At 66.1% G+C, this 113721-nt stretch carries 100 protein-coding genes and 3 tRNA genes (1 of these 103 only partly in view); 45 read left to right on the top strand and 58 right to left on the bottom strand.

Going from position 1 to position 113721, the window contains the following annotated elements; all coding sequences use genetic code 11:
* Together ACIP9X_RS09590 and ACIP9X_RS09585 are read left to right on the top strand one after the other, a co-directional pair.
* Positions 1-194: the 3' portion of a 6-phosphofructokinase gene (locus ACIP9X_RS09590; protein ID WP_400479477.1), read on the top strand. Its footprint begins 832 nt before the window's first position; 194 of the gene's 1026 nt are visible here — the last part of the coding sequence; the start codon falls outside the window, past its left edge; it ends in the stop codon at positions 192-194.
* 250 nt (positions 195-444) lie between these two features.
* The gene (locus ACIP9X_RS09585; RefSeq protein ID WP_400479476.1) at positions 445-1161 is read left to right on the top strand and encodes a GNAT family N-acetyltransferase; all 717 of its coding nucleotides are present in this window, start codon (positions 445-447) and stop codon (positions 1159-1161) included.
* 63 nt (positions 1162-1224) lie between these two features.
* Here the strand turns inward: ACIP9X_RS09585 and ACIP9X_RS09580 are convergent, their stop codons facing one another.
* The 6 genes from ACIP9X_RS09580 to ACIP9X_RS09555 all read right to left on the bottom strand — a co-directional run bounded on the left by ACIP9X_RS09580 (position 1225) and on the right by ACIP9X_RS09555 (position 6848).
* Positions 1225-2766, bottom strand: a complete 1542-nt coding sequence (locus ACIP9X_RS09580; RefSeq protein WP_400479475.1) for a DHA2 family efflux MFS transporter permease subunit — start codon at positions 2764-2766, stop codon at positions 1225-1227.
* A gap of 21 nt (positions 2767-2787) precedes the next feature.
* A complete protein-coding gene (locus tag ACIP9X_RS09575; RefSeq protein ID WP_400479474.1) occupies positions 2788-3210 on the bottom strand; it encodes an ankyrin repeat domain-containing protein in 423 nt (140 codons plus the stop codon).
* Positions 3207-4292 carry a YgfZ/GcvT domain-containing protein gene (locus ACIP9X_RS09570; RefSeq protein WP_400479473.1) on the bottom strand — a complete coding sequence of 362 codons (1086 nt, stop codon included), beginning with the start codon at positions 4290-4292 and terminating at the stop codon, positions 3207-3209. The genes ACIP9X_RS09575 and ACIP9X_RS09570 overlap by 4 nt, the downstream gene beginning before the upstream one ends.
* An 80-nt stretch (positions 4293-4372) precedes the next feature.
* Positions 4373-5149: a flavodoxin family protein gene (locus ACIP9X_RS09565; RefSeq protein WP_400479472.1), complete on the bottom strand. Its 777-nt coding sequence runs from the start codon at positions 5147-5149 to the stop codon at positions 4373-4375.
* Positions 5150-5315: 166 nt separating this feature from the next.
* On the bottom strand, positions 5316-5945 hold the full coding sequence (locus ACIP9X_RS09560; protein WP_400479471.1) for an FABP family protein: 630 nt from the start codon (positions 5943-5945) through the stop codon (positions 5316-5318).
* Positions 5946-6113: 168 nt separating this feature from the next.
* Positions 6114-6848, bottom strand: a complete 735-nt coding sequence (locus ACIP9X_RS09555; protein ID WP_400479510.1) for a permease — start codon at positions 6846-6848, stop codon at positions 6114-6116.
* 395 nt (positions 6849-7243) lie between these two features.
* Between ACIP9X_RS09555 and ACIP9X_RS09550 the strand changes: the two genes are divergently transcribed.
* From ACIP9X_RS09550 to asd, 9 genes are all read left to right on the top strand, one after another.
* Complete coding sequence (locus tag ACIP9X_RS09550) at positions 7244-7945, top strand: winged-helix domain-containing protein (RefSeq protein WP_400479470.1); 702 nt, start codon at positions 7244-7246, stop codon at positions 7943-7945.
* A gap of 311 nt (positions 7946-8256) precedes the next feature.
* A complete protein-coding gene (gene mshD / locus ACIP9X_RS09545) occupies positions 8257-9228 on the top strand; it encodes a mycothiol synthase (protein WP_400479469.1) in 972 nt (323 codons plus the stop codon).
* Positions 9229-9333: 105 nt separating this feature from the next.
* Positions 9334-11583 carry an RNA degradosome polyphosphate kinase gene (locus ACIP9X_RS09540; RefSeq protein WP_400479468.1) on the top strand — a complete coding sequence of 750 codons (2250 nt, stop codon included), beginning with the start codon at positions 9334-9336 and terminating at the stop codon, positions 11581-11583.
* Positions 11584-11592: 9 nt separating this feature from the next.
* Positions 11593-12564: an NUDIX domain-containing protein gene (locus tag ACIP9X_RS09535; RefSeq protein ID WP_400479467.1), complete on the top strand. Its 972-nt coding sequence runs from the start codon at positions 11593-11595 to the stop codon at positions 12562-12564.
* A 48-nt stretch (positions 12565-12612) separates the two neighbouring features.
* Positions 12613-13416, top strand: coding sequence for a thymidylate synthase (locus ACIP9X_RS09530; protein ID WP_400479466.1), 804 nt, complete (start codon positions 12613-12615; stop codon positions 13414-13416).
* Positions 13413-13997 (top strand): dihydrofolate reductase, encoded by a 585-nt coding sequence (locus tag ACIP9X_RS09525; RefSeq protein WP_400479465.1) that lies wholly within the window; start codon positions 13413-13415, stop codon positions 13995-13997. Before ACIP9X_RS09530 ends, ACIP9X_RS09525 begins: the two co-directional genes overlap by 4 nt.
* Positions 13998-14001: 4 nt before the next feature.
* On the top strand, positions 14002-14220 hold the full coding sequence (locus ACIP9X_RS09520; protein ID WP_400479464.1) for an NF038396 family protein: 219 nt from the start codon (positions 14002-14004) through the stop codon (positions 14218-14220).
* Positions 14221-14351: 131 nt separating this feature from the next.
* Entirely contained in the window at positions 14352-14903 is a 552-nt protein-coding gene (locus tag ACIP9X_RS09515) for a WXG100 family type VII secretion target (RefSeq protein ID WP_400479463.1), read from the top strand.
* A gap of 72 nt (positions 14904-14975) precedes the next feature.
* Complete coding sequence (asd, locus tag ACIP9X_RS09510) at positions 14976-16106, top strand: aspartate-semialdehyde dehydrogenase (protein ID WP_400479462.1); 1131 nt, start codon at positions 14976-14978, stop codon at positions 16104-16106.
* 70 nt (positions 16107-16176) lie between these two features.
* Here the strand turns inward: asd and ACIP9X_RS09505 are convergent, their stop codons facing one another.
* From ACIP9X_RS09505 to ACIP9X_RS09470, 8 genes are all read right to left on the bottom strand, one after another.
* Positions 16177-16842 carry a hypothetical protein gene (locus ACIP9X_RS09505; RefSeq protein WP_400479461.1) on the bottom strand — a complete coding sequence of 222 codons (666 nt, stop codon included), beginning with the start codon at positions 16840-16842 and terminating at the stop codon, positions 16177-16179.
* Between the two features lie 546 nt (positions 16843-17388).
* Entirely contained in the window at positions 17389-18558 is a 1170-nt protein-coding gene (locus ACIP9X_RS09500; protein ID WP_400479460.1) for a winged helix DNA-binding domain-containing protein, read from the bottom strand.
* Positions 18559-18619: 61 nt separating this feature from the next.
* Positions 18620-19687 (bottom strand): UDP-N-acetylmuramate dehydrogenase, encoded by a 1068-nt coding sequence (locus ACIP9X_RS09495; protein ID WP_400479459.1) that lies wholly within the window; start codon positions 19685-19687, stop codon positions 18620-18622.
* Positions 19688-19726: 39 nt separating this feature from the next.
* Entirely contained in the window at positions 19727-20989 is a 1263-nt protein-coding gene (locus ACIP9X_RS09490) for an MFS transporter (RefSeq protein ID WP_400479458.1), read from the bottom strand.
* An 11-nt stretch (positions 20990-21000) separates the two neighbouring features.
* A complete protein-coding gene (locus ACIP9X_RS09485) occupies positions 21001-21438 on the bottom strand; it encodes a MaoC family dehydratase (RefSeq protein WP_400479457.1) in 438 nt (145 codons plus the stop codon).
* A 2-nt stretch (positions 21439-21440) separates the two neighbouring features.
* Positions 21441-21902, bottom strand: a complete 462-nt coding sequence (locus ACIP9X_RS09480) for a MaoC family dehydratase N-terminal domain-containing protein (protein ID WP_400479456.1) — start codon at positions 21900-21902, stop codon at positions 21441-21443.
* Positions 21903-21989: 87 nt separating this feature from the next.
* Positions 21990-22217, bottom strand: a complete 228-nt coding sequence (locus ACIP9X_RS09475; RefSeq protein WP_400479509.1) for a DUF3188 domain-containing protein — start codon at positions 22215-22217, stop codon at positions 21990-21992.
* A gap of 104 nt (positions 22218-22321) precedes the next feature.
* Positions 22322-23185, bottom strand: coding sequence for an HpcH/HpaI aldolase/citrate lyase family protein (locus tag ACIP9X_RS09470; protein WP_400479455.1), 864 nt, complete (start codon positions 23183-23185; stop codon positions 22322-22324).
* Positions 23186-23543: 358 nt separating this feature from the next.
* Between ACIP9X_RS09470 and ACIP9X_RS09465 the strand changes: the two genes are divergently transcribed.
* Positions 23544-24563 carry an ABC transporter substrate-binding protein gene (locus ACIP9X_RS09465; RefSeq protein WP_400479454.1) on the top strand — a complete coding sequence of 340 codons (1020 nt, stop codon included), beginning with the start codon at positions 23544-23546 and terminating at the stop codon, positions 24561-24563.
* Between the two features lie 47 nt (positions 24564-24610).
* Complete coding sequence (locus ACIP9X_RS09460) at positions 24611-25531, top strand: TauD/TfdA dioxygenase family protein (RefSeq protein WP_400479453.1); 921 nt, start codon at positions 24611-24613, stop codon at positions 25529-25531.
* A 124-nt stretch (positions 25532-25655) separates the two neighbouring features.
* Here ACIP9X_RS09460 and ACIP9X_RS09455 read toward each other — a convergent pair whose 3' ends face one another.
* The 5 genes from ACIP9X_RS09455 to ACIP9X_RS09435 all read right to left on the bottom strand — a co-directional run bounded on the left by ACIP9X_RS09455 (position 25656) and on the right by ACIP9X_RS09435 (position 31820).
* The gene (locus ACIP9X_RS09455; RefSeq protein ID WP_400479452.1) at positions 25656-26636 is read right to left on the bottom strand and encodes an aldo/keto reductase family oxidoreductase; all 981 of its coding nucleotides are present in this window, start codon (positions 26634-26636) and stop codon (positions 25656-25658) included.
* 158 nt (positions 26637-26794) lie between these two features.
* Complete coding sequence (locus tag ACIP9X_RS09450; protein ID WP_400479451.1) at positions 26795-28504, bottom strand: glycoside hydrolase family 13 protein; 1710 nt, start codon at positions 28502-28504, stop codon at positions 26795-26797.
* A gap of 52 nt (positions 28505-28556) precedes the next feature.
* Entirely contained in the window at positions 28557-29516 is a 960-nt protein-coding gene (locus ACIP9X_RS09445) for a carbohydrate ABC transporter permease (protein WP_400479450.1), read from the bottom strand.
* Positions 29516-30469: a carbohydrate ABC transporter permease gene (locus ACIP9X_RS09440; RefSeq protein WP_400479449.1), complete on the bottom strand. Its 954-nt coding sequence runs from the start codon at positions 30467-30469 to the stop codon at positions 29516-29518. The genes ACIP9X_RS09445 and ACIP9X_RS09440 overlap by 1 nt, the downstream gene beginning before the upstream one ends.
* Before the next feature lie 25 nt (positions 30470-30494).
* Entirely contained in the window at positions 30495-31820 is a 1326-nt protein-coding gene (locus ACIP9X_RS09435) for an ABC transporter substrate-binding protein (RefSeq protein WP_400479448.1), read from the bottom strand.
* A 225-nt stretch (positions 31821-32045) separates the two neighbouring features.
* Between ACIP9X_RS09435 and ACIP9X_RS09430 the strand changes: the two genes are divergently transcribed.
* Positions 32046-33248 (top strand): ROK family protein, encoded by a 1203-nt coding sequence (locus tag ACIP9X_RS09430; protein WP_400479447.1) that lies wholly within the window; start codon positions 32046-32048, stop codon positions 33246-33248.
* Positions 33249-33343: 95 nt separating this feature from the next.
* Here the strand turns inward: ACIP9X_RS09430 and ACIP9X_RS09425 are convergent, their stop codons facing one another.
* Together ACIP9X_RS09425 and ACIP9X_RS09420 are read right to left on the bottom strand one after the other, a co-directional pair.
* The gene (locus ACIP9X_RS09425) at positions 33344-34003 is read right to left on the bottom strand and encodes an NAD(P)H-binding protein (RefSeq protein ID WP_400479446.1); all 660 of its coding nucleotides are present in this window, start codon (positions 34001-34003) and stop codon (positions 33344-33346) included.
* Positions 34004-34088: 85 nt separating this feature from the next.
* Positions 34089-34649 carry a dihydrofolate reductase family protein gene (locus ACIP9X_RS09420; RefSeq protein WP_400479445.1) on the bottom strand — a complete coding sequence of 187 codons (561 nt, stop codon included), beginning with the start codon at positions 34647-34649 and terminating at the stop codon, positions 34089-34091.
* A 272-nt stretch (positions 34650-34921) separates the two neighbouring features.
* Between ACIP9X_RS09420 and ACIP9X_RS09415 the strand changes: the two genes are divergently transcribed.
* Entirely contained in the window at positions 34922-35647 is a 726-nt protein-coding gene (locus ACIP9X_RS09415; RefSeq protein WP_400479444.1) for an HNH endonuclease family protein, read from the top strand.
* A gap of 124 nt (positions 35648-35771) precedes the next feature.
* On the opposite strand, the gene ACIP9X_RS09410 is transcribed toward ACIP9X_RS09415, so the two are convergent.
* Positions 35772-36665, bottom strand: a complete 894-nt coding sequence (locus ACIP9X_RS09410) for an LssY C-terminal domain-containing protein (protein ID WP_400479443.1) — start codon at positions 36663-36665, stop codon at positions 35772-35774.
* A gap of 184 nt (positions 36666-36849) precedes the next feature.
* Here ACIP9X_RS09410 and ACIP9X_RS09405 point away from each other — a divergent pair, with 184 nt between their 5' ends.
* Positions 36850-37464 (top strand): maleylpyruvate isomerase N-terminal domain-containing protein, encoded by a 615-nt coding sequence (locus ACIP9X_RS09405; protein ID WP_400479442.1) that lies wholly within the window; start codon positions 36850-36852, stop codon positions 37462-37464.
* 78 nt (positions 37465-37542) lie between these two features.
* Positions 37543-37707 carry a hypothetical protein gene (locus ACIP9X_RS09400; protein ID WP_400479441.1) on the top strand — a complete coding sequence of 55 codons (165 nt, stop codon included), beginning with the start codon at positions 37543-37545 and terminating at the stop codon, positions 37705-37707.
* A gap of 126 nt (positions 37708-37833) precedes the next feature.
* Here ACIP9X_RS09400 and ACIP9X_RS09395 read toward each other — a convergent pair.
* The 4 genes from ACIP9X_RS09395 to ACIP9X_RS09380 all read right to left on the bottom strand — a co-directional run bounded on the left by ACIP9X_RS09395 (position 37834) and on the right by ACIP9X_RS09380 (position 41686).
* Positions 37834-37907 (bottom strand) — tRNA-Met (locus ACIP9X_RS09395).
* A 61-nt stretch (positions 37908-37968) separates the two neighbouring features.
* Positions 37969-38040 (bottom strand) — tRNA-Thr (locus ACIP9X_RS09390).
* Positions 38041-38411: 371 nt separating this feature from the next.
* Positions 38412-40520, bottom strand: a complete 2109-nt coding sequence (locus ACIP9X_RS09385; protein WP_400479440.1) for a DEAD/DEAH box helicase — start codon at positions 40518-40520, stop codon at positions 38412-38414.
* A 512-nt stretch (positions 40521-41032) separates the two neighbouring features.
* Entirely contained in the window at positions 41033-41686 is a 654-nt protein-coding gene (locus tag ACIP9X_RS09380) for an MOSC domain-containing protein (RefSeq protein WP_400479439.1), read from the bottom strand.
* A 261-nt stretch (positions 41687-41947) separates the two neighbouring features.
* Here ACIP9X_RS09380 and ACIP9X_RS09375 point away from each other — a divergent pair, with 261 nt between their 5' ends.
* From ACIP9X_RS09375 to ACIP9X_RS09355, 5 genes are all read left to right on the top strand, one after another.
* Positions 41948-42568, top strand: a complete 621-nt coding sequence (locus tag ACIP9X_RS09375) for a Tat pathway signal protein (protein ID WP_400479438.1) — start codon at positions 41948-41950, stop codon at positions 42566-42568.
* Positions 42569-42570: 2 nt separating this feature from the next.
* Positions 42571-43782 carry a glutathionylspermidine synthase family protein gene (locus ACIP9X_RS09370; protein WP_400479437.1) on the top strand — a complete coding sequence of 404 codons (1212 nt, stop codon included), beginning with the start codon at positions 42571-42573 and terminating at the stop codon, positions 43780-43782.
* Positions 43779-45302 carry an APC family permease gene (locus ACIP9X_RS09365; protein ID WP_400479436.1) on the top strand — a complete coding sequence of 508 codons (1524 nt, stop codon included), beginning with the start codon at positions 43779-43781 and terminating at the stop codon, positions 45300-45302. Before ACIP9X_RS09370 ends, ACIP9X_RS09365 begins: the two co-directional genes overlap by 4 nt.
* Positions 45303-45329: 27 nt before the next feature.
* Positions 45330-46550 carry an acyl-CoA dehydrogenase family protein gene (locus ACIP9X_RS09360; RefSeq protein WP_400479435.1) on the top strand — a complete coding sequence of 407 codons (1221 nt, stop codon included), beginning with the start codon at positions 45330-45332 and terminating at the stop codon, positions 46548-46550.
* 160 nt (positions 46551-46710) lie between these two features.
* The gene (locus ACIP9X_RS09355) at positions 46711-47262 is read left to right on the top strand and encodes a methyltransferase family protein (protein WP_400479434.1); all 552 of its coding nucleotides are present in this window, start codon (positions 46711-46713) and stop codon (positions 47260-47262) included.
* A gap of 23 nt (positions 47263-47285) precedes the next feature.
* Here ACIP9X_RS09355 and ACIP9X_RS09350 read toward each other — a convergent pair whose 3' ends face one another.
* The 6 genes from ACIP9X_RS09350 to ACIP9X_RS09325 form a co-directional block, all read right to left on the bottom strand.
* On the bottom strand, positions 47286-48080 hold the full coding sequence (locus ACIP9X_RS09350) for an SDR family oxidoreductase (protein ID WP_400479433.1): 795 nt from the start codon (positions 48078-48080) through the stop codon (positions 47286-47288).
* A gap of 126 nt (positions 48081-48206) precedes the next feature.
* Entirely contained in the window at positions 48207-49613 is a 1407-nt protein-coding gene (locus tag ACIP9X_RS09345) for an MFS transporter (protein ID WP_400479432.1), read from the bottom strand.
* An 86-nt stretch (positions 49614-49699) separates the two neighbouring features.
* Positions 49700-51028, bottom strand: a complete 1329-nt coding sequence (locus ACIP9X_RS09340) for a glycosyltransferase 87 family protein (RefSeq protein WP_400479431.1) — start codon at positions 51026-51028, stop codon at positions 49700-49702.
* On the bottom strand, positions 51025-52188 hold the full coding sequence (locus tag ACIP9X_RS09335; protein ID WP_400479430.1) for a cystathionine gamma-synthase: 1164 nt from the start codon (positions 52186-52188) through the stop codon (positions 51025-51027). Before ACIP9X_RS09335 ends, ACIP9X_RS09340 begins: the two co-directional genes overlap by 4 nt.
* Before the next feature lie 13 nt (positions 52189-52201).
* A complete protein-coding gene (locus tag ACIP9X_RS09330) occupies positions 52202-53587 on the bottom strand; it encodes a cystathionine beta-synthase (protein ID WP_400479429.1) in 1386 nt (461 codons plus the stop codon).
* Between the two features lie 71 nt (positions 53588-53658).
* The gene (locus tag ACIP9X_RS09325) at positions 53659-54087 is read right to left on the bottom strand and encodes a VOC family protein (protein WP_400479508.1); all 429 of its coding nucleotides are present in this window, start codon (positions 54085-54087) and stop codon (positions 53659-53661) included.
* A gap of 184 nt (positions 54088-54271) precedes the next feature.
* Between ACIP9X_RS09325 and ACIP9X_RS09320 the strand changes: the two genes are divergently transcribed.
* The 3 genes from ACIP9X_RS09320 (at position 54272) to ACIP9X_RS09310 (ending at position 57219) form a co-directional block, all read left to right on the top strand.
* Complete coding sequence (locus tag ACIP9X_RS09320) at positions 54272-55252, top strand: DNA-3-methyladenine glycosylase family protein (RefSeq protein ID WP_400479428.1); 981 nt, start codon at positions 54272-54274, stop codon at positions 55250-55252.
* 186 nt (positions 55253-55438) lie between these two features.
* The gene (locus tag ACIP9X_RS09315; protein ID WP_400479427.1) at positions 55439-56407 is read left to right on the top strand and encodes an ATP-binding cassette domain-containing protein; all 969 of its coding nucleotides are present in this window, start codon (positions 55439-55441) and stop codon (positions 56405-56407) included.
* Positions 56408-56454: 47 nt separating this feature from the next.
* Entirely contained in the window at positions 56455-57219 is a 765-nt protein-coding gene (locus ACIP9X_RS09310; protein ID WP_400479426.1) for an ABC transporter permease, read from the top strand.
* Positions 57220-57349: 130 nt separating this feature from the next.
* On the opposite strand, the gene ACIP9X_RS09305 is transcribed toward ACIP9X_RS09310, so the two are convergent.
* Positions 57350-59026, bottom strand: a complete 1677-nt coding sequence (locus ACIP9X_RS09305; RefSeq protein ID WP_400479425.1) for an AMP-binding protein — start codon at positions 59024-59026, stop codon at positions 57350-57352.
* Positions 59027-59147: 121 nt separating this feature from the next.
* Here ACIP9X_RS09305 and ACIP9X_RS09300 point away from each other — a divergent pair, with 121 nt between their 5' ends.
* On the top strand, positions 59148-59426 hold the full coding sequence (locus ACIP9X_RS09300; protein ID WP_400479424.1) for a putative quinol monooxygenase: 279 nt from the start codon (positions 59148-59150) through the stop codon (positions 59424-59426).
* A 91-nt stretch (positions 59427-59517) separates the two neighbouring features.
* On the opposite strand, the gene trxA is transcribed toward ACIP9X_RS09300, so the two are convergent.
* Positions 59518-59955 carry a thioredoxin gene (trxA, locus tag ACIP9X_RS09295; protein ID WP_309109004.1) on the bottom strand — a complete coding sequence of 146 codons (438 nt, stop codon included), beginning with the start codon at positions 59953-59955 and terminating at the stop codon, positions 59518-59520.
* Between the two features lie 334 nt (positions 59956-60289).
* On the opposite strand from trxA, the gene ACIP9X_RS09290 reads away from it, so the two are divergent.
* Together ACIP9X_RS09290 and ACIP9X_RS09285 are read left to right on the top strand one after the other, a co-directional pair.
* Positions 60290-61246 carry a peptidoglycan-binding protein gene (locus ACIP9X_RS09290; RefSeq protein WP_400479423.1) on the top strand — a complete coding sequence of 319 codons (957 nt, stop codon included), beginning with the start codon at positions 60290-60292 and terminating at the stop codon, positions 61244-61246.
* Positions 61247-61282: 36 nt separating this feature from the next.
* A complete protein-coding gene (locus tag ACIP9X_RS09285; protein WP_400479422.1) occupies positions 61283-62059 on the top strand; it encodes a potassium channel family protein in 777 nt (258 codons plus the stop codon).
* 72 nt (positions 62060-62131) lie between these two features.
* Here the strand turns inward: ACIP9X_RS09285 and ACIP9X_RS09280 are convergent, their stop codons facing one another.
* From ACIP9X_RS09280 to ACIP9X_RS09265, 4 genes are all read right to left on the bottom strand, one after another.
* A complete protein-coding gene (locus ACIP9X_RS09280) occupies positions 62132-63142 on the bottom strand; it encodes a hypothetical protein (RefSeq protein WP_400479421.1) in 1011 nt (336 codons plus the stop codon).
* Positions 63143-63635: 493 nt separating this feature from the next.
* Positions 63636-65054, bottom strand: coding sequence for an ABC transporter substrate-binding protein (locus ACIP9X_RS09275; protein ID WP_400479420.1), 1419 nt, complete (start codon positions 65052-65054; stop codon positions 63636-63638).
* Between the two features lie 202 nt (positions 65055-65256).
* Positions 65257-65338 (bottom strand) — tRNA-Tyr (locus ACIP9X_RS09270).
* 116 nt (positions 65339-65454) lie between these two features.
* Positions 65455-65709 (bottom strand): hypothetical protein, encoded by a 255-nt coding sequence (locus tag ACIP9X_RS09265; protein ID WP_400479419.1) that lies wholly within the window; start codon positions 65707-65709, stop codon positions 65455-65457.
* A 189-nt stretch (positions 65710-65898) separates the two neighbouring features.
* On the opposite strand from ACIP9X_RS09265, the gene ACIP9X_RS09260 reads away from it, so the two are divergent.
* Both ACIP9X_RS09260 and ACIP9X_RS09255 read left to right on the top strand, forming a co-directional pair.
* Entirely contained in the window at positions 65899-66390 is a 492-nt protein-coding gene (locus ACIP9X_RS09260; RefSeq protein ID WP_400479418.1) for a YajQ family cyclic di-GMP-binding protein, read from the top strand.
* Between the two features lie 51 nt (positions 66391-66441).
* Positions 66442-66900, top strand: a complete 459-nt coding sequence (locus tag ACIP9X_RS09255; RefSeq protein ID WP_400479417.1) for a GNAT family N-acetyltransferase — start codon at positions 66442-66444, stop codon at positions 66898-66900.
* A gap of 124 nt (positions 66901-67024) precedes the next feature.
* On the opposite strand, the gene htpX is transcribed toward ACIP9X_RS09255, so the two are convergent.
* Together htpX and ACIP9X_RS09245 are read right to left on the bottom strand one after the other, a co-directional pair.
* Entirely contained in the window at positions 67025-67894 is an 870-nt protein-coding gene (htpX, locus tag ACIP9X_RS09250) for a zinc metalloprotease HtpX (RefSeq protein ID WP_400479416.1), read from the bottom strand.
* A gap of 43 nt (positions 67895-67937) precedes the next feature.
* Complete coding sequence (locus ACIP9X_RS09245; protein ID WP_400479415.1) at positions 67938-69209, bottom strand: MFS transporter; 1272 nt, start codon at positions 69207-69209, stop codon at positions 67938-67940.
* 76 nt (positions 69210-69285) lie between these two features.
* Between ACIP9X_RS09245 and ACIP9X_RS09240 the strand changes: the two genes are divergently transcribed.
* From ACIP9X_RS09240 to ACIP9X_RS09220, 5 genes are all read left to right on the top strand, one after another.
* Positions 69286-69753: a Fur family transcriptional regulator gene (locus tag ACIP9X_RS09240; RefSeq protein WP_400479414.1), complete on the top strand. Its 468-nt coding sequence runs from the start codon at positions 69286-69288 to the stop codon at positions 69751-69753.
* 58 nt (positions 69754-69811) lie between these two features.
* Positions 69812-71311 (top strand): catalase, encoded by a 1500-nt coding sequence (locus tag ACIP9X_RS09235; RefSeq protein WP_400479413.1) that lies wholly within the window; start codon positions 69812-69814, stop codon positions 71309-71311.
* A gap of 76 nt (positions 71312-71387) precedes the next feature.
* The gene (locus ACIP9X_RS09230; protein ID WP_400479412.1) at positions 71388-72629 is read left to right on the top strand and encodes a polysaccharide pyruvyl transferase family protein; all 1242 of its coding nucleotides are present in this window, start codon (positions 71388-71390) and stop codon (positions 72627-72629) included.
* Between the two features lie 8 nt (positions 72630-72637).
* Positions 72638-74665, top strand: a complete 2028-nt coding sequence (locus ACIP9X_RS09225) for a DUF6541 family protein (RefSeq protein ID WP_400479411.1) — start codon at positions 72638-72640, stop codon at positions 74663-74665.
* 68 nt (positions 74666-74733) lie between these two features.
* On the top strand, positions 74734-75369 hold the full coding sequence (locus ACIP9X_RS09220) for a DUF2461 domain-containing protein (protein WP_400479410.1): 636 nt from the start codon (positions 74734-74736) through the stop codon (positions 75367-75369).
* Positions 75370-75543: 174 nt separating this feature from the next.
* Here the strand turns inward: ACIP9X_RS09220 and ACIP9X_RS09215 are convergent, their stop codons facing one another.
* The 7 genes from ACIP9X_RS09215 to ACIP9X_RS09185 form a co-directional block, all read right to left on the bottom strand.
* On the bottom strand, positions 75544-77103 hold the full coding sequence (locus ACIP9X_RS09215; protein WP_400479409.1) for an APC family permease: 1560 nt from the start codon (positions 77101-77103) through the stop codon (positions 75544-75546).
* A gap of 269 nt (positions 77104-77372) precedes the next feature.
* A complete protein-coding gene (locus tag ACIP9X_RS09210; protein WP_400479507.1) occupies positions 77373-82988 on the bottom strand; it encodes a peroxidase family protein in 5616 nt (1871 codons plus the stop codon).
* 363 nt (positions 82989-83351) lie between these two features.
* The gene (locus ACIP9X_RS09205) at positions 83352-83780 is read right to left on the bottom strand and encodes a DUF779 domain-containing protein (RefSeq protein WP_400479408.1); all 429 of its coding nucleotides are present in this window, start codon (positions 83778-83780) and stop codon (positions 83352-83354) included.
* Positions 83781-83795: 15 nt separating this feature from the next.
* A complete protein-coding gene (locus ACIP9X_RS09200) occupies positions 83796-85319 on the bottom strand; it encodes an aldehyde dehydrogenase family protein (protein ID WP_400479407.1) in 1524 nt (507 codons plus the stop codon).
* Positions 85320-85480: 161 nt separating this feature from the next.
* Positions 85481-86881 (bottom strand): GAF domain-containing protein, encoded by a 1401-nt coding sequence (locus ACIP9X_RS09195; RefSeq protein WP_400479506.1) that lies wholly within the window; start codon positions 86879-86881, stop codon positions 85481-85483.
* A gap of 132 nt (positions 86882-87013) precedes the next feature.
* Positions 87014-88447, bottom strand: a complete 1434-nt coding sequence (locus tag ACIP9X_RS09190) for an FAD-dependent oxidoreductase (protein ID WP_400479406.1) — start codon at positions 88445-88447, stop codon at positions 87014-87016.
* 69 nt (positions 88448-88516) lie between these two features.
* The gene (locus ACIP9X_RS09185; protein ID WP_400479405.1) at positions 88517-89515 is read right to left on the bottom strand and encodes a DNA topoisomerase IB; all 999 of its coding nucleotides are present in this window, start codon (positions 89513-89515) and stop codon (positions 88517-88519) included.
* Positions 89516-89640: 125 nt separating this feature from the next.
* Here ACIP9X_RS09185 and rarD point away from each other — a divergent pair, with 125 nt between their 5' ends.
* Complete coding sequence (gene rarD, locus ACIP9X_RS09180) at positions 89641-90723, top strand: EamA family transporter RarD (protein WP_400479404.1); 1083 nt, start codon at positions 89641-89643, stop codon at positions 90721-90723.
* Between the two features lie 137 nt (positions 90724-90860).
* Here rarD and ACIP9X_RS09175 read toward each other — a convergent pair whose 3' ends face one another.
* The 3 genes from ACIP9X_RS09175 to ACIP9X_RS09165 form a co-directional block, all read right to left on the bottom strand.
* Entirely contained in the window at positions 90861-91727 is an 867-nt protein-coding gene (locus ACIP9X_RS09175) for a universal stress protein (RefSeq protein ID WP_400479403.1), read from the bottom strand.
* Positions 91728-92036: 309 nt separating this feature from the next.
* Positions 92037-93392: a 4-aminobutyrate--2-oxoglutarate transaminase gene (gene gabT, locus ACIP9X_RS09170; protein WP_400479402.1), complete on the bottom strand. Its 1356-nt coding sequence runs from the start codon at positions 93390-93392 to the stop codon at positions 92037-92039.
* 72 nt (positions 93393-93464) lie between these two features.
* Positions 93465-94895, bottom strand: coding sequence for a gamma-aminobutyraldehyde dehydrogenase (locus ACIP9X_RS09165; protein ID WP_400479401.1), 1431 nt, complete (start codon positions 94893-94895; stop codon positions 93465-93467).
* 143 nt (positions 94896-95038) lie between these two features.
* Between ACIP9X_RS09165 and ACIP9X_RS09160 the strand changes: the two genes are divergently transcribed.
* Positions 95039-96469: a PucR family transcriptional regulator gene (locus tag ACIP9X_RS09160; protein WP_400479400.1), complete on the top strand. Its 1431-nt coding sequence runs from the start codon at positions 95039-95041 to the stop codon at positions 96467-96469.
* Positions 96470-96564: 95 nt separating this feature from the next.
* On the opposite strand, the gene ACIP9X_RS09155 is transcribed toward ACIP9X_RS09160, so the two are convergent.
* Positions 96565-98121, bottom strand: a complete 1557-nt coding sequence (locus ACIP9X_RS09155; RefSeq protein WP_400479399.1) for a CHAD domain-containing protein — start codon at positions 98119-98121, stop codon at positions 96565-96567.
* A 141-nt stretch (positions 98122-98262) separates the two neighbouring features.
* Between ACIP9X_RS09155 and ACIP9X_RS09150 the strand changes: the two genes are divergently transcribed.
* From ACIP9X_RS09150 to ACIP9X_RS09135, 4 genes are all read left to right on the top strand, one after another.
* Positions 98263-99486, top strand: a complete 1224-nt coding sequence (locus ACIP9X_RS09150; protein WP_400479398.1) for an MFS transporter — start codon at positions 98263-98265, stop codon at positions 99484-99486.
* Between the two features lie 6 nt (positions 99487-99492).
* Entirely contained in the window at positions 99493-100173 is a 681-nt protein-coding gene (locus tag ACIP9X_RS09145) for a FadR/GntR family transcriptional regulator (RefSeq protein ID WP_400479397.1), read from the top strand.
* Between the two features lie 180 nt (positions 100174-100353).
* Positions 100354-100929, top strand: a complete 576-nt coding sequence (locus ACIP9X_RS09140; RefSeq protein WP_400479396.1) for a hypothetical protein — start codon at positions 100354-100356, stop codon at positions 100927-100929.
* Between the two features lie 134 nt (positions 100930-101063).
* Entirely contained in the window at positions 101064-102257 is a 1194-nt protein-coding gene (locus ACIP9X_RS09135) for an AI-2E family transporter (protein ID WP_400479395.1), read from the top strand.
* Between the two features lie 166 nt (positions 102258-102423).
* On the opposite strand, the gene ACIP9X_RS09130 is transcribed toward ACIP9X_RS09135, so the two are convergent.
* A complete protein-coding gene (locus ACIP9X_RS09130) occupies positions 102424-102963 on the bottom strand; it encodes a hypothetical protein (RefSeq protein ID WP_400479394.1) in 540 nt (179 codons plus the stop codon).
* 169 nt (positions 102964-103132) lie between these two features.
* On the opposite strand from ACIP9X_RS09130, the gene ACIP9X_RS09125 reads away from it, so the two are divergent.
* Genes ACIP9X_RS09125 through ACIP9X_RS09115 form a run of 3 tightly spaced genes read left to right on the top strand, consistent with a single transcriptional unit; the run spans position 103133 to position 105762 of the window.
* Entirely contained in the window at positions 103133-103423 is a 291-nt protein-coding gene (locus ACIP9X_RS09125) for a hypothetical protein (RefSeq protein ID WP_400479393.1), read from the top strand.
* A 7-nt stretch (positions 103424-103430) separates the two neighbouring features.
* Positions 103431-104258, top strand: coding sequence for a DUF1206 domain-containing protein (locus ACIP9X_RS09120; protein WP_400479392.1), 828 nt, complete (start codon positions 103431-103433; stop codon positions 104256-104258).
* A 52-nt stretch (positions 104259-104310) separates the two neighbouring features.
* Positions 104311-105762: an SRPBCC domain-containing protein gene (locus ACIP9X_RS09115; protein ID WP_400479391.1), complete on the top strand. Its 1452-nt coding sequence runs from the start codon at positions 104311-104313 to the stop codon at positions 105760-105762.
* A gap of 60 nt (positions 105763-105822) precedes the next feature.
* Here the strand turns inward: ACIP9X_RS09115 and ACIP9X_RS09110 are convergent, their stop codons facing one another.
* From ACIP9X_RS09110 to ACIP9X_RS09085, 6 genes are all read right to left on the bottom strand, one after another.
* On the bottom strand, positions 105823-107289 hold the full coding sequence (locus tag ACIP9X_RS09110) for an FAD-dependent oxidoreductase (RefSeq protein ID WP_400479390.1): 1467 nt from the start codon (positions 107287-107289) through the stop codon (positions 105823-105825).
* A gap of 34 nt (positions 107290-107323) precedes the next feature.
* A complete protein-coding gene (gene cobA, locus ACIP9X_RS09105; RefSeq protein ID WP_400479389.1) occupies positions 107324-108604 on the bottom strand; it encodes a uroporphyrinogen-III C-methyltransferase in 1281 nt (426 codons plus the stop codon).
* Positions 108605-108835: 231 nt separating this feature from the next.
* Positions 108836-109816, bottom strand: a complete 981-nt coding sequence (locus ACIP9X_RS09100; protein WP_400479388.1) for an ABC transporter permease — start codon at positions 109814-109816, stop codon at positions 108836-108838.
* Positions 109806-110531 (bottom strand): ABC transporter ATP-binding protein, encoded by a 726-nt coding sequence (locus ACIP9X_RS09095; protein ID WP_400479387.1) that lies wholly within the window; start codon positions 110529-110531, stop codon positions 109806-109808. Before ACIP9X_RS09095 ends, ACIP9X_RS09100 begins: the two co-directional genes overlap by 11 nt.
* A 52-nt stretch (positions 110532-110583) precedes the next feature.
* Positions 110584-111717 carry an ABC transporter substrate-binding protein gene (locus ACIP9X_RS09090; protein WP_400479505.1) on the bottom strand — a complete coding sequence of 378 codons (1134 nt, stop codon included), beginning with the start codon at positions 111715-111717 and terminating at the stop codon, positions 110584-110586.
* A gap of 147 nt (positions 111718-111864) precedes the next feature.
* Entirely contained in the window at positions 111865-113031 is a 1167-nt protein-coding gene (locus ACIP9X_RS09085; RefSeq protein WP_400479386.1) for an RtcB family protein, read from the bottom strand.
* A 79-nt stretch (positions 113032-113110) separates the two neighbouring features.
* Here ACIP9X_RS09085 and ACIP9X_RS09080 point away from each other — a divergent pair, with 79 nt between their 5' ends.
* Entirely contained in the window at positions 113111-113569 is a 459-nt protein-coding gene (locus ACIP9X_RS09080; RefSeq protein ID WP_400479385.1) for an SRPBCC family protein, read from the top strand.
* Positions 113570-113721: the final 152 nt, after the last annotated feature.

The raw sequence follows: 113721 nt of genomic DNA, 5'->3' as shown, positions 1-113721 counted from the left end.
CCTCGGCCTTCGACCGTGTGCTGGCTACCCGTCTGGGCATGGCCGCCGTCGACTCCGTGGTCGAGGGCCGCTGGGGCACCATGGTTTCGCTCAGCGGCACGGACATCGACCACGTCGGCTTCGAAGCAGCCCTGGGCAAGCTCAAGACTGTCCCGCAGCACCGGTACGACGAAGCAGCCGTCCTCTTCGGCTAAACCCGCACCGCCTGCCGCACCCTCCGCTCCGCCCCTCCCGTCCACTCCCGAGCGCGAACGGGCAGATAATGCCCTCCTCGTTGGCTTCTTGAGGGCGTTATCTGTCCGTTCGCGCTGGTCGGAGGGGCTTTAGTGTCCGTTCGCGCTTGGCTTGGGGCCTTAAGTGTCCGTTCGCGCTGGTCCGGAGGCGCTTAAGTGTCCGTTCGCGCTCTGGGGTTCGTGGGGATGCCCGGATCGGTAGGCTGGAGGCATGAGCCTTGAGTCCCATTCCGCCGCCGTCATCCAGCTGGCTTGGGCGCGCCACCTGGGACTCGACGACGGTGCCTTCGCCAGCGCTCTGGAATCCGGCGAGCGAATCACCAGGGCGGACGAATCGGCCCGCTCGCTGGAGTTCGTCCGCCTGTTCGGCAGCTCAGCCCTCGTAGGCCCACAATGGGCATTGGACGCCGCCGCGGGGATCTCCGATGAGGAGATGGCCCAGCACGTGACGCTGCTGACCATCACCCGGAGCCATGGCGGGCACGGACAGGGCTCCGCCGCGCTGTTCTTCGCCGACGACCTTCCCCTGCTGCGGTCCTCCGAGGAAGTCACCGTCTCGCACGGCAACCCCGAGGCCATAGAACTTGAGGGGCTCTGCCCGCCGGATGACGTCAACGAGGTGGGTCTTTCCCACCTTGAGAACCGGTACACGATCATGCTCGACGAGAACGGCCGCAAGGTGCCTGTGGCCTGCGGCGCGTATACCGAATGGGAAGGCATCCTGGCCCACATGGGCGTGCTCGTGGCACCCCAGTGGCGGCGCCGCGGCGTGGGATCCCTGGCGGCGTCGATCGCGGCCCATGAGGCCCTGGCGTCGGGGCTGACGCTGCAGTGGCGCACCGACGTCAGCAACAAGGGCTCGCTGGCCACTGCCCGCAGCCTGGGCTTTTCCACCGGCGGCATCCAGACCAGCGTGCTCCTCGGCTGAAACCCGGGCCTGAGCTGACGCACGGCCTGGACCAGGCAAGGGCCTGTACCAAAGGCGCCCCGGCTACGGCGCCTTCGCCGCGCTGTCCTCCGCCTGCGCCGGCTGGACCGTGCCCCAGCCCTGCACCGGTTTCGGCCGGGCAAAGAAAAGCGCCACAGCGGCGCCGAACAGGATCACGGCCGCGGGCAGCAGGATGGACTGGCCCATCGCCGTCGAGAATCCGGCGTGAAGCGCCTCGGGAAGCTGGCCGCCGAAGCTCAGGCCCTCTTCGCCCGTCACGGCGGGCTCCCCCGGCCCGCCGGGCTGTCCCGATCCACCGGCAGCCGGAAGTTCCGCGGCGAGCCTGGCCTGCATCAGGACGGCGATGGCGGCGCTGCCCATGACGGCGCCGATCTGGCGGGTGGTATTGTACACCCCGGCCCCGGCTCCTGCCTGCCGCGGCGGGAGGTTCCGGGTGGCCGTGGAGCTGAGGGGCGCCCAGATGCCGGCGTTCGCGAAGCCCAGCACAGCGCTCGGCAGCAGGAACAGCCACACCGGGGTGTCAGGGTGCATGAGGGCCGAATTCCAGAACAGCGCCACGGCCATGAGCAGCAGCCCCGCGGCCGTGATGTACCTCGGGTGCACCCTGTCAACGAACCTGCCGACCACCGGTGCCAGGCCGCCGGAAATCAGCGCCATGGGCACCATCATGAGGGCGGACTGCGTGGGGGTCATGCCGCGCACCATCTGGTAATAGAAGATCAGCGGCAGGCCGAAGGCCGTTACGGTGAACCCCACGGTGGTGATCCCGACGTTGGCCAGCGAAAAGTTCCGGTCCTTGAACAGGCCCAGCGGAAGCAGCGGCTCGCCCTTGTTGACGGCCTGCCAGCCGACGAACAGCGCCAGCACCACGGTTCCGCTGATGATCAGGCCCCACACCGTGACGGGACCGGAGATCGTCCCCCAGTTGTACGTCTCGCCTTCCTGGAGGCCGAACACGAGCAGGAAGAGCCCGACGGCGCTCAGCACCACGCCGGGGATGTCGAACTTGTGCTGGTGGGTAGTCAGGGACGGCACCAGACGCCAGGCGAGGATGAAGCCGACGATCCCGATGGGGACATTGATGAAGAAGATCCATTCCCAGCCCAGCCCGTCCACCAGCACACCGCCAAGGATGGGCCCCACGAGCGTGGCCATGCCAGCCGTGGCACCCCACAGGCCCATCGCGGCGCCCCGCCGGTCGGGCGGAAAAATACGGGTGATCACGGCCATGGTCTGGGGTGTCATCAGCGCCGCACCGAGGCCCTGCAGCACGCGCGCGGCGATCAGCAGTTCGATGGTGCCGGATAGCCCGCACCAGAGGGAGGCCAGGGTGAAGACCAGGAGTCCCGACAGGTAGAGGCGCTTCGGCCCGAACCTGTCACCGAGCCGGCCGGTGATGAGAAGCGGCACCGCGTAGGCCAGGAGGTAGGCGCTCGTCACCCAGATGACTGCGTTGATGTCCGTGTCCAGCCCCGCCATGATGCTCGGGTTGGCCACCGACACGATGGTGGTGTCGATCAGGATCATGAAGAAGCCGATGACGAGGGACCACAGCGCCGGCCAGGGCCTGCTTACGTTTTCCAAAGGATCCGTCGGGCTGCCGGCCTACGCCAGCAGCTCCTGGATGTCCTTGCGCGCGAACATGTCCGCGGCCGCACGGGCCGAAGGAGTCCCGGCGTCGGGATCGGCGCCGGCGTCCAGCAGCACGCGGGCCACGTCCGTGTAGCCCTTGAACACCGCGCCCGCCAGGGGTGTCTGTCCGCGCCCGTTCGCCTGGTTCGCGTCGCCGCCGTGGTACAGGATCAGCTGAACGGTTTCCGCGTGGCCGTGGTAGGCGGCGAGCATGAGCAGCGAGTCCCCGGCTGAGTTGGTCAGGCCTGCGGGGGCACCGGCATTGAGGTAACTGCGGAGCAGTTCGGTTTCGCCGCTGCGGGCGGCGTCGAAGAGCCGGTGCGCCAGTTCGAGGGTCTCCTCGTCCATCTGGGCGGCGCCGCCCGCGGCGGCTCCGGGTTCGGGCTGGTCTGTCATTTGTGGGTCCCCCTCAGGAATCCGGTCTGCCGGCCAACAACCTGCCCGGCATCGGGAGCCACGATCACTTCCTGCGCGGCTGTGTACGGTTCTTCCCCGTCCATGACAGTCAGTATTTCATCCGCCGCGACGGAACGCTTGATGACAGCCAGCGCCACGGGACCCATCTCGTAGTGCTGCGCCACGGATGTGACGGTTCCCACCTTGCGCTCCCCCGCCATCACCGGGCTTCCGGCCTGTGGCATGGTGTGCTGGGAGCCGTCCAGCTGCAGGAACACAAGCCGGCGCGGAGGGTGGCCGAGGTTGTGCACGCGCGCGATGGTTTCCTGTCCCTTGTAGCAGCCCTTGGCCAGGTGGACGGCGGTCCGGAGCAGGTCCAGCTCGTGCGGAATGGTCTTGTCGTCCGTTTCGGCGCCGAGCCGGGGACGCCAGGCGGCGACGCGCAGCGCTTCGGACGCCGATACCCCGGCAAGCGGCCGGTCCCCCACCGTTGCTTCCAGCTCCGCCGCGGGGACGAGGTATTCGAACCACGGACGCTCCGCGCCCGGGTGGGCATCCTCGGCCACCAGGGAGTACGCGTACCCGCCGGCAGCGACGTGGGGCCACGGGTCCTGCCACACCTTCAGCCCGGACCATTCGGGCACGGCCCTGGTCGACCCGAGCACGGCCCAGTCGTCCGAGGCGTCGGCGATTTCAACGCGCAGCATGAACTTCATCTTGTTCAGCCATTCGGCCAGCGGAGCGGCTTCAGCCGCTTCGACGATCAGCCAGGTGGTCCCGCCGTCGTCAATCACCCGCGCGTCGAACTCGATACGGCCCTGCACGCTCAGGAGCAGCAGCTCGCTGGACTCGCCGGGCTGCAGGTTGGTGACCTGCTGGGAGGACAGCGTGTTCAGCCAGCTCAGCCGGTCCGGCCCGGTGACTGTCACCACGCCGCGGTGGGACAGGTCGACGACGGCGGTACCGGCCGCGAGGGCGCGCTGCTCCCGCAGCGGCTCGCCGTAGTGGGACGCGACGCCGGCATCGGCACCGCCCGCTTCGACGGCGCCAGGGCGCGACAACAGAGGGCTTTTGATAGTCATATGAAGGGAACGTCCTTGCTCTGGCGGGTATTCCGGCGGTTCAGATCGGGCTACGAACAGCCCGGCCCCGGCCACCCCTGTCAGCGGTACTCGGGGTTTTCGAAACTGGACGGGCTTTCAGAGCCGTACGGGCTTTCAAAGCCGTACGGGTTCTCAAAGCCGTACTTGGATCCGGCCTTCCATTCTTCCGGAAGGTTCCCGTACGCGGGAATTCCGCCGGCATCCTTGAGAGTTCTGGCAAGATGCAGGAGATTCCAGGTCATAAACGTGGTGTTCCTGTTGGTGAAATCACTCTCCGGGCCGCCGGATCCTTCGTCGAGATAGCTCGGGCCCGGTCCGACGGGGCCGATCCAGCCGGCGTCGGCCTGGGGAGGAATGGTGAAGCCAATATGCTGCAGGCTGTAGAGGACGTTCATCGAGCAGTGTTTGATGCCGTCCTCGTTGCCGGTGATCAAGCAGCCGCCCACCTTGGGGTAGAAGGCCCACTGGCCCTTGCTGTTGAGCTGGCCGGAGTGCGCGTAGAGGCGTTCGATGAGCTTCTTTGTCTGGGAGGAGTTGTCGCCGAGCCAGATCGGCCCTGCGACCACCACGATGTCCGCCTCCTGCACGGCAGGATACAGCTGCGGCCATTCATCGGTCTCGCAGCCGTACTCGCGCATGTCGGGGTACACGCCGCTGGCGATGTCGTGGTCCACGGTCCGGATCACCCGCGTGGAGACACCCTGCTTTTCCATGATCCGGCGACTGAGACGGATCAGCCCCTCGGTGTTGCTGACCTGTGGCGAGCGTTTGAGGGTGCCGTTGAAGAACAGCGCCTTGAGGTCGCTGTAGTCCGCCGGCGGCTTGGCTTCATCCATGCGGCGCTCCAAGGTTGCGTTGGGCTGAGGAAACGGGACCTCAGCCCAACCTAAACCATGGGGAGCTGCGGGGACAGAGCGCGGACGCCCTGATAGGGCCGCGCTGCCGGGAAAATGCCTGGCAGGGAAAACGCTGGTAGGGAACGCGCGGGGTGGAAACGAGCTGCTAAGAGACGCGTTTCAGGAACGCCGAGGCGTGGGCCTCCAAGCCGTTGCCCGGCTCGGACGAGCTGGCCGGAGACGCACCGCCGGTGGCCACGTCCCAGCGCCACAGCAGGTTTCCGTCCACCAGTCCGAAGATCCTGGTGGCGGCGCTGTAGTCCTTCGAGTGGCTGCCCCGCATCACCATGTCGGTGCTCAGCTGGATCTGCGGGCCCTTGATTTGGCCGTAGTACAGCTCCGAAATCCCGCCGGGATGGGAGATGGACACGGAGATATCGAACCCTCCGTCCTTGTTCCGCAGTGCCTCCACCTCGTCGGCGCTCTTGAGCGCCGGCACGATGTCGGCCGGAATCAGGCCAGGGCCGCCGTCGGCATCCAGCTGTTTGCGTTCCAGCGCCCAAAAACCGGTCTCGACCGTGAGTGGCCGGAGTTTGTTGCCTTCTTCGTCAGTGAGCCAGCTTTCCGCGCGGTACTGCAGGTACGGCAACCCGTTGTGGGTGAACGATACGTGCTGGAGGAAATGCTCGGAACCTTCATCTCCGGCCCCAAGCCGTCCATGGCCCTCCCACTCACCAATGAGCCAGGACAGCGGGACCAGTTCGGGAGTCAGGTCTGTGGGTATCTCAATAGGCACAGCTGTTACCTCTTGAAGCAGCTAACAGGGAGCGGTTCTACTTCTGTCCCTTGAACAGGCGGTATACGACGTAGCCGGCAAACCAGGCCATGGAAAGGCTGGCAATGCCAAGCAGGACAAGGAAGAAAATTTCATATGCAAGTACGGACATGGTGCCATCCTAACGCGTTAGTAGATGAGTAGTTTGTCTATGAAGTAGGCGAGCGAACCGACCGCGGCGACGGGTGCCAGCCCCATCCCCAGGGCGCCCGGAAAGTTCAGCGCGGTACCGCGCAGAGTCACAAGCCGGCGGAAGCTGACGAGGACAGCCCCGACCACCACCCCGAAAATGGCTGCCGGCAGAACGGCGATGTCCGAGAACACCAGTCCCGCGAGCGGCCCGGCCAATCCCGCCAGGGCGATTCCCAGCGGAGCCACGATGCTGTCAGGCCAGCGGATGAGGCCGGCGAGCAGGGCGACGGCGGCACTCACCCCGGCGACCAGCATCATTTCCTTGACGCCGGTGAACCGGGCGCCGGCAATCCAGCCTGCCCCCAAGCAGGACAGCAGGACACCCACGCAGCAGCCCAGGGTGGATTCCAGGCGCTGGGCCTGCCCCGTTCCGCGCACCAGCTGGACAACGAACACGGAGATGACACCCAGGGCGACGAAACCGGGCGTCCAGTCAAGGTAGCCGGGCGCGGGAACGCTGGCCGCAGCCACGGCCGAGCCGGCACCGCAGAGTCCGATCACCGCGGCGAGCGTCTTCTTGGCGGGTATCCCCAGATAGTGCGGCCAGCCCACGCCAACGGCCAGGGCGATCACCACCGCGACGGCGAGGAGAACGTCGGGCGTCCGGTAGATGCTGGCAATGATGACAGCCAGGCCGGCCAGGCCGATCACCTCGATGCTCCAGGACTTCACAGCGGTCCCGGAGGGCGCCGCTGCGCTCACCTCTGGCGCGGCCATGGCGTACTCCTCTTTGACTCTGCACTCAACTTCGCTGCATCCTCATCTGGCTGTGCTCCCCCGGGCTGTGCCGCTGACCGGCTGCGCCGTTGACGGGCCGGGCTGGCGCCCTGACGTTTCAATCCTGCCCTATGTGACTGCCATATGTCGCAAATGAGGCGCGTTGCCGGGGCGCATCAGTGTCTGGAACAGGGCCGTTAGGTATACTCAAGCTCAGCTACGCTTCCCGCGAGGGGAATGGAGACACTGGTCCGCCAGGGTGTCCGGACCACCTGCGGCCAGCACAGTACCGGCCGGTGAAAGCCCGGTTCAGTCGCCCAATGATGCGCGGACGGCCCCTTGGAGGAACAATGTCGCACATCCTGTTACTGACCAACAGCACCGGATCATCGGTGGACATTCTGCCTGCCTTGGAGCTACTGAACCACCGCGTTCATATCCTCCCGGCCGAGCCCACTGCCCTGCTGGAAACAGACCCTTGCGACATCGTGCTCCTCGATGCGCGCAAAGACCTGGTTGGGGCCCGGTCCCTTACCCAGCTCCTGAAGGCCACAGGCCTCAGTGCACCACTGGTCCTGATCCTTACTGAAGGCGGCATGGCCGCAGTATCGTCTGCCTGGGCGGTCGACGACATCGTGCTCGATTCCGCCGGCCCGGCCGAGGTGGAGGCCCGGATCCGCCTGTCGGTGGCGCGTGCTGTACCGGAGCAGGAGGATACTCCGTCCGAGATCCGGGCTGCCGGCGTCGTGATCGACGAAGCAAGCTACACCGCACGCGTCAACGGCGCGGCACTCAACCTGACCTTCAAGGAATTCGAACTCCTGAAGTACCTGGCGCAGCACCCCGGCCGCGTATTCACCCGCCAGCAGCTGCTCACCGAGGTGTGGGGCTACGACTACTACGGCGGCACCCGCACCGTGGACGTCCACGTCCGGCGGCTCCGCGCCAAGCTCGGTGCCGACCACGAGAACCTGATCAGTACCGTCCGCAACGTTGGCTACCGGCTCACCCTGGTCCGCCAGCAGGAGGACGAGCAACTCGCCGAGGCCTGACCGGCCTCCGGCCCCTCTGAGGGCGCGCGGGTTCCCGCCTGCAACGCAAAAGGCCCAGCAACATAATGCCCTGCAACGCAAAAGGCCCGGACTCTTTCGAATCCGGGCCTTTTGCGCTTCTTCAGTGGAGGACATACGGGTCGAACGTATCGAGGCCACCCCAGTGGTGGATCCCCCTCGCATTCAGCTCAGGAAGCCGAACGAGATACCGACTATACCGGGCGGATCCGGCAGCCACAAATCGGTAGGCGCAGCGACCGGGCAGCCACAAATCGGAAGGCCCGGCGGGCAGTGCGTATAGCCTTGACAGCATGAGTCCTGCGCATCCGGAGAATTGGCCCGTCACTGTCATCAAGGGCGGCGTGGGCGAACAGCTGCTGCAGGACATCAAACCCCTGCTCGCCGCCGCCGAGGAATCGGACGGCAACCCGTCCATCTCGGAACAGACGCTGGTGACCCTGCGTGCCGCGGACGCCGGTCCCCACTCACTGCTGACCCTGGCGCTCTATGCCCCGGACGAGGACTCGAATCCCGCCACCGCCCAGGACCTGGCAGGTTTCGCCGTCGTGGTTGAGGAGGAGGATGGCAGCGGGATCCTGGAGATCGCCGTCCACCCCAGCTACCGGAACCAGGGCGTGGCCGACCGGCTGGTGTCCACACTGAAATCCACCCGCGGGTTCGACGGCCTCAAGGCCTGGTCCCACGGCAACCACGAGGCTGCGGCGGACCTCGCGGCCCGCTACGGCTACGGTCCCATCCGGGAGCTTTGGAAGATGCGGCTCGCCACGGCGTCGGCAGAACTGCCCGACGCCGGCCTGCCGGAGGGCGTCACCCTGCGCGCCTTCGTGCCGGGCAAGGACGAGGAGGCCTGGCTGGCGGCCAACCGCGCGGCCTTTGCGCATCATCCCGAGCAGGGCTCCCTGAGCAGGGCGGACCTTGAGGCCCGGATGGCCGAACCCTGGTTCGATCCCGCCGGCTTCCTGCTGGCCGAAGACCGCGAGGGCCACCTGCTCGGATTCCACTGGACCAAAGTGCACCCCCGGCACGGCGACCATCCCGCGATCGGTGAGGTTTACGTCGTCGGTGTGACGCCGGCCGCGCAGGGCATGGGCCTCGGCAAGGCCCTGACGGTCGCCGGCATCCGGTACCTGCAACATCAGGGACTGCACGCCGTCATGCTCTATACGGATGCGGACAACGCCCCGGCCGTGTCCCTGTACCGCCGGCTGGGATTCACCCGGTGGGACGTCGACGTCATGTACGGCCCGGTGGACGGGCGCTGATCGGGCATCGACGCGCAGGCCGGTTCCGCTGAAATCTGCGGGTCCTATGGGGTCGAATGCTTGTAAGGTTGAAGCTAAATCCAGCCAGCACCAAGGAGAGAGAGCATGCAACCGGAATCTGCCGGATCAGCTACTACCGCTATTAAGACGGCCCCGGTGCGTGCCCGTTTCGGCTCCTCTGAAGTGCCCGCATCCCGCGCCACCCAGGACCGCATTGATATTCCGGAGTTCGCCGCCATCCTGGAGCCCGAGGGTGAAATCAGCCGCGACCGCTTCCTGGACCGGGAACTGAGCTGGCTGGCTTTCAACGCCCGGGTCCTTGAACTCGCCGAGGACCCCAACCTCTACCTCCTTGAGCGCGTCGCTTTCCTGTCCATCTTCGCCTCGAACCTTGACGAGTTCTTCATGGTGCGCGTCGCAGGCCTGAAGCGCAGGATTGCGACCGGACTTGCGGTGCCCTCCCCCGCGGGCCTGAGCCCGGTCCAGGTCCTCGAGCAGATCGGCGAAGCGGCGCACAAGCTGCAGCAGCGCCACGCGCAGGTCTACGCGGAACAGATCCGGCCGGCCTTGGCGTATGAGCACATCCACCTCATGCAGTGGGACGAGCTCGACGACGAGGCCAAGCACCGCCTCAGCATCATGTTCGCGGAAAAGGTCTTCCCCATCCTCACGCCGCTGGCGGTGGACCCTGCCCACCCCTTCCCCTACATTTCGGGGCTCTCCCTGAACCTGGCCGTGGTGGTCCGGAACCCGGTCAGCGACAAGGAGCTGTTCGCCCGCGTCAAGGTGCCGGACCAGCTGCCGCGCCTGATCTCCATCGACGGCCCCCGCGCCGGATCGGTTCCGGGGCGGGTTGCCCGGTTCATCGCCCTCGAAGAAGTCATCGCCGTCCACCTTGACCAGCTTTTCGCGGGCATGGAGGTCCTGGAGCACCACTCGTTCCGCGTCACGCGCAACGAGGACGTGGAGGTGGAAGAGGACGACGCCGAGAACCTCCTGCAGGCCCTCGAGAAGGAACTCCTGCGCCGGCGGTTCGGCCCTCCCGTCCGCCTTGAGGTGACCAATGACATCAACCCCAACATCCGTGCCCTCCTGATTCGGGAGCTGGGCGTGGAGGAGTCCGAGGTCTACTCGGTGCCCGCACCGCTCGACCTTCGCGGGCTGTCAGTCATTGCCGGCATCGACCGCGCGGACCTGCACTACCCCAAGCACGTGCCCCACACGTCCCGCTACCTGAACGAATCCGAGACGTCCAAAGCCGCCAACGTCTTCGCTGCGATGCGCCGCCGGGACATCCTGCTGCACCACCCTTACGATTCCTTCTCCACCTCGGTCCAGGCGTTCCTCGAGCAGGCAGCCGCGGACCCCAAGGTGCAGGCCATCAAGCAGACCCTGTACCGGACGTCGGGCGACTCCCCCATCGTGGATGCCCTCATCGACGCTGCCGAGGCCGGCAAGCAGGTGCTGGCCCTGGTGGAGATCAAGGCCCGCTTTGACGAGCAGGCGAACATCTCCTGGGCCCGCAAGCTCGAGCAGGCCGGCGTCCATGTGGTCTACGGCATCGTGGGCCTGAAGACGCACTGCAAGCTCTCCCTCGTGGTCCGCCAGGAAGTCGACGGCCTGCGCCGCTACTGCCACATCGGCACGGGCAACTACCACCCGCGTACGGCCCGCTACTACGAGGACCTTGGCCTGCTGACAGCCAACGAGCAGGTGGGTGAGGACCTCTCGAAGCTTTTCAACCAGCTTTCCGGCTACGCCCCAAAGTCCACGTTCAAGCGGCTCCTCGTTGCGCCCCGCTCGGTGCGTTCCGGGCTCATCGACAGGATCGAGACCGAGATCCGCAATGCCCGCGCCGGCAACAGGTCCTGGGTGCAGATCAAAGTCAACTCCATGGTTGACGAGGCCATCATCGATTCCCTCTACCGGGCGTCGCAGGCCGGCGTGAAGGTCGATGTCATCGTCCGCGGCATCTGCTCGCTGCGTCCGGGAATTCCCGGACTGAGCGAGAACATCACCGTCCGGTCCATCCTTGGACGCTTCCTTGAACACTCACGGGTGTTCGCGTTCGGCAACGCCGGGGACCCCGTGGTTTACATCGGGTCGGCGGACATGATGCACCGCAACCTGGACCGGCGCGTCGAGGCCCTGGTGCAGCTGTCCGGAGGCGAAGACACCGCGTACGTCCTGGACCTGCTCGGCCGGTACATGGACCCCGAAACGTCCAGCTGGCACCTGGATAACCAGGGAATGTGGACGCGCCACCACCTGGACGAGAACGGCCGCGAGCTGGACGATATCCAGTCCTGGCTCCTCGCGTCCCGTTCCCGCCAGCGTGCGACAGCCCGGCGGTAGGACAACGGCTTGAAGAGCGATTCCCTAGTAGCCGACCAGACTGACCACCCCGGCGAGCCGGTAGCCGTCACGGCCGCCGGCGCCCTGCCGTGGCGCGTTAAGCAGAACCAGCTGGAAGTCCTCCTGATCCACAGGCCCAAGTACGACGACTGGTCCTGGCCGAAAGGCAAGCTCGACGCCGGCGAAACTGTCCCCGAATGCGCTGTCCGGGAAGTCGAGGAAGAGATCGGGCTGCAGGTGCCGCTGGGCATTCCGCTTCCGCCGATCCACTACCACGTGCCCGCGGGCCTGAAGGTGGTGCACTACTGGGCGGTGGAACTTCCCAACGGAACGCCGGTACGTCCTGACGGCAAGGAGGTGGACAGCGCATTGTGGTGCACGCCGGAGCGTGCGGCGTCCATGCTGTCCAACCCTTCGGACGTGGTGCCGCTGCAGTTCCTGGCGGAGGCGCACGCCCGCAAGGAACTGCAGACCTGGCCGCTGGTTCTCGTGCGCCACGCCAAGGCCAAGCCGAGGTCCTCCTGGACCAAGGCGGAAGGCGAACGTCCACTCGCTGCCACCGGCGTCCGACAGGCCCAGGCCGTGGGCAGGCTGCTGCGGGCGTGGAACCCGAAGCGCGTGGTCACCAGCCCCTGGCGGCGCTGCGTCGCCACCATCGCACCGTATGCCAAGGCCTCAGCCGCCAAGGTTAAGCTGGTGGACGCGCTCACGGAACACCGGCACGCCCGGGATCCCAAGAAGACCGCCGCCGCAGTGGACGCGCTGTTCGACAAGCAAAAGCCCGTCGTACTGTGCACCCACAGGCCCGCGCTGCCCACCGTCCTGAACAAGCTCAGTAACTACATGAACCCAGGGCTGAAGGGAGTGCTGCCGGGCGCTGACCCGTATCTCTCACCAGGGGAAATGATCATCTGCCACGTGGCGCACGGGAGCAAGAGCAAGATCGTGGCCGTGGAGCAGTACAAACCGTTCGACGACTAAGTCGCAAGCCCTCCCGGGCGACAGGCCGCGCTCCACTAGACTGGACGCGTGAGCATCCCAACGCCCTATGAAGACCTCCTGCGCGACGTTCTGGCCCACGGCACGCACAAATCCGACCGCACCGGAACGGGGACCAGCAGCGTTTTCGGTCGTCAGATGCGCTTTGACCTCAGTGAGAGCTTCCCGCTGATCACCACCAAGCGTGTGCATTTCAAGTCAGTAGCCGTCGAGCTGCTCTGGTTCCTGCGCGGCGACACCAACGTCAAGTGGATGCAGGACCAGGGCGTCACCATCTGGAACGAATGGGCGGATGCCGACGGCGAACTCGGCCCGGTCTACGGCGTGCAGTGGCGCAGCTGGCCCACTCCGGACGGCGGCCACATCGACCAGATCGCAGAGCTTGTCGAAAACCTGAAGGCCAACCCGGATTCCCGCCGGCACATCGTGTCGGCGTGGAACGTGGCCGAGCTCCAGGACATGGCCCTGCCGCCCTGCCACGCTTTCTTCCAGTTCTATGTGGCCGACGGCAAGCTGTCCTGCCAGCTGTACCAGCGTTCGGCGGACATGTTCCTTGGTGTGCCGTTCAACATCGCCTCCTACGCCCTGCTGACCTGCATGCTGGCCCAGCAGACCGGGTTGGAGCCGGGGGAGTTTGTCTGGACGGGCGGCGACGTCCACATCTACGACAACCACATGGACCAGGTTCTGAAGCAGCTGGACCGCGAACCGTATGATTACCCGCAGCTGAAGATCACCCGCAAACCGGCCTCCATCTTCGACTACACCCTGGACGACTTCGAAGTGGTGGGCTACCGGCACCACCCCACGATCAAGGCACCGATCGCCGTATGAGCACCGAGGAGACCATGGATCCGCAGGCCTTCAGCGACGGAATCGCTGCGAACACAACCGGACTCGGCCTGATCTGGGCCCAAACCACGTCCGGGGTCATTGGCCTGGACGGCGACATGCCGTGGCACCTGCCGGAAGACCTGAAGCACTTCACCAAGGTGACCAGCGGGCATCCCGTCATCATGGGCCGCAAGACGTGGCTGTCCTTTCCGGAGAAATACCGCCCCCTGCCCAACCGCACGAACATTGTGATTACCCGGCAGGAAGGCTGGGGCGAGACGCCCGAGGCGGAGGGCGCCGTCGTCGTCAATTCCCTTGACGATGCGCTGCTGGAATCGCAGTTCGCGCCCGGCAGCGAGGCGATCTGGATCCTGGGCGGCGGCGAGATTTTCAAGCAGTGCGTGGATCTTGCAGACACGGCCATGGTCACCACGATCGATGTGGAGGCCGACGGCGACACCTTCGCTCCCGAGCTCGGCGCACCGTGGGTGCCGGAAGACTCAGTTCCCCAGGACGGCTGGCTCACGGCAGCCAACGGCACCCGCTACCGGTTCACCAAGTGGAACCGTAAAGAAGGCTAGATCCATGCTCAAAAAACCCGAAACGCTGTTCGTGCTCGGCTACATGCTGCTGCCCCTGTTCGCGCTGTTGTCCGCGATCGTGGGCCTGACCATGATCCTCGGCGGCAACAAGATCGGCGGCATCATTGTCCTGGTTGTGGTGACCCAGGCCTTTGCCTTCGGAGCCTTCTTCGCGTTGCGCGCCCGCAAGAACGCGGTGCCGGAGGAGAGAGACCGGCAGTAACGCCGGATGCCGCGACTGATGGGGAGGCCTGCCCATCGCGGCGGCGGGCCCGTCTCACTACAGTGGTGCCGGGGCTCAGAAGCACCAGCGTAGACGCGGAACGATCAATAACTTGGGGGTATGATGCCACAGTGGCAGGCAACTTGTGGGGCGCAGACGTAGAGCAGCTCCGCACACTCGCACAGCAGTTCGGAAAGGTTTCCGACACCCTGCTGCAGACGTCATCGCACCTGACCAACCAGATCAACAGCACTCCGGCGTGGAAGGGAAACGACGCCAGCCAGTTCCGCTCCAACTGGAACAGCAGCCACCGTGCCCTCATCCAGCAGACGGCCCGCCTACTCAAGGACGAGTCTAAGAAGCTGCTGGACAACGCCAACGAGCAGGAGAAGGCCAGCGACGCTGCCCCGGGCTCCGGCGGCGGGCCGGGCAGTCTGGGTAATCCCGGCGGGACGCTGCCAGGAGTGCTGGGCGGCGCACTGGCTGGCGGAGTCGTGGCCCTGCGGACGGGCATGAAAATCCATGGATACATTAAGGCACCCTTCACCCTGGCCAAGCATGTCGGACAGTACGGCTGGGTGCTGAAGAATCATGGTTCTACTTCAATGAACGCAGGGCCGCTAAACTCCGCAAAGCCCGGAATCTTGCCCGGCCTGTCGAGTAAGCACGTGTTGTTGGACTAAGTGCGGATCAGCGTCAGTTGGGAGTGACGTAACCGACTGCGCCGCCACCAAAACCAAAGATAAACTGGCTCAATGACTACAGCAGCTACCCCCTCCGTCGGCCTGGTCGGATGGCGCGGCATGGTCGGCTCCGTCCTGATGCAGCGCATGCAGGACGAGGGCGACTTCGCCAACATCAACCCGGTGTTCTTCTCCACCTCCAACGCGGGAGGTGCCGCCCCCTCGTTCGCTGAAGGGGCAGGCAAGCTCGAGGACGCGTTCGACGTCGAGACGCTGGCCAAGCTGCCCATTATCGTGACCGCCCAGGGCGGCGACTACACCAAGCAGGTTCACGGCGAGCTCCGCAGCCGCGGCTGGGACGGCCTCTGGATCGACGCAGCCTCCACGCTGCGCATGAACGATGACTCCATCATCGTGCTGGACCCGATCAACCGCGACGTCATCGACAAGGGGCTCGTGAACGGGACCAAGGACTTCATCGGCGGCAACTGCACGGTGTCGTGCATGCTGATGGGGCTCGGCGGCCTCTTCAAGAACGGCCTTGTCGAGTGGGGCACGTCCATGACCTACCAGGCGGCCTCCGGCGGCGGCGCGCGGCACATGCGTGAGCTGCTCAGCCAGTTCGGCACGCTTAATGCTGAGGTCAGCACGGAACTCGACGACCCGGCGTCGGCCATTTTGGACATCGACCGCAAGGTGCTCGCCCACCAGCGCACGGCCATCGACGCCACCCAGTTCGGGGTGCCGCTGGCAGGATCCCTGATCCCCTGGATCGACGCAGACCTCGGCAACGGCCAGTCCAAGGAAGAGTGGAAGGCCGGCGTCGAAACCAACAAGATCCTCGGCACGTCGGACGACAACCACGTCATCATGGACGGCCTCTGCGTGCGGATCGGCGCCATGCGGTCGCACTCGCAGGCACTCACCCTCAAGCTGCGCGAAGACCTGTCCGTTGCCGAAATCGAGAAGCTTCTTGATGAGGACAACGAATGGGCCAAGGTTGTGCCCAACACCAAGGAAGCCTCCATGGCCGACCTGACCCCCGTTGCGGCCTCAGGCACCCTGGACATCCCGGTTGGCCGCATCCGCAAGATGGAGATGGGCCCGCAGTACATCAGCGCCTTCACCGTCGGAGACCAGCTGCTCTGGGGAGCTGCCGAACCACTCCGGCGCATGCTGAACATCGCGACCGGGACGCTCTGACCCTTCCGCTTCGCCGCCCCGTCCTGCACAGGCGGCCCCGCCCCGCTTGACCGGCCCTTTCCAAGGCCGCTTATGCGGGGCGGGGCCGTTTCTGCATGTCAGCCCGGGCCAGCGTGGCCACGAGTCGGCGACGCAGTTGCACGGGCGCGTCCAGCTGCTTCCATTCCACCCGCAGGAAGATCCATCCTGCCTCGGCCAAGGCGTTTTCACGGGATCGCTCCGCTAGCAGAACTTGATCCGTTGGGCCGTAATCGCTGTACTTTGCCTTCCCGTCGAACTCGATGATGATGCGGCGGTCGGGATCGGCGAAGTCAGCCCTGAACAGGCCGGACCCGGTTGGCAGTTCGTACTGCGGCTGGAAACCGTACATTCCGAATGAACGCAGGAGCAGCCGGGTCCGGGTTTCACCCGCCGACTCTGACCGGCCGTCGAGTAACTCCAACACGTCCGCGGCTCGCCGGCTTCCCCTTTTTATCGGGCTTTCCTCAAGTGTCCTCAGCATCCTGGCCAGTTCTGCTCCTTTCCGAAGGGCAGCGTCACCGATCACAGTGGCAGCGTCGGGCCGCAGGATCCGGGCGCAATCAACCACGGTCCGCTCCAAGCTGGTGACTTGGATGTCCCGGCCGTCCGGCATCTGCAGAATGCGGATCTCAGCAGGGTCCAGCGGAAGTCGATGCGTCAGGACGTCCGCTCCCGCGCTGGTCGACGAATTGGCGTACTGCGTTGTGACGTGCACCAGTGCGCCGCCGTTCCACACCTGACACGAGTGCAGTCGGGCAGCGCTGGTATGGCTGTAGCAGGCGGTTCCGTCCGTCGACTCGTAGTGCGCCTGAATGCGTAGGCTGTCCCGTTCCCAGGGCTTCGCCAGATTCCACTGCGAAGTTTGGATGTAGGCCCCGCGGCGGAGTCGTAATATGACTCCGTCGCGCACGGCAGACGTCAAGGTCCGGTCCTCCAAACCCCGCGGCCGCGAGCTGCCGAGTCGAGGCGACGGGAACGCCGGGCCAACGCTGCTCGACCAGCAAGCGCAATTCTTCACGTCTCATGGACCTAGGGTGCACATGTTCATGCCGGCCAAGGAATGACGTTGGCCGCTATGTGGAGAACGGCGGGCATCTGCGGTTGGGCGGCAGCTTCCGGACACCGCCGGACCGGTAGCCGTTGGGCGGCAGGAGTGGCCCTCGCCCGCACAAGCGGCCGCGACCAAGGCCGTCCAAGCGGGGCAAGGCCGTCCACGCGGGGTGCGGCAGGGCCGGCCGTCGGACCGCCGCCCAGGCCAGCCCTAGGACGCGAGGAAGCGCTCGTACTGAGCTATGGACCGGTTAAACCCGGCCATGGTCGCCGGGCTCGGGGGCTTTGACGGGTCGAAGGGCTCGGCCACGAACGAGGCAGTACGTCCTGTCCCCTGCCGCGCCCACGTTCCGACCACCTCCCCGCCTGCCACGATCGCCTTCTTGAACACCCCGTTGCCGCCCGGAACGATCTTCTGGGCATGCTCCGGCGGGAGTACAAGGCTGCGGTCCGTGTAGCCCAGGACGAACTCGTCGAACCCGGGGAGAGCAAGAACCGTGCGCTGGCCCGGCACGGAGCCGTCCAGCAGCTCGGCCGTCTGAGGCGACATCCAGTATTGCGTCCCGCCATATTCCAGTTCCACGAGCTCTCCCCGGACCGATGCCAGCGCGGCGCGGGCCTCCGTGAGGGTGGTGTTTGACCACCAGGCGAAATCACGCACTGTCGCCGGGCCGTGGCTGCGGAAGTACCTGAGCAGCAGCTCCGTGATGCCTTCCTCACGGCCCAGATCGCGCGACGTGGTGATCCAAGCGTCGAACGCCACGAACTTCTGCTGGTTTCCGTCCAGGGGCCCCGGCACCAGGGTGGCGCTTTGACAGAGCAGTCCCAGCAGGTGGATTCCCCGCTGCCCGGTAGGAGGCTGGCCGCCGGCTTCGAACGCCTCGAACAGCTCGCGGCGCGTGGCACCTCGCCTCCTGCCATCACCCGGGTCCCCCGAAGGCGGGCCCTCTGAGCGCAGATCCCCTGAGCGCAGATCGCCGGAGAGCAGGTCCAGGGCGATCTTCTTGCAGACTTCGATGTCGCCCGCGGTGATCTCCAGCTGGCGGTGCCTGCTTGCCATACCCTGGACCAGCCGCGGCGTGGTGATGTTGAGGATCCAGCGCAGATCCTCGGGGGCAAGCAGGTGGAGCGTGCCGCGCATCGGCCAGGACCGCACCGCGGTTCCCGAGTCCAGGGCGGCCCGCACGTCACTCACCCCGGCTCCTGGAACACGCAGTCCCACCGCCCATAGCGCAGCCTGAAGGTCCTGTGCCTGCATGGCGGTCATCCCGCGGACGGCGTCAGGAACGCTGCGAAATCCCCCACCCAGCAGACCCTGCGAAGCCAATCGCAGCCGCCCGATGATCCGGGGAGTTTTCCGTGCCCGCGTCTCCGTTGCCATGCCCCAATCCTAGGACCGCCCCAAGCTTCGTCACCGGCCGGCAGCAATACGAAAAGCCCAGCTACAGGGCAACGCCGATCAGCAGCGGCTCGGGGTGCAGTTCAATGCCGAAACGCCCGACGACGCCGTCCCTCACCTCGCGTGCGATCGCCACCATGTCTGCGGCGCTGGCGGAACCACGGTTGGTGATGGCCAGGGTGTGTTTGGTGGACAGCGAGGCCCGGCCGCCGGACACACTTCCGGCGTCGAGGCCGAAGCCCTTGCCGAACCCGGCCTGGTCAATGAGCCACGCGGCGGAAAGCTTTACGAGACCGTCTGAACCGGCAGGATAGCGGGGGGCGTTCCCGGGCAGTCCGTCCGCCACCGCAGCGGGGACGATGGGGTTCGTAAAGAAAGAGCCGGTGGAGTACGTGTCCCGGTCGGCCGGGTCCAGCACCATGCCCTTGGATGCCCGCAGCCGCAGCACCTCCCGGCGTACGTCGTTCGAGTAGGCCCGCTCCCCCTGCTCAACCCCGAGCACCCTTGCGAGCTCCGCGTAGCGGACCGGGGCGCTCATCCGTCCCAGCGGCAGCTGGAACTCGACCGTGAGGACCACGTAGCGGGGTGAGCCGTTGACCGTGGTCTGTTTGAGGATTGAATCCCGGTAGCCGAACGTCAGCTCGGAGTTGGTGAAGGTCTTCACCGCGTTGCGTTCCCGGTCCCAGGTACGGACGGCGGCGATGGTTTGTGAAACGTCGGAACCGTACGCGCCCACGTTCTGCACAGGGGTGGCGCCCGTGGCGCCCGGAATGCCTGCCAGGGCCTCTACCCCCGACCAGGCGTGCAGCACTGCATGCTCCACGAGGGCGTCCCAGTTGTGGCCTGCCTGCACCACCACGGATACGCCGCCGCAGGAGTCCTCGGCGTTGACGGTGAACCCCTCGGAGGCGATCTTCACAACGGTTCCGGGGAACCCGTCGTCGGAAATCAGCAGGTTGGAGCCGCCGCCGATGATGAGCACCGGCTCGCCTGCGGCATCCGCCGAGCGCACGGCGTCGATGATCTCTGCCTCGGTGCGGGCCTCGACGTAGTTGCCGGCAGGGCCGCCGACGGCGGCCGTGGTCAGGTCAGAAAGCATAGTGGGGGTCACCAGTCCAGCCTAGGGGAAGGGGAACAAAACAGAAGAAAACTAGGAAGCCTTCCGGGCGACCGGCGACAGCAGGAAGCTCACCACGAGCACCGCCATCACGGCCAGCAGGGAATGCAGGATCCCGACGTGCTCCGCCAGCAGACCCAGCAGCGGAGGGCCGCACAGGAAGGCGCCGTACCCGATGGTGGACACGACGGACACGCGGGCGGCTGCCTTGGCCGGATCATCGGCCGCGGCGGACATGCCTACCGGGAAGCCGAGGGACGCGCCAAGGCCCCAGACCGCCAGGGCCGCGTAGGCAAGCCAGGGCTCGGGGGCGAAGACGAACAGCCCCAGTCCCAGAACTGCCAGCGCGGAACACCAGCGCATCACGGGAACCCTGCCGAAACGGTCGAGCACCACTGTTCCGGCGAAACGGCCGATGGTCATGAAGGTGACGAAAATGCCGTACCCGGCGGCACCTGCCGCATCCGACTGGTGGTGTCCGTCCGCGAGGGCCAGCGCCACCCAGTCCCCGGCCGCGCCTTCGGCCAGCGCGAGGCCGAGGACCATGACGCCGAGGAGCAGCGTCCGCCTGTCCCGCCACGCCTGGGCGATCTTGCGTTTGTTGTCCAGCGGGGCGTCTTCGGCTCCGGGGCGGATGACAGGGATAGGACCGGTGGATGGGTCCTCGAAGGTGTCAGGGCGGTACGGGGCCGCACGTTCCATGGGGGTGACGTCCGCGCGGAACCAGCGGGCCGCCGTCGTCACCGAACCGGCGACCACCAGCCCGGCCGCGGCGAGGTGCCAGAACACCGGGACGCCTGCTCCGGCCGCCCACGCCCCGAGTCCCGCCCCGGCGACGGTTCCCAGGCTGAAAGCGCCGTGCAGGCGGGGCATGATGTGGCGGCCCACGGCGCGTTCCACCGCGGCACCTTCAACGTTTGAGGCAGTGTTCCAGCTGGCGGTGCCCAGCCCGATGACAGCCAGCCCCAGGGCCACAGCAGGCGGGCTGGCAAGCACGGACGTACCGAAGCCGGCTGCGGCCAGCCCGATGCCCACCATGATGCTCCCGGTCCGGATGGTGCGTTTGGAGCCGAGCCGAAGCACGATCAGCCCGGACGCCGAGACGGAGAGGAACGACCCCGCGGTCATGCACAGCAGCAACAGACCGACAGTCCCCGGGGTCAGTTCGAGCCCGTCCCGAATGGCCGGCAGGCGGGAGACCCAGGAGCTGAACGCAAGGCCGCTGGCGGCGTAGGCCAGCGCGACGGCGATACGCCAGTGCGTGACCTCGCGCGCCGTGACGGCGGTGGAACTCAAGGCAGCATCAGTCAGGCCAGCTTCACAACGGCCTGGGCCTTCATGAGGACCTTCTGCCCGTCGAAGACCACGGCGAGGTCCACGCGTGCCGTACGCGCCTCGGCATTCAGCGCGCCCACGGCGCCGCTGACGTCAATCACGGCTCCGGCGTCGCCGGTTCCGGTGGTGTCGGCCACCAGCACCGGTTTGGTGAAGCGCGTCTGGTAATCGACGACGGCGGCCGGGTCGCCCGCCCAGTCGGTCACCAGCTGCACGGCAGCACCCATGGTAAACATGCCATGGGCGATGACGCCGGGGAGCTCCACGCCGGTGGCGAAGGCCTCGTTCCAGTGGATGGGGTTGAAGTCGCCGGAGGCGCCGGCGTACTTGACCAGGTCCTGGCGGGTAACGCTGATGCTGCGGCTGCCGATGTCCTGCCCGACGGCCAGTTCTTCAAAAACAGGGCTCATGGTTACTGTCCCTCTCCGCGGACCAGGATGGATGACTTGGTGGTGGAGACGGGCTCGCGGCCGTCGCCGTCGGCCAGGGCGAAGATCTCAGCCCGGGTGGTGATCATGGCACCGCCGCCCATGGCGCGGACACCGTCAACGTGAAGCTCCGCCACGAGGCGGTCGCCGGCGAAGATGGGGCGGTGGTGGGTGAAGCGCTGGTCGGCATGGACCACGCGGGAGAAATCGATGCCGGCCTCCGGATCCTCGATCAGCTGGGCATCTGCGCGCTGTGCCACGATGATGGCGAACGTCGGCGGGGCCACGAGGTCGGGGTGGCCAAGGCCCTGAGCGGCTTCGACGTCGAAATGGGAGGGGTGGGTTGCCTTGACCGCGCGGGCGAACTCGCGAATTTTCTCGCGGCCGACGTCGTACACCTCTGCGGCAGGGTAGCTCCGCCCCTGCAGATCCGGATTGATAGTCATGACCTCAAGCCTATCGGGGTCACCCCCAAGGCACCGAGTTGCTACAGAGCACCAAGTTGCTACAGAGCCCAGAGCCGGGCGGGGGTGCTACGGCTTCTTGTAGGACTTCCGGATGTGCTGGCCGCGGACTACCAGTGCGACGACATGCAGGACCAAGCCCAGCCCGATTACCGGCAGGGAGGCGAGCATCAGGGACTGGTTGGCGGTGCCGTTGCCTGCAAGGTTGAGGATGATGCCCGCAGCGATAAGGCCCATCGCGCTGAAGACCAAAATCTTGTAGGAGGCAGGGGCGGTGGCCCAGAATTCGTTCAGCACCATGACAGTCTACTGGGCCTGCACGTTGGCCTGGCAAAAGCGAAAAGACCCCGTGCACCGGTAGCGGGTACCGGGAACGGGGTCTCGTCGGGATGCTGCGCGGGTTACGGCGCCGGCTGCACGCCGAACGCCACAGCGAGCTTCATGATCTTCTCTGCGCGGCCAAGGCGGGGCAGGTCGGATCCGTCGCGGATGACGCGGCCGCTGGCCTCGAAGTCCGCCATGAAGTCGGTGGCCCATGCGACGTCCGACGGCGTGGGGCTGATGACCTCATTGATGACGCTGGTCTGGTCAATGGCCAGGCACAGCTTGCCGGTCATTCCCATCATCACCGTGACGCCGGTCTGCTCGCGCAGGATCGGGTGGTTGGTGCCGACGGTGGGGCCGTCGATGGGGCCGGGCAGGTTGCCGACTCGGCTGGCCACCACAAGCTTGGCGCGCGGATAGGCCATGGCTTCCTGGGTGTTCGCCATGCCGGTGTCGCGGCGGAAGTCGCCGGAACCGAACGCCAGCCGGAACGCGCCCTGGGCCTTCGCGATCTGGTTGGCTTCCTCGATGCCGACGGCGCTCTCCACCAGCGGGATCACGGGGGTCTTGCCATCCATGCGGTGGAAGCTCTCCGTCACCTGGTCGGCCGATTCGGTCTTCGCGAGCATGACGCCGAGCAGGCCCGGCGTGCCGCGGAGGCCTGCGAGGTCGTCGGCCCAGAACGGGCTGAGCGCGTCGTTGATCCGGACCCAGGCCTGGCCGCCGCCGGCCAGCCAGTTCACCACGTTCTCGCGGGCTGCGTCCTTCTGCGAAGGGTCAACCGCATCTTCAATGTCCAGAATGATGGAATCCGCGCGGGACACTGCCGACTGGTCGAAGAGCTCGGTCTTCATTGCGTTGACCAGGAGCCACGAACGGGCGATTTCGGCAGGGATGTTGCGTTCGTGCCGGGTGATCTCGGCAGTGGAAGTAGACGTCATACATCTACCGTATCCGGCCAGCACCTGCTAAGGCGAAGATGACCGGTCCGCCGGAGGCGACCAATACGACCAAAAGCGGAATCCTAGGCTTCCCGGGCATATTCCGCACGCCCTGCGTCGCGGGGTTTCACCCGCGGCAACGGGGCGTCTTATGACCCTTCTTTGCGCCGTGTTTCCACGGATTTCCAAGGGTTTCCCGCCGTGAACGGTCCGCTTTCCCAGGCACACGAAGTGCGCTTACATCGATCCATCGGCCGCCGCGGCAGCCGCCAGGAACGGCCGAAGGGCCGTCCGAAGAGAACTGCTTCCCTCCCGCCGGAGGGCCCCGCTCCGAAAAAGAATCCACCGAAGGAACCACATGAAAAGACACCTGACCATCCTCAGTGCAGCGGCCGCCGTCGTTCTCGCCCTGACGGTGTCCGGCTGCGGCGGGCCCTCGGTGGCCGGCACCGCCGAACCGGGAGCCAACGAGGTCAAGGAGCTCCGCTATCAGGGCTGGGCCAACACCGTGACCCTCCCCGAACTGGCCCAGGACCTCGGGTACCTGGGCGACGTGAAGCTGAACTGGGTGGGAAACACCATCAGCGGCCCCCAGGACATCCAGTCGGCGGCCACCGGCCAGACCGATTTCGGCGGCGCTTTCGCCGGCGCCGTCGTGAAGCTGGTGGAGGCAGGTGCGCCGGTCAAGGCCGTCATCAACTACTACGGCGAGGACAGCAATACCTTCAACGGCTACTACGTGAAGGAAGACAGCACCATCAGGACGGCCAGGGACTTCATCGGCAAGAAGATCGCCGTGAACGCCCTGGGCGCCCATGCGGAAGCCGTGATCAACACCTACCTCCGGAAGAACGGGCTCAACGCGGAGGAGATCAAGCAGGTCCAGCTGGTGGTGGTGCCGCCGAATGACACCGAAGAAGCCATCCGCCGCGGCCAGGTGGATGCCGGTTCGCTCGGCGGCATCCTGCAGGACAAAGCAATCGCCAACGGCGGGCTACGCTCAATCTTCAGCGACTACAAGCTGTTCGGCGCGTTCGCCGGCGGCCCGTTTGTCCTCCGGGAGGACTTCATCGCGCAGAACCCCAGCACCGTCCGGACCTTCGCCACAGGCGTGGCGAAAGCCATCGAGTGGGAACGCACCACGCCCCGCGCCGAAGTGATTGCGCGCTTCACCAAGATTCTGAACGAGCGCGGGCGCAACGAGAACCCGGCCGCACTGCAGTACTGGAAGAGCGTGGGCGTCCCTGACAAGGGCGAGATCAAGGACGGGGACTTCACCAGGTGGAACGACTACCTGAAGTCCGTCGGCATCATCAAGGACGACCTCGACCCAAAAAAGCTGTACACCAACGAATTCAACGGCCTCATTTCCAAGTAACCACCCAATAGATCCCAGGCGGGAACACAACCAGCAGAGGAAGAACAATGACTGTCATCACCGAAACGAAGCTCGAATTCTCCAAGCTCGGCTCGCGCATCGGCGCCGAAATCCGTGGCCTTGACCTCAGCGGCGATCTCAGCGCGGAAACCGTGGCGCAGATCCGCGCGGCGCTGAGCGAACACAAGGCGCTCGTGTTCCGCGAGGCCAACATCCTCTCCGACGAGGCGCAGGTGAAGTTCGCCAGCCACTTCGGTCCCCTGACCAAGGCGCACCCCACCGTGGCCTCCGTGGAGGGGGAAGAAAACGTCCTGCCCGTGGACAGCGAGAACGGATCCGCCAACAACTGGCACACCGACGTCACGTTCGTGGTAAACCCGCCGCAGGCCTCCACGCTGCGCAGCATCGACCTGCCGGCCTACGGCGGCGAGACCCTGATCGCCTCCTCCGCGGCGGCCTACCGCGATCTGCCCAACGAGCTGCGGAACTTCGCCGACACGCTCTGGGCCATCCATACGAACGACTACGACTACTCCGTGCCAAAGAACCTGGAGCACGGCAACGCCGAGGAGCGCCGCAAGGAGTTCACCCGGCTGAAGTTCGAAACCGCCCACCCCGTGGTGCGTGTCCACCCGCTGACCGGCGAGCGCGGACTGTTCATCGGGGGCTTCGCGCAGCGTCTGCGGATCGTGGGATTGTCCAACACCGAGTCCCGGGACATCATCCGGCTGCTCCAGGCGTACGTCACCCGTCCGGAGAACGTGGTGCGGGTGAACTGGGAGCCGAACCAGGTGGTGCTGTTCGACAACCGGATTACCCAGCACTACGCGCCGGACAACTACGACGGCCAGCCCCGCAAGCTCAACCGGGTGACCATCGCCGGCGACGTTCCGGTCGGCGTCGACGGCACTCCCAGCCAGGCACTCAAGGGCGACTCGTCCACCTACTCGGAGATCGCCCCGGTCTAGGTCTGGCTTGATGGCCTCCCATGGAGGCCGCCCGCAGGTCCTCCGGGGCCCACCCGCCCAACTGGGTCGCAGCTGTGGCCGTTCTGAGCGTTCAAAACGGCCACAGCTGCGACCCAGTTTGGATTTAAGGGATGTTGCTCCCCCGGGCCGTGGTCCACAGCCGGTACCACTCTTCCCGCGTCATGGTCTGCGCCACCCGGGAGGCACCGGCGCACGCCCGGATCCGGTCGGCGTTGGCCGTGCCTATCACCGGGGCGATGCCCGCCGGATGCTTCATCAGCCACCCCAGCAGCACGGCCTCACGGGTGGTGTCCCTCTCCCGCGCCATGTCGGAGAGCAGCTGTGCCGTGGCCGACTCCGCAAGCGTGGGCCGTTCCGGCGGGTTGCCGGTGTAGTGCCCCCGCGCCAGTGCACCATAGGCCTGCAGCGTGATCCCCTGCCGGGCGCAGTATTCCAGGGTGCCGTGCGGAAAGCTGTAGTCCGCGGCACCCGGGTGGTTGACCAGCACGGTGCTTTCCAGCCAGTCCCGCTTGAGCAGGCTCAGTTCGAGCTGGTTGGCCACCACGGGCGTCTCGAGGCTGTCCTGCAGGAACTCGATCTGCGCCGCCGACATGTTGGACACACCGAGCGCGCGCACCTTGCCTTCCGCCATCAGCTTCCCGACGGCGGCAGCCACCTCGGCGGGGTCCATCAGCGGATCCGGCCGGTGCAGCAGCAGGATGTCGACGTAGTCCGTCCGGAGCCGTTCCAGGCTGCCGTTCACGCGTTCGATGATGGCGTCGCTGCTCAGGTCGTAGTGGGTCTCCAGGCCCCGCTCGTTGAGCCGGATGCCGCACTTGGTCTGCAACTGGATGCGTTCCCTGAGCCCCGTGGTGGCTGCCAGGACCTCCCCGAAGACTGTCTCGGACTTGCCGTTCCGGTAGATGTCCGCATGGTCGAACAGTGTGACGCCGATGTCGATGGCGGCCTCCACCGCTTCGGCGGCGGTCTCAACGTCGGTGATGTCGTGGGGGACGTCGGACCAGGTCCCGCCCAGCCCCATACACCCGTAGATCAGCCGTCCGGAGGTCACTCCCGGGGAGGTTGTCGCAGTTTGTTCAGTCATTGCATCACTCTTTCACTTCGGCAGGCGAAGGCCCAGTAGTTAAGTGCCTCTGCAGCCAAACACCGCTGCAGCTGAATGCCGCGGTAGTTAAATACCGCGGTGGCGGTGCCTGGCAGAAGGCACCGCCACCGCGGCAGGGTTTCAGTAGGATTTGAGGATCAGCGCAGCCAGGCCGTGGTGTTGCCCGGCAGCTTGCCGTCTTCGAGCGGGGCGCTGCTGACGAGCACCGTTCCGGCCGGGAGGTCGACGGCGGTGTCGCCGAAGTTGGTCACGGACTGCCAGCCGCCGGGCCGGCTGAAGTGCAGGACCTCCGGGTTGCCGGTTTCGATCCACTTGAGTTCTTCAGCGGTCTGCAGTTCGCGGCGCAGCTTCAGTGCGGTGCGGTACAGCTCCAGAGTGGAGCCTTCGACGCCGTCCTGGGCCTCGACGGCGTGCCTGCTGAACCACTCCGGCTGCGGAAGGTGCGCGCCGCCGTCGCCGAATCCGAAGGAGCTGCCCTCGGCAGCCCACGGCAGGGGCACGCGGCAGCCGTCGCGGCCCACCTCCACTCCCCTGTTGCGGAAGAACGAGGGGTCCTGGCGCTCGGACTCGGGGATCTCGGCGACTTCCTGCAGGCCCAGTTCCTCGCCCTGGTAGAGGTAGGCCGAACCGGGCACCGCGAGCATCAGCAGGGTGGCGGCGCGGGCGCGGCGCTCGCCGAGTTCCACGTCCAGTTCCTCCTTGGGGCCGCCCGCGAGCAGCCAGGCTTTGCCGTCCTGACCCTTGGGGTGCTTGCCCTTGCTTCCCTTGGGAAGGCCGTAGCGCGTGGCGTGGCGGACGACGTCGTGGTTGGAGAACACCCAGGTCGAGGAGGCCCCGGTGGCGGCAGCCTCGGCGAGGTTGCGGGTGATGATCTCCTTGAATTCCTCGGCGTCGAAGTCCGCCTGCAGCAGGTCGAAGTTGAACGCCTGCCCCAGGCCCTGGGGGCTGGCGTAGCGCGGCCGGCGCGTGGCGTGGACCCAGGCTTCGGCAACGGCGGTGCGCGGCGGGTTGTATTCGTTGAAGACCTCGCGCCACTCGGCGTAGACCTCATGGACTTCGTCGCGGTCCCAGAAGGGGTGCGAACCGTCGTCGAACCCGTCAGTCCCGGAGTTGGCCGCGCTCAGTTCCAGTTTGGAGAGCAGCGGTTCGGTGAGGTCCTTGACGAGGGCGTGCGCCACGTCCACCCGGAAGCCGTCCACGCCGCGGTCAGACCAGAAGCGCAGGGTCTTCAGGAAGTCGTCGCGGATCTCGCGGTTGGCCCAGTTCAGGTCCGGCTGTTCCTTGGCGAAGATGTGCATGTACCACTGGCCCGGGGTGCCATCCGGTTCCGTGATGCGCTCCCAGGCGGGGCCGCCGAAGACGGAGTCCCAGTCCGACGGCGGGAATTCACCGTTCGGGCCCTTGCCGTCGCGGAAGATGTAGCGGTCGCGGGCAGGTGATCCCTTCGGGGAGGCAAGGGCCTCGCGGAACCATTCGTGCCGGTCGGAGGAGTGGTTCGGGACGATGTCGGCGATCAGCTTGATGCCGGCGGCGTGAAGCGCTGCTGCCATCTCGTCGAAGTCGGCGAGCGTGCCGAGCTTCGGGTCCACGTCGCGGTAGTCGTCCACGTCGTAGCCGCCGTCTGCGAGCGCCGAGGGGTAGAACGGGCTCAGCCAGACGGCGTCGATTCCCAGCGACTTCAGGTACGGGACCTTGGCGGTGATGCCCTTGATGTCACCCAGTCCGTCCCCGTTGGAGTCGGAGAAACTGCGCGGGTAGATCTGGTACACGGACGCCTGGCGCCACCAGTTCGGATCGGCGAGACGGTGGTCATCGGACAGGGTTGCCAGTGTGGCAGTGGTGGACAAGGGGTGCTTCCTTTACTTGTGGTTTGTTTCGTTGCTGGATGGAATGTTGGGTCTACTTGACTGCACCACGCATGACTCCGGACAGTACCCACCGCTGGGCCAGGATGTAAACCACCAGGGTGGGTGCCATGGCCATGAGGTACGACGCGAATGCGAGGCTGTAGTTGGTGTTGAATTCGCCCTGGAAGAGCATCTGCACGACGGGCAGGGTCTGAAGGGCCGGGTCGGCAATCATCATCTGGGGCAGCAGGAAGTCGTTCCATGAGTTGAGGAAGGCGAAGATGCCGACCGTCGCGTTCATGGGGGCCAGCAGCGGGAAGATGATCTTGCGGAACACCTGCCAGGTGGTGGCACCGTCCATGCGGGCCGACTCCTCCAGTTCCACCGGGATGGAGCGGACGAAGGCGATGTACAGCAGGGTGTTGAAGGAGATGCCGCCCAGCACGTGGAGGAACACGACGCCGGCGGGGTTGTCCAGGCCGAGCAGGGCCGTCTGCTTGATCAGGGGCAGGATGATGACCGGGAACGGAATGAACATCGCGGAAAGCAGATAGACGAAGGAACCCCGGAAAAACCTGCGGTTCCAGTTGCGGGCGATTGCGTAGGCCACGAGCGAGCTGCAGGCCAGGGAGCCCAGGACGCTGAACACGGTGACGAACGCCGTCGACATGAAGGCCCGGGGGAAGTTGGTTGCCACGTAAGCCGCCGCGAAGTTTTCCCAGTTCATCGGGTTGGGCCAGGCCAGGCCCGTTCCGCCGATCTGGTCCGGGGACTTCAGGGCCATGGCCACGGTGAAGTACAGCGGCAGCAGGACTGTCAGGGAGGCCACCAGCATCAGGGCGGTGAGCCACCAGTTGACCTTGTAGCCTTCGCGGCCGGACCTGCGGACCTTCATAAGAGGGGACTTGCCGGACGGATCCGTCCCGCGGCGGAGGCCGGTTGTGATTCCGGTTTTGATGCCGGCAGCCGCGGTTGTCTCGGTCGTGGGCTCTGGAAGCGTGGATGCGGTCATTAGAGAGAAACCCCCCGGCGCTGGATGAGGCGCAGCTGGATGACGGAGATCAGCAAGGTGATCAGGAAGTAGATGACGGCGTTGGCCATCTGGTAGGAGTAGTCCCCGCCCGTGAAGCCGGAGAAGATGCGCATGGCCACGGACTGCGTTGCCATACCCGGGCCGCCGCCGGTGAGGCCTACGATGATCTCGTATGTGCCCAGGAAACCCTTGAACCCGAGGATCACGTTGATCACGAGGTATCCCATGATCAGCGGGAGCGTGAGGCTGAGGAACTGTCGGAAGCTGCCTGCCCCGTCCAGGTCGGCCGCCTCGTACACTTCCGAGGGCACGCTTTGCAGGCCGGCCAGGTAAATGATGGTGGCGCCGGGCGCGGCCTGCCACACCGTGACAATCACGATGGCGAGCCAGGCGAGGTTCTCATTGGCCAGGATGCTCGTGGCCAGCGGGGTGTAGCCGAGCCGGTCCATCAGCACCGGGAGGGTGTTCGAGAAGAGGTAGTTGAAGACGAAGGAGACGATCAGCGCGGACAGCACCATGGGGATGAAGAACACGGTGCGGATGCCGGTGCGCCACTTGATCTTGGCGTTCAGGCCCAGCGCGATGGCGAGCGCCACGACGTTGACCACCACGGTTGTGGTCAGGGCAAAGACGAACGTGAAGATGTAGGACTGGAGGACTGCCGGATCCTTGAAGATGTTGATGTAGTTGGACAGGCCGATGAACTTCCAGTCACCGTAGCCTGCGTAGTTCGTGAGGCTGAAGAACACGCCCACGAGGGCCGGCAGGGTGATGAAGAAGGCGAACAGTGCCAGGACCGGCACCACCATCCAGTAATACGTGGGATCGATCTTGTCCTTGCCGCGGAAAATGCCTTTTTTGGCCGGGGCGGACGTCGGGGTCTGCGGGGATGCGGGAGGGGCTGTCTGGGCCACCCGGGCAGTTGTAGTCATTGGGGCTCCTGGAGTCGGGGTGGGGTCAGACTGCGGTGCGCTCGGCAACGCGGCGCCACTCGTCGTCGAGGGCGGCGAGGAACTGCTCGCCGTTCTTGGTGTACACAAAGGACTGGACGTAGTTGTACAGGGGCACCGAAGGCGGGAAGTACGTGGTGGCTCCCTGGTAGTAGCGCCCCTCCTTGACGGAGGCGTTCAGTCCGCTGATCTGCGGGTTTTCGACGGCGGGAGCGTCCTTGAGCGGTGAGTACGCGGCGTTCTTTTCGTTGTACGCGTTCACCACCGACGGCTCCAGGAGGTAGTTCACGAACCTTTGCGCCGCGGCCATGTTGGGGGTGTCGCGGGTGATGGACAGCGCCATGTCCACGTTCACGCGGGCCTTGGTGTCGGCGGGGTTGTTGGTCACCGGCAGGGGGAAGCTGCCGAGCCTGACGTTCTTGTTGGCTGCCACAAGCTGGGACAGCGCCCATGGGCCCTGCAGGTACATTGCCGCCTCACCCTTGGCGAAGGCCGCGTTGCCGTCCGCATAGTTCTTGCTGGTGGCGCCCTTTTGGGAGAACGAGGCGAGCTGCAGCATCTTGGGCAGCGCCGGGCCGAAGTTGTTGGCGAACGACTCCTCGGAGTCCGGGCGGATGGCGGCGCCCTTGGCCGTGAGTCTGGAGAAGAAGGTCGCTACATCCAGGGAGCCGCCGGCGACGTAGTCGAACATCCCCTGCCCCAAGGTCCAGTTGTCCTTGAAGGTGCCGTAGATCGGAGTTATGCCGGCCGCCTTGAAGTTTTCGCAGGCTGCAACGAACTCGTCCCAGGTGGTGGGCACGGCGACGCCCCTGGCCTCGAAAATGTCGCGGTTGTAGACCACTCCGGCGGCTGCCAGGGAAAACGGCAGGGCGCTGATTTCGTTTCCGTTGTACTGGCCCCATGAGCTGATGAGCCGCTGCATCTCGGGATTGATCGTAGCGGCCACCGGCATGCCGGAAAGGTCGGCGAAGACGCCCTTTCGGACGAAGTCGGCGGTGGCCTGTGCGAAGCCGCGGGTTACGACGTCGGGCGGATCGTTCCGGACCAGGCCGGGAACGAAGTTGCCCTCGTTGAAGTCCTGGATCACCCGGATGTCAGGGTTCAGTGCCTCGAAGTCCTTGATGACCTGGTTGAAGTAGGCCACCACCTCCGGCTTGTTCTGCATGAACCGCAGGGTGGTGACGCCGTTCTGCGCGCCGGGCGAGGCGCCGCAGCCCGTGAGCGGAAGCATGGCGGCGGCGCCGCCGAGGCCAACGGCCTTCAGCAGGGCGCGCCGGCTGACCGGCGCAGTCCGGCTTTTCGGGGCAAAGCGGCTGAGCGCGGAGGCGTTCACAGGGCAGAAACCGGGGCGTGCGGGCGCTGCTGGCGTGGCTGGGGTCCGGGCGGGCAGTGCTTCAGGATGCTGTTCACTGTTGCTCCTTTGCAAAAGGCTGGGTGAAGGGCTGGGGGGAAGCCAGTGGTCGGCGGCCGTCCGGCCCACCATGCTCAAACTTTTATTTGGACTCTAAATTTAGTTCCTCAAGTATTATGTGGTGAAGAGCACAAGGAGGTCAACACCATGTCGGAAATGACGGCGGCAACGCCCCAGCTGTTGCGGCGCGTGAGCGCCGGGGCTGTCCTGGATTTCATGCGCGCCTCACAGGCAGTCACCGTCACCGAAGTCATGCAGGCCACCGGGCTCACGCGGGCAACCGCAATCTCGGTGTGCGAGGACCTGACGGAGCGCGGCTGGATCAGGGAGCTGGAAAACCAGCGGGCCTTTGGCGGCTACCACAAGGGCAGGCCTGCGCGCCGCTTCGAGCTCAACGACCGCGCCGGGTACGTCCTCGGAATGGACGTGGGCATCTCCAAAGCCACCGTTGTGGTGTCGGATCTCCGCGGAAAGCCGCTGGGCCGCTCCAGCCAGCCCTTCGCCGACGCCGAGATCCCGGCGGAGGAGCGCATAGCCGTCATTGACCGGACGGCCATGATGGCCCTGCACAGCGTCGGGGCCTCGCCCGACTCGGTGCTCGCCGTCTGCGCCGGCATCGCGGCGCCGGTGGACCGCAACGGCGACATCCTGGTCACCCAGCACTTCTGGGGGCTGTTCGACGTCGGGCTGAAGTCCGCGCTGAAAGACCTCCGCGGATGGACCGTTCTCCTCGAAAACGACGCCAACCTGGCCGCGTTGGGCGACCGCTGGCGTGGAGCAGCCGCCGGCGTGGACGACGTCGTGGTGATCCTGGCCAGTGAGCGCTTCGGTTCCGGAGTGATCGACGACGGGCGCCTGCTGCACGGCGTCGGCGGCGGCGCCGGGGAACTCGCGTTCCTGGACATGGTGGACGGCGTGGGTGACACCTACGGCATTGCCACCCTGGCCCGGGTCTGGGCAGCGGAGGCACTGGCGGGGAAGGCGAAGACCTCACTGCGCGAGCATGCCGCCGAGGGCCCGGAAGCGGAGCACGTGTTCGCCGCAGCGGCCAGCGGCGACGCCGTTGCCCTGGACATCCTGGAGCGGCTGGCCGACCGGATGGCGCGCGTGATCGCGCCGGTGGCCACTGTCATGAACCCCGAACTGGTGGTCATCGGCGGTGCTGTGGCAAACTCCGCCGGGGTGCTGCTGGAGGACATCGCCGGGCGGCTCAAGGAGTTCACCGTCACGCCGCCGAGGTTGGCCGTGTCCCCGCTGGGCGACTCGATCGTGACCGTGGGCGCCGTCCGCTGCGCCTTGGACTACGTTGAGAGAAACAGCCTGGACCTGGAGCTCAACGTCCCGGCGTAAGGGCGAAAGCCCCCGGACCAGCGCGAACGTACACTTGTGGCCCTAAAAAGCGGGGCCACAAGTGTACGTTCGCGCTGTGCTGTTTGCTGCGGCTGCTACTCTGCCGGTTCCAGCGCCGCGGGCACGGGGACGGTGCCGTTCCGGAATTCGATGGTACGTCCGATGGTTTCAGGCATCTCCAGGACGGCGGCAGCGACGATCGCCACGTTGGCCCGCGACGTTTCCGTGCCCGTGGACGCGTCTTCCGGGTCCACCTCGATCAGGCCGTTCCCCGGTCCCTCTGTCAGCGAGCCGGGGCCCAGGATGGTCCATGCCAGGTTCGTGCCGCGGAGGTAGGCGTCTGCTGCGGCCTTGGCCTCGGCGTAGGCGTGGAAGCTGTGGTCTTCCGGCACGCCGTGGTCGGGGCCGGCGCCGAAGTAGGACACCATGACGTAGCGGTCCACGCCCGCTTCCCCGGCAGCGTCCATGGAGCGGATGGCGGCGTCGCGGTCCACTGCATAAGTCCGCGCGGGGTTCCCTCCCCCGGCGCCGGCCGACCAGACCACAGCGTCCTGGCCGCTCAGGGCTGCGGCGATTTCCGCCGTCGTCGAATTTTCCACGTCAAGGACCGACGGCGACGCACCGGTCGCGGCGACCTCCTCCCCGTGGTCCGGATTGCGGATGAACGAGGTGACGCTGTGGCCCTCGCTTGTGAGCAGGGCGGACAGCTGAAGGGCCACTTTGCCGTGGCCGCCGATGATTGCGATGCGGGACATTCCCCCATTCTGTCCCACAGCCTGGCTTTGTCCCAGCGGGGGTCGGGCCCGGCGTTTTGCCCCAGCGGGACCGGAATAGTGGCCGTCAGGCCCGGCTGCCGTACCGGAGGAAGACCACTCCGTTGCCGAAGCGCCGTTCTTCCAGCAGCTCAAGCTCCAGGCGCACGTCCTCCGGGAGGTAGCGTTTGCCGCCGCCCACAGCCACAGGCGAGACGAACAGCTGGTACTCATCCACTAACCCGGCCCGGATGGCCGCGGCGGCGAGCTCCGCGCCGCCCACCGCCAGGTCCTGGCCGGCGTCGGCCTTAAGCTGCCGGACGGCACCGGCGTCGAAGTCCCGCTCGATGCGGGTCCGTTCGCTGGACGGGCGGTCCAGCGAGCGCGAGTAGACCACCTTGTCCGCGGCTTTCCAGAGCTTCGCGAAATCAAGGATGTACGGCGGGCCCCCCGTGAAGGCGGACGGGTCCTCCCAGGCGAGCATCACCTCGTAGAGCCGGCGGCCCAGCAGGTAGGTGCCCACCGAGCCCTCGAGTCCGTTGATGAAGGTGTGTACTTCCTCATCCGGCTCGCTCCAGTCAAAGCGGCCGTCCCGGTCCGCCACATATCCGTCAAGCGACTGGATTCCTGAGTAGATCAGTCTGCCCATGCCGGCCTCCCGTGTTCCGCGTTGCCCCTGCAGGTCCCCGCCGGAATGACCCGGTTGTGTCCCGGAACTCGAACCCTTGAATTCACGACACTAGATGCAGACCAGCCCCGTGACAACGCCTGATTCCCGGCAAAAAAGGGGCAGCCACAACGTTGGCACAGGATTGCATCAAGACCTCCTCAGGAATCGGATTTGGGCAATCCGGCACTGGCATGCTGGTGTTCGCAGCCATTGGTGCGCACTACGTCTCATGAACCTTTCAGGGGGAAACCATGCCGGTAAGCCGGTTCAAGCACGCCCGAAACCGGGCGGCATCACTCGTCCCATCCCTGCGGCCAGCGGCCTTGGGCAGGGCCCTTGCCGCCTCCGCCGTAGCGGGCGGGCTGCTGCTGACCGGCCTGGCGGTCCCGGCCGAGGCCGCCACCTACTACTCGGCACCGCTGCGCACTGCTGCCCGGGCCCTGCCGGTGGCGGCAGAGAACAACGCCGGCTACGACAGGAACCGCTACTTCGGCTACTGGAACGACACGAACCGGGATTGCCAGAACACCCGTGCCGAAGTCCTCCTCCAGGAAACCAAGGCCGCCGCCACCTACACCACCACGCGGAGGTGCACCGTGCGCACCGGGCGCTGGGTTTCCCCGTGGGACAACCGGACACACACCTACGCCTCGGCCGTGGAAATTGACCACACCGTCCCCGTCCACGAGGCCTGGGGTTCCGGGGCGCGCTACTGGTCCCAGGCGCGCCGCGTCGCTTTCTACAACGACCTCGGCGACACACGGTCCCTGAATGCAATGACGGCGGCGCTTAACTCCGCCAAACAGGCTCGGGGACCTGAATCATGGATGCCGCCCGCGAACCGCTGCGCCTACATCGGCCAGTGGATCGCGGTAAAGCTCCGGTGGGGCCTGCGGGTGGACAGCGCGGAGAAGGCCGCCCTGATCCGCTACGCAGACTCCTGCTCGAACGTGCGCATCAGCGTCACGCGGGTGTAGGGCTTAGCCCCCGCCGGACTCCAGGGCCCGTTCTGCCCTGCGGAATGCCCCGCACTGCCCGACGGCGGTGCGGGGCTTTTCCGTGTTCGGGCACCTGAGCAGGGGGCTGGCAGCAGCGGCCGTGTTACCGGCTGACCGGTCCGTTCCGAGGGTTCAGGTCGATGATCGGGAGGTGCCCGTCGGTGCGGATGGAGTCTCCTCCGCCGTTGCGGTGGTGGTAGCCGGACGAGTAGTTCCGGATGATGTGCACGGACTCCACCGCCTCGGCTGCCTGCAGGGTCTGGATGATGAAGTCCCGCTCCTCGTCGGTGCGGTCGGCAATTTTATGGGTGATCTGGAACGTGAAGAGGGACAGTCCGACGCTGCGGTCGTAGGTGCCGGCGCCGACCCAGTCCACGGCCAGCCCGCCGGGGAGCATCCAACCGTCCGGGCATTTCCAGAAGCGAACGTGGTGCCTTTTGCGGGGGTTTCCGTCAATCTCCCGCTGGAACGCCAGGTCGTGCTTGTTTCCGAACACGTACAGCGAGCTCACGGGCGCCGCGGGGTAGCTGCGCCCGAGCATCGTGGATTCGAGGGTCTTCCATGCCGTGGCCGGGGTGATCGGGTCAGCTTCCACCCACCCCGCGGCGGACATGGCATGTTTCAGTTCTTCTGCAGGACCGATGACCGCCAGATTGACAGGGTCGCCGAGGACGCCGTCGCCTGTCCGGGTGCGGCCGATAAAGTAGTCCGGAATGTAGAGGCTGCTGAGGATCTTGTGGATACGCGGCAGCAGTGCGTAGGCGACGATCAGCCAGACGGGCAGGAACACCCAGACCTGCTCAGGACCTCGCGTGAGGCGGGCGAGCAGGAAGTAGTAGACCGCCCAGCCCACTGCCACAGTCACAACCCCGTACAGCAGCCGCTGCAGCACTGCCAGGACGGTCGCCCAGCGGCTCTGCCGGCGTTCTGTCCGGTTCTCCAGCCGGGAATGGTCCGGTTCGGCCGGAGCCGGCCTGCTACCCTCACCCGAGGTCATCGCGGTTCTCCTTCTGTGCTGGAGTGTCAGTGTTCACCATGCAGTCCTGCATGCTCATCTTGGGTCAAGCGCTGCGCTAAAACCAAAAAACAGGCCAGAGGACAGTCCTATGGACGGGGGCCCGCTAAGGCCCTGCGCTCTCCTTCGTTGAACTTGGGCCGGGCCAGCCGTATAACTCGAGGGTATGGACGCTAAAAGGATCAGGGCCGTTTACCTGTCAGCGGCTCTGGGATTCCTGGAGCTGGTTGAGCAGGTTCCGGGGACTGCATGGGCCATACCGGCCCTCGGCGTGTGGGACGTCCGCGGCTTGATCGGCCACGCAAGTCGCGCCTTGACCACGGTGGAGAGTTACCTCGGCGCACCGCAAACAGGGAAGCGTGTGGACGGCCCGGTGGAGTACTACCTGGCAATCCGCGGCAGCACGACGCCGGAATCGATCGCCCAGCGCGGCCGCGAAACCGGAGATGCCCTGGGGACCGACCCGGCAGGTGCGGTCGGGGAGATCGTCGAACGTCTCACCGCGCTGCTCGGGAACACTCCGGATGACGCCCTGGTCGCCAGCCCGGCGGGAACGATGGTGCTGATTGACTACCTGCCGACCCGCACATTCGAGCTCGCCGTGCACGGCCTGGATCTGGCACGCGTCCTGGGAGTGGAACCGCCTTCTTCGCTGATGCCGGGCGTCGCGGCGTCTCTCGAACTCGCAGGTGCCATAGGAGCCCGGCTGCCGATCGCCCCGGAACTGCTGCTCCTGCTCACCGGCCGCCCGGGCCTGCCCGGAAACCTCAGCGTCGTCTGATGCACGCCGCAGCCGCTCCTGAAGCTGGCCGAGCTGAACCAAATGCAGTCGCATTCTTAAACCCGAATGGGGATCAACATGGCTAGGAAGTATCGGTGGCGGGTCGTGGTTACAGATGGCCTCGACCACACCTACGTGTGGTTCGGAATGGCCGCCAACAAGGCGGAGGCTGTAGCGCGGGCCCTGGAAGGTCGACCCGGGTGGCACGTACAGGAGGCCGAGCGCGCTGTCACGCCCTTCTAACTGGGCAGGAACTTGGGAGCCCCCCGTATCAATCGCGGTGCAAGGTTAGCGGTGCAAGGGCCGTTGAGTCGGGCACTTAAAACAAAAGCAGGCCAGAGGCTTGATGCCTCTGACCTGCAGATCCTGTAGCGGTGGGGAGGCTCGATCTCCCGACCTCACGATTATGAGTCGTGCGCTCTAACCAACTGAGCTACACCGCCACGAATGAGAAAAACCTGTGTCAAGCCGGTCAAGACCGCCCTGACACAGGCCCTCATTCAGAGCCCCCCACCGGAATCGATCCGGTGACCTCGTTCTTACCAAGAACGCGCTCTACCACTGAGCTAGGGGGGCAACGAGTAAATACTCTACCCGAAGATTTCGTCCTCAACAAATCGGCGGAAGAAGAGGGTTCCCGGGGCATGGAAGCCCGAAATCCGCGCCGGATGGGACCTCCGGACAACCCCCAAGCGGGTGCCGGGACCACCTCTCCGAACAGATGTGACCAAGCGAACTTAAGAGGACTGGTCCGGCAACTGCCCGTCAGCAGGATCGGCCCTGCCCCCGGCAGGAACCAGCCCTCAACGCCGTCAGGGATCGAGTTAAACAGAAACGGGCCGGCTGGTCGGCCGGCCCGCTTCTATTCGGAGCTCTGGTTCACAACTCTGCAGTCGTCACCACTTCGCGGTGGTTACCACTTCGCGGTGGTTACCACTTGGCGGTGGTTACCACTTGCCCTTGCGGTTGAAGTCGCGGTGTCCGCCTTCGCTGCCGTGGCGGGGCTTGCGCGCACCGTCGCCGTGGCCGCCGAAGCGGGAATCGCCCTGACCGCGGCTTGCACCGGAGTCGCCGCTGACGTTGCGCTCACTGCGGTCGCTGTAAGTGCGTCCGCCGCGGTCCGCGGAGGAACGCGCGCCGAAGCCGCGGTCGCCGTCGTTCTTGCGGAATTCCTTCTTGAAGCCGCCGCTGCCCTTGAAGTTGCCGCCGCGGTCGCCGCGGCCACCCTGGTAGCTCCCGCGGTCGCCGGAGGGCCTGCGGCCGTTGTCCAGCTCGAGGTGGATCAGCTCACCGCCGATCCGGGTGCGGGACAGGGCGCGCAGCTGCTCGGGGCTCAGGTCCGCCGGGAGCTCCACGAGGGAGTGGTCCGAACGGATGTCGATGCCGCCGATCTGGGACGAGGAGATGCCGCCCTCGTTGGCAATGGCGCCAACGATGGAGCCGGGCATGACACGCTGGCGGCGCCCGACGGCGATCCGGTACGTGGCGTTGCCCTCAGTGAGCGCACGGGTCGGGCCACGGGAGCCGAAACCGTCCTTGGAGCGTTCGCGCTTCTGGAACTCCGGAGCGGCCGGCAGTTCCTTGACCAGGAGCGGCTGTCCGCCCTGCGCCATGACGGCCAGGGCCGCAGCGATCTCCGCGGCCGGCACGTTGTGCTCTTCCTCGTAGGAAGCGATCAGGTCGCGGAAGGCTCCGACATCCTCAGACGCGAGGGTCTCCGTGATGCGCTCGGCGAACTTGCCCAGGCGCAGCGTGTTGACCGTCTCGGCGGTAGGCAGGTGCATCTGCTCCACCGGCTGGCGTGTGGCCTTCTCGATGGAACGCAGCAGGTACTTCTCGCGCGGCGTCATGAACAGGATCGCGTCACCCGAACGTCCCGCGCGGCCGGTGCGGCCGATGCGGTGCACGTAGGACTCGGTGTCGTGCGGAATGTCGTAGTTGATGACGTGGCTGATGCGCTCGACGTCAAGGCCGCGGGCGGCGACGTCGGTGGCCACCAGGATGTCGATGCGGCCTTCCTTCAACGCGTCAACAGTGCGCTCACGCTGCTGCTGCGGGATATCGCCGTTGATGGCTGCAGCCTGGAAGCCGCGGGACTTCAGCTTGTCGGCGAGGTCCTCGGTGGCCATCTTGGTGCGCACGAAGGCGATGACGCCGTCGAACTCTTCCACCTCAAGGATGCGGGTCAGGGCGTCGAGCTTGTGCGGGCCCATGACCTGCAGGTAGCGCTGCTTGGTGTTGGCGCCGGTGGTGGTCTTGGACTTCACCGAGATCTCGGCCGGGTTGTTCAGGTACTGCTTGGACATCCGGCGGATCTGGCTCGGCATGGTAGCGGAGAACAGGGCCACCTGGCGGTCCGAGGGAGTCTGCTGGAAGATCTGCTCCACGTCCTCCGCGAAGCCCATGCGCAGCATCTCGTCCGCTTCGTCCAGCACGAGGTACTGGAGTTCGGACAGGTCGAGGGAACCCTTGGCGATGTGGTCGATGACGCGGCCCGGGGTGCCGACAACAACCTGGGCGCCGCGGCGGAGTCCGGCGAGCTGGGGGCCGTAGGCGGAGCCACCGTAAACGGGGAGGACGGTGAAGTCGTCGATGTGCTTGGCGTAGGACGTGAAAGCCTCGGCGACCTGGAGTGCGAGCTCGCGGGTCGGAGCAAGGACCAGGGCCTGCGTCTTGCGGGACGGGCCGTTGAGGTCGTGGAGCTCGGCCAGTCGGGACAGTGCCGGCACTGCGAATGCTGCAGTCTTGCCGGTGCCCGTCTGGGCGAGGCCCACAACGTCGCGGCCTTCAAGCAGAAGGGGAATGGTCGCTGCCTGGATGGGGGAAGGCTTTTCGTAGCCGACATCCTGGAGGGCGGCGAGGACGCGGCCGTCGATGCCAAGATCGGCGAACTTAACACCGTCTTCTTCGGAGTCCTCAGTCTTGGCTGCGGGAGCTTCAGCAGGAGCAGCGGGGGCCTCAGCTGCGGGGGCAGCGGGCTCGGTGAATTCGACGTTCGCAGTCTCGGCAGCTTCCGCTTCGGTGGCGTCGTTGTGGTTTTCGTGGTTTTCGGGCATAGGGAAGAATTCCTCATCCATAGGGGGCCAGGCGGCACAACCCGAGGTGAGCGGAGCCGCAGTACATGTGCCGTGGTTGCCGGGCATACATTGACCGGCCGGTCACGTAGAAGTCCGGCGCTTTCGCAATCCCGTGGCAGGACTTCCCGCTGCATCTCTTGGCTGCTATCCCAGCAGTCTGTACAGCGTTTTCTTTAGCCGGCTCTCCCTATGAAAATGCCCGCATCACAGTTGCGGACTCCAACACTTGCCAGTCCTGCCTCAAAAATTGGGCAGGAATAAGGGATTTCCGGAGTGGGGGATATTTCAAGTGTAGGGCATGCGTCCACTCAGGGGTAACTGAGGGCTTCCGCGGAGGCAGTGACGTTGCTTACACGCACCTCCGGAAGCCCGCGGTGGCGGCATTTCTGCACCGGTTTCGCTGCCTTCCGGCCGCTGCCCCTGCGCCAGGCAGGGGGCCGGCCCGACGGCAGGGGTCCAAAGTGGTGCAGAAATGCAGCACGGGCCCGCGGTCAGCTGCCCAGGCGGCGGAGCAGCGTCGCGAACGCTTCGTGGTACTCGGGCTGAAGCCGCACTTCACCGTCGGCCTCGGCGTCCTTCAATGCCTCTATCGCTTCGACGTCCGGTTCACTGAACCAGCGCCCGATGGTCACGCCGTGGCGGGGGACAAAAGTCCGGTGGATGTGGTCACCTGCTTGGATGGATCCGGTGCGGATGACGCGCAGGTACGTGCCGACCAGCCCAGCGTCTGCGAAGCGCTTGACCCAGCTGCTCTCCCCCATGCGCCGCTGGAAGGTTGCACATGGCGTCCGCGGCGAGGTGACTTCAACTTCAACATCCAGGCCGATTTTCCACCGCTCGCCGATGACCGCCCCGGTGGTCTCGATCCCGGAAACGCGCAGGTTCTCGCCGAAGATGCCAGGGGGAAGTTCACGCTGGAGCTCGCCCACCCAGTAGTCGGCATCCCGCTGCGAGTAGGCATAGAGGGCCTGGTCCTCGCCGCCGTGGTGGATCCGGCTCGCCTGGATGTCGCCGTGCAGCCCGAGTTTGTGCACCTTTACGGGCCCTTCCACAGGACGTTTGTCGATGGCGGTGACACCCACGCTCCCCGCGTCGGGAAGGAGCTGGTGTACACGGCAGACGGCAAGCAGAGTGGCGGTGTCCATGGCATCAGTCTAGATACCGTCCCGCCCATGCTCCGTGAACATGGTCCGTGAACCGGCGGGCGCCCGCTGGGTGAAGTCCTTAGCGGGGCAGGGGTAAAGCCACTAGGCTGGCTGCAGGATCTGTGTGCTGTCCCCGCCTTGCGGTGACGGCCGCACAACCACGTGGACCAGAGCGGCGGTTGGAACCGCAGCAAATGGCGATAGTAAGAGCCTGGACACACCGGCCAGGAATGGAATCGGGATGGAGCAGCAGGGGGAACCGTGGACCCGGAGAAGGACCAGCCCAAAAAGCGCGACGGCGAGCCGCAGGGTGACGCTGCCGGCGCTTCCCAGCCTGCCGGCGCCCCCAAACCTCCGCCCTGGCAGGTGCCCAAGCCGGACCTCCGGCCTGAGCTCCGGCACCCTGAGGAGACTGGCGGTCGAAGCCAGTCCGGATTCCCCCAGCCAGGTCCCGTCTTCGATCCCTTCGCCCGCGACCGCGAACGGGAGGAAGGTGCGCGGAAGAAGCGCTCCCAGCGCCGCACCGTGGCGGTGGGGCTCGGCGTGACAGCGTTGCTGGCCGGCACCATCACCGCGATCGTGGCAAGCAATGAGCAGGATCCTGACTACGCCCAGGTCTGCTTTAACGAGGAGACAGGCGAGCGCGTCGAGGACACCCAGTGCAACAGCTCGGCCGGGCGCGGCGGGGCCTTCTACGCCTGGTACTTCTATGCGCGTGGCGCCAGCGTCCCGGGCATTGGCCAGAACAGGACGGCCTATCCGGACTTCACCAGAACTGTTCCCCAGGGCGCCAAGACCTCCACCGGGTACAGCACGAAGGGCGGCACGGTCAGCAGGGGCGGCTTCGGCAGCAGCTCCAAGGGCGGAAGCACGGGAGGCTAGGGGTGAAGAGATTGACCGCCGCACCCCGGCCGGACTGGAAACAGAAAATCGAAGAGCAGGGCCTGGTTTTCTCGACCACCACCATGCCGGACGGCCGGAAAATCGAGTACTGGAATGAGTCCGCCTACTACGAGTTCACCATGGACGAGGTGGAGGCGCTCGAGGTCACGGCCGAGGACATGCACAAGATGTGCCTGGAGGCGGCGAAGTTCCTCGCCACGGGGGCCATGGGGCCGATCGGGATAGGCCAGCAGGGGCTGGAGCTCGCCGCCGAGTCGCTGCAGGCCGGGGACATGGACATCTACGGCCGGTTCGACTTCATCTATGACGGCCAGGGCGGCGCGGCCAAGATGCTGGAGTACAACGCGGACACGCCCACCGGGCTGATCGAGGCGGCCGTGGCCCAGTGGTTCTGGCTGCAGGACGTCTTTCCGGAGAAGGACCAGTGGAACGGCATCCACGAGGCGCTTATCCGGCAGTGGAAGAAGCTCCAGTACCGCACGGGCATGAGCACCCTCCACGTGGCGCATTCGGAGGCCGAGGAATCCGGGGAGGACTGGATGACGGCCGCGTATATGCGCGATGTGGCCGGCCAGGCAGGCTGGACCACCATCGGCATCAACATGTCGGACATCGGCTGGGACCCCAACCTGAAACGGTTCGTGGACCTCGACAACTACATGATCAGCACCATGTTCAAGCTCTATCCGTGGGAGCTGATGCTGAAGGAACCTTTCGGCCACCGCCTCCTGCAGCGTGCCCACAATCCGCGGTGGGTGGAGCCGGCCTGGAAAATGCTGCTCTCCAACAAAGCCCTGCTGGCCGCGCTGTGGCACCTCTATCCAGGCCACCCCAACCTGCTGCCGGCGTACCTGAACGAACCCGGGCCCCTGCAGGAATGGGTCGCCAAGCCCCTCCACGGCCGCGAGGGCGACAACATCAAGATCCATGCCAGGGGCATCAGCCTGGAACAGCCCGGCGGGTACGGCCGCGAAGGATGGTGCTACCAGCAGTTCCATCCGCTTCCAGACTTCGACGGCAACCACCCCGTTCTGGGCCTTTGGGTGGTGGACGGCGAGTCTGTGGGATGCGGCATCCGCGAGTCCGATGGCCCAATCACCGACTACTTCTGCCGGTTCGTCCCGAACACGATTGATGCGCCCGCGCCGCCGGCCGCCCAGACCAACTCCAACAAGGCAGGTATCGCACTATGAGCACTGGAATCACGACGGCGGGCGGCGGCGCCGGGAACCAGCCGGCCGGTCCGGTGCCCGGCAAGGGGCTGCACGCCGGGATCCTGGACCTGGGCGACTCGGTGATGCTGGGCCTGGCCTCCACTGCTCCGGTGTACTCGCTCGCCGCCACGCTGGGCCTCATCGTGGCCGTGAACGGAAACTACACTCCCCTGATCCTGGTCCTGGGCTTCATCCCCGTGCTGTTCATCGCATACGCATTCCGCGAACTCAACAGCGCCATGCCGGACTGCGGCACCACGTTCTTCTGGGCCCGCCGTGCGTTCGGACCGTGGGCGGGCTGGCTGGGCGGCTGGGGTGTGGCCCTGGCCGGCGTCGTGGTTCTGGCCAACCTTGCCCAGGTGGCGGGACAGTACCTGTGGCTGCTGGTCGGAGACGGGTCCCTGGCGGAAAACGCCCTGCTCGTCACGGCGACGGGCGTGGTGTTCATTGCCTTCATGACCCTGGTGAACTACCGGGGCATCCGGCTCGGCGAGCACGTCCAGCGTGCCCTGACATACGTCCAGTACGTCTCACTGGGAATCTTTGCCGTGGCCATCATCGTCGGCATTGCAGGCGGGACCGGTGGTGCCACGACCACGCAGCCGTTCGACTTCGAATGGTTCAACCCGGCCGGGGCCTTCGCGGATCCGGGCGCAGTGGTCCACGGTGCCCTGCTCGCTCTCTTCATCTACTGGGGGTGGGACACCTGCCTGGCGGTGAACGAGGAAACAGAGAACCCCTCGAAAACGCCTGGCCGCGGCGCCGTGATCTCCGCCTTCGTACTGGTGGCCATTTACGTGTCCGTGGCTCTGCTGGTGATGATGTACGCGTCCGTTGGGACAGAGGGCATGGGCCTTGGCAACACCGAGAACCAGAACGACGTCTTCCTCGCCCTGAAAGACGTGGTGCTGGGCCCGTGGGGCTGGCTGATCGTCCTTTCCGTCCTGGCTTCGGTGCTGTCATCCACCCAGACCACCATCCTTCCGACGGCGCGCGGCACCCTGTCCATGGGCGTCCACGGGGCTTTGCCGCCAAGATTCGGCCAGGTCCACCCCCGCAACCAGACTCCCGGATTCTCCACGCAGATAATGGGTGCCGCGGCGATCGTGTATTACGTGGCGATGAGTGTCCTCAGCGAAAACCTGCTCTCCGATTCCATCAGTTCCATCAGCCTTTTCATCGCCTTCTACTACGCGCTGACCGGATTTGCCTGCGTCTGGTACTTCCGCGGAACGCTCCGCAGCTCGGCCAGGAACCTCTGGTTCCAGTGCATCCTGCCCCTGCTGGGCGCGCTGTCTTTGACCGCCGCGTTCTTCATCTCCGCCGTCCAGATGTGGGACCCGGCGTACGGGGATACCGAGATTTTCGGCGTCGGCGGTGCATTTGTCAGCGGCGTGGTGCTGCTGGCCCTGGGCGTGGTGCTGGCCGGCGTGTGCCGGTTCCTGCCGTCCACCCGGGACTACTTCCAGGGCAGGCAGCGCGTTTCTGCCCGGCCCTGAGGAGCAGGACCGCCGTAGGATGCTGGCATGAGCAATGATGCCCTTGACCCCGCGGCAGCAACGGCAGAGTACGGTCTCCCTGACCCGTCCGACATCATGGCCATTGATTCGCTGCTGACTTCAGACGAGCTGGGCCTTCGGCAAAGGATCCGGGACTTCACGGACCAGCAGATCAGGCCGGACATCGCCGACTGGTACGACCGCGGCATCTTTCCACTGCACATCGCCGCGCAGCTGGGTGAGCTGGGCGTCCTGGGCATGCATCTGGAAGGCTATGGCTGCCCGGGCCGCAGCGCGGTGGAGTACGGCCTCGCCGCCATGGAGCTTGAAGCCGGTGACTCCGGGATCCGCACCTTTGTCTCGGTCCAGGGCTCGCTCGCCATGTCCGCCATCCACAAATGGGGCTCCGAGGACCAGAAGCAGGAATGGCTGCCCCGGATGGCCGCGGGAGAAGTGATCGGCTGCTTTGCGCTGACCGAACCCTCCGCTGGATCGGACCCGTCCTCCATGACCACCACGGCCCGGCGGGACGGCAGCGGCGATGACGCAGGCTGGATTCTGGAGGGCACCAAACGCTGGATCGGGCTCGCCTCGGTCGCCGATGTCATGGTGGTTTGGGCCAGGACCGACGACGGCGTCCGCGGCTTCCTCGTGCCCGCCGGCACTGCGGGAGTCACCGCCGTCCCCATCAACCAGAAGCTTTCGATGCGCGCTTCGGTACAGTGCGACATCACGTTCGACGGCGTCCGGCTGGGGCCGGAGGCCCTTCTGCCGGGTGCCCGCGGACTCAGCGGTCCCTTCTCCTGCCTCAACGAGGCCCGCTATGGCATAGCGTGGGGCGCGATGGGCGCGGCCCGCGACTGCTATGAGGCGGCCCTGAGGTACGCGATGGACCGTTTGCAGTTCGGCCGGCCGCTGGGCGGCTACCAGCTCACCCAGGAGAAGCTGGTGAACATGCTGCTGGAGATCCAGAAGGGCACCCTGCTCGCCCTGCAGCTGGGCCGGCTGAAGGACGCCGGCAGGCTGCGGCCGGAGCAGATCTCGCTGGCCAAGCTGAATAACGTGCGGGAAGCGATCAAGGTAGCCCGCGAGGCGCGGACGATCCTGGGCGGCAACGGCATCACGCTGGACTACTCCCCACTTCGTCACGCAGCCAATCTGGAGTCGGTGCGGACCTACGAGGGAACGGACGAGGTCCACATGCTGATCCTCGGCCAGCACATCACCGGCATCTCGGCATTCCGCTGAGCAGCAGAGCTCAACCAGCGAAACCCGGTGCCACGGTCTGCCACCAGGGGAAGCGCGAACGGACACTTAAGCCCCGGCATTTAAAACCCCGGGGGGCTTAAGTGTCCGTTCGAGCTGGTGGCGGGTTGCGGCCGTTCGAAGCGCGGTCCAGAATGCCAGCATGGCGGAGTCGGGTGATTCCAGGCGTGAGCGCCGGCGTGCGGCAGTGGGAACAGCCCTGTTCGCCCTCGGTCCCGTCACCGTGGCTGGCGTACTGCCTTGGGTGGTGACCCGCTGGAAGGTGCAGAAGCCGGTGCCCGGCGGCCTGCCGGCGCAGCTCGCCGGTGCGCTGCTGCTGGGGTCCGGAACGGCGGTGGTTGCCAATTCCTTTGTTCACTTCGCGGTGGAGGGCGTCGGGACGCCCGCCCCCTTTGCCCCGCCGAAGCACCTCGTGGTGGGAGGGCTGTACCGCTTTGTCCGCAACCCGATGTACGTGGCGATAGCCGCAGCAGTCACCGGACAGGGGCTCCTGCTCGGCCAGCCGAAGCTGCTCGCCGCCGTCGCGTTGGGTGCCCTTCCTGTCACGGCCTTCGTGAGGTTCTATGAGGAACCCGCCCTTGCACGGAAGTTCGGCGCCGAGTACCAGGCCTACAGAGATCATGTGCCCCGCTGGCTCCCCCGGCTCACGCCGTGGCGGCCGGAGTCCCCGTCCGGCACGGGGCCTGCCCTGTAGAAACGAGTGCAAGGTTGACAGAATCAGGCGGAGAAGCCGCCGTCGGCCTTGATCAGCTGGCCCGAAACCCACCGCCCCTCCGGGGAGAGCAGGAACGCAACGGTACCTGCCACGTCTGCCGGCGTTCCGAGCCGGCCGCCGGGCTGGAGCCGGATGACTTCTGTCCGCACTTCCGGACTCATCCAGCCAGTGTCCACCGGGCCGGGGTTCAGCACGTTGGCGGAGATGCCGAGCGGACCGAGCTCCCGGGCGGCGGCAATGACGATCCTGTCGAGCGCCCCTTTTGACGCGCCGTAGGGGAGGTTGAACGCTGTGTGGTCACTGGTCAGCGCAACGATCGCGCCGCCGTCGGGCCCTGCCTGCCGCGCGAAAGCGGCGATCAGCTGCCAACTGGCGCGGGTGTTCACGGCGAAGTGGCGCTCAAAACTTTCCAGTGTGGTGTCCAGGACGCCGGAATCGACGGACTCCGCATGGCTCAGCACCATGCCCTGAACCGTCCCGGCCTGCTCGGCGACGTCCGCCATGAGTTTCTCCACGGCTTCCGGGGCCTGGAAGTCAGCGGGCAAGGAAACTACTTTGGCCCCGATCGCCTCAAGCTCCGCGGCGAGCTGCTCGACGTCGTCGGGCTGGATGCCCCAGGGCATGCGGGCGTCATACTCCTGCCAGTAGTTCAGCACCAGGTCCCAGCCGTCGGCCGCCAGCTTCCGGGCGATTCCGGCAGCGATGCCGGTCTGGCGTCCTGCCCCGGTGACGAGGGCAATGGGGCGCTGCGCGTCAGTGCCGAGGGGCTCAGCGCCGTGGTTGTCGTCCAGAGCCATTCCGATGTCCCCCGTTGCTGTCAGGTGCTGTGCCGCGGCTCATTCTACTGATCGCAGGTTACTGCCGGCCGCTGTGGCACTGCTGGCTGCCCGTACTGTCGGCCGCCGCTGGCTTCCGCCCGGCAATCAGGCGGAGCCGGCCTCCACGGGCTGCGGCTTCCTGCTGCCGGCGTCCTTGCGGATGGAGGCGCTGATGACGGCGGCTATGGTGCACATCGCGGCCGCGCCAAGCCAGGCGTAGGTGTAATGGCCGGTGGCGTCCCGGAGGGCTCCGGCCGCCAGGGCAGCGGCTGCCGCACCGAGCTGGTGCGCGGCGAACACCCAGCCGAACACGACGCTGCCGTCCGCGCCGAACGCCTGGCGGCAGATGGCGGCAGTGGGCGGCACCGTGGCCACCCAGTCAAGGCCGTAAATGACCACGAACACGATCATGCTCGGCTGGACCGTGGCGCTCAGCAACAGCGGCAGCACCAGCAGCCCGATGCCGCGGAACTGGTAGTAGACGGCCAGCAGGATTCTCGGGTTGAAGCGGTCCGTCAGCCAGCCCGAAGCGATGGTGCCCACGATATCGAAGATCCCGACGACGGCCAGCAGCCCTGCGGCGGTGGTTTCTGGCATGCCGTGATCGTGCGCCGAGGGGATGAAATGCGTGCCGATGAGGCCGTTGGTTGTGGCACCGCAGATGAAGAAGCCGGCGGCCAGGGCCCAGAACGTGCGCACTTTGCTCGCCCGCTTGAGCACCTGCAGCGCACGGACTGCGGCGTTCCCGGATGGCTCTTCGGCCGCCGGCCGGGTGGCCGCGGGCGGTGAGGACGCCGGTTCTGCATTCGCCACGGGCGCTTCCGCACCGTAAGGCAGCACCCCGACGTCGGCGGGCGAGTTCTTCAGGAATTTCAGCACGAGCGGCACCACGGCCAGGGCGCCGGCCGCGATCAGCAGGGAGGCCTGGCGCCAGCCGGGGTCCTGCGCCAGCATGGCGATGAACGGCAGGAAGACCAGTTGGCCGGCGGCGCTGCCGGCGGTCAGGATGCCGATCACCAGCCCGCGGCTCTTCGAAAACCACGTGTTGGCGATGGTCGCGGCGAAAACGAGCGCCATGGAACCTGTCCCCAGCCCGATCAGCAGGCCCCAGGTGAGCAGGATCTGCCAGGACTGGTTGACCAGCACCGTGAGTGCACTGCCCGCCCCGATCAACATCAGTGCGAACGCTGTCACCGACCGGATGCCGAACCGCTCCATGAGTGCGGCCGCGAAGGGTGCGGTCAGGCCGAACAGGACCAGGTTGATGCTGACCGCTGCCGACAGCACGGTGGTGGACCAGCCGAACTCCTGCTGCAGCGGCACCATGAGCACGCCGGGCGCGGCCCGGAAACCGGCCGCGCCCACGAGGGCCAGGAAGGCAACGGCCGCCACGATCCAGGCCGGGTGCAGGGGACGGCGCCGCGGGATCCGCGGCTTCCGCCCGCCAGTCTCCTCGACACGGGGCGGGAGGTCTTTCGAGGCGTCGGCTTCACTCACTTCGGGGCTGCTCATGTGGCCGTTCCTTGTTCTCGTGGAATGTCAGCTTCTCGTGGAATGTCAGCTTCGCGTGGAAAGTCACCTGGGCGAGGAGGCCCGGGTTAGGGTACCCGCCGGAGTTCGGCCCGGGACGGCCGGTAGGCCAGCGCCCAGTACACCAGGAGCGCAATGCCGCAGACGACGCCGAGGCTGGCGACCATCAGCGGCCACTGGGTGGAGGGGTCCTTCCCCCATTCTTCAGCCCCTGCCATCATGGCCAGGTCTTTGGGCGCCAGGTAGAAAGCTACTGCAGACGCGCAGACGATGATCCAGCCTGCCAGCTGCATCCGTCCGCTCCGGGTGGGGACCCGGTGCATCGCGAAAGCCATGCACGGCAGCGCCACGGCCATCCAGACCCAGTGATGCGACCACGAGACCGGACTGATCAGGAGCATCAGCACCGCCGTGGCGGACACCGCCACGAAGTTCTCATCCACGGCGTGGGCCCACTTGATGACGAGTGTGGCCACAGCCACGAGGCCGAGCGAGAGAACGAGCCACACCACGCTGGTCAGGGCGGAGTCGGGCATTCCAAAGTGCAGCAGCAGGCCCTTGAGGGACAGGTTGTCCACGTAGGCGGGACCGCCGATGCGGCCGGTGTCCGGGAGAATCCTGGTCCAGAAGGAAACCGAGGCCTGAGGCAGCACCGCCCACGCCAGCGCGATGGATCCGAAGAACCCTGCAGCCATCCAGGCAAGGGCCTTGAAGTCGCGCCGGACCAGGAAATAGAGGCCGAACGCCAGCGGTGTGAGCTTGATTCCTGCAGCGATGCCGATCAGCAGGCCTGCCGGCCACCGGATCTCCCCGGCGCGGTCCTTTCCGTGCAGGGCGAAGTCCGCCAGGATCAGGCCCATCAGGATGATGTTGATCTGCCCGAAAACAAACGTGTCCCGCCACGGTCCCAGCAGCAGGATCGCCGCCGTTCCTGCCAGGGCCACAGTCCGGAAGCGCCAGTCCGCGAAGGCTTCACGCCAGCGGCCCAGGCCGAAGTAGTGGCGGCTGAGCCAGGCCGACACGACGCCCGCTCCCGCGAGCGCCGCGCCGATGAAAAGCAGGCTGCTTTCGCTAAAGCTCAGGGTGGCGAGTCCGGCAAACAGCAGGGCAGCGAACGGCGGGTACGTAAACGGCAGCCCGTCTCGGACCGCGTACAGGACGCCGGCACCGGTCTCACCTGTCTGCAGCACCTTCGTGCCGCCGTAGTAGTAGACCTCGAAGTCGTTCATTGCCGGAGGGTAGTACGACTTGAGCACCATCAAAGCGGCGACGACGGCGAGCGCACCTGCCGCCGTCGCCAGCCAGCCGTAGAGCAGCGCCCGCCGGCCCGGTGCTGCGCCTGAAGTTGTTTTGCCCGATGTCTTGAGCCCGGTTGTGCTCTGGGGAATCACATTCACGGGATGAACGTGAAGGCTTGCTCGAGATCCGCAATGAGGTCCTCGGCGTCCTCGATGCCGCAGGAAAGCCGGATGAGGTTGACGGGGACAGCGAGTTCGGTGCCTTTCACCGAGGCGTGCGTCATTTCAGAGGGGTAGTTCATCAGGGATTCGATGCCGCCCAGGGACTCGGCAAGGGTGAAGACCGACGTCGACTCGGCCACCTTGCGCGCAGCCGCTTCGCCGCCCTTGAACTGGACGGAGACCATGCCGCCGAACTTTCTCATCTGCTTCCGGGCGAGGTCGTGGCCCGGGTGCGAGGGCAGGCCCGGGTAGAGAACGGCCTCAACCTCCGGGCGTTCCAGCAGCCACTCGGCCACGGCCTGGCCGTTGTCGCTGTGCCGGTCCATGCGCACTCCGAGTGTCTTGAGTCCGCGTGTGGTGAGGAAGGCGTCCATGGGCCCGGAGACCGCGCCGACTGCGAACTGCACGAAGCCGATCTTCTCTGCCAGTTCGGCGTCCTTGATCACGATGGCGCCGCCCACCACATCGGAGTGGCCGCCGATGTACTTGGTGGTGGAGTGAACCACGACGTCGGCACCCAGGGCGAGCGGGGTCTGCAGGTAGGGGGACGCGAAGGTGTTGTCGACCACCAGGAGGGCCCCGGCGTCGTGCGCCACCTTGGCGAGCGCCTCGATGTCGGTGATCTTCATCAGCGGGTTGGAGGGGGTCTCCACCCACACGAAGCGGGTCTTGTGCGCGGCCACCGCGGAGGCAACGGCGTCGAGATCCGACATGTCCACCGGGGTGTTGCCGATGCCCCAGTCGCCGAGCACGCGGCTGATCAGGCGGTAGGTGCCGCCGTAGGCGTCGTTGCCGAGAACGATGTGGTCACCGGGGCGGGTCAGGGCCCGGATGAGGGAGTCTTCGGCCGCGAGTCCGGAGCTGAAGGAATAGGCGTGCGTCCCTCCTTCGAGTGCAGCGAGCTGCTCCTGCAGTGAGTCGCGGGTGGGGTTGCCGCCGCGGCCGTACTCGTAGCCGTCGCGCAGGTTGCCGATGCCGTCCTGGGCATAGGTGGAGCTGAAGTGCAGCGGCGGCACCACGGCGCCGGTGCGGGGCTCGAAGTCCTGGCCGGCGTGCACGGCGCGGGTGTTGAATCCTTGGTTTTTTGGGGCAGACATGGGGCTCCTTGGATCAGTTGCTGAGGTACGCGAGGAGGTCGTGGCGGGTCAGGATGCCCACGGGGGCGCCGACGAAGGTGACCATGACGGTATCCACGCCGGAGAGCAGTTCACGGGCAGCGGAGATGGTTTCCAGCGAGCCGATTACCGGCAGCCGCTCCCCCATGTGCTCCGAGATCTTGTCCGTCAGCTTGGCCTCGCCGCGGAACAGCTTCGCGGTCAGCGAGCGTTCGTCCACGGCTCCGAGGACCTCGCCCATGACCACGGGCGGTTCCTGGGACAGCACCGGGATGTGGCTGACACCGAACTCGTTCATGATGTTGATGACATCGCGGACGGTCTCGTTGGGGTGGATGTGGACCAGGTCCGGCAGTTCGCCCGTCTTGAACTTGATGACTTCGCCCACGGACGCTTCTTCCCCGCCCGAGAGGAAGCCGTAGGAGCGCATCCACTGGTCGTTGAAGATCTTTGCGAGGTAGCCGCGGCCGGAGTCGGGCAGGATCACCACCACCACGGCGTCCTCTGGGAGATCCCGTGCGGTCCGCAGCGCGGCGACCACGGCCATGCCGGAGGAGCCGCCCACGAGCAGGCCCTCCTCCCGCGCCAGGCGCCGGGTCATGGCGAACGAGTCCGCGTCGCTGACGGCGAGCACCTGGTCCGGAACGGATTTGTCGTAGTTGGCGGGCCACATGTCCTCGCCGACGCCTTCGACGAAGTACGGGCGGCCGGTGCCACCTGAGTAGACAGAGCCTTCGGGATCCGCGCCGATGATCCTGACCCGGCCGCCGTCGGACTCCGGACGGTCCGCCGAGACTTCCTTGAGGAAGCGGCCGGTGCCGGTGATGGTGCCGCCGGTGCCGGCGCCGATGACGCAGTGCGTCACCTTGCCGTCGGTGTCGCGCCAGATCTCCGGGCCGGTGGTTTCGTAATGGCTGCGCGGCGCGGCGGGGTTGGAGAACTGGTCCGGCTTGTACGCTCCCGGAATCTCGGTGACCAGGCGGTCCGAAACGCCGTAGTAGCTTTGCGGGCTGTCCGGTGCCACGGCGGTGGGGGTCACCACCACCTCCGCACCGTAGGCCTGAAGGACGGCGCGCTTGTCCTCGCCCACCTTGTCCGGCACCACGAAGATGCACTTGTAGCCCTTTTGCTGGGCCACCAGGGCGAGACCGACGCCGGTATTGCCGGACGTCGGCTCGATGATGGTGCCGCCGGGCTGGAGCTTGCCGTCCCGTTCAGCTTCCTCGACCATCTTGGCCGCAATACGGTCTTTGATGGAACCGCCGGGGTTCACGTATTCCAGCTTCACGAGGACGGTGGCTTTGATGCCGTCGGTGACGTGGTTGAGCTTGATCAGCGGGGTATTGCCGATAAGGTCCAGAACGGACTGGGCGTACTTCATGGGTACAAACTTACCGTCTTGCCCGCCTGCCGGGGTTTCACGCGGCGCCCGTCCTGCGGCGTGGCCTTCCTCTAGCCGGCCACTCCCCCGGTGCTTCCGGCGGTTCCCTCAGCGCCACCGGCGGGCAGGTTTTGCCACAGTCCCAGGATGTTGCCCTCGGTGTCCTTGAAGTAGGCGTAGAAGCCCATGCCCGGGATGGCATCCTTCGGCCTAATCACGGAGCCGCCGAGCTGCTCAACCGTCTTGAGGGTGGCGTCGATGTCCTCCACATCCACCGTAATGACGGGACTGGTCAGCTCGCCCTCCCTCGCCATCATGCCGCCGTTGATGGCACCGGGCTCCGTCGGCCGGCCTGTCTGTTCGTCCATCGGCGTGGTGATGACGACGTTGTAGTCCATCTCCGGCATGGGGTCGATCCTCCAGCCGAGAGCCTGGTTATAGAAGTTCCTCGCCCGTTCCTGGTCGTCCGCGGGGATTTCGAAATGCACCACTCCACCCATTACAACCACCTGAATTTCGAAGGGAAGGACGCGGCGAACCCGCGCCACACCTGGGATTGTAGTCCTCCCGGCCGCGCCGAATAAGGCCCTGACGGTTGCCGTCTTGCGCGCCGGCACGGTTCCCCGGGTGCCCGCACGGTTGCCTGCCGCCCGCGATGTCGGTGGTCCGTGGGACGATGATTCCATGACCATCACCGACGTCCCCGCCAGCGTTGCCGCTGCCGCGGACGGCGCATTGCGGTGGTACTCCGGCGGCCCCTACAGCCTGCGGCAGACCCTCGGGCCGCTCAGGCGCGGCAACGGGGATCCCTCGTTCGCCTCGCGGCCGGACGGTCTCTGGATGGCATTTACGACGCCGGACGGCCCGGTCACCCTGCGCCTCACCAGCGCGGAATTGGGGCCGGACCCGCACGTCGATGCACAGGCCTGGGGCCCCGGTTCCGCGTCGGCCCTCACCGCCGTGCCCCGCCTGCTGGGCGCTGGCGACGACTGGTCGGCGTTTGACGAGCCCGCTTTCAACGCGACGCTGCCGCGGATGGTACGGGAAGCACGACGCCGGAACCCGGCGCTGCGCCTCCCGTCCACCGGGCGCATGGTTGATTCCCTCGTGCCCACCATTTTGGAGCAGAAGGTCACCGTCATCGAGGCCAGGCGGGGCTTCCGCTACCTCATGTACCGCCACGGCACCCCGGCTCCCGGCGCCTCCACGGTTGCACCTGCCGGGCTGCTGGTGCGGCCCACCCCCGAGCAGTGGCTGCGCATCCCGTCCTGGGAATGGCACAAGGCCGGCGTGGGACCCCAGCGGTCCGCAACCATCATGTGCGCGCTGCGTTCCGCCGTCGCGCTTGAACGGCTTGCCGCCCTGCCTGCCGCGGAGGCTGCCGAGAAGATGCAGACCATTCCGGGGATCGGGGTGTGGACTGCCGCGGAGGTGGTGCAGCGGACGCACGGCTGCCCCGACTCCATCGCCGTGGGCGATTACCATCTTGCGGCGGATGTGGGCGCCGCCCTGACCGGCCGCCGGACCGACGACGCCGGCATGCTGGCCCTGCTGGAGCCGTGGAAGGGGCACCGGCAGCGCATCGTCCGCATGATCGGGCTCAGCGGCTTCCGGAAACCCACGTTCGGCCCGCGGATGACCATCCAGGACCACCGCGGCCACTGACCCCTTCCTGCCAGCAGCGCGAACGGACACTTAAGCCCCCGCCCCGGAATCCAACCGTGACGGCGGAGTCCTGCCCGTACACTCCTCATCCGCGGCTGCCCGTGGACGCTTGCTTCCGCTGGGTATACGGTGGGCGACAAATGGGAGCCGGTATCCCGGCCGGGGATTTAGACCCTTGGAGCCTCAGTGATTCATACCCGGAAACTCACTAAGACGTTCACTGTCAAAAAGGAGACCGTGGAGGCAGTCAAGGGCGTCGACATTGACGTCGCCCCTGGCGAGCTTGTCGCTTTCCTCGGCCCGAACGGGGCCGGAAAATCCACCACCCTGCGCATGCTGACCACGCTGCTGAAGCCTACGTCCGGTTCAGCGTCGGTTGCCGGCGTGGACGTCGGGGCGGACCCCGCAGGGGTACGTGCCCGTATCGGCTACATCGGGCAGGGCAACGGCGGAGGCCACAGCTACCGCGTGATCGACGAATTGATCATGCAGGGCCGCTTCTACGGGATGAACACCACAGATGCCGCAGCGCGGGCAAAGGAGCTGCTCACATCCCTGGACCTTGCGGACCTCGCCAAGCGCACCGTTGTTAAGCTCTCGGGCGGCCAGCGGCGGCGGATGGACGTTGCCCTTGGACTGATGCACTCGCCCCGGCTGCTGTTCCTTGATGAGCCCTCCACAGGGATGGATCCGCAGAACCGCGCGAACCTCTGGGAGCACATCACGCGCCTGCGGGCCGAGCATGGGACCACCATTGTGCTGACGACCCACTACATGGATGAGGCAGATTCCATGTCTGAGCGCGTCATCGTCATTGATCACGGAGCCATCATCGCCGACAACACGGCCGCCCGCCTCAAGGCGGACCTCGCCGGAGACCTGCTGGCCGTGGAGGTCGCGGCTGGTGCCGCCGGGGAGGTGCGCGGACTGCTTGGGCACGCCGCCGCGGAAGGCGAGGTGGAGGAATACGCCCACGACGCCGTCGTCCGTTTCCGCCTGCGGCTCACCAACGGATCACGGCTGGCTCCGGACCTGCTGAGGAGGATGCACGACGCCGGGGCTCCCGCCCAGTCCCTGGAACTGAAACCCCCGACACTTGATGACGTATTCCTGGAACTCACGGGACGCAGCCTGCGGGAAGGCGCTGAGGTCTGATGACTGCGACCAGCACCCCTCTGCGGCCGGCGGAACAGAAACCGGGGATGAGCAGCGTCCTGCGGGATACCTGGTATGTCTTCTGGCGCGAAATGCTGCTCCCGCTGCGGGATCCGTTCTCCCTTGTGTTCTCGCTCGTGCAGCCGCTGGTGTTCCTGGGCCTGTTTGGTCCCCTGCTCGGTTCGGCGGTTGGAGCCCCGGCTTTTGGCGGCCAGTCCACACTGCAGTGGTTCCTCCCCGGCGTCGTGGTCATGACCGCGCTCTTCGGCACGTCCATGACCGGTTCCAACCTGCAGTACGAACTGATGACCGGCTCCTACGAGCGGATTTTGGCCACGCCTCTCGCCCGCTCGTCGCTCATGATCGGCCGTGCGCTGAAGGAGTGGGCGCCCCTGGTGGTGCAGGGCCTGCTGATCTCCGTGGTGTGCGTTCCGTTCGGCTTCATCCTCCATCCCCTGCATGTCCTCTTCGGGCTTATTGTCCTGGGTATTTTCGGCATCGGGCTCGGAGCGCTGTCCTACGCCCTGGCCCTGGTTTCGCAAAACAAGGAGTGGATTTTCTGGGCTGTGCAGCAGACGCTGCTGTTCCCGCTGATGATTTTGTCCGGCATCATGCTGCCCATCGAGGCGGGACCGGAGTGGATGAGGGTGGCCAGCCTATTTAACCCGCTTACCTACCTGGTCAACGCAGAACGCGAACTCTTCGCGGGGGCAGTGGGCATGGATACGCTCTACGGTCTGCTGGCCGCGGTGGCGACTGCCGCCGTCGGACTCTTGGTGGGTATCCGCGCGATCGGCCGGAACACCAAGTAGAGCCCGTTGGGGCCACAAGTGCCCGTACGCGCTTGCCTGCGGGTCCACAAGTGCCCGTTCGCGCTTGCTGTGCCTGTTCGGAGCGCGAACGGACAGTTGAGGCCCTCCGGAGCGGAGAGGCCGCGTTGCGCTAGAGACCCAGCCGGGCCACGGCTTCCTCGCGCATCTCCACCTTGCGGACCTTGCCGGACACAGTCATGGGGAAGTTCTCGCGGACCTCGACGTACCGCGGGATCTTGTAGTGCGCCAGCTTCCCGCGGCAGTACTCCGCCACAGCGGCGGCGTCCAGCGGCGCGGCCCCGGGCTTCAGGATGACACAGGCCATCAGTTCCTCCCCGTACTTGGGGTCCGGAACGCCGATCACCTGGACGTCCTGGATGGCGGGGTGCGTGTACAGGAACTCCTCGATCTCCCGCGGATAGATGTTCTCGCCGCCGCGGATCACCATGTCCTTCATCCGGCCTTCAATCACGACATAGCCGTCCTCGTCCATGCGGGCAAGGTCCCCGGTGTGCATCCAGCCCTCAGCATCGATGGCTTCGGCCGTCGTGTCCGGCTGGTCCCAGTACCCCTGCATGACCGCATAGCCGCGCGTGCACAGTTCGCCGATCTGCCCCCGCTCCAGCACGTCCCCAGTTGCAGGGTCCACGATCTTGCTCTCCAGCCGGGGCATCGTGCGCCCAACTGTCTGCGTGCGTTGCTCCAGGGTGTCACCGCTGCGGGTCATGGTGGACACCGGCGAGGTCTCTGTCATGCCGTAGCAGATGGCCACGTCCTTCATGTTCATCTCCGAGATCACGCGCTTCATCACTTCGATCGGGCACAGCGAGCCCGCCATCACGCCGGTGCGCAGGGTCGAGAGGTCATAGGAGGCAAAGTCGGGCAGGGCCAGTTCGGCGATGAACATCGTCGGCACGCCGTACAACGACGTGCCGCCGAAGTCCTGCACCGCCTCCAGCGCCGCCGCAGGGGTGAAGCTGCGTCCCGGGATGATGGTGGCTGCGCCGTGGCTCAGGGCGTTGAGGTTTCCGATCACCATGCCGAAGCAGTGGTAGAACGGCACCGGGATCACCACGCGGTCGTGTTCGGTGTACCCCAGCAACTCGCCGATCGCGTAGCCGTTGTTCAGGATGTTGTGATGCGTCAGGGTGGCACCTTTGGGAAAGCCCGTGGTGCCCGAGGTGTACTGCAGGTTGATGGGGTCATGCGGGTCCAGTTCAGCCATGCGGGCTTTCAGCCCCGAATGCCCGACGTCGTCCGCCCGCTTGAGCAGCTCGGCGTACGTCAGCTCCTGCCCGCTTTGGGGGACGCCGCCGTCGAGCCCGTCCGGTTCAGAGTCCGGCAGGAACACCAGCTCGCGCAGGTCAGGGCATTCAGCCAGCGCCTGCCGGGCCATCCCCACGTAGTCGCTGTTGTCGTCCGAGGGAGCCGTGACCAGCAGGCGCATGCCGTTCTGCTTGACCACGAATTCCAGCTCATGGCTGCGGTAGGACGGGTTTACGTTGACCAGGATTGCCCCGATCTTGGCTGTCGCATACTGCAGGATGGTCCACTCGGCGCAGTTGGGACTCCAGATGCCGACGCGTTCCCCCTTCGCGACTCCGAGGGCGAGCAGCGCGCGGGCCAGGCGGTCGACGTCGTCGTTCAGTTTGGTGTAACTCCAGCGGCGGGCGTCAGCGCCCGGGACCCGGGCTGCCTCGATGAGGGCGTCATGCAAGGGGAACCGCGCAGCGATCCGTTCGAAGTTCTCGCCGATGGTCTCCCCGAGCAACGGGACGTCAGTGTCCCCGGCTGTGTAAGCGCGCATGCTGGCACGCTATCAACAGGTCACCCGCACCGACAGGGCAGCGGCAAAAGAACGCGCAACACTCAGCGGCCGGGACTGCACGGGAGCGGAAGCACCCGCGGTGGCCGGTATTGTGAAATTCATGAGTGCACCCATCGACCTGCAGGCAACGTTCATCCCCAACGACGGCGAATTCTTCCGCGTGAAGCTCGCCCTGGAAATCGCCATCGACGAGGTGGTCAACGAGCCCGGCTGCATCCGGTATGAGCTCACTGAGGCCACCGAGGAAAAGCTGGTCCTTGCCGAGCGCTGGGCCTCCGAAGAGGACCTCGACAAGCACTCCAAAGGCACCGCTGTCCAGGACCTCAACGAGTCCCTGAGCGCGCTGCTCGCCGAGCCCGTCAGGCTTGAACGCCTGTAGTACCCCCTGGAAACAACGCGGGGCCGCTTCCCGCCCAAGGAACCGAGAGGTCCAGTGGGCGGGAAGCGGCCCCCTTGCGTTAAGTGGAGGCCTAGAAGTCCGGGATCTGCGACCCGTCCTGGGGACCGGCGCTCTTCCGCTGGCCGTCACCTGCAGCGGCAGCCGCCTCTGCCTGTGAGCGCGCCACGTGGGCGTGCACTTCCTCCATGTCGAGGGCCTTGACCGCCTCGACCACCTGTTCGAGCTGGGGGGCGTTCAGTGCTCCCGGCTGGGAGAAGACTAGTACCTTTTCGCGGAACGCCATGAGTGTGGGAATCGATGTGATGCCGGCCTCCGCGGCCAGCTGCTGCTCGGCCTCAGTGTCCACCTTGGCGAAGACGACGTCGCCGTGCTTTTCCGAAACTGCGGAATACGTGGGCCCAAACTGCTTGCAGGGACCACACCATTCAGCCCAGAAGTCAACGAGGACAATGTCGTTGTTCTCGACGGTTGATGCGAACTGTTCACCTGTAATGTCTACGGTTGCCATGGGTCCACGCTACGCGAGCCCGGTCCCGATGTCCTCCCTCCGCCGTCTTTGTTCGCTACCCGCGTCACAGGGAATATCCCGGCCTGCGGGATTTAAGTAGGGGCTGCGGCTAAATACAGGTATTGCCTACGCGGGTGCCCCCGGTGCGGCACCTCCTACACTCAACACTGCTGGGCAGACGCGTTAGCGAGCGCGTCCCTCTCTCAATTGAATGGTCAGGCGTTAATCCAAGGCGATGCCGGCAGTCCGCCGGGTGTCTCCCCCGCCTTCGCCTCACCGCCCAGCAAGCGGCCGCCGGCTCTGCCCGCCGCACGAAACGGTTCAGGGGCCAGCCATGAATCAGCAGGAGAACAGCAGGCACCACGCAGCAGCCCGCCTCTCGAGTCCGCAGTCTTCGAATTCCCCGGCCGGGACACCACGGGCAGGAGCACTCCGCGCAGGCATTGATGTCAAGGCCCTGATACTTGCCGGACTCCTGCTGGCCGCGGTCGCGGCCCCCATTTGGCCAACTGCTCCCGCGGGCAGTCCCGGCGCAGCTGCCCAGCCCGCGCCCGTCCATTCCCCGAATGATGCGATGCCCTGGCCGGGCGGCGCCCGGCCTGCGTGGGAAACGGCGGCAGGGGCTCCAGCCTCCGTATCCCCGCCAAGTGGCTCCGTCACGGCGGACGAGCCGGTCCCTAAGAAGCCGTCCCTGCCTGCTGCGAAACCGGCGACGGCCGTCGCGGCCGACAAACCGGCGGTCGCGGCAGTCCCTAAACCGGCGGCACCTGCACCTGTGCCGGCACCGCCCAAGGCAGCCGCACCCGCGCCGGCTCCGGTGGCGCCGCCCAAAGCGGCCGCACCAGCGCCGGCTCCCAAGGTGGCCGCACCCGTCGTAGCCCCGGCCCCGGCGCCCGCGCCTGCCCCGGCACCCGCGCCGGCCCCGGCCCCCGCGCCGGCCCCGGCCCCGCCGCCGGCTCCGGCCGTCCGGACGATCTATGTGGCCGGAGCCGGAGGACAGGCCTTGGTGGACAGCTGCATCGGCCCGATCCACTTCACGCCGACCGACGGCTACTCCCTCTTCATTACAGAACACGACTTCTGCGGCGGCTGGGCGCGGTTCTCGGGCATCCAGGTTGGAGAGCGCGTGGATCTACCCGGCTACGGTTCATACACCGTGGCGGGCCGGGGGCAGGTTCCGAACGGAGGCACAACGAACGACGTCGCCGCAGTGTTTGGCGGATTCCCCCGTGCGGTCCTGCAGACCTGCATTCCAGGTACCACGCAGATGCTGGTGATAGCCCTGAACTGACGCGGCGGCCGCAACAGTGACCGTATGATTTTCCGCATGACGCAGCAACGCTACCGGGACCTTGCCGAGTGGCCGCTGATGGGGACTGCTGTGGTCTTCCTCTCGGCCTACGCCTGGCAGGTGGTTGCCAGGGTGGAGGGCCCGGGAGGGGAATGGCTTGAGGCCACTCTCTGGATTACCTGGGGCATCTTCGCCGCCGATTACGCGATCAATCTGTGGCTTGCAGATGACAGGCGCCGGTGGTTTCTGTGGAACCTCCATGAACTGCTGATTGTGGCCCTGCCGGTATTCCGCCCGCTCAGGCTGCTGCGGCTCGTCACGCTGCTGTCCGTGATTCACCGGACAGTGGGCGAATCGCTGCGGGGCAGGGTGGCCACCTACGTGGCGGGGTCGGCAGCCCTGCTCGTGTTCGTCGGGGCGCTGGCGGTGCTCGACGCCGAACAGTCAGTCCCGGACGCCAAGATCCTCACGTTCGGTGACGCCCTGTGGTGGGCAGTCACAACCATCACCACAGTGGGCTACGGAGACCTGTACCCGGTCACCGCCGTCGGCAGGGCCGTGGCAGTCGCCCTCATGTTGAGCGGGATCGCTGTGCTTGGTGTGGTCACGGCATCAATCGCCACATGGCTTGTCCAGCGGGTGAGCGACACCACGGAGACCGCCGTCGAAAACGCAGAGCAGCCCGTCCTGGCAGAAATTACCGAACTTGCTGCCGAAGTGGCTGCTCTCCGCCGCGAAATTGCCCAGCTCAAGGATGCCCAGCTCAAAGTGCCCGGCCCAGGAGCGGGCGCCCATCCTGAAGCCCGCTCCTGACTGTGGAAGCCGGAGCGGCCGGCAGCCATCTATGTTGATCCTGCCGGCCGTTGCAGCCTCAGCTCGTGCGGGTCAGTTACCGCCTACAGTCTTCGTCGTGACTTCCGCCCGGGGGGTCTTAGCGTAGACTTCCTTGCTGACCGTGTAGCCGTGCTCGTCCAGCTTGAGGGCTTCCTTGTGGACCTCTGCCAGCTTTGCATCCGTGAGCTGCTCTATCTTGACGAGGTCCAGGGTTTCCTGGTCGGCACCGCCTTCTGCGGTTACTTTCACGAGCCCGGTCCCCGCCGAATAAAACTTGCGCTGGTGGCCCACGGCTGGTTCAAGCGGATTGTGCTCATCGATGACCAGCACGTCCTCGTAGCAGCCGGTGGGTACGCAAACGCGTTCGTTCTGCTTGAAGACCTCACCGCAGTCCAGAAAGTCCACTGACGGGGCGTGGGCCTGGACGTATGCGGGCGTATCCATCTTGGGATCGCCCTGCATGGCTATGCCCGCCTGGCTCTCGTCGATGCCGTGGATGAATGTGTTGGGCGCGCCAATGAACTTGTCGTTTTCAAACTCCTCGGGGTACTCACCGAAGAGCCAGACTGTACCGGAGTTGTCCTGCGCGAAGAAAGCCAATTCTGATTCAACCAGCGAGCCATCGGCATAATCCCGGTCCCACATCACCAACGTCTTTACACCGTCGATGACTTTCGTCAGTCCTGTCACGGTGTGCGTGACAGTGCGCTCGGTGGTGCCCTCAGCGTTGACGACTTTGCCGGTGGTTGTGTAAACGGTCCCCGGCTTCAGCGAGAACCACTTGTTGTCGATGGCGGGAGATTCCGGGAAGGCGCCTGCATCGAAGTTGATGGCAGAGCCCGGTCCGCACAGCTCTGATGCGTTGGGCGTCCCGGTAGAAGTTCCTGTCGGCGATGCAGCGCCCGTTTCTGTCGGCGAAGCCGTTTCCGTCGCCGCTGACGTGGCGGTTGTTGTGGCCGGGGTCTGGCCCGCATTTGGCGCTGCGCACGATGCCACCGTGGAAATCGCGACCAGCAGAGTGAATGCGGAACCGAGGGCTGATAGTTTTTTTGGCTGGAACATCAGTACTGCCTTTCACATTGAATTAATTGCTTCAGCAACTGCCGGCGACCCACCTCATTGGAGGCCGAATTCAGGGGCAGCACTGTTCAGAAAAAACGGGGGGGCCGGAAGCGGACAGAAGATGCCGCCGGTGGGCGCGGAAGCAGGTTTACCGGGGAAACTCACCGGGCAATCGACCAGAAGGGTACGTTCCGCCTCCTCAACCTGAGACCTTGCTAATCCCGGACAGGCTTAGAAAAGATCATGGTCCTATTTCTCCTGTTTGGAAAGAGTTTCTGAAGCGTCTTTCTCACTCAGATTGAACGTCCTGATGCCAACATCGGACACACAGGTCAATTCCGCTAAAGAATGCTGCACATAAACTTCGGGATGCAACGTTCCATCACAGAACAATGCGAAATAAGTGACTATCAATGACCTATTGGGGAGAAAGGACTCATGCGCGGCGGGAAGCCAGGACCTTGGAAGGGAACCCCTACCCGCCCGTTCCCGATCACCTCAGTGAGCGCAGAATGGAGCGGAGGGTGCGGGCGGCCTTGCCGGCGGCTGTGCGGGCATCTGCTGTGCCGGCAGTGACCTCACCGACGGCTTCGGCGATCGGCAGTTCTGCCATGGCAGCTCCGGCTAGATCGCCGCGGCCCTGGAGAATGCCCCAGTGGTTGAGGTCCTTGACGCCGTCGAGCAGGACGGAGAGAACGTCGGCCGAATAGAACTTGGCCAGCGGTTCCCTCTTGCCGACGCCAATAGGCATGGCCCGCCAGGCGTCGGCATATTCTGAGGGCCGGGCAGCTGTGCCGGAACGAACCGGGATGCGCTCATCCGGAGCAGCGGACAGCCAGTTTGTGTAGCCGTCGCCCAGGAGGTGCTCCACGAATTTCCGCGCCTGATCGGCGTCCGAATCGCTGGTCACAGTCCAGGAACCGATCTCACCGAAATGCGCCGGTGTCGCGTCACCGTGGCCCTGGATACCCGCCACCACCCCCGTGTTCCTGACCAGGAATCCGGGATCCAGCTTGCATTCGCGGCAGCTGGGCCTCGCGTCGTTCCGCAGTCCTGCCAGCTCGTCGAGCATGAAGGTGGGCCAGACCGCCATTGCCGCGCTGCCGGCAAAGTAGGCACTCCGGACGGTGGCGACGTCTTGGGCTCCAGGAACGGAGTAATTCTTGAGCATGTCGCTGTAGAAACCGAGCGCGCCGACGCACTGGGGGCTGTCAAACGTGATGGCGCCCTGCGCACTGACCAGTTCGCACCCGTTGCCTTGGGCGATGTGCTCAAATGACTGCTGGGTGAAGGGCTGGCCCGCCTTGTTGGCCGCGACGAAGCCCGCAAGCTGAGGCGTGTGCAGCTTCTTGGCGGCTTCCAGGATGCGGCCATAGGTCGTGGGGGCCGCCAGGCCCGCCTGCGCGAACAGGTCTTTGCGGTAGTACAGGACCTGCTGCCAGGAGGCTGCGGGCACGGCGAGCTGGCGGCCGCCGTCGCGGGTCAGTTCCAGGGAACGCTGTGACCAGGTCTTTTCCCCGAGGTTTTTTATAACGGCTGCATTGGCTTCGGGGTTGACGTATTTGCTTGCAGCGAGTGTGCGGACGTTTCCCAGCGAAATCGCACCGATGACGTCGGGCAGGTTGCCGGATGCTGCCGATGAGGTCAGGGTCTGATTGAACTCATGCTCGGGAACCCTTATGAGTTCCGCTTTCAGTCCAGTAGCGGCCGTAAAGTCGGCGGCGATCGCCTGCATCCTTTCGACCCTGTCCGGCAGCGTGTCGGTGATCCAGACGGTGATGTCGTAGGCGTCCGGCGTATTGGCTGGGGAAACACCCTGCCCGCCGTCCGCTGTGCACCCGGCAACGAGGGCTGCCGCCAGCCCAGCTGCAGCGAGGATGCTGACCTTGGCGCGGCCTCTGGTTCTTTTCACCTCGGTGGTCCTGCCTTGGAAGTGCCGCTGGGGCTGAAAGCCCCCGGCAGCAGACCGAAACCCGCCGCGTTCGGGACTAACACTTCAAGGTTATCGCCGGGCAAAGCCGATGTCAGTAGCGCTCCGCGACCAAGCCGGATGGCGGGAAATGAAAAACCCCGCCCAACCGGTGTTTCCACTGGTTGGGCGGGGTTTCCGCGGGTGGCAGATGAGGGATTCGAACCCCCGTAGGCGTTGCCAGCTGATTTACAGTCAGCCCCCTTTGGCCGCTCGGGTAATCTGCCGAACTTCAAAGAAGTTACCCGGGTCATTGTTTCCAGCAACCGCGGGCAAGACAACTTTACAGAACTTCTGCCGAAGAATCGAATCGAGCCGGAAACGCCCGGAAACCCGCGGAAAATCAGGCTTCTCCAAGGATGCGCCCGGCGAGTTTCGCCTCGAAGCGCAGAGCCTGCTCCTCAGTGATCTGGTTGAGCTCCACGGCACGCTGGAGGTCCGCGTGGACACCGTCCAGCCGGGAGGAAGCGTCGGCCGCCGGACTCAGGATGATGGAAGCGGCCACTGCCGCAGCTGTGACCGAGGAGGCCGCGGTGGCGATCGCGCCGGCGGCGGTAGCGGTTGATCGGCTGACATAGCGGACTGCCTTGTGGGTCATTGCGTTCCTTCCGGGCCTGCTTCTTCGACTTCTACAACTCTGCGCGGCCAGTCTTCGTTTCCGCCGTGCCTCCGCTGTGAGAGAACTGTGAAAGGGGATTCACCATCACAACGGGCCCATCCGTACTACGCTGGAATGCAGATATTAACGCCCCGTACCGGCGAAGCAAGCACGAGCAAAAGGAGAGTCATGGCAGGCGAGTCCACATTCGACGTCGTAAGCAAGGTAGACAAGCAGGAAGTGGCGAACGCACTGCACCAGTCCCAAAAGGAGATCGGGCAGCGCTACGACTTCAAGGGGGTCGGCGCGGAAATCGACTTCAGCGGGGAAAAGATCCTGCTGAAGGCCAACTCCGAGGACCGGGTCATGGCCGTGCTGGACGTTTTCCAGTCCAAGCTCATCAAGCGAGGCATCTCGCTGAAGTCCCTTGACCAGGGCGAGCCGTACCCGTCGGGCAAGGAATTCCGCCTGGAGTGCTCCATCAAGGAAGGCATCGCGCAGGATCTCGCCAAGAAGATCAACAAGCTGATCCGCGACGAGGCCCCCAAGTCCGTCAAGTCCCAGATCCAGGGTGACGAACTCCGCGTGACGTCCAAGTCCCGTGACGACCTGCAGGCCACCATGGCTCTGCTGAAGGACTTCGACGAGGCCGACCTGCAGTTCGTCAATTTCCGCAGCTAGCCAGGTCTCACGGCGGTATGAAAGAGTCCCGCGCTGAAAGGTAGGGAACCCGTGAAGTACTCTGTGGCGCCTGAGCCGTGGGATACCGACGACGGCGCCCGGCTCCGGGGCCTGCAGCGCGCCGAGCTGGACGCGAGGTACGGCTCCGACGACCACGAACCGGGTTTAGCTCCCACCGCCGAGGACATCAGCTTATTCGTCGTTGCCCGCGAGGCGCAGGGCACGGCCGTGGCCTGTGGAGCGCTACGGCAGCTCGACGTAGACTCTGCGGAAATCAAACGGATGTTTGTGCTGCCCAGCCACCGAGGGACCGGAGCGGCCCCCGCCGTGCTCCGCAGCCTCGAGGCCGAAGCCGTCCGGTTGGGTCTGAGCGTACTCAAGCTCGAAACCGGAACCGCCCAACCGGACGCCATCAGGTTCTATGAGCGTGAGGGCTATACGCGCATCGACAACTTCGGGCCCTATGCGGGTGAACCGCTGTCCGTCTGCTACGCCCGCTCGCTCACCTGACGACGCACAACTTATCCGGCGACGCGCGAATTTCCGTTCGCTACAGGTATTCCGGCCGCGCCAGGCATTGTGCGCGTCGCAGGGTGCTGTGCGTGTCGCGGGGCAGGGCTTACGACGGCGGCCCTCAGCTAGGCAGCCGGCCCGCCATCCGCTCCAGCCGGGCAATGCGGTCCGGCATCGGCGGGTGCGTTGCGAACAGTTTCGTCATCGCCCCGCCGCGGAACGGGTTGGCGATCATCAGGTGCGAGGTGTTGACCAGCCGCTGGTCCTGCGGCAGCGGTGCCGCCTGGACGCCCTGGTGGATTTTGCGCAGCGCCGAGGAGAGCGCCAGCGGATCTCCGGTCAGCTTCGAACCGTCCTCGTCGGCGTCATACTCCCGGGTCCGCGAAATGGCCACCTGGATCAGGGAAGCCGCCAACGGCGCGAGCAGGGCCATGGCAATGAGGGCCAGCGGGTTCGAGTTCCGGCGGTCGCCGCCGCCAAAGAAGAGCAGCATCTGGCCCACCGAGGTGATCACTCCGGCCACGGCGGCAGCCACCGACGACGTCAGGATGTCGCGGTTGTAGACGTGCATGAGCTCGTGGCCCAGCACCCCGCGCAATTCGCGCGGACTGAGCAGTTGCAGAATCCCCTCGGTGCAGCAGACGGCCGCGTTCTGCGGGTTGCGGCCGGTCGCAAAGGCGTTGGGCGCCATGGTGGGTGAAACGAAGATTCTCGGCATGGGCTGGTTCGCGCGGACCGAGAGCTCCCGGACCATCTGGTACAGCTGCGGCGCCTGCGCCTCAGATACCGGATAGGCCTGCATCGAGCGCAGCGCGATCTTGTCGCTGTTCCAGTATCCGTACGCGGTGGTGCCCACGCCGATGAGAGCCATGATCCAGATCGGCGCCGAACTGCGCATACTCGTCCCTATCAGCGCCCCGAGGGCCAGGAGCACGGCCCACAGCACGCCAAAGAGCGCCGCCGTCTTCAGTCCGTTGTAGTGTTTATGCACTTTGCCTCCACAGCTTGAAACTGCACATCGTCCCGGAGGACCGCTACGGAACGGGGTTCCGCGCGTCGTACCTCAGGAAACCGGATTGCCGCTGCGCCACCGCCCAGGCCACCGCAATGCACAGGACGCCGCCGATCAGCAGGACCCAGCCTTCACTAAGAATTTTAGTGCCGCCGCCGGCCAGCATGTCCCCGATCCTCGGTCCGCCGGCCACCACCACTATGAATACCCCCTGAAGCCTCCCGCGCATATGGTCGGGGGTGGCAGCCTGCAGGATGGTGGTGCGGAAGACCGCACTCACGGAATCGGCGATCCCCGCCAAGGCGCAGCACAGCGCAGCGGGCAGCAGCCACAGGGTCACTCCCTCGTTTCCGGACCGCCCGGCCAGCACCACCACCAGGCCGAACCCGCCAATGGATGCTCCCCAGCCCATGACCGCCCAGACCACGGCGCTCCCCTGGCTCCGCACAGAGCCCAGCGGTCCGGAAAAGAGTCCGGCGAGGAACGCGCCGATGGCGGTGGACGCGAGCAGGATGCCCACCGTGGTTTCACCGCCGCCGATCATCAGCGCCGCAACGGCAGGCATCAGCGCCCGCGGCTGGGCCAGGATCATGGCCACCAGGTCGATGATGAAGGTCATGCGCACGTTGGGCCTCGTGCCCAGGAATTTGAAGCCTTCGACGACGGACCGCAGCCCCGCCTTCCCCGCTTCCTTGACGGGAGGCATGGGCGGCAGCCTGAGGAGCGCCCAGAAGGCGAACGCGAAACTCACCAGGTCGATGGTGTAGGTCCACCCAAAGCCCACCGAGGCCACCAGCACGCCGGCCAGCAGCGGCCCCGCCGTCATGGCCAGGCCGAAGGTCACCATGCTCAGGGCGTTGGCAGCAGGAAGCAGTTCCTTGCGGACCAGTACGGGGATGATGGCGCTGCGGGCAGGCTGGTTGATCGCCTGGGCGCCGCTCTGCACGGCAACGAGGGCGTAAAGGAGCCAGACGTTGCCCAGCTGCAGCCAGGCCTGGAGTGCCAGTCCGGCCACGGCTGCCCACATCACCAGCGAGGAGTTCAGGGCCACCCTGCGGCGGTCGTGGGCGTCGGCAATCGCGCCTCCCAGCAGCCCGCCCGCCACCAGCGGAATCAGCGCGAAGATGCTGAGCAGACCAACGTAGAGGCTGTCCGAAGTGACCCGGTACACCTCCAGGCTGACGGCCACGAGGGTGAGCTGGCTCCCCACACTTGCAACGGATGACCCCACCCACAGCCTGCGGAATTCCGGGCTTTCGCGCAGTGGAGTGATGTCGGCCAGAAGTTTTCCCACGCGGCAACTCTAGCCGGGGAGGAAAGTTAGCCCAGCCTTATTGTGATCTAGTCAAAATAAGTGCTTCAATGGAGTCATGACTGATCACCCGGAAAGCCACGAAGCATGGGCCGCTGCCCTGCGTGCCCACGGGCGCCGGGTGACCAAGCAGCGGCTGGCGGTACTGTCCGCCGTCGAACACCACCCGCACTCCCCGGCGGAGAACATCCTGGCGGCCGCCCGCGAGGAACTGCCGGAACTGACAGCGCAGTCCGTGTACGTGGTGCTCGGCGACCTGACAGACCTGCACATGCTGCGCCGCTTTGAACCCCCACACTCCCCCGCCCTCTACGAGACCCGTGTGGGCGACAACCACCATCACGCGATCTGCATCAGCTGCGGCCGCGTGGAGGACGTCGACTGTGCCGTCGGCCACGCTCCCTGCCTGACCCCGCACTGGAGCGAGGATTCCAAGCCCATGACCATCCAGATCGCGGATGTCATGTACCAGGGGATTTGCACAGAGTGCCAGCGGGCCCAAAAACTTCCTGCAAAAAGTAACTGATAAGTCCTCGACAGCCGTCGAAAACTGACACTGTCGGAAACCAACAATTAGGAGAAAGATGACCTTGAACATCTCTGCGCCTGCCGTGTCCACCACGCAGTCCGGCGCTCCCGTCACGTCCGATGCCCACTCGAAGTCCGTCGGTGCCGATGGCGCGATCATCCTCACGGACCACTACCTGGTCGAGAAGCTCGCCCAGTTCAACCGTGAGCGGGTTCCGGAGCGTGTGGTGCACGCCAAGGGCGGCGGCGCGTTTGGTACGTTCAAGACCACCGAGGACATCTCCAAGTACACCAAGGCCGCGTTCCTGCAGCCCGGTGTCGAGACCGAGATGCTGATCCGTTTCTCCTCCGTTGCCGGCGAGAACGGCTCCCCGGACACCTGGCGTGACCCGCGCGGTTTCGCCGTGAAGTTCTACACCTCCGAGGGCAACTACGACCTCGTGGGCAACAACACCCCGGTGTTCTTCATCCGCGACGGCATCAAGTTCCCGGACTTCATCCACTCCCAGAAGCGCCTGCCGGGCACGCACCTGCGCGACGCCGACATGCAGTGGGACTTCTGGACCCTCTCCCCCGAGTCGGCGCACCAGGTGACCTGGCTGATGGGTGACCGTGGCCTGCCGGCTTCCTGGCGTGAAATGCAGGGCTACGGTTCGCACACCTACCAGTGGATCAACGCCGAGGGTGAGCGCTTCTGGGTGAAGTACCACTTCAAGTCCAACCAGGGCGTGAAGAACATGACCGGCGACCAGGCCGAGGCCCTGGCCGGTTCGGACGCGGACTTCTACATCCGGGACCTGCACGAGAACATCGAAGCCGGCAACCTGCCCTCCTGGGACCTGCACGTGCAGGTCATGCCGTACGAGGACGCCAAGACCTACCGCTTCAACCCGTTCGACCTGACCAAGGTCTGGCCGCACGCGGACTACCCGCTGATCAAGGTCGGCACCATGGAGCTGAACCGGAACCCGGAGAACTACTTCGCGCAGATCGAGCAGGCCACCTTCGCGCCGTCGAACTTCGTGCCGGGCATCGCCGCGTCCCCGGACAAGATGCTGCAGGCCCGCATCTTCTCCTACGCCGACGCGCACCGCTACCGTGTGGGCACCAACCACGCCCAGATCCCGGTGAACCAGCCCAAGAGCCAGGTCAACAACTACAGCCAGGACGGCGCCGGGCGTTACCTCTTCAACGCCCCTTCCGTTCCGGTCTACGCACCGAACACGTTGGGCGGCCCGGCCGCTGTGGAGCCGCAGAACCCCGCCGGCGGGTGGGAGAACGACGGCGAGCTGACCCTCGCCGCGCACTCCCTGCACGCCGAGGACGGCGACTTCGTCCAGGCCGGAACCCTCTACCGTGAGGTCTACGACGACGGCGCCAAGGCCCGCCTGCTGGAGACCATCACCGGCGCCGTGGGCGGCGTGAAGAGCCCCGGCATCAAGGAACGCGCCATCCAGTACTGGACCAACGTTGACGCCGACCTCGGCGCCAAGCTCCGCGCCAACCTCGGCGCAGCCTCCCTCTCGGATGCAGAGGCAGCCAACAAGATCGGCTAAACGCTTAGTCGATGACATGGAAACCCCGCTGCGGCACAGCCGCAGCGGGGTTTCCTGCGTCCGGAACGATATAGTCATGAGCATGCAGTCGGGTCCCATTTATCTGATCGGCCCTTCGGGCAACCCCAATTTCGGCGATGAGTTCATTGCCGCCTCATGGCTGAAATACCTAGCGCTCGAGCGGCCCGACGCCGATATCTGGCTGGACTGCCCCCAGCCCGGTCTCGCGCAGGTCCTCTTTGAAGGGCTTCATCCGCGCCTGCGGGTCACCAACACTCTGTGGCGGCTGGTGCACGAAACCGCCGACCTGCCGCTCGACGACGCCGCGGACCTAATCCGGGCGCGGGTCACGGGCCTCGGCTCCCCGTCCTACGACCTTGGACTGCTGAAACTGCGGGAAGCCAAATCCCTGCACCTTATCGGCGGCGGCTTCATCAATGAGAACTGGTCCCACCACGCCGGACTCGTCGTGGCCATGCGTGCCGTGCACGGGATGACCGGCGCCCGGCTGATCGCCACCGGCCAGGGCCTGATGCCCGCCTTGACCTCAGCCCCCGCCGAAATGCCCCTGTTCCAGGACTTCGCGCATGCTGCGGCCCGGGACGAGGCTGGCGCCCTGGCCTACGGCATCGCCCAGGAACTCGATGATGCATTCCTCGGCGTCACTGCTGAAATCGGGCGTGCCGCCGCGGAGCCTGGCCTCTACGTCTGCATCCAAAGTGACACGGCCGATCCGGAGCGCTTCGAAACGGCCGTGAAGGTGGCGAGGACCGCCGTCGAAAAGGCCGCCGCTGAGGGAACCGACGCCTATTACGTCGAAGCCATTCCGGGCGCCGACCGCCTCGCCTATGAGCAGCTGGCCGACCTCATTCCGGAGAAGCGCTTCCTGCCGTTTGTCCACATCTGGGCCAATGGCCTTCCCTTGTCCGAGAACCAGACGTGGGTGACGAGCCGCTTCCACTTCCACCTGCTGGCAGCGTCGGCCGGGGCCCGCGGCCTCGCGGTCGGAATGAAGAAGGGGTACTACGACGTCAAGCACGAGTCGGTGACGGCTCTGGGCAGCGGTTGGTCGCTTGCCCTGGACAGCGAAATTCCCGAGATCCCGCAGGGGCGCGGTGCGTTGCGCGATAACCTGCCCGCGCTCGTGGCACAGAAGCGCGCCGAAGCGCGCAAGATCTATCCGCCGCTGACCGCCCAGAGCGGCTCCGACTCTGGTGGGGCACTGACGGGCGGTTCCCTGACGTCCGGCGCCGCCAGGCTGTTCAACAAGGCCCTGGCTGCGCCAAAGAGGAACAAGTTCCGATCCGGAGCGCTCTGAACCCGAACATGTTTGACTGGATTTTTGGCCTGGCTGCCCCGGCCCTGACCGTAGTGGCCCTTGCTGGCGTGTTCTTCCTGCCCGGGCTCCTGATTCTCCTGCCACTGAAGCCGGGCTGGCCGGCAGCCGTCGCGCTCAGTCCGGCGGTCACGCTGCTGGCGTTCCTGCCCGGCAGCTTCCTGGCGGCCGCGGCTGGTATGCCGTGGAACATTGCCACGGCCGCGCTCGTTGCTCTCCCGCTGGTGCTGACCACGTGGCTGGCAGGCAGGCGGTTCGCTTTCCGCAAACCACTGACACCCGGCGGCCTCACCATGCCGACGGCGCTTGCGGTGGGGGCAGGGATTGCCCTCGGCTCGGCGGTGACCTGTCTGGCGCTGCTGCGTGGAATAGGCGGACCCGCCACGGCGTCGCAGGGATGGGATCCGATCTTCCACCTGAACGTGCTCCGCTGGATTCAGGAGTCTGGCAAGGCGACGCCGTGGAGCATCGCCCCGCTCTTCGGCGAAGGCCCGCCCACGTACTACCCCGCAGGCTGGCACAGCGCGGTTGCCCTCGTCCCCGGCGGCGTCTCGGAAGCCGCAAACCTGTCATCTCTCGTCATAGGCGGGTTGATCTGGCCGGTCGGCCTGGCATTCCTCGCCATGGCCGTCCTCCCCCGGCATCCTGCGGTGTGGGCACTGACTCCGCTGATCGCGGCCTCCTTCGTGAGCTTTCCCTTCTCCCAGCTCCTCCGCAGCGGCCAGTGGCCCAACGGCCTCGGCACTGCCCTGGTGCCCGCCACGCTGGCCGTGGCCGTCCTGCTGCTGCGCCGTCTGACCCAGGAGGGGCGTACAGGAACGCCGGCCCGGGAGCGGGTTCTCCTGACGGCCATTCTGCTCGCCCTCCTCGGCGGCTGCACCGCGGCGCACCCCAGCACGCTCTTTGCCGTGGCCGCCGCCGTCCTGCCCTTTGTGGCCGCCTGCTTCCTGCCGGCCCTGGCACGCGGGATACGGCGGCGGCCCCTGCCCACGCTCGCGGCCGCTGTTGCGGCGATTGTCCTGGCGGCGGCGGCCTGGTCGGTGCTCGCAAACTCCCGTCTTCTGACCGGCGTGATGGCCTACCCTCGGGCTGTCCGCGCCAAAGTCCCGGATTCACTCCACCTGGCGTTTTTCGATCTTCCCCGGTTTCCGGCGCTGTCCCCTCCCGCGCCGGACGACTTCAACCTTGCCGTAGGGCTACTGGTGATCGTGGGCGCGGCCGTGGCCGTTTTTGTCAGGGAGGCCAGGCCTCTTGCCGTGGCCTGGCTGGCTTTCGTCGGACTCTACGTGCTTGCCGCGGGGCCGGAAAACGGGCTGCGGTGGCTGACAGGTTTCTGGTACAAGGACACACAAAGGATCGCGCCGTTCATCGCGATGACGGGAAGCCTGCTGGCTGCTCTGGCCATCGCCGCGCTGACACGTGTCGTTATCCGCGCGGTGTCAAGCCGGCTGCCCCTGGAACGTGGCACCGGTCGCTTTTCCCTTCCGGCAGTTCTCTTCACCGCGGCCGTGGCCCTGGCCAGCTGCGGGCTTTATACGGGCTCGGGAAGCTACCGCTCGGTGGAACGCGTGGCCGTGGCCGCACAGAACTACACGGTCTCCAACAAGCCCGGAACGGGTGTCCTCTCGATGGGAGAACAGGCCTTCATCGAACGGGCCGGGGCGCTGCTGCCGGCCAATGCCGTGGTGATCGGGGACCCCTTCAACGGCGCAACGTACTTCTATGCCCTGACCGGCAGGCGCGTCGTGTACCCGCAATTGGGGGCACCAACTGCCGGAAGCGCTGCCAAGGAACTGCTCCGCACCCGATTCAACCAGCTCGCCACAGACAAGGCGGCCTGCGAAGCTGTGCGGAAGGTCGGGGCCTCGCACTTCTACGAGGATGCTCCAGGCAGCTCGCATGGCAGCGATAGCCTGAAGCGGTGGCCGGGTTTTTACAACGTGCCGACGAATCAGGGCTTTGAAAAGATCGTCTCCGACGGCGGCCGGACCCTGTACCGGATCACGGCCTGCCGCTAGCTGCCGGTTTTCCACATAGACGTCGGCAGCCATGGCCTGAGGGCTGAGCCGGTCCATAGGCTTCAGTCATGAGTACATTTGACGGTATTCCAGCCGCTGCCCCCGTGTTCTACGCCGAGCTGGAGCAGAACAACAACCGCGAGTGGTGGCTGGCCCATGCAGCTGTGTACCAGGAGTCCGTGAAAGGCCCGCTCCAGGCGCTCCTGGCGCAGTTGGAGCCGCGGTTCGGGCCGGGCAAGATCTTCCGCCCCAACCGCGACATCCGGTTCTCCCAGGACAAGTCCCCCTACAAGACAGCCCAGGGCGCCTTTGCCTCCTACCAGGAAGGCGTGGGGTACTACCTCCAGATCAGCGCCGACGGCCTGCTCGTCGGCGGCGGCTACCACTCCCATTCGCCCGCGCAGCTGGTGCGGTACCGGAATTCCGTGGATGCAGGAAGCACCGGGGAGCAGCTGCAGCACATCGTGGACGCCACAGCTGCCGCGGGCTTCGCCATCGAAGGCGAAAAGCTGAAAACGGTGCCGCGAGGCTTTCCGAAGGACCATCCCCGCGCCGAACTGCTGAAACACAAATCGCTGTCCGCCAGCATTCCTGTCGGAGAACCGGACTGGCTGGGCTCGCCGGAGGCAGAGAACCAGATCGGGGCGTTGTGGGAACAGCTCCGGCCGCTGGTGGACTGGGTCAGCCGCCACGCCGCCCCGTGAAAACCGCCGACGACGCGGTAAGCGAACCAGCAACGCCGTCTAACTTCCCGCAACGCCTCGGCGTCAGCCCGAAACGCGCGAACGCCGCCCCTGCGGCACCGCATGATGGCGGCACCGGCAGGGCGGCGTTTGCGTCAGGGCGGTTCCTTGACCGCGGTTGTGTGACGGTGTCGGTCAGGCCTTCGTCAGGACGTTTTCGTCGTCGTCGTCACGGTCGGCTTCAACCGTCGCAGTCCGTCCGTCCACCGCTGCTTTGGCGTCGGCGAACTTCTCGTTGAGGCGGGAGTGGCGCTGCCCGTACGAGAAGTAGATTGCCAGGCCCAGGGCGAGCCAGATTCCGAAGAAGATCCAGGTTTCCACGGCCAGGTTCGTCATGAGATACAGGCACAGCACTGCGGAGACGATGGGAAGCACCTTGCCGAAGGGCACCCGGAAGGCGGGCTTCAGGTCGGGACGCTTCTTGCGCAGCACCAGGATTCCCAGGCTGACCATCACGAACGCGGAGAGCGTGCCAATGTTGATCATTTCTTCGAGCAGGTCCACGTTGGTCAGACCGGCGACCAGCGCCACGGCGGCGCCGCAGATGATCTGCAGACGGACCGGCGTCGCACGCTTTTCGCTGGTCTTGGACAGGGAGCGCGGCAGGAGGCCGTCGCGGCTCATCGCCAGCACCACGCGCGAGAGGCCCATCAGCAGCACCATGATCACCGTTGTGAGGCCGATCAGCGAGCCGAAGGCGATGATTTTCGCGGCGTCGGTGTTTCCCACAGCTTCGAAGGCCGTGGTGAGGGTCGGGTTCTTGACCTCGGCCAGCTGCTTGTAAGAGACCATGCCGGTAAGGGCGAGGGACACCAGAATGTAGAGCAGGGTGACGAGGGCCAGGCCGCCGAAGATGCCTCGAGGAAGGGTCTTCTGGGGGTTCTTGACCTCCTCGGCGGAGGTCGCCACGACATCGAAGCCGATGAACGCGAAGAACACCAGGGCTGCACCGGCGAAGATGCCGAGCGTCCCGTACTGGGCGGGAGCGGCACCGGTCAGGAAGCCGAAGAACGACTGCTTCATCACGTCCGCGGCTCCGGCACCAGCTGTGGGTTCGGAGGCGGGAACGAACGGCGCGTAGTTGGCGACCTTCACGTAGGTGAAGCCGACAACGATCACGAAAATGACGACGCCGATCTTGATCAGCGTGAAGATGTTGCCCACGCGTGCGGAGAGCTTCGTGCCCAGCACGAGCAGCACCGTGAAGACGGCAACGATGAGGAACGCGCCCCAGTAAAGGTCGACGCCGCCGAGTGAAACGGCGGGCGGAATGTCCACGCCCATGAGCGCGAAGACCTTGCTGAGGTAGATGCCCCAGTACTTGGCGATGACGGCAGCGGCCGTGAAAAGCTCGAGAATGAGGTTCCAGCCGATAATCCAGGCCAGAATTTCACCCATGGTGGCGTACGTAAACACATAGGCAGAGCCGGCCACGGGGATGGCGGTCGCGAATTCCGCGTAGCACATGATGGCCAGGGCGCAGGTGATGGCGGCCACAATGAACGAGACGGTGACGGCGGGGCCAGCGAAATTGGCTGCGGCCTTGGCGCCCACGGAGAAGATGCCGGCGCCAACTGCAACGGCGACGCCCATGATCATCAGATCCCAGGTGCTGAGCGAGCGCTTTAGCTTGCGTCCGGGCTCATCGGCGTCAGCTATTGACTGCTCGATGGATTTGGTCCGGAAAAGGTTCATAGGAGGTCCACAATCCTGGTTGGGGAGGGGAAACAGACCTACCAATAGTAGTGTCCATCCAGTGGACGGCCATATTTGTCCCGCATTGTGAGACGGGCCGGATCCCGGCACAGACAAAACCACGCCCGGGCCTCCTCCGCGCTGCGGCTGCGCGGTGCTGTGGAGGTCCGGGCGTGGTGTCCTGGAACCGCATCGGCCGAGAGGGATGGCCGATGCGGAGGGGGACCTGCCGACGGGTGGTGCGGGCCCGCCGGCAGGTCCCGTAGCGGCTAACGGATCGCCGTCATGGCGTTCCAGCCGCTGCCGAGCCGGAGACGGGTGCCGAAGCCGGTGCCCGTGCCCGGGTAGATGTACAAGACACCGCTGGAATCCCTGGCCACCAGATCAACCTTGGCGTCGCCGGTGAGGTCACCCGATGCGATGATGGCCGTCATGGCGTTCCAGCCGCTGCCGAGCCGGATCCGGGTGCCGAAGCCACCGGTGCCTGTGCCCGGGTAGATGTACAGCACGCCGCTGGAGTCCCTGGCCACCAGATCAGCCTTGGCGTCACCGGTAAGGTCACCCGATGCGCTGATGGCCGTCATGGCGTTCCAGCCGCTGCCGAGCCGGATCCGGGCGCCGAAGCTGGTGCCTGTGCCCGGGTAGATGTACAAGACACCGCTGGAATCCCTGGCCACCAGATCAGCCTTGCCGTCGCCCGTGAGGTCGCCAGCAGCGTCAATGGCGGTCATGGCGTTCCAGCCGCTGCCGAGCCGGATCCGGGCACCGAAGCTGGTGCCTGTACCCGGGTAGATGTACAGCACACCGCTGGAATCCCTCGCCACCAGATCAGACTTGCCGTCGCCCGTGAGGTCGCCTGCAGCGTCAATGGCGGTCATGGCGTTCCAGCCACTGCCGAGCCGGATCCGCGAACCGAAGTTACCGGCACCGTTGCCCGGGTAGATGTACAGCACCCCGCTGGAATCCCTGGCCACCAGGTCGGCCCTGCTGTCACCCGTGAAATCCAGGGCGACAGATACCGTGACGACCGGCGCGGTTACTGCTACTGCAGCAGATGTCCGTGACACGGTTTCGTAGCCGGCCTTTTCGCCGGTGACGGTAACGGTCACTGACTTGCCCGCATCTCCCGCCGCCAGGGTGTAGGTGGAAGCCGTGGCTCCGCCGATCGCGGTGCCGTTGCTGAGCCACTGGTACCTCAGCGTCACCGGAGCGGGGCCCCAGATTCCGCTGTTCGCGGTCAGCCGGCTGCCTACGGTTGCCGTACCCGTGATGGTTGGAACAGCGCTGACCATCACAGGCGCCACGGGTGTGACGGTGTTGGTAACTACTACCGTGCTCTCGCCGTGGACGTTCGTCGCCTTCACCTCGAACTTGACCGCAGTGCCGTTAGGCAGGCCGGTGACGACCAGGCTGGTCGCATCCCCTTCTGCCGTGCGGACGTCCCCGATCTGTGCCCCGGTTGCTGCGTTCAGGACCCTGATGGTGAATCCCTCGGTGATGCCGCCAGCTTCAGCGGCGCTGAAGTTCACCGTTGCCTGGGCGTTGCCGGCCTGTGCCGTCACGCCGGTGGGTGCGCTCGGTGCCACAGAATCCGCGAAAACCAGGGTTTCGATGTTCCGGAGGGTGTCGGTTCCGTCGGGACCTGCGTTGTTGTGGGTCACCGTGGTTACGCCGTTGTTTGTGGTAACGGTGTAGTTGGCCTCGATGTCGGAGAAGACAGCCTTGTCAGTGCCACCGCCGGTGGAGAGGATTTCCCTCACAACCACGATGTTGCCCGGATCGACCTTGCCGGCGAAAACGTCCGCCTGAAGAGTCGCGCCTGTCAGGGCACCTGCGTCGTTCCGCAGGTACTGGGTGGTCATTCCGGTCGCGCTGCCGATCTCTGCGCCGGCAGCGTTCCGGACGCTGAGTCGGACGTTGAGGTAGCGGTCGCCGTCGATGATGTCGTTGCCGCCGCGTCCTTCGATGATGTCGCTGCCGCCGCCGCCGAGAAGGATGTTGCCGTCTCCCCAGGCCATGGCGTTCTCGGAGCTGTCCAGGATCGGGCAGTCCTTCGATGCTGAAGCTGCAATCACGTCTGCAACCCGCGTGGTGCGTGCTGCATCCGGGATCAGTTCGTTGAGTCCGGAGATGCGGTTGACGCCGTGCACGTCCAGGACGTTGCAGCCGATGAAGCCGCCGCCGCCCACGTCGGCAGGAACAACGTCGTCGCCCCGGAGCTTGTCATCGAAGGGGCCGCCCGAGAGGGCCTCCACTTCGTTGTAGCGGTCGCGCACACCCGTCTGGAGGATGTCCAGCGGCAGGATCTGCAGATCCAGGTCTGCGTCCTGAGGCTGCGGATCGGCAAGGCCAATCTCCCAGTCGTAGCCCGATGCGCCGGCGATCTTCTCGATGCCCGGACCGGCCAGGCCGACGTCGTCGCCGCCTTCCATGTCGTAGTCGTCGTCACCGCCCTGGCCGATGAGGATGTCGTGGCCCGGCTTCTGGGAATCATCAAGGAAGAAGAGGTTGCTGGAGTCACCCATCAGCAGATCGGGCTCGTCGCCACCTTCCTGCCAGTCGTCGCCGCCGTCACCGAAGACAGCATCTTCACCCTGGCCGGCGATGGCGAAGTCATTGCCTTCACCCAGGAACGTTTCGTTGAAGTTGGCTCCGCCGTTGGTAAAGTCGCTGCCGTCGCCGCCCATGATGATGTCCAGTCCGGGACCGGTGTCGATCGCGTCGTTGCCGGGACCGCCCTTGTGCACGTCGTCACCGGCGATATCGGTGATGATGTCGTTGCCTTCACCGCCAAGTGCGACGTCGGCTCCGTCACCGCCCTCGAAGACATCGTTGCCCTCGCCACCCCAGAAGGTGTCGTTGTCGTTGCCGCCGTAGGCGCGGTCAGCGTTGAAGGTTCCGTTGAAGACGCTCTGGCCGTTGATGCCCGAGGGGTCCACAGTGTTGGTCATCCGGTACTTGATGGTGCCGTCCGCCATGCGGATCAGCACCTTGCTCTCATCGCAGTCCGACGCCGTGTCATTGGCGACCGTGTTGCCGAAGCTGTTGAAGCCGTCACGCGTGCCGGCCAGGTTCTTCAGCTCGAACTTGCAGTCGGCAGTCGCGAAGGCGTCCGCCTTGAGCGCCTGGGCGTTGGTGTTGCGCATCATGAGCTCCGCGAAGGAGTTGCCCTCGAGCTGCGCACGAAGGTTCATGCCGGGTGTGCGTGCCAGGTAGTAGAACCGGTCGCCGTTCTGGAGCTCCGTCAGCTGCTGTTCGAAGACGAAGTTGAACGTGCTGCCGAGCAGGCCGCCAAACATGTTGGTGCGTTCCGCGAGGCCGCCAACCCAGAGTTCCACGTCGTCCAGGCCGGTCTGTGAGTGGCCGTCCTTGTCCGCCCAGGTGGTGCCGTCGCTGTTCATGAATGCTGCTGCGTCCGTTGGAGGAACGTCACCCGCAACGGTGTCCGGGTTGACGATGGCACGGGCGGCATCGCGGCGGGACTTCAGTGAAGCCGGCTTGTCGTCCGCGTTGCCCAGCACCTTGTCCGGTCCCGCATCCGTGAGGATCGTGGGGTGCTTGCCGTAGGCGGCCACGAAGTTGATCAGCGATTCGGGGTGCTTGAGGTTTTCACCGAAATCGATCCAGTTGACGTACGGCTTCAGCTGGCCGTCATTCGTCTCGGCGTGAAGCTCCTTGCGGAAGTTGTTCAGCGTCGGGACGCCTTCAGACCGGGCCCGTGTCATGTTGATGGTCGCGAGGTCCAGTGGAAGTCCCAGCAGGTTGTTCCTGAGCGTATCAGTGACGAATTCGTCCAGTTCGTTGCCTTCCTGGTCGGACATGCCCATGATGATGCTTCCGGCTGCCTCCTCCGAGGTCAGCTCTCCCGCGTCACCGCCGTCTGTGTAGGCCGGCGGGTTGAGGAAGCCCTCGAGCAGGGAGATGTCATTCTCCGAACCAGGGACGTCGTCGGCATTGCCATAGATGGCATCGGGACCGGGCTTGTACTCGTTCCTCCGCGAGATCGTCTCGGTCAGCATCGAGTGGCCAAACCGGTAGACGGCGTGGGCGAATTCGGCCTTGATGGCAGGATTGATGTCCGTCTGCGTGAAGGCGAACGGCTGGAACGGGTTGATCAAAGGCTGGATCTTGCGGGCGAACTCCTCGAAGACCAGGTGCTGGTATTCCATCTCGGTCACAAATCGGGCTGCCTGGAAGAGGCGCTCACCCAGGTTGAACGTCCCCTCGCCCACAGCTTCGTAGTCTGCAAGCAGTGCAGCGTTTTCCGGCTTTGCCAGAGTGGCTTTGATGTCGTCGACCAGCCGGTCGTGTTCCGAGTGGAACACCTGGTGGATGGCGGTGAGGCCAATGTTCTCGTTCACGCGGCCGTCACCGGCGATGAAGTGCGCGTCGAGCATCTCATCGTCATAGGTTCCTGCAGGCTGGCTGGCGAAATCGGCGGACGCAGTCGTGTCTTCGTCCTTGACCGGTGCCTGGACAGGCGTTGCGGCGCTGTGGTCGTGGTCCTTGGGGGACGGGTCGGCATTGTGCGCGATGTCCGTGAGGAATGGAGTATTGAAGTATCGGACGTCGGCGGGAACCAGGGTTCCGGTGTTGCCGTTGTCGGCCGGGTTCGCTTCGACGTCCCCGCTTTCCGTGACGAACACGGGCAGGCCCCGCTCCGGTCCGGGGATGAAGTTGCCGTACAGGTCAGCCTTGATCATCGGCACGTTGAGGACGTCCTTGTCCTCGAAGCGGATGCCGAGCACTTCCTGTGCCTGCTTCTTCGTGGTTGCCCAGGTTGCCATGCCTCCTGCCGTCGGGCCAGTCGGTCCGCCGAGGAGCTTTCCCGTGGCGGCGGGCCGGCCGGTCGCAGCGTCCTTAACGTACTCCCGCAGGAATACCTGGTGCGAGGGGTGGGAGGTGTAGGTCTGGCTCTGGTCGACCCAGGGGGAGTCGGTGTTGAGCGCGTCCTGGACGTCGTCGGCACTTTCGTCCACGTCGGTGGTCTCGGGTTTGTCGCCCAGGATGCCGTCGGGCCCCGGCTGGTTCAGGCCCCGGGTAAGGGCCATGAAGCGCAGGTGCCGGGGAAGATCGTCACCTTCCACAGCGGGCGTCGCGGGATTGTCGTCCACAACGTGGTTGGGGCCGGCGATGAGCGGATCATCCGCCTTGAGCGGAACATAGACGCTCCCGCCGCCCTTCACCGTCTGGTCGATGCCGTGGTCAAAGAACTGTCCGAACAGGGTGAAGAGGGAGTTGTACGGGGGCGAGAGGCCGACGTCGGTGGTGATGTTCGGGATGAAGAGTGTGCTGTGGGAAGGAACGCAGTTCGCCGGATCAGCTGCAACGGGCGGCTCAGCCAGCGGGTCCGGGTCCGTCTTGCAGGGGACAACGCCCTCGTTGCCCTGGCTGCGGACGGGGCTTCCGGCGGCGGACACGGCTGCCGGGTTGGTGGAGGTCTGGTCCACGATCAGGTTGCTGATGACACGCGGCTGCGAGTCGAAAACGTCGCCCTTCTTCTGGGCGTAGCTTGATGGCGCCGGCGGCCCGAAGATCGAGTTTTCCGCTGCCTTGTACGAGGAGGCGCCGAGTCGCGGGAAGACCTGGTCCGCAGCGCCGTAGTTGTCCTGTCCCGGCTCGAGATGGTTGCAGCTGCCGTCTACGGTGCGCAGCCCAAGGGACAGCATCGGGCTTGCGAGTTGGTTCTTGAGTGCACCGCAGGGGCCGGTCTCGGAGGTTGTGTCCGCGACATGCTTTTCAGCGATGTTGATCTGCTTCAGGATGAAGGACAGGTCGGACGGGGTGACGTTGAATCCTGCCCCGGACGGTGCCTGCACTGCATTTGCTGCCACCACCGGAAGCCCCATTGCTGCCGGCATGGCGAGAGTGGTCACCGCCGCCATCAGCCGGAAGGAGACCGACTGTTTACGTCGTTTGTTCCGGCGTTCCCGCCGGTTCAATGGTGGATCTGTGGGGGCTGCGGATCTGTTGTGATCCGCGCCCCCGTCTGACTTCCAGGCTGAGAGTTTCATGGCATACCTGCCGCTAGGAGGGATGTAACGCTTGCCATGGTGCGTGGGGTGGCCCGTGAAAACCTTGGGGGGACGGCTGGCCGACCCGTAGTGCCACCCAAATTGGGGGTTCCCAATCGCACCCTAAACATGCAAAGCCCGGGCGGGGCCGCTTGTTTGCGGCCCCGCCCGGGCGTCATATTTGTGAAACTTTGCCGGATATTTCCTTGCAGGCGTCTGGGGGATCCCGTGGGGTTACACCGGCCAGTCCATGAGCATGGACCGGATCAGGAACCGCTTCCCCTCCGGCGCCTCCACCGAGAATCCGCTCCCCCGGCCCGGCACCACGTCCACCGTCAGGTGAGTGTGGCTCCAGTAGCTGAACTGCTCCCTGGACATCCAGAAGTCCAGCGGCATGGTGCCGCTGCCTGCTTCGGCGCCCGGGCCGCCGTCGGAAATGTCAAAACGTCCCAGCAGGACGTCCGAGTCCCCCGTGGCGAACTCCCCTGCCGGGAAACACATCGGCGAGGACCCGTCGCAGCAGCCGCCGGACTGGTGGAACATCAGCGGGCCGTGCACCTCCCAGAGCTTGCGGAGCAGCTGCACCGCGTCGGCGGTAAGCGCCACCCGGGAGAAGTCCTCGCCGGGCAGCGTCACCGCGGCATCAAGCCTGTTTTCAGGCATTTGCCTCACCGGAGCCTAGAAGAAGCCGAGCTTGTTTTCGTTGTAGCTGACCAGCAGGTTCTTGGTCTGCTGGTAGTGGTCCAGCATCATGGCGTGGTTTTCACGTCCGATGCCGGAGGACTTGTAGCCGCCGAAGGCGGCACCGGCCGGGTAGGCGTGGTAGTTGTTGACCCAGACCCGGCCTGCCTGGATTTCCCGGCCGGCCCGGTACGCCACGTTGCCGTTGCGGGACCAGACGCCGGCGCCCAGCCCGTAGAGGGTGTCGTTCGCGATCCCCATGGCGTCGTTGTAGTCGCTGAAGCGCGTTACGGACACCACCGGACCGAAGATTTCCTCCTGGAAGATCCGCATCCGGTTGTGGCCCTCGAAGACGGTGGGCTGGACGTAGTAGCCGCCGGCCAGGTCGCCGTCGAGCTCGGCCCGGGCGCCGCCGGTGAGCAGCTTGGCGCCTTCCTGTTTGCCGATGTCGATGTAGGAGAGGATCTTTTCCAGCTGGTCGTTGGAGGCCTGGGCGCCGAGCTGAGTGTCGGTGTCCAGCGGGTTGCCCTGGATGATCTTCTCCACGCGCGCGATGGCGTCGGCCATGAAGGAGTCGTAGATGTCCTCCTGGACCAGTGCGCGGGAGGGGCAGGTGCAGACCTCCCCTTGGTTGAAGGCGAAGAGCGTGAAGCCCTCCTGGGCCTTGTCGTAGAACGCGTCGTTGGAATCGGCAACGTCGTTGAAGAAGATGTTGGGGCTCTTGCCGCCCAGTTCGAGCGTGACGGGGATCAGGTTGTTGGAGGCGTACTGGCTGATCAGCCGGCCGGTGGTGGTCTCGCCGGTGAAGGCGATCTTGCGGATCCGCGGGCTGGAGGCCAGTGGTTTACCGGCCTCGACGCCGAATCCGTTGACGACGTTCACCACGCCCGCCGGCAGGAGGTCGCCGATGAGCTCCATCAGGACCAGGATGGAGGACGGCGTCTGCTCGGCCGGCTTCAGGACCACGGCGTTGCCTGCTGCGAGCGCCGGGGCGAGCTTCCAGACGGCCATCAGGATGGGGAAGTTCCACGGGATGATCTGGCCGACAACGCCCAGCGGCTCGTGGTAGTGGTAGGCGGTGGTGTCGTCGTCGAGCTGGGACAGGCGCCCTTCCTGGGCGCGGACGGCGGAGGCGAAGTAGCGGAAGTGGTCCGCGGCGAGCGGGATGTCGGCGTTCAGGGTTTCACGGATGGGCTTGCCGTTGTCCCAGGTCTCGGCGGCGGCGAGCAGCTCGGTATTGGCGTCGATCCGGTCCGCGATCTTGTTGAGGATGGCGGCGCGTTCCGTCACGGACGTCTTGCCCCAGGACGGTGCGGCCTTGTGCGCGGCGTCCAGTGCCAGGTCGATGTCCTCGGCGGTGCCGCGGGCCACCTCGCAGAAGGGCTTGCCGGTGACGGGAGTGATGTTTTCGAAGTACTGGCCCTTGACCGGGGCCACCCACTCGCCGCCGATCCAGTTCTCGTAGCGGTCCTTGAAGGTGACCTTCGATCCCTCGGTCCCGGGCTGTGCGTAAACGGTCATTGCTGGCTCCTTTGCTCTGCAACTTTCCGGCGATGCGCATGGTGGTCGCCGCTGCACCCAGCGTAGGAGCGGGCAGGTTGCAGCAAGGTTGCATCGTTGTCCCCACCTGCCCCCTAACCTCGCAGGCTCGGCCAGGGAACTCGGCAGGCGTGGGCCCAAGCTCACCTGCGCTGGTTAGGCGCCAGTTCGGCTTCCAGCCGCTCCAGATCGGCGACGACGGCGGCCCGCTTGGGCGAGCGGGGCGGCAGAAGTTTCAGGGCGGCGCGCCGGACCCCGACGTCGTCCCTCGCCTCGGGCAGCGCGGCGTAGCGGAGCAGCGCCTCGGCGCTGCCGTCCGTGAGGACCGCCTCGCGCAGCAGCGAAGACACCCTCTCCCGCAGCTCCACGATCCCCGGCGCCTCGGACCGCGGAAGCACCGCCCCGGTGTAGATCTCCAGTGCGATCCGGTGCGCTCCGCGCTGCAGGCAGCTGAGGACCTGGCCGGTGTCCGGCACAAGGTCCACGGCCAGCTTGTACGGCCGTGAGCCGGGAACAGCGGCGGGGTTGAGCTCCTGCAGCACCTTGCGGAGGCGCACCATCTCGGCGCGAAGGGTCATGGTGGAGCCCTCCCCGGGATAGAGCAGCGTGGTGAGCTCCTCGGCACTGAGGCCCGCGGGATTAATACTGAGCAGGGCCAGAATCTCGCTGTGCCGTGCCGACAGCGCAACCGTCCGGCCTTCGATGCTGAGCAGCGCCTGGTCCCGGCCCAGGAGCTGCAGGCTGTTGCGGTACAGGCTGCCCTTCCTGCCGGCACCCGGCGCGGCCGAATCCGTTGCAGAGGCGGAACCGGACCGGGCAGCGGCACTGCTGTTCCGCCGTCGGGCAGGCGTCCCCGTCTGTGTTGCCGCAAGCTGGAGCCGCTCCACGCGCAGCTGCGCCTGTGCGGCGGCCACGGTGGCCTCCACCAGCGAGAGGGTGTGCGGGGCCACCGCCGACTCCGTGCCGGTGATGTCCACGACGCCCAGCAGCGCACCCGAGTCCGGGTCGTGGAACGGGACGGCGGTGCAGCTCCATGGATGGACAGACCGCTTGTAGTGCTCGGCCCCGGAGATCTGCAGCCCCCGGTCGAGGGCCAGTGCCGTCCCGGGGGCACTGGTACCCACCGTTGCCTCGGACCAGTCGGCGCCCGGCACGAACATCATGCCCTGCGCCCGCCGCTGCATCGCAGGGTCGCCCTCCACCCAGAGCAGCCGGCCCACATCATCGCCCACTGCCACGAGCAGCCCGCTGTCGTGGCTGGGCTGGATCAGGAGCTTCTGGATCACGGGCATGATCGTGGCGAGGGGGTGCTCGCGGCGGTACTCCTCGAGCTCCTCCCGGTCCAGAACCAGCGGCGCCTCGGGGAGGTCGGGGTTCGCCTGCAGCCGGACGGAGCGCTGCCAGGATTCACGGATCAGCGGGCGGAGACCGGGGATTTCTTCCGCGTCGAGGGTGAGCGGCCGGTCCAGGTATTCGTGGCCTGCCAGGGCATGGCGATGGGCCAGCGCCGCATCCTCCCCCGCAGATGCTGCTGTCCGGATCATGTTCTTCATCGAACTCCCGCTCGCGACACTCGTGTTGCCCCTGTTTCAGCCCTTGGCCGGGCACGGCATCATCGGAACCGCGCTCAGCCCGGCAAGTCTAACGGCGTACCCCAACGGCCCGCCACAGCTGCCCTAGGGGCGGGAGATTGCGATCATTTCCTCGCGGGGCACTACCTTGATGCGTTCACGAACGACGCCGTCTGCCGCCGTCGATTCCGACCACGCCGCACCGAGGGCTGCTTCGTGCGCGTTGAGCTTGTTCCAGCCTTCCCACGTGGTGTACTCGATGCCGCGTTCCTCCAGCAGGTCGATGATCGCCTGAGGGTCCGGATTCTTTGCCGGAGGCAGCGTCAGCCGGTCCTCGAGGAGGAATCCGATCGTTTCCAGGGCGTCGCCCTTGGTGTGGCCGATCAGGCCGACTGGCCCGCGCTTGATCCAGCCCGTGGCATAGATGCCCGGGACTGGCTCACCTTCGGCGTCCAGGACGCGGCCGCCCTCGTTGGGGATCACGCCGCGCTTGGCGTCGTACTCCAGTTCGTCCAGCGGGGATCCGTGGTAGCCGATGGCGCGGTACACGGCCTGCACCGGGTAGTCGATGAACTCGCCGGTGCCCTTGACGTGTCCGGTGCCGTCCAGCTGCATGCGTTCAAACTTGATGCCGGCAACCTTGCCGGACCCGCCGTCGTCGTAAATCTCCACCGGGCTGTGCAGGAAATGCAGATGCAGGCGGCGGGAGGACGGCTCCTCCGCTTCGGCATGCTCCTCCACGAGCCAGTTGGTGAGGGTGTTCACCATGGTCTTGATCTGGTTGTTGGTGCGGATCGCCTCGTCCGAGGCTTCGTCAAACTCAAAGTCCTCCGGGTAGAGCACGATGTCCACGTCGCGGGCATGGCTGAGTTCGCGCAGCTCCAGAGGGGTGAATTTGACCTGGGCGGGGCCGCGGCGGCCGAAGACGTGCACGTCGGTGACCGGCGAGTTCTTCAACCCGCGGTAGACGTTGTCCGGTATCTCGGTGACCAGGAGCTCGTCGGCGTGCTTGACGAGCATCCGCGCGACGTCCAGTGCCACGTTGCCGTTGCCGATGACGGCGATTTCCTTGGCATCCAGAGGCCAGTCGCGGGGCACATCAGGGTGGCCGTCATACCAGGAGACGAAGTCCGCGGCGCCGAAGGACCCCTCAAGGTCGATTCCGGGGATGTCCAGGTCGGCGTCCTTGATGGCTCCGGTGGAAAAGATCACCGCATCGTAGAAGGACCGGAAATCGTGCAGGGTCAGGTCCCGGCCGTAGGTGACGTTGCCCAGGAAGCGGATGTCGCCGCGGTCCAGGACCTTGTGCAGGGCGTTGACGATGCCCTTGATGCGGGGGTGGTCGGGGGCGACGCCGTAGCGGATCAGCCCGTACGGCGCGGGATAGGCCTCGAAGAGGTCGATGCTGACCTCGAAATCCCCGCCCTTCACCTCATTGGATTTGGTCAGGATGTCCGCCGCATAGACACCGGCAGGCCCGGCGCCGACAATAGCGACGCGGAGCGGCCTCTGGGAAGCGGATTCAGCTGAGGTGGACACCGGTAGCCCTTCTGGTACGGATCTGCGCCTTCTGCGCGCAGTTTCCAATTCTAGTTGTCGCGCTGCCGCTCAGCTGCTTTTCGGCAGGGCCACCACGTTGCCTTCGCGGTACAGCAGCGCCCGCAGTTCGGATTCCGCGGAGTCCAGCCGTTTGGGGTCGATGGTTTCCCCGGCCGCGAAGTGGTCCAGAAGCCGCGGATCCACATAGCTCTTGCGGGCAATCGACGGCGTGTTGCCCAGCACAGCAGCGGCCTCCATCATGGCGACGCTGATGGCCCGTTTCCTTTTCGACACGGTCTTTTGCGGGCCGCTGCGGGCCAGGCTTACCGCTGCGGCGATGGTTCCTCGGAGGGTCCGGAAATCCTTCGCGGTGAAGTCGGACCCGGTCCGCTCCTTGACGTAGCTGTTGATGTCCGCGCTGTTCACCGGATGCCAGCTGCGGCCGTTTTTGTAGGCCAGCAGCCGGGCATTGCCGCCGCGCCGCTTCAGGACACGGACCAGGGGTGCGAGGTCGTCGTCGGTGATTTCCGATTCCCAGTTCTTGCCGCTCTTGGCGGGGAAGCTGAGGCGCAGCCGGTTCTTGCGGACCTGCACGTGGGCGCACAACAGGGTGGCGAGGCCATGGCTGCCGTTCTCGTTGGTGTACCGCTCGGAGCCAACGCGCAGCGAGCCGGAGTCGAGCATCCGGAACGCGGCCGCCAGGACCCGTTCCCGAGTCAGTCCCTCGCTCCTGAGGTCCATGGTCACCATCCGGCGCGCAGAGGGCAGCGACTCCGCAAGCTGGAGCGCACGGTCGAACTTCAGCCGGTCCTTCCGCTCCCGCCATTCGGGGTGATAGATGTACTGCCGGCGCCCCACCGCGTCCACGCCCGTGGCCTGGATGTGGCCGTTCTCGAACGGGGCAATCCACACGTCCTTCCATGCCGGCGGGATCCCGATGCTTTCCAGCCGGTCCCTCACCGGCCCCGGAGGCAGCGTCGACCCGTCCAAATCCCGGTAACTGAAGCCCTTGCCGGCCCGCACCCGGCGGTAACCGCGTCCCGAGGCGTTGCTGTGGCGCAGCCTCATCGGGCAAAGCCGTGCGTATTGATCCCGCTCATAATGGCAAGCCTACTGACTATTTTCGGATTGACGCCATAAATGTCGTTCGGGACCGGCGGAATACCCCGGCCCCAAGCAGCGTTATCCGTCTTGTGCCTACACCCGATGGATCCGTCTCCTCAGCTGTGCCTGCTTCTGCCCTGCCGCCTGCTGCGCCGCCGGCGCCGGGCGGGTCGGGCCCGACGGGGCCGGCTTCCGGTTCTACGGGGACGGCGCCCGGCAAGCCCGCCGGGCTGAAAGCCGTGGACAAGGACACGACGGCGGGAGTCCTGTTCGGCATCGGGGCTTACGGGCTGTGGGGGATGCTTCCCCTGTACTTCTTCGTGCTGCAGCCCGCCGGCGCCGTCGAAATCGTTGCCAACCGCGTCGTCTGGTCCCTGCTGTTCTGCGCCCTGCTGATCACCGTGACAAGGACGTGGCGGGTTCTGGGCGCGGCCTTCCGGAACCGCTCCGTGGTCGGCCCACTGGCCGTCGCCGCGGCACTGATTGCCGTGAATTGGCTGACATACACCTACGGGGTGACCACCGGGCAGGCGGTAGAAGCATCGCTGGGCTACTTCATCAACCCGCTCGTCTCCGTCCTGCTCGGTGTGTTCGTCCTGAAGGAAAAGCTCCGCCCCCTGCAGTGGGCCGCCGTCGGAATCGGTTTTATCGCCGTGGCGGTCCTGACCGTGTCCTACGGGAAGCTGCCGTGGATCGCACTGACGCTGGCTGTCAGCTTCGGACTGTACGGGTTCGTCAAGAAGCGCGTGGGTCCCAAGGCGGAAGCCATCACGAGCCTCACAGTCGAGACCATAGTGCTCGCTCCCCTGGCGGCAGCCACCATGGTTTTCCTCGCTGTCAGCGGGAGCGCGACGCTGACCAGCAACGGCGCCGGGCACTTCTGGCTGCTCGCGGCGTCGGGCATCATCACCGCGGTGCCGCTGCTGTTCTTCGGCGCCTCCGCCCGCCGCCTGCCGATGACCACCATCGGCCTGCTGCAGTACTTCGCACCAGTCCTGCAGTTCATCGTGGCGCTGGCCGTTTTCCGTGAGGCGATGACCCTCGAACGGTGGATCGGATTCGGCGTCGTCTGGCTGGCGCTGCTGGTGCTGACGCTGGACATGCTGGCCACAGCCCGGAAGAACTCCGCCGCGCGCAAGCTCGCCCTCCGGGAAGCGCGAACGGACACTTAAGCCCCTCCCGCCCGCCGGACCCAGAAGCGCGAACGGACACTTAAGGCCCCTCCCCGGGGCGTTTTGAGGGCATTAAGTGTCCGTTCGCGCGCAGGAGTGGGGCCGCATCTGCCCGTTCGCGCCGAAAGCCCTGGGACCTACGGCGCCGAGGCCACCCGTTCGTAGTCGCGCGGGACAACCACCATGGGCACCGGCAGGGCGCGCAGGACCTTGTTGGCGGTGCTGCCCAGGAACATGCGGTTCCGCTCCGCCAGGCGCGAGGAGCCCACAATCATGATCTCGCCGTCGTCCCATTCCAGGCCGTCGATGGCTTCCTCGATGGTGCGGCCGTGAGCAACGGCGACGCTGGCCTCATGTCCGGCGGGCACCTTGCCGGAGGCGTCGGACAGCACTGTGTTGGCGTGGATGTGCGCTGCATTGACCGCTTCCCCGGCGTCTCCGGCGGCGTCAAGCTCCACGAGCGACACCAGACGCAGCGGCACTCCGCGGCGCTTTGCCGCATTGATGGCGGTTTCAATCGCGGCTTCCGCTCCCTCGCGCTGCCCCACAGCCAGGGTCAGGCGGGTGATGGGCGCCGTGCGCTGATAGCCGCGCGGTGCAAGGGCCACGGGAACAGGCGAGGCGTGCAGCAGGGCATTGGCTACGCTGCCCACGGTGTACCGCTTGAACAGGCCGGCACTGGCGGCGCCAACCACAATCAGCCCGGCCTTGAGTTCCACAGCCGCCTCGATCAGGCCGGAGGCAAACGAATCGGCTTCCCGTGCGTGGAACGTGGCGGACAGGCCTTGGGGAACCAGACCCAGGGCTTGCCGTTCCGCGGTCAGCACTTCCTGCTCGGCGGCGCTCACCCTGCTGCCCTCGGGATTCAGCGCAACGTACGGCGCGCCCTTCTTCACAACGTAAACGAGGTCCAGGTGCGCGCCCTGGGCCAAAGCGAGCGACGTCGCCAGGGCCACGGCGTCCGCGCCGCGCTCGGTGGGTGTGTAGCCGACTACGTATCGCATGCAAAACCCTTCTTTGGGTGAGGCAGACGCAGGCGCCGCCAGGATCTCCGCGGTGGACCGGTCTGCGATGAGTGCAGTGGTGACGATGACTCTACCGGAGCGTACGACGGCGGGCCGGGCACCTTTCGGTACCCGGCCCGCCGTCGACCATTTCCGCCCGAGGTTACCCCCGCGCGAACGTACAGATAACGCCCTGTTCCACGCTCCACCCGGGGCCACAAGTGTCCGTTCGCGCTTCCCGGGGCCACAAGTGTCCGTTCGCGCTTCCCGGGGCCACAAGTGTCCGTTCGCGCTCCCTGGGGTAGAGGGTTAGGCGTTGGCCTTGATGGCTGCCGCCAGTACGTTGAGGCCGTCCAGCAGCAGCTCGTCGGTGATGACCAGCGGCGGTAGCAGGCGGATGACGTTGCCGTAGGTGCCGCAGGTCAGGATGATGACGCCTTCCTTCAGGCAGGCTGCGGCCACGGCCTTGGTGAGCTCGGGGTTCGGCTCCTTGGACCCGGCCTGGACCAGCTCGATGGCCAGCATGGCACCGCGGCCGCGGACGTCACCGAGCACGGGCAGCTCAGCCGCGAGCTCACGCAGCTTGCCGAGGGCCAGTTCCTCGATGTGCTTGGCGCGGGCGTTGAGGTTGTACTCCTCCATGGAACCGATGGACGCCAGGGCAGCGGCGCACGCGACGGGGTTGCCGCCGTAGGTGCCGCCGAGGCCGCCCGGGTGGACGGCGTCGAGCAGGTCGGCGCGTCCGGTGATGGCGGACAGCGGCATGCCGCCGGCGATGCCCTTGGCCATGGTGATGATGTCCGGAACGACGCCCTCGTGGTCGACGGCGAACCATTCACCCGTGCGGCAGAACCCGGACTGGACCTCGTCGGCGATGAAGACGATGCCCTTTTCCTTGGCCCATGCGGACAGCGCCGGCAGGAAGCCTTCGGCGGGAACGATGAAGCCGCCCTCGCCCTGGATGGGCTCGATGATGATCGCGGCAACCTGGTCGCCGCCGATCTGCTTCTCGATGATGGTGATGGCGCGCTTTGCAGCCTCTGCGCCCGTGATGGCGGGGTTCTCCTCGCGGTACGGGTAGCTCATGGGCATGCGGTAGACCTCAGGGGCGAACGGCCCGAAGTTGGTCTTGTACGGCATGGCCTTGGCGGTGAGCGCCATGGTCAGGTTGGTGCGGCCGTGGTAGGCGTGATCAAAGGCGACGACGGCATCACGGCCGGTGGCCAGGCGCGCCACCTTGATGGCGTTTTCCACGGCCTCCGCGCCGGAGTTGAACAGGACGGTGCGCTTCTCGTGATCGCCCGGGGTAAGTCGGTTCAGCTGCTCGGCGACGGCGACGTAGCCTTCGTACGGCGTGACCATGAAGCACGTGTGCGTGAAGTGCTCCACGGCCTCCTTCACGGCACCGACGACGGCGGGGTCGGACGCGCCGACGCTGGTCACCGCGATGCCGGAGCCGAGGTCGATGAAGGAGTTGCCGTCGACGTCGTGGATGATGCCGCCGTCGGCGTCGGCAACGTAGACGGGGACGCCCGAGGCGACGCCCGCGGCGACGACAGCCTTGCGGCGTTCGGCCAGCGCGAGCGACTTGGGGCCCGGAAAATCAGCTTGGATGTTGCGCTTCTGCTCGAGGCGGTAGGTGATCTCGTTGGCAGTGGTGGTCATGGGAAGGCCTTTCGGTGCCTGGTGATTGAGCCTGTCGGGATCTTGGTTTCGACGGGCTCAACCAGCGAATTATTACGAGTCGAGTGCACTCATCACGTGCTTGATGCGCGTGTAGTCCTCGACGCCGTACATGGAGAGGTCCTTGCCGTAGCCGGACTGTTTGAACCCGCCGTGGGGCATTTCGGCGGTGAGCAGGATGTGGGTGTTGATCCAGACCGCACCGAAGTCCAGATCGCGGCTGAGCCGCATGGCGGTGCCGTGGTCGGAGGTCCAGACGCTGGACGCCAGGGCGTAGTCGACGTCGTTGGCCATTTCCACGGCTTCCTGCTCCGTGCTGAACTTCTGCACGGTGATGACCGGGCCGAAGGTTTCCTTCTGCACGATGTCATCGGTCTGCTTGGCGCCGGTGATGATCGTGGGCTCGAAGAAGTAGCCCTTGTCCCCGGCGCGGTGGCCGCCGGTCTCGATCCGGCAGTAATCCGGCAGCGACCCGACAACGGCACTGACCGCCTTGAAGTGGTTGGCGTTGTTCAGCGGGCCGAAGTAGTTCTCTTCATCGTTCTGCGAACCGGTGTGCAGGGTCTTGGTGTGCTCCACCATCGCGGCCACGAGGTCGTCGTGCACGGAGTCCTGGGCCAGCACCCGGGTGATGGCGGTGCAGTCCTGGCCGGCGTTGAAGAACGCGAACTCGGCGATGGCCGCGGCGCTCTTCTTGATGTCGGCGTCCTTGAAGACGATGGCCGGGGCCTTGCCGCCGAGCTCCAGGTGTGCGCGCTTGAGGCCCTTCGCAGCTCCGGAGGCGACGGCGATGCCGGCACGGACGGAGCCGGTGATGGAGACGAGTCCGGGGACTTTGTGATCCACCATCATCGCGCCGGTCTCGCCGGTGCCGAGGATGACGTTGAGTACGCCCGCAGGGAAGATGTCCTTGGCCAGCTTCGCCAGCACCAGGGTGGATTCGGGCGTGGTGTCGGAGGGCTTGAGGACCACGGTGTTGCCGGCGGCGAGCGCGGGGCCGATCTTCCAGATGGCCATGAGGAACGGGTAGTTCCACGGCGCGACCTGGGCCACGACGCCGATGGGTTCGCGGCGCACAAAGGAGGTGTGGCCCTCGAAGTACTCGCCCGCGGACTTGCCTTCGAGGATGCGGGCAGCACCGGCGAAGAAGCGCAGCTGGTCGGCGCCGGCGGCAACTTCCTCGGAGGCGATGAGGGCGCGCACCTGTCCGGTGTTGCGGTGCTGCGCCTCCACGAGCTCGTCGCTGTTCGCTTCGATGGCGTCCGCCAGCTTGAGGAGCATCAGCTGGCGCTGGCCGGGGGTGGTGTGCTTCCAGGTCTGGAAGGCCGCCTTGGCTGCCGTCATGGCGGCATCCACGTCTTCGGCAGCGGAAACGGGCGACTTCGCGACGACCTCGCCGGTCGCAGGGTTCACGATGTCAAGCAGGCCGGTGCCGGCAGGCGTCACGAACTCGCCGTTGATGAAGTTCTGCAAGGTTTGAACCACGGTGTACAACCTCTTTCGTCCTGAATGATCTGATGCAGCTGCTCCGAGCCTATGCCAGCGCCACAAACGCGGGGAATAGCCACCTGCACACCATGGCGCCGGGCTTTTAGTGCGATCGGCCAGCGTCCCGCTACCCTTGGGATATGGCAATTTCCCTCGCCGCGCTGCTCGGCGTGCAGTCGCTCGGGCTCAAGAAAATCGGTCTCGCCGAGACCACGTCCCACCATGACATTCACTGGGTTGCCGTCGCCGAGCAGGAGGATCCGCAGCGCTTCCTCAACGGCGGCGAGCTGGTGCTGACCACCGGCCTGCGGCTGCGCAGCGCCCCGGAGCAGCGGCGCTTCGTGCGGCAGGTCCAGCGCGCCGGCGCCGTGGGAATTGGTTTCGGCGTGGGATTGACGCACGACGGCGTTCCGCCGGCTTTGGTGGCCGAAGCGAACCGGTGGGGACTGCCGGTCGTGGAGGTCCCGTACGCCACCCCGTTTATCGCCATCAGCAAGCTCGTGGCGGACGCCCAGTCGGCGGACCACTACTCCAAGCTCGAACGCCTGATCGCCGGCCACCAGGTGCTGGCCCGCGCCCTTCTCACCGGCGGCGGACTGGCCGAACTGCTCAAGCACCTGGGCGGCATGCTCCGCACTGACATCATCCTCACCCAGTTCACCGCAGAGCTGTACAACAGCGGCTCCGAGTCGGCGGCGGCAGACTCATGGGCTTCGTACCCGATCCCCACCGGCAGACGGGACGCCTGCACGCTGTGGGTCAGGCAGCCCTTCGAGGACTCCGGCATCATCGGCTACGCCCAGAACCTCATCAGCGTGGAACTGAACAACATGGTGAAGCAGCGCCAGGCCGAGCGGGCGCTGTGCGGCCAGGTGCTGGAGGACGTGATCCACGGGACCCTGGACCAGAACGAGGCCACCCGCCGCCTCGCAGGAACAGGCATCAACAGCACCCGCAAGAACGTGGTGCTGCTGGCCGGCTCCGAGGCGCACCACAAGCAGCTGGTGACCTCATCGCTGCCCCGGTCGCTCGAGAAGGCGGTGACCGCCGTCGTCGGGAAGGACCTGGTCACGGTGATTCCCGACGACGGCCGGGGCGCCACAGCGCTGGCCCGGAGCCTCAGCGACCACCTCGCCGAGGCGGGCATCCACGCAACGATCGGGATCGGCGGCGCCTACACGAAGCCCAACGGCCTTCGCTGGAGCTACTTCGAGGCGCGGGACGCGGCAAGCCACGGGCTGCCGGTCAATGAGCCCGAGCGGCTCAGCCTGACCTCGCTGCTGCTGGCAAGCGAGGACGTGCCGCTTGCTGACATGGCCAACGAGTCGCTGAACCCGCTGCGAGCGTTCGACGCCGCCCACGGCGCCGAGCTGATGACCACGCTGGAGAGCTACCTGAACAACAACGGCTCTGTCGCGGCGGTGGCTGAGGCCCTGACGCTGCACCGGAACACGGTCCGCTACCGGCTGGCCCAGATCACCGAGCTCACCGGCTATGACCCGTCCATCACCGCGGACCGGGTGCAGCTGTGGCTCGCCCTCGCGGTGGCGCGGCTCGGATCACGGCGCTAGGAGCACGCGGGGAGTCCGGCCAAGGAACACGCCGGAAACCCCCGCCGAACGGCCCGCCCTAAGCCGCAGCTAAGCCAGCCCGCGTCTCAGCGCAGCTAAGCCAGCCCGCGTTTCAGGAGCTTGCGGGCCTTGCGCCGCGCCTTGTGGTACTTGGCCTCGGTGCGGGCGGCGGCCTTGTCCTCTTTTTTGACCAGCCGTGCGTAGGCCGCGCTCACGTGCTCCGACGGCTGCGGCCCGCGCGCCAGCTTTCCCAGCAGGGTCCGGGCCATCACGCTGTCGTGGTGATCGCCCAGGATCTTCTGCTGCCGGTGTGCAGCGTTTGCGAGTTTGGTGGCGCGCTTTCCGTGGAGCGGGATCACCGACTCCGCAGCATGCCGCAGCCGCTTGGCGTCCTTGCGCACCTGGTGCAGTGCTGTGTCATGGGCCGGGCCCGCCTTTTCCTGCCGGGCCGCCTTGGCTGACCGTCGCAAGCGACGGACCGTACGCCCGATGCGTTTGCCTGCAACCTGGCCCGCCGGCGCCGCAGCCGCGGGCAGGGCCGGCGGGTTGTCGCGGAATTCCTCAAGGTCATCCAGCAGCCGGTAATAACGGTTGGACACCAGCACCTCCTGCACTCGCCGGTAGCCTGCGGTGAACCTGTCGCCCAGTTCGCGTTCCAGCCTGTCCCTGACGGCATCGGCCTGCTCCGGCGGCAGCGCGTCCACACTCGCGAGCACCCGCTCCCGGGTCACCTCCGCGTCGCGGGGCGCACCTAGGATGCGGCCCAGCCACTTGAGCTCATCGCGGAGCCTCCGGACCGCGGCGTCACCGAACAGTTTGCGGTACACGGCCAGGGCCGACCGCAGCCGCCGCGTGGCCGAGCGCATCTGGTGCACCGCGTCCGGCTCCTCCAGCCGCACGGCGGGATCGATGCGCAAAAGTTGAGCGGTTTGCGCGCCGAGGTAGGCGGTCACGACGCCGGAGGCCGGCCCCTTTTTTCCGGCGGACTTGCCGTCGGGCTGCTTCGCGTCCGACTGCTTTGGCCAGGCCTCCCCGAGTGCGCGGCCGAGCTTGGATTCATGGGCTGCCGGCCGGGCGCCCGCAGCGATGAAACAGGTTTCCGCCGGCGGGAAGATCTCAGCACTCCCCCGGACGAGTTCGAGTTCCCATTCCCGCCACTCCTGCTTGAGTCCGCTGCCCAGCGCTTCGGACTCGACCCTGTCGTCTGCAAAGTCGGCCAGGTGCACCCCGTCATCTCCATAGAGGGGGTACGTGGTGCGTCTGTTCTTCAGCCGGGCTGCAGGGGCAACCGCGGCACCCCGAAGGTAAGCGTGCAGATGCACAAGCAGCTGATCCGGAACGACGTCGGCCTGTCCCAGCGGCGCGTGAATCTCCTGGCGCTGCGGTACTGAATCACCGCCCTCTTCAGCAGACTGATCGCGTTCAGGAGCCAGTTTGAGGTGCCAGCCGGCATCGGTTCCTCCCGTCCGGCGGCGCAGGGTGATGCGGCGGGCGGCGAGCGCCAGATCAGCGGTGTCGAAGTAGACCGCCTCGAGCACGGCTTCGGACGGCTCCCCTACCCGCCCGACACCGGAAATCCGCTGCAGCGCCGGGAGCGCGGCGCCGGGATCGACGTCGTACTTCTTCTCTGTTTCGAGACCCTCGGGATTCATGTCCGTTACGGCATCCTTTCGCAGCGGGACCACCGCGGTCCCCGGAACTCCCTGGCCTGAGTCTATGCTCAGGCCAGGAGGGCTGCGAGAGGTTTGCCACAAAACTCTAGACATCAAACGTCTAACGTCTAACCTTATGGAATGGCCTCCGTTACCTCAGCTGCCCTCGCTGCCGCCGCCCGCCCGCGCAAGTCGCGGGCCGCCGTCGTCATGAGCGTTATTGCACTGGTACTGATCGGCCTCAACCTGCGGGCCGGCATCACGGGCGCCTCCGCCCTTCTGCACGACCTTCAGCTCGTGCTCGGCTACGGCCCGCTGGTTGCGTCGGTGATCCCGTCCATCCCGACACTGTGCTTCGCCGTGGCAGGGGCGGCAACGTCCTGGCTGACGGGACGGCTCGGCGTGGAGAAGGCAATTCTGCTGTCCCTCGCGATGCTGACCGCTGGGCTGCTGCTGCGCGGCATCCCCTCCACCGGCATGCTGCTGGCCGGGACGGTGGTCGGGATGTCCGGCCTGGCCGTCTGCAACGTGGCGATGCCGTCCTTCATCCGTGAACACTTCGCGCACCGCACCTCCCTCATGACCGGCCTCTACACGGTGACCATGACCACCGGGGCCACCGCCACCTCAGTGGCCGTGGTGCCGCTGGCACAGCTGCTCGGTTCGCCGTCCGCCGGAGTGGGCGCCATCGGGCTCCTCGCTGTGTCGGCTTTCCTCGGTTTCCTGCCGGTGGCGCTGCACGCGCACCGCAACCGGGTGGCGCGAAACGTCAGCCACGTCTCGCCGTGGCCGCTGCTGCGGACCCGCAAGGGCGCCCTGCTGACGGCCATTTTCACGCTGCAGGCGCTGCTCGCCTACGCGCTGCTGAGCTGGTTCCCGTACATGCTGACCACCATGGGCCTCAGCGCCGCCGAGAGCGGACTGATGTACGCGCTCCTGCAGCTGGTGTCCGTTCCGGCCGGTATGCTGCTGATCGCCATCGGTTCCCGCCCGGGCATGCTGCGCCCGGCGTTTTACCTGGTCAGCGGGGCGATGCTCGTCGGGATGGCTGCGCTCCTGGTGCTCCCGCTGTCCCTTGCCGCTATCCCCGCCGTGCTGCTCGGCTTTGGACTCGGCATCTTCCCGCTGGTCATGGTGATGATCAGCCGCAGCGGCCAGACCACGGCCGAGACCACCGCACTTTCCACCCTGGCGCAGTCCAGCGGCTACCTCCTGGCCACCGTGGGCCCTTTCGGAATGGGCCTGCTGCACAGCGCGACCGGCGGGTGGACGCTCCCGCTGGCCTTGCTGCTGGCCATAGCGGTGGCACAGATCGTGGTGGCACACCTCCTCACTGCCAAGAACACTGCCAAGCCGAAGGGTTAGGAAGCAATGACGCTCAGTACCTCGCACCGCCAGCCGCTGGCTGACGAAGTTACGGCGAAACTCCGTGCCATGGTCCATTCGGGCGAGTGGCCCCTGCAGCAGCGGATTCCTTCCGAAACCGAACTGATGGCCCGTCTGGGTGTCTCGCGCGGAACCCTCCGTGAGGCGATCAAGGCCCTGGCCCACGGCGGCATGCTCGAGGTCCGGCGCGGTGACGGCACCTACGTCCGCGCCGTCAGCGAGATTTCCGGGGCTGCCCGCCGGCTGTACCGGGACCACACCGACGAGCACGTCCTCGAGGTCCGCGTTGGACTGGACACCCAGGCGGCGCGTCTTGCCGCCCGCCACGCAACGCCCGACGACGTCGCCGCCCTCCGCGTGCTCCTCGCCGACCGCGACGCCTCCTGGAAAGCAGCAGACTATGCAGCGTGGGCCCGGGCCGACTGGGGCTTCCACGACCGCGTGGCGCAGGCCTCCGCCAACCCGCTGCTGCACGAGCTGTATGCCAGCTTTGGCGAGGTCTTCCACGACGAGCTGCTGAAGCAGCACCGACGCCCCGGGTTCCAGGGGTTGGCGCACGAAGGCCACGGGGCGCTCATTGACGCCATCGAGGCCCATGATGAGGAGGCTGCCGTGCTGAGCGTGACGCGCAACCTCAACTCCTGCGCGGAATGGCTGCGGGAGTAGGCCGTACTTCGCACCCTTGCTCAGCGCACCCCCCGTAAAGGGGGACCACTTTGGGGGGTTCATAGGCTTTTCCCAAGGTTTTTCCAAGGTTCCCGTCAGATCCTCAAACCAGCGGTCTACCTCTCGCGGCGGCACTCCGCCCCCACTTGAGCAACTCCTTCAGGCAGTTGGAGGTACACCGTGACGTACAGTGCAGCCGCGGCACCCAGGTTTCCGCGGAAATCCCACAAATCCTCCCGGCGGCTGGTCGGAATCCTGTGTATCGCGGCAGCGGTGGCCTGGGTGCTGGCCGTCATGATGGGGCTGTCCGTCACGATTGAAGGGCCGCCGCGCGCTCTCGCGCTCTCCGTGCACATCCTGGCCATGGTGCTGGCCTTTGGCGCGATCCTGCTCGTGGACTGGCACGGCTTCCTGTGGCTGATCGGGAGACGCCAGCTGGCGGAAACCATCCGGCTCGACGGCGCCGCAGGTCCCCTGATCTGGTCCGGCACCGCCGTGCTGCTGCTGTCCGGCGCGTTCCTGAGCCCGGACCTGAGCAACCCATGGACGGTCGTGAAACTTGGGGCGGTGCTGGTGCTGATGGTCAACGGCATCAGCCTGATCCCCCTGATGCGCCGCCTTGTGGTTATGCCGGCCAGCACGACCTTTGCCGGATTGCCCATGGGCCAGCGCATCCACATGCTTCTGTGTTTGGGAATCTCGCAGGCGTGCTGGTGGGCTGCGATTGTGATCGGCTTCGTCAACGCGGAGCTGTGACGCCTGGTTTCTGACAAATAGTTTCCCCTGCCCACCCGGCACGGGTTTCGCCACCCTCCAGTACATCAGTAGGCTTACTATCTGACTGGGGAGCTTGACGCTGTCCAACTGCCCGCTGATGACTAGGAGTTCCCATGGCCCGTGCAACACACGTGTCCGAGCAAGAATTGCCTCAAGAGCACCAACAACCCACCGCGGACACCACCCTGGCCACAAATACCCCGCATGAAAAAAAGCCCGCCCGCGAACTCTGGGCGGACGGTCTGGGCCGCGTGGGCATCCGGTCCGCGCAGGTGTTGCTGGTCCTCACCCTCGCCACAGTGTCTGTCTACGCCCTCCTGCAGGTCCGGCTGCTGGTCATTCCCACACTGATCGCACTTATTCTCTCCGCAGCCATCGGGCCATTCGTGAACCTGCTCCGCCGCAGGGGCATGCCCGGCGCCGCGGCCACGGGCATAGCTTTTGTTGGCTTGCTGGCGCTGCTGGCCGGCGTCATCACAGTGATCGTCATGTCGGTGCGCAGCCAGTGGAGCGAACTGGCGCAGCAGGCCGCCTCCGGACTCGACGAACTCGAGAAGTTCCTGCTCACCGGGCCCTTCCCGCTGGACCAGGAGCAACTGAACCAGGCCAGGGAAGGCATTATCCAGTTCGCCACCAGCAGCCAGGTCCGTTCCGGTGCGATCTCCGGGCTGTCAGTGGTCACTGAATTCATTGCCGGCGCCAGCCTCATGGTGGTGATCCTGTTCTTTTTCCTGAAGGACGGTGAGAAGATCTGGAACTTCTTCCTCCGCCCGTTCAACGGCCGCCGCGAAGCCAAGCTCCGCCGGGTGGGCCGACGAACCCTGGAGGTCCTGGGCGGCTACGTCCGCGGCACCGCAATCGTGGCCCTCGTGGACACCGTGGCGATCGGCGCGGCACTGCTGATTTTGCAGGTGCCCCTGGCCATACCGCTTGCCATTATCGTGTTCATGGGGGCTTTCATTCCCCTTGTGGGCGCGACGGTTGCCGGTATCCTCGCCGCTCTCGTGGCGCTGGTGGCCAACGGGCCGGTGGTGGCGCTGATCGTCGTGGCCGTTGTCATCGCGGTGAACCAGCTGGAAGGCGACCTGCTGCAGCCGATCGTCATGGGCAATACCCTCCAGCTCCATGCTCTTGTCATCCTCATGGCGCTGACCGCCGGCACCATCCTGGCCGGCATCATCGGCGCCGTCCTGTCCGTACCTCTGGCGGCTGTGGCCTGGGCCGTGATCCAGGTCTGGACAGCGGAGGACCCCCGGCTGGAACCGATGAATCCGGATCTGCCTCCGGCCAACACTCAGCCCGTCTAGGCAGACTGCAGCACCACCAACTCCAGCACCACAGCGCAACGGCCGGGTTCCCGTTTGGGGACCCGGCCGTCGTCGTTCATTGGCGCCTCAATCAGCCGCGGCGTCCGCCGCGGAAGACCCGCGGCATCCGCATCAGCGTTCGCGAAGCATCAGCGGTCGCGGAGCATCAGCGGTCACGGAGGCCCTGGAAGACGTTCTTGGGCCGCTGCATCTCGCCGTGCTTGGCTCCGAGCACGATGACCCAGGCCGCAAACGCCGGGATCGTCCACTGCAGGGCCTTCAGCTGCTTCTGTGCCGCCTGCAGCTTCTCCGACGCGCCGGGGCGGGGTTCGGTGGCGCCTTCGGCACCCTCGTCCGCCAGCTTGTCGACTTTCTTGCCCAGGGCCCCCGCATACAAGGTGACGGCGGCGCCCGCCAGAGTCACTGCCGTCTTGTAGATCGTGTCAGCGGCCACGCCGTCCTGCTTGGCGATCCGCTCCTTGTTCTCCAGGGCAATGAACAGGTCCGCGATGAGGTGTGTTGCGAAGGCCGCGGTCTGCACCGGGGCCCATTTCATCCAGCCCCGGCTTGAGAGGCGGGTACGCTCCGACGGGTCCTTTGCCTCGGCGGTCGCTCCGTTCAGGCCAATGGCGCCCATCAGCGAGCCGCCGAACCAGGCGGCTGCCGTCAGGTCGTGGACGGAGCGTGCCAGTAGATTTCCTGCCATGATGTGCTTCCTAACGTAGAGGTCGGATCCGGAACAACGGCTTCCACGCCGCCTTCAGTTTCCCCTCCGGCGACAGCCGCACCAACGACATGGTTTAGACATGGTAAGCACACTTACTAATGTTACGGAAGCCCGTAACAGCTTCATACTTGCGCGTAAGATCATCGCCATGGGAGCAACAGGAACATTGTTCGGCTGGGCCTTCGGCGACGCGGCCCGCGAAGACGACGAAACCTACATGCACGGGCTCCGCCGCGAGGCGCTGGAAAATGCCCGGCAGGCCGCCGCCTCCCGGGGCTTCGGCGTCGAGCCGGGTTCGGAGCACTTCATGGTGCTCAGTGCCGGCGATGCCCTGGTGGAGGTAGACACGGCACCGGACTCCCTGGTGGTCCGCTGCACGGTGAAACTGACCGGAGAAGGGGCCGAGAAAGTCCACGCCGAAGGCCCCATGAACGGCTAGCGTGCTCATGACGGACAAGGCTACCCCGCTCGGCGAAGCGGCCGACGCGGCAGAGGCGGTATCGAATACCAAGACGCTCGACGTCGTCGCGCGGGCCGGTTTTGCCGTCATGGCGCTGCTGCACATCGTGGTGGGGGCCATTGCGATCGCCCTGGCGCTGGGCCAGCCCGGCGAGGCCGAGCCCACCGGTGCCATCGAGCAACTCGCCGCCAACGCGTGGGGCCCGGCCCTGATGTGGGCGGGAATGGTCGCCTGCATCGGGCTGGCCCTCTGGCAATTGAGTGAGGCGACACTGCGGGCACGCCACCTGCCGACAAAGGAAAGAATCGGCAAGCACATTTCCTCCGGCTTCCTGTCAGTCGCCTACGGCAGCGTCTCCCTGACGTTCGGAGGCTTCGCCGTCGGACTGCCGGGTGATTCCGGCGAGTCAACGAGGGATGTCAGCGCTGCATTGCTCGCCACACCGTTCGGCACAGTCATACTGAGCGCAATCGGGCTCACCATTATAGGTATCGGAATTTACTTCATCCTGAAAGGCGTCCGGCGCGGGTTCAAGGAGGAGCTCTTCCACTTCGACGGCTCCCGCCGCGGCCGTATCATCGATGCCCTCGGCGTCACGGGGCATGTGGCGAAAGGCATTGCGCTGATCCTTGCCGGGCTCCTGTTTGTCATCGCGGCAGCCAAGCACTCTCCGGAGGAGTCCACGGGACTGGACGGCAGCCTGAAGGCCCTGCGGGAGCACCCCTATGGCCCTTATCTCCTCCTGGCGATCGGGGCCGGCTTTATCTGTTACGGCATTTTTGCCTTGGTCAGGTCCAGGTTCGGCCGGATGTGACAAGGGATGGGACGACAGTGTTCGGAGGTTGGACACCATGAGGAGGAACCGCATGACGCACGACCGCAAGACACATCAATCGGGTAGGGCCGCCCGGCTGGGAACCGACTTGGCAGGACGGGCTTTCGCCGCCGGCTTCAAAGCACTCAAGGCGCTGCGTCCCGACCGGCCAATCCATCCAAAGGGCACCAGCCTTATCGGCGAGCTGACGCGGCACGGCGTTGGCGAGGCCGCCTCCCCCGGCCTGCCCCGGGAACGGAGCGGCATCAGTTGGCTCGACTCCCCCGGCACGGACGAGGTGCAGGCGCGCTTCTCCCGCTCAATCGGCCTTCCGGACACCCTCCCGGACATCCTCGGCCTCGCGGTGCGCTTGCGGTCGGGTATTGGGTCCGACGCCGGTTCGGCCGGCGGTTCTGGTGGCGGCGCAAGTGGCGGCGACATTCTCTTCGCCACCACCGGCTGGGGCTTTCCTGCCCGCTTCCTGCTGGTACCAAAACTGGATGTCAGCGCCGCCCGGTTCACCACGCTCATGCCCTACAAGGGCGAGGACGGGCCAGTGCTCCTCGGGCTTCGGACGCTGTCGCTGCCACCCCGGGCTACCGGCCGCGCGGAGACCGGCGGAGACTTCCGGGAGTCCCTAGCCGAAGGCGAATGGGTTCTCGCACTGAACTTCGCCAAGCCCGGCGGACGATGGGTCCATGCCGGCACGCTCAAGCTCAGGGGAGCCCCGGGCCAGGACGACACCCCTGACCGCTTCGACCCCATCGAACACTCGTTGCCGGGAGCGGAGACGTACCCGTGGGCGCGCCGTCTCCGCGAGTACTCCTACCGTACGGCGCGGGGCCCAGCCCCGCACCTTCCCGGAAACCGGGCACTCACGCCGCGCCTGCTCACGCCACGCTTGTTCACGCCGCGCTCACCAGGCCGGCGCCGGGCAGGCGGGGACGCTGGCCTCGGGGACGACCCGCAACAGGGAGGGCACCAGACCGATTACCAGCACGGGCACCAGCCTGACCAGACTGAGAGGAAACCGATGGCCACAGTTACACAGACCTTCAACTCCCCCGCCGCCGACGTCTGGAAGATCATCGCCAACGGCTGGCTGTACTCGGGCTGGGTCGTCGGCGCCTCGAGGATCCGCGCCGTCGACGCGCACTGGCCGGAGGTTGGCTCCCGCCTCCACCATTCCGTCGGCGCCTGGCCGCTCGTGATCGACGACAGCACCAAGGTGACCGCCGTCGAGCCCGGGAAGTCACTGGAGCTGATCGCCCGTGGCTGGCCGATGGGCGAGGCCAAGGTGCGCATCACCCTGGAGGATGAGGGAGCACAGTGCCGCGTCTCCATCATCGAGGACGCCATCCACGGGCCTGGGCTGGCCGTTCCCAAGATGCTGAGGGATCCGGCCATCACCATCCGCAACCGCGAAACGCTGAAGCGCCTCGAACTCATGGCCGCCGGAGGCGCCGGAGACAAGACCAACGGAGCCTTGGGCAACGGCGCTTAAACCAACGGGGCCCACACCCGCAGGATTCCCTGCGGGCACGGGCCCCTGTTGCTGTCAGAGCTAGACTCCGGCGGCGACTCCGTCGCGGGAGATGGACACCATGTCCTCGCGCGGCACTACCTTGATGCGCTCACGCACAACCTCAACACCGTGCGATCCGCCTGCAGCGGTAGCCTCGGCGCCCAGGGCGAGTTCGTGGGCGTCCAGGGCCAGCCAGCCTTCCCAGGTGGTGTATTCCACGCCCCGGCCGTCGAGCAGTTCGACGACGGCGCTGGCGGCGGGTGCCTCGGCAACCGGAAGGTTTTCGCGGTCTTCCAGCAGGTAGGTCACGGTCTCCAGGGCGTCGCCCTTGGTGTGGCCGATGAGTCCAACGGGACCGCGCTTGATCCAGCCGGTGGCGTAGATGCCGGGAACGTGCTCGCCGGAAGCGTCCAGGACGCGGCCGCCGTCGTTCGGGATGACACCCTTCTTGTGGTCGAACTCGATGTCCGGCAGGGCCGAACCGAAGTAGCCGATCGCCCGGTACACGGCCTGCACCGGGTAGTCGATGTACTCGCCGGTGCCGCGGGCGTTGCCCGTGCCGTCCAGTTCGGTGCGCTCAAACTTGATGCCGCTGACGCGCCCGGGGTTCTCGGCGTCGTCGTAAATTTCCACCGGGCTGTGCAGGAAGTGCAGGTGCAGGCGGCGGGAGGCCTTGAGCTCGGAGAGGTCCTCGGGCTGCTCGGCGATCCAGTTGGTGAGCGTGCCGACCATGGTCTTGGTCTGGTTGTTGCTCTGGATCTGGCGGTCTGACTCCTCGTCGAACTCGAAGTCCTCCGGGTACAGGATGATGTCCACGTCCTTGGAGTGCGACAGTTCGCGCAGCTCGAGCGGGGTGAACTTCACCTGGGCGGGACCGCGGCGGCCGAAGACGTGCACGTCGGTGACGGGCGATGCCTTCAGCCCGGCGTAGACGTTCTCCGGGATCTCGGAGACCAGGAGGTCGTCGGCGTGCTTGGAGAGGACGCGGGCCACATCGAGCGCCACGTTGCCGTTGCCGATCACGGCGATTTCCTTGGCCTCCAGTGGCCATTCGCGGGGAACGTCCGGGTGGCCGTCGTACCACGACACGAAGTCAGCGCCGCCGAAGGAGCCCTCGAGTTCAATGCCCGGGATGTTCAGGTCGGCGTCCTTGATGGCGCCGGTGGCGAAGATGACGGCGTCGTAGTGGGTGCGCAGGTCCTCGATGGTGAGGTCCGTGCCGTAGTCAACGTTGCCGAAGAAGCGGATGTCGCCGCGGTCCAGAACCTTGTGCAGGGCGTTGACGATGCCCTTAATGCGGGGGTGGTCCGGAGCGACGCCGTAGCGGATCAGGCCGTAGGGTGCCGGGTAGCGGTCGAAGAGGTCGATGCTGACGGTCAGCTCGCCGCTCTTGACGGCCTCGCTTTTGGTAAGGATGTCCGCTGCGTAGACGCCGGCCGGGCCGGAGCCGACGACGGCCACGCGCAACGGGCGGGCAGCTGTTCCTACGGTGGTGCTGGTTGACACGGCTGTGTTCCTTTTCGTCGGTCCCGCTTGGGGGCTAGGGGGTGAGAACGCGGGTGGGGCTCGTAGTTCTGGTGCGGGGCTTGTTGGGGCTGGTGGTGCTGTAGTCAGCGGTTTTGAAGTGCGACGGCGCGAAGGGGCTTACGCGCACAACGTCACCGATGACGATCACTGCAGGATTCGCGACGCCGGTGGCCTCGGCCTGGTCGGCGATGGTTCCGAGGGTGCCGATGGTGACGCGCTGGTTCGGCAAGTAGCCGTTCTCCACAATACCAACCGGAGTGTCCCCGGGCAGGCCGGCTTTGCCCAGAGCGGACGCGGATTCGCGCAGCTGGCCGACCCCCATGAGGAGCACCACGGTGTGGTCGGGCCGGGCCGGAACCTCGGACAGTTCTTCATGCCCGGTGACCACGCTGAAGCCCTTGGCCAGGCCGCGGTGCGTTACTGGGATGCCGGCGGCTGCCGGGACCGAGATCGCCGAGGTGACGCCGGCCACGACTTCAACCTCGACACCGTGCCGGCGGCAGAATTCCGCTTCCTCGCCGCCGCGGCCCAGGACGTAGGGGTCGCCGCCCTTGAGGCGCACCACGCGGTGGCCGGCGAGGGCTTCGTCCACGAGGATCTGGTTGATCTCGGACTGGGGCACGGGGTGGTGTCCCGGGGTCTTGCCGACCTCGATGACGCGGACGTCGGGGGCGAGTTCGTTCAGCAGCTCGCGGGGGCCGAGGCGGTCAGCGACCACGACGTCGGCCTGGCCGAGGAGCCGCCGTCCGCGGACGGTGATGAGGCCGGTGTCGCCGGGACCGCCGCCCACGAGGGCAACGGTTCCCACAGAGGCACGCCGGCGGCGGAGGGGCAGGTCGCCGGATTCCAGTGCGGTGGCGACGGCGTCTCGGAGGGCCATGGCGCGGCGCGGGTCTCCCCCGGCGTTGACGGCGATCTTGACGTCGTCCACGACGGCGACCGCGGGGGTCCAGGCGGCGGAGGCTTCGTGGTCGGAGGCGTTGACGCACCAGACGCGCTGCGCCTCGGCGTCGGACGACACCTGGGCGTCCACAACGGAATCGCCGGTGGCAGTCTGCACGAACCAGACGCCGTCGACGTCCCCGGAACGGTAGGTGCGGGGCTCCCAGGTGAGCAGGCCGGCGTCGGCGAGTTCACGGAGCGCGGCGGAGGCAACGGGGGCGACCACGGTGACCCGGGCGCCGGCGTCGAGCAGGCCCTTGGCGCGGCGTGCAGCCACGGGCCCGCCGCCCACGACGAGCACGGGGCGGCCGAGGAGGCGCAGCGCCGTGGGATAGATGTCCTGAATTGCCATGAATCAACGGTAGGGCCGCGTCACATGCCCCAACAACGGCGGGGAAACACCAGTTCACGCAAGGTAACGCTGCGTCACATTGTGTCCTGGGGGTGGCGGGCCGCCGTCGGCCGCCTTCCTTTCGCCGCAGGCTTCGGGCGGCGGCCTTGGCGGGCAGCGGCAAAACGGGCAGCAGAAAGCCCGACGGCGGGAGTCGCCGTCGGGCTTTCGGGTGAAGTGCGGTGGAGGTGCTTAGCGGGTGCTGCCGGAGAGGAGGCCGCGGCGCTGGAGCAGGCGTTTCTCCACGGGGCCGAAAACGAGCAGCTCGATCAGGATGCCGACCGCCAGGATGAGGAGGATCGCGGACATCACGATGGTCATGTCAGCGAGGTCGCGGCCCTGGTTCAGCATGGAGCCGAGGCCGAAGCCGATCGTGCCGCCCACGGCGATGATTTCCGCGGCCATGAGAGAGCGCCAAGAGAACGCCCAGCCCTGTTTGAGCCCGCCGAGGTAACCGGGAAGGGCCGCGGGAAGGATGATCTGCACGGCCATCTGAAGCCGCGATGCACCCAGCACGGTGCCGACGCTGCGGTACTGCGGCGGGATCTGGTCCACGCCGGAGATGAGGCCGTTGATGATCGACGGGATGGCGCCCATGAACACGACGAAGTACACCGTGGCATCGGTGAGTCCGAACCAGATGATGGCCGCCGGCACCCAGGCCACGGACGGCAGGACCTGGAGCCCGGAAATCAGCGGGCCGAACGCCCGGCGCAGCGGAGCCACCTGTGCCAGCAGCAGGCCGATCGGCGTCGCGATGACAACGCTGATCAGGAAGCCCAGAAGCCCGCGCTGCAGCGATGTCCACACGGCTTCCAGCAGCGACCCCTCGGCCCACAGCGTGCCGAACTGCGCCACCACGTCCATCGGGCCGGGCACCTGGTCGCGGCGCTTCAGGCCAAGCGAGACGTAGAACTGCCAGATGATGACGAGCACCACGAGGGCGGCGATCGGCAGCAGGACGCGGCTCCAGTCGACGCGTGCCTTGCGGGCGGCGTCGGACTGCAGGGAGTCGAGTCCGGATTCGAGTTCCCGCAGGTCGGCGGAACCGGTGGAGGACCGCGTCAGGGCTGCGTGGATTTTGGTGGAGCCGACAGGCTCGACCGGCGGCGATTCGGGCTCGACCAGAGGAGACTCGGGCGATTCGGCCACGGGAGACGAATTACTTGGCATGGCGGCGGATCTCCTCTCGCAGCCGGGCGGTGATGACCCCGGTCAGCTGTCCGGCAAGACTGGCGTCGGTACGGTGCTCTTCAGTGACTGCCCATTCCTGGACCACGCGGCCGGGCCGGGAGGACAGCAGCAGCACGCGCTGGCCCAGGCGGACCGCCTCGCGGACATTGTGCGTCACGAAGACGATGGTGCGCCCCGTTTCCTTCCAGATGCGCTCAAGTTCGTCGTGCAGCAGGTCCCGGGTGATGGCATCCAGGGCCGCGAAGGGCTCGTCCATGAGGAGCAGCTGGCGGTCCTGCGCGAGTGAGCGTGCAAGGGCCACGCGCTGGCGCATGCCGCCCGACAGCTCATGCGGGCGCCTGTCGGCCGCCTCAGCCAGGTGCACGAGATCCAGCAGTTCGGCTGCTTTCACGCGCCGCTCGGCCTTGCCGACACCGCGCAGCTTCAGGGCCAGCTCAACGTTTTCGCGTGCGGTAAGCCACGGGAACAGTGCGGAGTCCTGGAACATGAAGGCAGCACCGTCGCTGGGCACCTCCAGGGCGCCCGACGTCGGGAGCTCCAGTCCCGCCATGATGTTCAGCAGGGTGGACTTGCCACAGCCGGACGCACCGAGGAGGGCGACGAACTCGCCCTTCGCAATGGTGGCGTTGACGTCGTCCAGCACCGGGGCGCCTTCGCCGAAGCGCTTGCCCAGGTTCTCCAGTACGACTGGCATGGTCCCGTCCTTTGTTCGTGTGCGTTAACTGCAGTGGCGCGGAGGGCGGACGCTAGTCCAGCCCCAGCCCTGCCGCCGAAGTATTGTTCTTGGCCACCGAGTTCAGTGCCCTGAGGTCGAAGAGGCCGTTGAGGTCTGCCTGCTTGGTGGTGCCGGCGTCCACGCCGTCCTGCAGCAGCTTCTCGTAGGTTCCCGCCAGCGGGTCCACGGTGAACACGATGTTCTGCAGCGAGCGGTCGATGACGTCCGGCGACAGCGCCTTGCCCGCGTCCTGCTTCAGGGCCGCGTTGATGACGCTGGCCTTTTCGGCGGCCGGGGTGTCGTTGAGCCACTGCACCGCTGCGACATGGCCCTTGAGCAGGGCTTTGACAGTTTCGGGGTGTTGGGCAGCGAACTTTTTGTTCACGATCAGGATTGTGGTGGGGAACTCTCCCGGCTTGCCCGTTCCGGTCCCGTCCCAGAGGTCCTTCTCGTCCACCAGGACCTTGGCCCCGGCCTGCAGCACCAGCCGCGACGCCCACGGCTCGGGCACCCACGCGCCGTCGAGCTTGCCGTCCTGGAACAGCTTCAGCGTCTGCGCGTTTTCGGTGGGGTTGATTGCAACGTCCCCGCCGCCGTCGGGAGTGGTCTTGTAACCCTGCTTGCCAAGCCAGGCGCGCAGCGCCACGTCCTGGGTGCCGCCCAACTGGGGCGAGGCCAGGGTCTTGCCCTTCAGGTCAGCGGCGCTCTCGATCCCGGGCTTGACCACGAGCTGCGCCCCGCCGGACGCTGCCCCGGCGATGACGCTGACGGACTCGCCGTTGCTTTTGACGAACGAGTTGATCGCCGGGTTCGGCCCGATGTACGCGGCGTCAATGGCGCCGGCGTTCAGTGCTTCAACCGCGGCGGGGCCGGCGTTAAAGACCTGTGTGCTGAGCTTCGTGCTGCCCAGGTTCTTCTCGATGAGGCCCTGCTTCACGCCGACGAGCGCCGCGGCGTGGGTGATGTTGCCGAAGTAGCCCAGCTTCAGCTCGCTCGCTGGACCTTCTGACGAAATGGAGGCGGCCGAGGCGTTCGAATCCCGGGCCACTGCGGAGCCCATCACGGCGCCCACGATGATCAGCAGCACCAGTCCGAGGGCCAGCGCGACTTCCAGGGCGCGGCGCCGCTTGGGCGTCTGGCTTTCGCCGGCCACAATGCGGGTCATGCCCGGCCTGGAAGTAGTCATGGATTCACCATAGGGAGTGGGGTAAACCGGGTTCAACGGATGGGAAACCGGGGGTCACGCAGGTTCATGCAGCGTCACATTCGGCCACAAAATCTCCCTGTCCGCCGTCCGATGGAAATCGAGGGGTCAGTCCCCCTTGACATTGATGAGCTGCCGCAGCCGGTGGCGCACCTTGACGAGGTCGGCGGCGTCGCGCATCACCTGGTCTATGGGCTTGTAGGCTGCCGGGATCTCGTCGATGAACGCCTCGGTGACGCGGAACTCGATGCCGTGCATGGCTTCCTTCAGCTGGGCCAGGGAAAACGCCTTGCGCGCCGCTTTGCGCGAGTACTCCCGCCCGGCGCCGTGCGGCGACGAATTCAATGACACGGGATTGCCCAGCCCCTCGACCACGTAGGATGCCGTGCCCATGGAGCCCGGGATGAGCCCCGGGTCCCCGGCCTCTGCCTTGATGGCGCCCTTGCGGGATACCCAGACGGACTTGCCGTAATGGGTTTCCTGCTGCGTGAAGTTGTGGTGGCAGTTGATCCGTTCCAGCTCTCGCACGGCCCCGCCCACCCATTTGCCGAACTGCGTGATGACGCGGTCCATCATTTCTTCGCGGTTCAGCAGGGCGAAATGCTGCGCCCACCGGAGCTCCTCCATGTACCTCATGAACTGGGGCGTGCCCTCCTCGAGGTACGCGAGGTCCCGGTCCGGCAGGGTCAGGCGCTTATCCGAGGCCACTCCCTGGGCCACCGTGATGTGGTGCTGGGCGATCTTGTTGCCGATGCCGCGCGAACCGGAGTGCAGGAACAGCCAGACACCGTCGTTTTCGTCCGCGCACACCTCGATGAAGTGGTTGCCGGAGCCGAGGGACCCCAGCTGCAGGTCCCAGTTCCCCATGTACCGTCCCGGATCAAACCCGGCCTTGTCGGCCCGCCTCCGCAGCTCGGCGACCCGGGGTGCAGCAGTGGCCGCCACCTTCCGGTTGTTGTGGCCGGCGGAGAGCGGAATAGCTCGCTCAATGTCCTCGCGCAGCGGCCTGCGGTCCCGGGGCAGCTCCTTGAGGGAATACTGGGTACGCACCGCGATCATGCCGCAGCCGATGTCCACTCCGACGGCGGCCGGGATGATGGCTCCCAGCGTCGGAATGACGGACCCCACCGTGGCGCCCTTGCCCAGGTGCGCGTCCGGCATCAGCGCCAGATGCGGGTAGATGAATGGCAGCTGAGCGGTCGCCAGGGCCTGCTCGCGGGTCTTGTCGTCCAGGATCGACGCCCAGTTGATGAGCCGGCTGCTGATGGTTTCCACGACTTCCCCTCCACGGGCTGAACGAGGACTAACGTAATTTCTAGGCTAACCCTCGGCCTCTTACCAAGGAGACACAAGTATGGTGAACGTTCAGACCGAGATCCTGATCCGCCGGCCGAGCTCTGAAGTGGCTGAGTTTGCGGCTAATCCGGACAACGCTCCGCGGTGGTATGAGAACATCCACTCGGCGCAACGGCTGACGGCGGGGCCGATCGACGTCGGATCCAAGGTCGCCTTCACTGCCAGGTTCCTGGGCCGGGACTTGAGTTACACCTATGAATTCGTCGAGTACGCTCCAGGCGAGAAGCTCGTGATGCGCACCGCCCTCGGCCCGTTTCCGATGCAGACCACCTACACGTGGGCAGAGGTCAGCGGCGGGACCCGCATGACGCTCGGCAACACGGGCAAGCCCTCGGGCTTCTCTAAGTTCGCGGGGCTGCTCATGGCTCCGATGATCCGCAGAGCAACCCGCAAGGACCTGCAGAAGCTCAAGTCGATCCTCGAAGCTGGCGACGCAGCAGGCCCCGGTCAGGCATGACCCTCTGCTTGAGCGGCCTTGGCCCGCTCAAGCGGCCCAGGGCAGGGCCGCCCGTGCGGGGCCGGGCCGCGCTCACCGGGCAGGGCCGCGCGTGCCGGGTCGGGCCCAGGGCAGCCCGCCCGGGGCAGGGCCGCGCGCACCGGGCGGGGCCG

The sequence above is a fragment of the Arthrobacter sp. NPDC093125 genome (genome assembly GCF_044754225.1).
Classification (GTDB): domain Bacteria; phylum Actinomycetota; class Actinomycetes; order Actinomycetales; family Micrococcaceae; genus Arthrobacter.
Note: the sequence above shows the minus strand (reverse complement) of the source record. Positions and strands in the feature narration are given on the sequence as shown.

Excerpts from the sequence above, each read along its gene's own strand:
- ACIP9X_RS09330 (WP_400479429.1), bottom strand. The coding sequence starts at position 53,587 with ATGAAGTACGCCCAGTCCGTTCTGGACCTTATCGGCAATACCCCGCTG.
- ACIP9X_RS09320 (WP_400479428.1), top strand. The coding sequence starts at position 54,272 with ATGACCATCACCGACGTCCCCGCCAGCGTTGCCGCTGCCGCGGACGGC.
- ACIP9X_RS09210 (WP_400479507.1), bottom strand. The coding sequence starts at position 82,988 with ATGGCGGCGGTGACCACTCTCGCCATGCCGGCAGCAATGGGGCTTCCG.
- ACIP9X_RS09400 (WP_400479441.1), top strand. The coding sequence starts at position 37,543 with ATGGCTAGGAAGTATCGGTGGCGGGTCGTGGTTACAGATGGCCTCGAC.
- ACIP9X_RS09100 (WP_400479388.1), bottom strand. The coding sequence starts at position 109,816 with ATGCCAAGTAATTCGTCTCCCGTGGCCGAATCGCCCGAGTCTCCTCTG.
- ACIP9X_RS09160 (WP_400479400.1), top strand. The coding sequence starts at position 95,039 with ATGGCAATTTCCCTCGCCGCGCTGCTCGGCGTGCAGTCGCTCGGGCTC.
- ACIP9X_RS09300 (WP_400479424.1), top strand. The coding sequence starts at position 59,148 with ATGAGTGCACCCATCGACCTGCAGGCAACGTTCATCCCCAACGACGGC.
- ACIP9X_RS09185 (WP_400479405.1), bottom strand. The coding sequence starts at position 89,515 with ATGAGGCTGCGCCACAGCAACGCCTCGGGACGCGGTTACCGCCGGGTG.
- ACIP9X_RS09095 (WP_400479387.1), bottom strand. The coding sequence starts at position 110,531 with ATGCCAGTCGTACTGGAGAACCTGGGCAAGCGCTTCGGCGAAGGCGCC.
- ACIP9X_RS09425 (WP_400479446.1), bottom strand. The coding sequence starts at position 34,003 with ATGTCCCGCATCGCAATCATCGGCGGCCACGGCAAAGTGGCCCTTCAG.
- ACIP9X_RS09080 (WP_400479385.1), top strand. The coding sequence starts at position 113,111 with ATGGTGAACGTTCAGACCGAGATCCTGATCCGCCGGCCGAGCTCTGAA.
- ACIP9X_RS09550 (WP_400479470.1), top strand. The coding sequence starts at position 7,244 with ATGTCGCACATCCTGTTACTGACCAACAGCACCGGATCATCGGTGGAC.
- ACIP9X_RS09230 (WP_400479412.1), top strand. The coding sequence starts at position 71,388 with ATGAGCATGCAGTCGGGTCCCATTTATCTGATCGGCCCTTCGGGCAAC.
- ACIP9X_RS09260 (WP_400479418.1), top strand. The coding sequence starts at position 65,899 with ATGGCAGGCGAGTCCACATTCGACGTCGTAAGCAAGGTAGACAAGCAG.
- ACIP9X_RS09585 (WP_400479476.1), top strand. The coding sequence starts at position 445 with ATGAGCCTTGAGTCCCATTCCGCCGCCGTCATCCAGCTGGCTTGGGCG.
- ACIP9X_RS09360 (WP_400479435.1), top strand. The coding sequence starts at position 45,330 with ATGAGCAATGATGCCCTTGACCCCGCGGCAGCAACGGCAGAGTACGGT.
- ACIP9X_RS09350 (WP_400479433.1), bottom strand. The coding sequence starts at position 48,080 with ATGGCTCTGGACGACAACCACGGCGCTGAGCCCCTCGGCACTGACGCG.
- ACIP9X_RS09240 (WP_400479414.1), top strand. The coding sequence starts at position 69,286 with ATGACTGATCACCCGGAAAGCCACGAAGCATGGGCCGCTGCCCTGCGT.
- ACIP9X_RS09120 (WP_400479392.1), top strand. The coding sequence starts at position 103,431 with ATGACGGACAAGGCTACCCCGCTCGGCGAAGCGGCCGACGCGGCAGAG.
- ACIP9X_RS09155 (WP_400479399.1), bottom strand. The coding sequence starts at position 98,121 with ATGAATCCCGAGGGTCTCGAAACAGAGAAGAAGTACGACGTCGATCCC.
- ACIP9X_RS09455 (WP_400479452.1), bottom strand. The coding sequence starts at position 26,636 with ATGACTGAACAAACTGCGACAACCTCCCCGGGAGTGACCTCCGGACGG.
- ACIP9X_RS09290 (WP_400479423.1), top strand. The coding sequence starts at position 60,290 with ATGAATCAGCAGGAGAACAGCAGGCACCACGCAGCAGCCCGCCTCTCG.
- ACIP9X_RS09365 (WP_400479436.1), top strand. The coding sequence starts at position 43,779 with ATGAGCACTGGAATCACGACGGCGGGCGGCGGCGCCGGGAACCAGCCG.
- ACIP9X_RS09565 (WP_400479472.1), bottom strand. The coding sequence starts at position 5,149 with ATGGATGAAGCCAAGCCGCCGGCGGACTACAGCGACCTCAAGGCGCTG.
- ACIP9X_RS09485 (WP_400479457.1), bottom strand. The coding sequence starts at position 21,438 with ATGAGCCCTGTTTTTGAAGAACTGGCCGTCGGGCAGGACATCGGCAGC.
- ACIP9X_RS09520 (WP_400479464.1), top strand. The coding sequence starts at position 14,002 with ATGCTCAAAAAACCCGAAACGCTGTTCGTGCTCGGCTACATGCTGCTG.
- ACIP9X_RS09125 (WP_400479393.1), top strand. The coding sequence starts at position 103,133 with ATGGGAGCAACAGGAACATTGTTCGGCTGGGCCTTCGGCGACGCGGCC.
- ACIP9X_RS09305 (WP_400479425.1), bottom strand. The coding sequence starts at position 59,026 with ATGCGCGCTTACACAGCCGGGGACACTGACGTCCCGTTGCTCGGGGAG.
- ACIP9X_RS09525 (WP_400479465.1), top strand. The coding sequence starts at position 13,413 with ATGAGCACCGAGGAGACCATGGATCCGCAGGCCTTCAGCGACGGAATC.
- ACIP9X_RS09410 (WP_400479443.1), bottom strand. The coding sequence starts at position 36,665 with ATGACCTCGGGTGAGGGTAGCAGGCCGGCTCCGGCCGAACCGGACCAT.
- ACIP9X_RS09090 (WP_400479505.1), bottom strand. The coding sequence starts at position 111,717 with ATGACCCGCATTGTGGCCGGCGAAAGCCAGACGCCCAAGCGGCGCCGC.
- ACIP9X_RS09115 (WP_400479391.1), top strand. The coding sequence starts at position 104,311 with ATGACGCACGACCGCAAGACACATCAATCGGGTAGGGCCGCCCGGCTG.
- ACIP9X_RS09235 (WP_400479413.1), top strand. The coding sequence starts at position 69,812 with ATGACCTTGAACATCTCTGCGCCTGCCGTGTCCACCACGCAGTCCGGC.
- ACIP9X_RS09220 (WP_400479410.1), top strand. The coding sequence starts at position 74,734 with ATGAGTACATTTGACGGTATTCCAGCCGCTGCCCCCGTGTTCTACGCC.
- ACIP9X_RS09355 (WP_400479434.1), top strand. The coding sequence starts at position 46,711 with ATGGCGGAGTCGGGTGATTCCAGGCGTGAGCGCCGGCGTGCGGCAGTG.
- ACIP9X_RS09205 (WP_400479408.1), bottom strand. The coding sequence starts at position 83,780 with ATGCCTGAAAACAGGCTTGATGCCGCGGTGACGCTGCCCGGCGAGGAC.
- ACIP9X_RS09540 (WP_400479468.1), top strand. The coding sequence starts at position 9,334 with ATGCAACCGGAATCTGCCGGATCAGCTACTACCGCTATTAAGACGGCC.
- ACIP9X_RS09570 (WP_400479473.1), bottom strand. The coding sequence starts at position 4,292 with ATGACTATCAAAAGCCCTCTGTTGTCGCGCCCTGGCGCCGTCGAAGCG.
- ACIP9X_RS09215 (WP_400479409.1), bottom strand. The coding sequence starts at position 77,103 with ATGAACCTTTTCCGGACCAAATCCATCGAGCAGTCAATAGCTGACGCC.
- ACIP9X_RS09445 (WP_400479450.1), bottom strand. The coding sequence starts at position 29,516 with ATGACCGCATCCACGCTTCCAGAGCCCACGACCGAGACAACCGCGGCT.
- ACIP9X_RS09415 (WP_400479444.1), top strand. The coding sequence starts at position 34,922 with ATGCCGGTAAGCCGGTTCAAGCACGCCCGAAACCGGGCGGCATCACTC.
- gabT (WP_400479402.1), bottom strand. The coding sequence starts at position 93,392 with ATGACCACCACTGCCAACGAGATCACCTACCGCCTCGAGCAGAAGCGC.
- ACIP9X_RS09285 (WP_400479422.1), top strand. The coding sequence starts at position 61,283 with ATGACGCAGCAACGCTACCGGGACCTTGCCGAGTGGCCGCTGATGGGG.
- ACIP9X_RS09265 (WP_400479419.1), bottom strand. The coding sequence starts at position 65,709 with ATGACCCACAAGGCAGTCCGCTATGTCAGCCGATCAACCGCTACCGCC.
- ACIP9X_RS09325 (WP_400479508.1), bottom strand. The coding sequence starts at position 54,087 with ATGGGTGGAGTGGTGCATTTCGAAATCCCCGCGGACGACCAGGAACGG.
- ACIP9X_RS09200 (WP_400479407.1), bottom strand. The coding sequence starts at position 85,319 with ATGACCGTTTACGCACAGCCCGGGACCGAGGGATCGAAGGTCACCTTC.
- ACIP9X_RS09175 (WP_400479403.1), bottom strand. The coding sequence starts at position 91,727 with ATGCGATACGTAGTCGGCTACACACCCACCGAGCGCGGCGCGGACGCC.
- ACIP9X_RS09480 (WP_400479456.1), bottom strand. The coding sequence starts at position 21,902 with ATGACTATCAATCCGGATCTGCAGGGGCGGAGCTACCCTGCCGCAGAG.
- ACIP9X_RS09225 (WP_400479411.1), top strand. The coding sequence starts at position 72,638 with ATGTTTGACTGGATTTTTGGCCTGGCTGCCCCGGCCCTGACCGTAGTG.
- ACIP9X_RS09145 (WP_400479397.1), top strand. The coding sequence starts at position 99,493 with ATGACGCTCAGTACCTCGCACCGCCAGCCGCTGGCTGACGAAGTTACG.
- ACIP9X_RS09345 (WP_400479432.1), bottom strand. The coding sequence starts at position 49,613 with ATGAGCAGCCCCGAAGTGAGTGAAGCCGACGCCTCGAAAGACCTCCCG.
- ACIP9X_RS09310 (WP_400479426.1), top strand. The coding sequence starts at position 56,455 with ATGAGCAGCGTCCTGCGGGATACCTGGTATGTCTTCTGGCGCGAAATG.
- ACIP9X_RS09385 (WP_400479440.1), bottom strand. The coding sequence starts at position 40,520 with ATGCCCGAAAACCACGAAAACCACAACGACGCCACCGAAGCGGAAGCT.
- ACIP9X_RS09460 (WP_400479453.1), top strand. The coding sequence starts at position 24,611 with ATGACTGTCATCACCGAAACGAAGCTCGAATTCTCCAAGCTCGGCTCG.
- ACIP9X_RS09500 (WP_400479460.1), bottom strand. The coding sequence starts at position 18,558 with ATGGCAACGGAGACGCGGGCACGGAAAACTCCCCGGATCATCGGGCGG.
- ACIP9X_RS09420 (WP_400479445.1), bottom strand. The coding sequence starts at position 34,649 with ATGGGCAGACTGATCTACTCAGGAATCCAGTCGCTTGACGGATATGTG.
- ACIP9X_RS09470 (WP_400479455.1), bottom strand. The coding sequence starts at position 23,185 with ATGACGTCTACTTCCACTGCCGAGATCACCCGGCACGAACGCAACATC.
- ACIP9X_RS09440 (WP_400479449.1), bottom strand. The coding sequence starts at position 30,469 with ATGACTACAACTGCCCGGGTGGCCCAGACAGCCCCTCCCGCATCCCCG.
- ACIP9X_RS09405 (WP_400479442.1), top strand. The coding sequence starts at position 36,850 with ATGGACGCTAAAAGGATCAGGGCCGTTTACCTGTCAGCGGCTCTGGGA.
- ACIP9X_RS09130 (WP_400479394.1), bottom strand. The coding sequence starts at position 102,963 with ATGGCAGGAAATCTACTGGCACGCTCCGTCCACGACCTGACGGCAGCC.
- trxA (WP_309109004.1), bottom strand. The coding sequence starts at position 59,955 with ATGGCAACCGTAGACATTACAGGTGAACAGTTCGCATCAACCGTCGAG.
- ACIP9X_RS09465 (WP_400479454.1), top strand. The coding sequence starts at position 23,544 with ATGAAAAGACACCTGACCATCCTCAGTGCAGCGGCCGCCGTCGTTCTC.
- ACIP9X_RS09150 (WP_400479398.1), top strand. The coding sequence starts at position 98,263 with ATGGCCTCCGTTACCTCAGCTGCCCTCGCTGCCGCCGCCCGCCCGCGC.
- asd (WP_400479462.1), top strand. The coding sequence starts at position 14,976 with ATGACTACAGCAGCTACCCCCTCCGTCGGCCTGGTCGGATGGCGCGGC.
- mshD (WP_400479469.1), top strand. The coding sequence starts at position 8,257 with ATGAGTCCTGCGCATCCGGAGAATTGGCCCGTCACTGTCATCAAGGGC.
- cobA (WP_400479389.1), bottom strand. The coding sequence starts at position 108,604 with ATGGCAATTCAGGACATCTATCCCACGGCGCTGCGCCTCCTCGGCCGC.
- ACIP9X_RS09195 (WP_400479506.1), bottom strand. The coding sequence starts at position 86,881 with ATGATCCGGACAGCAGCATCTGCGGGGGAGGATGCGGCGCTGGCCCAT.
- ACIP9X_RS09335 (WP_400479430.1), bottom strand. The coding sequence starts at position 52,188 with ATGTCTGCCCCAAAAAACCAAGGATTCAACACCCGCGCCGTGCACGCC.
- ACIP9X_RS09430 (WP_400479447.1), top strand. The coding sequence starts at position 32,046 with ATGTCGGAAATGACGGCGGCAACGCCCCAGCTGTTGCGGCGCGTGAGC.
- ACIP9X_RS09135 (WP_400479395.1), top strand. The coding sequence starts at position 101,064 with ATGGCCCGTGCAACACACGTGTCCGAGCAAGAATTGCCTCAAGAGCAC.
- ACIP9X_RS09575 (WP_400479474.1), bottom strand. The coding sequence starts at position 3,210 with ATGACAGACCAGCCCGAACCCGGAGCCGCCGCGGGCGGCGCCGCCCAG.
- ACIP9X_RS09380 (WP_400479439.1), bottom strand. The coding sequence starts at position 41,686 with ATGGACACCGCCACTCTGCTTGCCGTCTGCCGTGTACACCAGCTCCTT.
- ACIP9X_RS09280 (WP_400479421.1), bottom strand. The coding sequence starts at position 63,142 with ATGTTCCAGCCAAAAAAACTATCAGCCCTCGGTTCCGCATTCACTCTG.